The sequence below is a fragment of the Brachybacterium paraconglomeratum genome (assembly GCF_039541415.1).
In the GTDB taxonomy this organism is placed as follows: Bacteria; Actinomycetota; Actinomycetes; order Actinomycetales; family Dermabacteraceae; genus Brachybacterium; species Brachybacterium paraconglomeratum_A.
Window position 1 is genome coordinate 227,779 of the sequence record NZ_BAABGE010000010.1, and the last position, 113,845, is coordinate 341,623.

Here is a 113,845-nt window from a genome sequence, read left to right on the forward strand (position 1 = left end):
GACGATCTCCTTCTCCACCAGGAGCGCGCGCAGTCCGATGACGTCCTTGCCGCCGGACGGCACGGAGATGCGCATCTCATCACCGATGACCACCAGATCGACATATTCACGCTCGGTGCCGCGGACGGTGCGGGTGGAGGTGGAGACGACGCGGACCGGTCCGTGGACGGGGTGGGTGAGCACCTCTCCGGCATTCGGGGCAGTGGTGATGTCAGACGCTTCGGCAACGGACAAGGGGTTCCTCCTCTATGGACCTGCGCACCGGCGGTACCGCGGCCCTGGTGGGGTCGAGGCGGCCACATCCGGCATCGTGCGGCCCGGGAAGAGGCTCGGAACACGAGGGTGACGAAGTGGCTCGAGTGCCGCTCGACCTGCAAGAACAGGGTGACGGCACCTACGACGGAGCAGTTCATTCTCTCACGGATCTGACAGAATATCCAGAGCGTGACGTCTCCGCCTGCATCACATCGGCGGCGGGGCAGGGCGATGCCGCGCTCGAGACGGAAGTCGTGGCTGCGGCGGGCTGCGATGCGGTTCGATAGGGGTATGACCCCCGGCGCAGCAGCACCCTCCACCGAGCACGAGCTCGTCCGGTTCGACGATGTCGGGGTGGTGCTCGACGGCAATGTTCTCCTGCTCGAGGCCACCGGGACTGTGCACGGCGGCGAGATCCTGGCGCTCACCGGTGCCAATGGCTCGGGCAAGACCACCCTGCTGCGGGTGCTCGCCGGTCTGCTCGAGCCCACGGCAGGCACCGTGAGGATCGCCGGGCGCTCGCCGGACGACCGCGACCGCACCTTCCGCACCGCCCTGGGTGCGCTGATCGGCCCGCCGCAGACGGCACGGGACCTCACCGTCGCCGAACACCTCCAGTTCATCGCCGCCACCTGGGGGACCCCCGCAGCCGCCGGAGCCGAGCAGGCCCAGGCGCTACTCGAGGAGCTGGCGATCACGCCGCTGGGACGCCGCTTCCCCCATGAGCTCTCCAGCGGACAGTCGCAGCTGGTGTCCCTGGCGCTGACCTTCGCTCGGCCAGCTCGGGTGCTGCTGCTGGATGAGCCGGAGCAGCGCCTGGATGCGGACCGGCTGGAGCTGGTGATCACCGCGATCCGCGCCCGTGCCGAGGCGGGAGCCGCCGTGGTGCTGGCCACCCACCATCCGCGACTGCTCGAAGCGCTCGCCGATCACCGTCTCCACCTCGAGGATGCCTCGTGATCGGGGACCTCAGCGCCGTCCGTGAGGTCTGGGCACAGCGCAGCCAGGCCCGCACCCGCGCCGATCTGCTGTATCTGCTGTACGTGGTGGCACTGAGCGTGCTGGTGTTCGCCCCGCCCGCGCTGCAGATGTCGGGCACGTTCCTGGCCCGCCCCGATGTGCTCCCGGTGCTGCTGGACCCCCTGGCCCCGCCGATCATCACCGCGGTGTCGTTGGCAGCGGCGGGTGCGATGGTGCTGCTCGGGGCGGTGCGCGGTCCGGCGCTGCTGGCACCGTTCTTCACCGCCACCCTCGCCGCGAGCGGGATCCGCCGACGCACCGTTCTATGGCGTCCGCTGACCCGCGCCCTGCTGTTGCCCGTGCTCGCCGCAGTCACGGTGACCTCGCTGATCGCGGTCACCCTGGTCAGCGATGGCGCCGCCACCGCTGCCGGGGCCGCGTGGTTCGTCCTCGCGGCGCTCGGCGCTGGACTGTGGCTCGGAGTCGCCTGGCTGGCCGGTGAGCTGCTCGGATCGGGGCACCGACGGCTGCTGGCGGGTGGGCTGCTGGCCCTGGCCGCTCTCAGCACGGCGCTGCCCCAGGCCCCGGGACTCGGCGGCGCCTACCCGGTGGAGGCGGCTCAGCCGATGCTCTGGGCGCTGCTCCTGCTGGGCACCGGGATCCTCGTCACCGCGGCAGGCATCATCCAGCTGGACAGGCTGCGGGGGAGCGTGCTGCGTGAGCAGTCGGAGCGGTGGTCATCGGTCACCACGGTCGCCACCACCGGGGACCTCGCGGGCGCTGCCGGGACGTTCCGCACGCCGCCGTCGGCCGGGCGACGCCTGCCCGCGATCGGGTCGCGGCCGCTGGTGCTGCTGTACGCCAGGCGCGATGCGGTGACCTGGCTGCGCAGTCCGGAGCGGCTCGCTGTGGGGGTGGTGGTGGCGCTGCTGGCGGCTGCGGCGCTCGCCGGCTCCACCCAGCTCACCGGCCCGCTCGCCTGGGGCGCGGTGCTGCTGGGTGTCACGGCGCTCTGGGGCGCCGCCGGCACCCTGGTCGACGGGATCCGTCACGGCATCCACACCCTCGGGGCGCCCACGCTGTTCGGACAGTCGGCCGCTGCCCAGGTCATCCTGCACTCCATCGCACCGACACTGCTGCTGAGCGTGCTCGCGGCGCTCGGCGGAGCCGCCACGATGCTGGGTGCGGGCCACGAGTCCGGGACGCTCGAGGCGGTCCTGCTGCCCACGGCACTGGCGCCGGTGCTGATCGCCGGTCGGGCGCGGGACGCTGCGAAGGGGCCGATGCCGCTGGCCCTGACCACCCCGATGCCGACCCCGCAGGGCGATATGGCGGTGATCCCGATGCTGGCCTGGCAGTCCGATGCGATCCTGCTCGCCATTCTCTCCGGAGCGGTGCTTGCCGGTCTCGGGATGCTCGGGCCATCGTGGCTGCTGGCCGGGGCGGCGATCCTCACCGTCGGGATGGGCCTGTTGGCGTGGCTGCGGCTGCGCGCGCTGAGACGCTGAGGGAGCGAGGAGAGGAGGAGCTGGTGACCGATCCGTGGAACATCCGGACTGCTGAGAACGTGCTGATCCGCTGGGCGGGCCGGCAGCTGGCGGCCCTGAACGCGCGCCACCCGTGGAGTCACAACGCGCACTTCCATCCCTGGATCCTGCGCTCCTTGCCGCCCGGGGCCGCTCGGGTGCTGGACGTCGGCTGTGGCCGGGGAGACCTGGTGGAGGTGCTGTCTGTCGCGCTCGGCCCGGGCGGCCTGGTCGAGGGGATCGACCCCGATCAGGAGATGGCGTACGTCGCAGCGTCCCGTGTCGCGTCGTCGCCGCGGGTGCAGATCCAGCAGCGCACCCTTGCCGAGCACGCCGCCCGACCCGAGCTCGCGGGATGTTACGACGCGATCACCATGGTCGCGTCGCTGCATCACATGGACCTCGACCAGGCGCTGACTCAGGCGAGGATCCTGCTGCGTCCGGGAGGTCGGCTGCTCGTGGTCACCCTGACGATGCCGGTGACTGGCCCGGACCAGCTGTGGGACCTGGGGAACGCCCTCACCAACCCGCTGATCGGCCTGGTGAAGCATCCGCGCCCGGCTCGTGGACCGCATTCCGTCGCCGCGGTCCCGATCAGTGACCCGGCCTGGTCGATCGACGAGCTGCGAGAGCGCGCCGACCGGCTGGTCCCGGGACCCCGTCAGCCGCGAGGGTGCTTCGCGATGACCTCGCCGAGGCGGCCGATGGCCTCCTCGATCACTGCGGGGGAGTGGGTGACGAAGCTCAGCCGCATCGTGGAGCGGTCGGCGTTGTCGGCGAAGAAGGACCAGCCCGGCAGGTAGGCGACGCCCGCCGCGACGGCATCGGCGAGCATGAGCTGCGCGTCATACCCCTCGCCGAGCGCGGCCCACAGGAACATCCCGCCCTCGGGGCGGGTCAGGTGCGCGCCGCCGGGGAGCACCGGGGTGATCGCCGCCGTCATCGCGTCGCGGCGCTCGCGATAGACCTTGCTGACCGCGGCGACGTGGGCATCGAGGTCGGCGGTCTCGAGGTATCGCGCCACCATCAGCTGGTCCACCACCGAGGACTGCATGGAGATCGCAGCCTTGGCCACCGCGAGGGTGTCCAGGACCGGGCCCTCCGCACGCATCCAGCCGATCCGCACTCCAGGGCTCATCAGCTTGCTCATCGAGTTCAGCAGGATCGTGCGCTCGCTCATCCCGGGCAGGGAGGCGATGGGGGCCCAGGCGCTGCCGGTGAAGCTCAGCGCGCCATAGGGATCGTCCTCGATCAGCGGCACGTCCGTGGCCCGCAGCACGTCGGCCACCGCCTGCCGGCGCGCCACCGGCATGGTGCGCCCGGTGGGGTTCTGGAAGGAGGGGATCAGATAGACCATCCGCGGGTGGTGGGTGCGGATCGCCTCCTCGAGCGCTTCGGGGATCACGCCGTCCTCGTCGGTGGCGACCCCGATCATGCGCGCCCCGTGGACGGCGAAAGCCTGCACCGCGGCGAGATAGGTGGGGGACTCGACCAGCACCACGTCGCCGGGCTCGATCAGTGCCTGAGCCACGACGAACAGACCTTCCTGGGAGCCGGAGGTGACCCGGATCTGGGAGGCGTCTGTCGGCAGGTCCCGGGAGAGTCGCCGGGCCGCCTGCTCGCGCAGCTCGACCTCTCCTTCGCTGACCCCGTACTGCAGCGCCCGGTGGCCCTGATGGGAGAGCACCCAGTCATAGCAGGCGGTGACGTCCTCGAGCGCGAACAGCGCCGGATCCGGGATCCCGCCGGCGAAGGAGACGATTTCCTTGCGGGCGGCGAGGGCGAAGATGTCCTTCAGCGGGGAGGATTCCATGCCCGCGTAGCGTGCGGCGACGGGGAAGCGGAAGGGCTGCGGCGTGGGGACCTGCGGAAAGGACGGCGTCATCCGCCCATGGTGTCACGCGAGCAGCGCGCCCTCGAGGAGCAGCAGTGCCTGTTTCGTCTCGATCCCGCCCGCATATCCGGTCAGAGCCCCGGTGCTGCCCACCACCCGATGGCAGGGCACCACGATCGAGAGCGGATTGGAGCCGACGGCGGCGCCGACGGCCTGGGCCGCACGCGGTCGTTCCAGGGCGCGGGCGATCTGCCCGTAGGTGGTGGTGGCGCCGCGGGGGATCGATGCCAGGTGATCCCAGACAGCCCGTTGGAACTCGGTGCCTGCAGGGGCCAGGGGCAGCGTGAAATCCTCCCGGTCACCGGCGAGATAGGCGAGCAGCTGGGATGCCGCCTCGTCGAGCACGGGATGGGAGCCCTCTGCCAGGCCGCCGAGGCGGTCCGCTCCGGGGAAGTGCTTCTGGTCCTGGCGCCAGATGCCGACGAGCCCCTCGGCATCGGCGGCCAGCAGATAGATGCCGAGTCGGGTCTCGAGCAACCGATGGGCCCGGCCGGGCCGGAGGGGTGCGGTGGTCATGAGCGGTCCTTCCGAAGGGTGCGGAGCTGTGCGGGGAGATCGTCTCGGTGATGCCACAGATGCATCACCGCATAGCTGCGCCAGGGAGAGGCGGCGCCGAGCGCCCGGTCCAGAGCGGGGAAGTCGTCTGCGAGGCCGAGCGCGCGGGCCACGGCCAGCAGTGCCACGTCCCGCGGGGGTGCCACATCGATCGCGCGGGCCCCGCGCAGCAGGGCGTAGTCCGCGGTCCAGGGGCCGATCCCAGGGATGGCCAGCAGCTGGCTGCGCAGCTCTGGCAGGGGACGGTGAGGATCTGGCGGGTCGGTGAGCGCGATGCTCAGAGTGCGGCGGCGGGCACCGGGGCCCCGGAACCACTCTTCGGCGCGGGCGCCCGCCTCGGACGGTGAGACGGAGAGCCGGTGGACGTGCGTGGTGCGCAGAGGTGCGGGCAGCTCGGCGCCGACGAGATCGGTGGCGCTCTCGAGCAGGATGCGGGCGCGGGCGGTGGTGATCTGCTGGCCCACGATCGCCCACATCAGAGCCTCGGCGAGGCTCGGGGTGCCGGGGATCCGCACCCCGGGGCGCGCCTCGAGCAGAGGGGCGAGAGCAGGCATCGCCGCCCGCAGCCCGGCGTCGATGCCCTGAGGATCCGCATCCAGGTCCAGCATCCGCCGGGCCATGGCGACGGCGGCGGCATAGTCACGCAGATCCGCCAGACGCGCAGTCAGAGGCAGCGGTCCGTCCTCAGAGCCGAGGTCGACCTGCAGCACTGCGGGGCCATGGGGGAGGGCCACCGCCCGGGTCCAGACGAGATCCTCGACATGCTCGACGCCGGAGAGCGCCCGGGCGGCGAACCAGCGCGCGAGGCCGGCGCCGTGGAAGGGGCGGCGGACGGCGAGATCGGCGTTGATCACAGCGGCGCCGTCCGCGCCTGCGAACTCGTCCACGTGGTCCTCCCCGTCGGTGCCAGTCAGGGGCTCGAGCCCGTCCCCGAGATCAGTTCCCCTCGTGCGGGGCGAGGTGCGGATGCTGTGGGAACTGCGCTGAGGGGAGGCGAGCTCCCGGATCGCCGACGGGGCCCGGCCGAAGATCCGGCGCACGGTCTCATGCAGCTGGCGTTCGCTGCCGAAACCGGCCGCCGCCGCAATATCGCCCATCGGCCAGGACGTCGAGCGCAGCAGCTCATGAGCGCGGCGGGCCCGTGCCATGCGAGCATGCGCGACCGCCCCGGAGCCGGTACGGGCCACCAGGGCCCGGTGCAGTGTGCGCTCGGTGACGTGCAGCCGGGCGGCCAGATCGCTCACGGTCGCACTCCCGTCCGGTCCGGCGTCCAGCCCTCCGGCGTGGATCAGCGCGAGTGCGCGCAGTGCGAGCGACCCCGCAGGGTCGTCGCCGTCGCCGCCAGGAGGTGCGAGCGGCCCGCAGCGCTTGCACGCCCGATATCCACGCTCGACCGCGGCGGCGGCGCTGGGCGTGAATTCCACGCGGTCCCGGCGGGGAGTGCGCGAAGGACAGGAAGGGCGGCAGAAGATCCCGGTGGAGCGCACACAGGTGAAGAACACACCGTCGAACCGCGCGTCGCGCGCAGTGATCGCCGCGTAGCACTGAGCGTCGGTGAGGTTCTCCATGCCTCCAGTGAACCCCTCGACGGCCTGGGACGCCAGCGGGATCCGGACAGCGCGGTCGAGATCCGGGCGGGTGGTCAGAGTTCGGGCAGACGGTCCTGGGCAGTGGAGCGAGGAGCTGTACCGCAGCGGGACCGCAAAGAAAAAACCTGAGCCGCGTCACCGTCCGTAGAGGGTGACGCGGCTCAGGCCCATGGAGCGGGCGACGGGAATCGAACCCGCGTAATCAGTTTGGAAGACTGAGGCTCTACCATTGAGCTACGCCCGCGCTGCGGAACCATTGAACCAGATCAGCGGCGCGAGAGCACATTCGCAGTGGCGGAGGCGACATGCGTCTCCTCACAACGCCCCGGTCGGACCGGGGCACTACGCAGCGAGAACGGGTAATATCTCCAAGGTTGCCCCCCGGGGTGTAGCTCAGCTTGGTAGAGCACCCGCTTTGGGAGCGGGAAGCCGCAGGTTCAAATCCTGTCACCCCGACTCCGTGCCGGGACGCCCGCGTGCGGGCCCCGGGGCGCCATCTGAAACGTCCACCTACTGTCCATCTACAGGGAGACCTGACCAGTGAAGACCGAGTCCGAGAAGCTCAGCCCCACCCGGGTGAAGCTCACCGTCGAGGTGCCCTTCGACGAGCTCAAGCCCGCCGTCGAGACCGCCACCAAGAAGATCGCCGATCAGGTGCAGATCCCCGGCTTCCGCAAGGGCAAGGTCCCCTCCAAGCTCGTCGAGCAGCGCTTCGGCCGCCCGGCGATCATGCAGGAAGCCGTCAACGACGCCCTGCCCGACTTCTACCAGCAGGCAGCTGCTGAGGCGGAGATCAAGGCCGTCGGCCGCCCCGAGGTGGAGATCACCGAGGTCCCCGGCCTGGACGGCTCGGAGGACGGCAGCCTGCTCTTCACCGTCGAGCAGGACGTGCGCCCCGAGATCACGCTGCCCGACTTCTCGACCTATGAGATCGAGATCGAGGAGCCGACCGTCGACGAGGACGCCGTCGAGGTGCGCCTGAACGAGCTGCGTGAGCGCTTCGGCACCCTCGTGGGTGTGGATCGTCCCGCAGAGGACGGCGACTTCGTCTCCCTCGACATGGTCGCGACCATCGAGGACGACGAGATCGAGTCCGTCGAGGGCGTGTCCTACCAGATCGGTGAGGGCAACATGCTCGAGGGCCTCGACGAGGCGCTCATCGGCCTCTCCGCCGAGGAGACCACCACCTTCGTGTCCAAGCTGGCCGGCGGCGACCGCGCCGGCGAGGACGCCCAGGTGAAGGTCACCGCGCAGTCCGTCAAGGTGCGCGAGCTGCCCGAGGCCGACGACGAGTTCGCCGAGATGGCGTCCGAGTTCGACACCATCGACGAGCTCAAGGAGGATCTGCGCACGCAGGCCGCTGCTGACGCCGAGGGCAACCGTGTGGGCCTGGCCCGCAACGCACTGCTCGAGAAGCTCCTCGAGGAGCTCGAGATCCCGGTTCCCGAGCAGCTGGTGGAGGACGAGATCCTCTCCCACCTCGAGAACGAGGGCAAGGAAGCCGGCGATCCGCACGGCGAGGAGATCCGCGAGGACACCGAGAAGGCCGTCCGCGCGCAGTTCCTGCTCGACGAGATCAACGGCACCCGCGAGGTGAACGTCGAGCAGAGCGACCTCATGAACTACATGACCCAGCTCTCGGCTCAGTACGGCGTCGAGTCGAACCAGCTGCTGCAGATGCTCGCCCAGTCGGGCCAGCTCGAGCAGATCTTCTCCGAGGTCCAGCGCTCCAAGGCGCTCGAGGTCGTCCTCGCGGATGTCACCGTGAAGAACGCTCAGGGCGATGTCCTGGACCTGGGCCTGAAGGCCGAGGGCGCCGACGCCGAGGCGGCAGAGGCTGACGAGAAGCCCGCAGAGAAGGCACCGGCCAAGAAGGCTCCTGCCAAGAAGGCTCCGGCGAAGAAGGCTGCTGCGGCCGACGATGCCGACGCTGCCGAGGAGAAGCCCGCGAAGAAGGCTCCTGCCAAGAAGGCTCCGGCGAAGAAGGCTGCTGCCGCGGCCGACGCCGACGCCGCGGAGGAGAAGCCCGCGAAGAAGGCCCCCGCCAAGAAGGCTCCGGCGAAGAAGGCTGCTGCGAAGAAGGACGAGGCCGCCGAGGCGACCGACTCCGAGTGACCCACCGCCCCCTCGTGGGGCGTGAGACGACGCCGGGCCGTCACCCCACGGGGGTGGCGGCCCGGCGTCGTCGGTGGAAGACTCGATGGCCTGGGCCGCCCCGGCCGAGGATGGCCCGGGCCGCCCCGGCCGAGGACGCCCTCCCTGGAGGTCCCTGATGAGTTCGCCGACCGCATCTCGTCCGAGCAAGGTCACCTGGAGCTTCACCGCGTCCCTGGACGGGTTCATCACCGGGCCCGGACACGACATGGCATGGCTCGAAGCCTGCCCGAGGATGGACGAGTCGGTGGTCGCACGACTCGCCGCGGACGTCGGCGTCATCCTCTCTGGACGACGTGGCTACGACGCGGCACGGGAACAGGCCGACCAGCGCGATGAGCTCACCGCAGAGGCCTACGGCGGGGCGTGGAAGGGCACCGAGATCATCCTGACCCACCGCCCCGCGGAGCTCGCCGACGATTCCGCCGTCATGGCATGGAACGTGGATGTCGTCGAGGCGGTGCGCCGGGCGAAGCAGCTCGCAGCAGGCAAGGACGTGCAGATCATCAGCGCGGACATCGCCCGCCAGGCACTGGAGCACGGCCTCGTCGACGAACTCCTGGTGTTCTCGGCCTCGGTCATGCTGGGCGACGGCACCCGCGCTTTCGAGGTGCCCGGTGGGCGCCTGGTCGAGTGGGAGCTGGTCGGACCGATCCCCGGCGCGGAGGCGGCATTCGGCAGGATCTACCGGTCGCGCTGAGCGACGAGCTGAGCGATGCGCAGACAGGCGAGCGGCCCGGCTCCCCAGAAGGGAACCGGGCCGCTCGAGAGTCTGCGACTGCGGATCAGCGGTAGGTCACGAAGCCGATCGGGTTGCCCCAGATGGAACGCTCGACGACGCGCTGCTTGGAGCCGGAGGCGTCGATGATCTGGCCGTTGCCGGCGTAGATCGCGACATGGCCGGACCAGGCGACGATGTCACCCGGCTGGGCCTGCGACTGCGAGATCCAGCGGCCGCCGTTGGCGATCTGGCTCGAGGTGCGCGGGAGGGAAATGCCCGCGGCCTGGTAGGCGTAGTTCACGAGGCCCGAGCAGTCCATGCCGCCGAGCGAGGAGCCGCCCCAGCTGTAGGGGGTGCCGAGGGCCGAGCGAGCGGCGCTGACGATCGAGCTGGTGTTCGAGGAGGAGCTCGAGGTCGACGCGGCGGGTGCCGAGGCACCGCCGGTGGAGACGCCGCCGCCGTTGAGCGCGCTGCGGGTCTTCGATCCGACGACGCCATCGACCTGGAGGCCCTGGGATGCCTGGTAGTCCTTCACCGCGGCGTGCGTGCGCTTGCCGAACACGCCGTCGACGGACAGGCTCGCGCCGTGGTCGTTGAGCGCGGACTGCAGATCCTGCACGGCGCCGCTGCGCGAGCCCCAGCGGAGCTTCTGGGTGCTGTCCAGAACTGCGGTGGGCGCGGCGACGGTGGGGGCTGCGGGGGCGGCGTTGACCGCAGGGGAGGCCGGAGCGCTGGCGACCGGAGCAGCCGGAGCGGCCTGTGCGGCGCCGCCGACGAAAGCGCTGCCGAGGACGACGGTGCCGAGGACTGCAGCTCCACCGAGGCCACGGGCCGCGAGCTGGGCCTGGTGGGTCGGGAGCTGGGCGCGGCCGGGGGTGCGATGCGAGTTGTGCTGAGCCATGATGTGCGGTTCGTTCCTTCCGGTCCCGGCGGGGCCGGGGTGTACTGCAGGCTGTGGTGACCACCGTCTTCGAGGCGATGTAGTCACCGTAGGAGAGCGGAGGGCCCCCGGTAAGGGTGCTTGGCAGAGCCGGACCGTGGTTTTGGCATGCTTTTTACACAGGCCTTGCCGGACGTGACCCGATCTCGCCCCGACTTGACGAACTCGCGAGGGCTGGGACACAGCGAGACGCGCATCTCCCGGGTGGGAGGAGCTCTCCAGAGGGGAAGAGCGTTCTCGACCCCGACGGAGCCCGCTGTCCTGGTCCGCAGTGCGCCTGCGGCGAACAGGGCCCGCGAGAGCAGTGCCCAGCGCCTAGAGTCGTGTCATCGACGATTTCCGCTATGAAGGAGACACCGTGACCCGCGTGACCTCGCAGAGCACTCAGACCTCCCCGCCCCGCAACGCGGCTGGCGACACCCCCATGGGGCTGGACGACAACGTCTACCAGCGCCTCCTGCGCGAGCGCATCGTCTGGCTCGGGTCCGAGGTGCGCGACGACAACGCCAACGCGATCTGCGCCAAGCTGCTCCTCCTCGCTGCCGAGGACCCGGACAAGGACATCTACCTCTACATCAACAGCCCCGGCGGTTCGATCACCGCCGGCATGGCCATCTACGACACCATGAAGTACATCCAGCCGGATGTCGTCACGGTGGGAATGGGCATGGCTGCTTCGATGGGGCAGTTCCTGCTGACGTCCGGCACCAAGGGCAAGCGTTTCGCGACGCCGCACACCCGCGTGCTCATGCACCAGCCGCTCGGCGGCCTCGGCGGCACCGCGACCGACATCAAGATCCAGGCAGAGCTCATCCTGTCGATGAAGCGCACCCTCGCCGAGCTGACCGCCGAGCAGACCGACAAGAGTGTCGAGCAGATCACCGCCGACTCCGACCGCGACAAGTGGTTCACCGCGGAAGAGGCGCTCGAGTACGGCTTCATCGACAAGATCGTCACCGGCGCGCGTGACGTCACCGGCGGCGGCGGCACCGCCGACTGACCGGCCCCGGCACCCACCGACACCGTGACTCAAGGAGACCCAGTGACCTTCGATCCCCGCACCATCGGCGCCATGCCGACCGCCCAGGCCGGCCGGATGGCCCCGGCAGGCCCGCTTCCCACCTCCCGTTACGTTCTGCCTCAGTATGAGGAGCGGACCGCCTACGGCATGAAGCGCCAGGACCCCTACACAAAGCTGTTCGAGGACCGCATCATCTTCCTGGGCGTCCAGGTCGACGATGCCTCCGCGGATGACGTGATGGCCCAGCTGCTGGTCCTGGAGTCCCAGGACCCGGATCGCGACATCACGCTGTACATCAACAGCCCCGGCGGTTCGTTCACCGCGCTCACCGCGATCTACGACACCATGCAGTACATCAAGCCCGAGGTCACCACGGTGTGCCTGGGTCAGGCGGCCTCCGCCGCTGCGGTGCTGCTGGCTGCGGGCGCTCCGGGCAAGCGCCTGGCGCTCCCGAACGCGCGCATCATGATCCACCAGCCCTCGATGGGTGGAGAGGGCGGCGGCGGTCAGGCGTCCGACCTCGAGATCCAGGCCAACGAGATCATGCGCATGCGCGAGTGGCTCGAGGAGACCCTGGCCTTCCACTCCGGCCGCACCAAGGAGCAGGTCAGCGTCGATATCGAGCGCGACAAGATCCTCACCGCAGCCGGAGCTCTCGACTACGGCCTGGTCGATCAGGTGCTGGAGTCTCGCAAGGTGCCCCGCGCCCAGCTCTCGAAGTGACCTCCTACCGGTTCCGGCGCCTCGGCTGAGGTTCGCCAGGGTGCTGGAACCGCTGACATCAGCCCCTGCCCGCTTCCGAGCGTCGGCGGGGGCTGATGTCGTTCCTGCGGCGGTGGTCATCGCCTGAGGAGAGGGCTGAGGTTCCTCGCGGCGCGGCGTCCCGGGGTGCGTCGCCTACCGCGTCCAGGAGCGTCTGGGCGGTACCGTGGTGAGGGTCCGAGGGGCTCGAGCCGTGACCCGAAGACTCTGCAAGTGCACTGCTGACGGCCCGATGAAAGGACACGGACATGGCGCGTACGAGCGATGGGTCCGACGTGTTCAAATGTTCCTTCTGCGGAAAGTCGCAGAAGCAGGTCGAACGACTGATCTCCGGTCCGGGGGTGTACATCTGCGAGGAATGCATCGAGCTGTGCAACGAGATCATCGCCGAGGAGATCCAGGCTGCTCAGCCGGTCGCCCAGGATGAGGCTCCGCTCCCTGCTCCTCGAGAGATCTTCGACTTCCTCGAGGAGTATGTCGTCGGCCAGGAGCCCGCGAAGCGTGCGCTCGCGGTCGCTGTCTACAACCACTACAAGCGCATTCGTGCCCAGGACGCCGCAGAATCTGCGTCGCCGGCGAAGAGTGCTGCAGTGAGCCTCGCAGAGGAAGCCGACACGGGCCGGGATGACATCGAGGTCGCCAAGTCCAACGTGATGCTGGTGGGTCCCACCGGCTGCGGCAAGACCTACCTCGCGCAGACTCTCGCCCGGATGCTCGACGTCCCCTTCGCGATGGCGGACGCGACCGCACTCACGGAGGCGGGCTATGTCGGGGAGGACGTCGAGAACATCCTGCTCAAGCTCCTGCAGGCCGCCGATTATGACGTCAAGAAGGCCGAGCGCGGCATCATCTACATCGATGAGGTCGACAAGATCGGTCGCAAGTCGGAGAACCCGTCGATCACCCGCGATGTGTCCGGGGAGGGTGTGCAGCAGGCCCTGCTGAAGATCCTCGAGGGCACCGTCGCCGCGGTACCGCCGCAGGGCGGGCGCAAGCATCCGCACCAGGAGTTCATCCAGATCGACACCACGAACGTGCTGTTCATCGTGGCGGGTGCCTTCTCCGGTATCGAGGACATCATCGGCTCCCGCCTGGGCAAGCGCGGCATCGGCTTCGGCGCTGAGCTGCATACGCCCCTGGAGCAGGAGCAGATCTACGCCAAGCTGCTGCCGGAGGACCTGCTGAAGTTCGGGCTCATCCCCGAGTTCATCGGGCGTCTGCCGGTGATCACGAGCGTCTCGAACCTTGACCGGGACTCCTTGATCACCATCTTGACGGAGCCCCGCAACGCACTGGTCAAGCAGTTCCAGAAGATGTTCGCGCTGGACGGGGTGGAACTCGACTTCGAGCGCAGCGCCCTGGAGGCCATCGCCGACAGGGCGATCCAGCGGGAGACGGGAGCACGTGGACTGCGCGCGATCCTCGAGGAATCCCTGCAACCGGTGATGTTCGAGGTGCCGTCTCGCGACGACGTCGTGAAGGTCGTGATCACCGAAGGCGTGATCACCGAGGGCCGCGCCCCGCTGATGCTCACCGGCAAGGACGCAGACCGGGAGAACCCCCCGGCTCGCCAGGAGCGCACAGCATGACCGGTGCGGAGACGAGCCCCGCAGGCGACGATCACGCCGAGAGGAGGGCACGCGAACTGCTGCTGGAGGAGCGGCGGAGCATCGACAACATCGACGCAGCGCTCGTGCATCTGCTCGCTGAGCGTTTCGCCCACACCCAGCGCGTGGGAGTCCTCAAAGCGGAGCATGGGCTTCCGCCGGCCGATCCCTCCCGGGAGCGGAAGCAGGTGGAGAGATTGCGTGCGCTGGCCGACGAGGCGGGGCTGGACCCCACCTTCGCCGAGGCTTTCATGCGCTTCATCGTCACCGAGGTGATCCGCCACCACGAGCGGATCCGCGACCAGAGCTCCGTCGTAGCCCCGGCACCGAGCTCAGCAGAAGAGTGAGCTCTGCAGCGAGCTGACCAGGACGCGCTCCCCAGGTCCGCGCTCCCTGCGGCGGGGGGCATGGATAGTCCTCCCCATCGACGGATATCAGGGACCCCCGTAGTTTTCATCGAAGACGGATGGTGACGAACCGGGGGAGAGAACGATGGGTGGGTTCTGGGGAGCCGAGGTCGAGGCGCTGCGTCAGCAGGGCTCTGCTTGCGGCACGGCGGCAGGGACGGTGGAGGCGCTGCTGGGGAGGTGCACTGGGCTGATCGACGGAATCGAATGGATCGGCACGGACGCGGACTCGTTCCGCGAGCGATGGAGCGGCCAGGTGAAGCCGCTCATCGAGCAGATGATCGAGATGCTCCGAGCGGATGAGCACGAGCTGAACCGGCACGCCGAGGCCCAGGACGAGGTCTCCGCTGACGGCGGTGGAGGCGGGAGAGTCTCTCTGCCGGGTGTGCCGGTCCCGAGTTTCCCGTTCCCGGTCCCGAGTCTCCCGTTCCCGTTCCCGTTCCCGGTCCCGACGATCCCGAGATTCGGGATCCCCAACTGCCCAGTGATCAAGCCCGAGCTGGACGTCTTCGAGATCGGGACCCTCCCGATCCTGACGCTGCCACGACCGCCGGTGTGCCCGAGCTTCCCGCCGCCGGTGACGGAATACTGGCCGCTTCCGCAGCCACTCCCGATTCCGCAGCCGCTTCCGCTTCCACTTCCGCTGCCGCTTCCTGAGCCGTTGCCGATTCCGGAGAACTGGCCGTTGCCGCAGCCGCTTCCGCAGCCGCTGCCGATTCCCGACCGGTGGCCGATGCCGGACCCGCTTCCACGACCGGACATCTACCGGCTCTGAGCCGAGGAGCTGAGCCGAGGGGAACTGGCGGGTTGCCGCCACTCTGCCCGGGCGGGAAGACGAGAATCCAGCAGAGGAGAAGTCGGGCGACGGCGCCTGCGGCGTGAACGCGGTGGGTAGGATGCAGGCATGGCTCGCACAACGTTCCTCGACTGGCCGGTGATCCGGCAGCTTCGTGGGGCAGATCCGACCGGCCGCGGCGCAGCGGTCACCTCGGCCAAGACCCGCAGCACCGCCCCGCGCACTGCCGATGTCGACGGGGTGACCGACAGCGTCTGCCCGTATTGCGCGGTCGGCTGCGGTCAGCGTGTCTTCCACAAGGATGGCAAGGTCATCCAGATCGAAGGTAATCCGGATTCGCCGGTGTCCCGCGGTCGACTGTGCCCCAAGGGCGCGGCCAGCGAGCAGCTCGCGAACTCCTACCTCCGCCAGACGAAGGTCCGCTACCGTCGGCCGTACGCGACCGAGTGGGAGGACCTCGAGCTCGACACCGCGATGGACATGATCGCCGATCGCTTCATCGCCTCCCGTCGGAAGTACTGGGAGGAGGAGGACGAGCACGGCCGCCCTCTGAAGCGCACGATGGGAATCGCCAGCCTCGGCGGTGCGACCATCGACAACGAAGAGAACTATCTGATCAAGAAGTTCTTCACCGCCGCAGGCGCCATCCAGATGGAGAACCAGGCGCGTATATGACACTCCGCCACGGTTCCCAGTCTGGGAGCCTCGTTCGGACGTGGCGGTGCCACGCAGTCGGTCCAGGACTTCGCCAACGCTGACCTCATCGTCATCGAGGGCTCGAACATGGCCGAGGCGCACCCGGTCGCCTTCCAATGGGTGATCGAGGCGAAGAAGCGCGGCGCGCGGGTGATCCACGTGGATCCTCGCTTCACCCGCACCTCGGCGAACGCCGATCGACATATCCCGATCCGCTCGGGCACCGACATCGTGCTGCTCGGCGGCGTGATCCGGCATGTGCTCGAGAACGAGCTGTACTTCAAGGAGTACGTCCGGGCATACACCAACGCTTCGACGCTCATCTCCGAGGAGTACGGCGACCCCGAAGATCTCGGAGGCCTGTTCTCCGGCTACGACCCGGAGACTTCCACCTACGACAACAGCAAGTGGGCATATGCCGGTGGCGAGGACAGGATCGCCCGTGGGCTGCCCGAGCGCGACGAGACGATGCAGCATCCGCGCAGCGTGCTCCAGATCCTGCGGCGTCACTACGCCCGCTACACCCCGCAGATAGTGCAGGACACCTGCGGCATCGCCCCGGAGGACTTCGAGTATCTGGCGACCTCGATCGCCGAGGCGTCAGGGCGTGAGAAGACCACGATGTTCGCCTATGCGCTGGGCTGGACCCAGCACCAGGGCGGAGCGCAGATGATCCGCACCTCCGGCATCCTGCAGCTGCTGATGGGCAACATGGGCCGCCCGGGCGGCGGCATCATGGCGCTGCGCGGCCACGCCACGATCCAGGGCTCCACGGACATCCCGACGCTCTATCACATCCTTCCCGGCTATCTCCCGATGCCGAAGGTGGGCCAGGACGACTTCGCCGAGTTCACCCGCGGGATCGGCAAGAAGGAGCAGAAGGGCTTCTGGGCGAACGCGGATATCTACACCATCAACCTGCTCAAGGCATGGTGGGGCGAGAACGCGACCGTCGAGAACGACTGGGGATTCCATCATCTGCCCAAGCTGACCGGCGCGCACGGCACCTACCAGACCACGATGCGGATGCTCGAGGACGGGGTCGACGGATACTTCCTATTCGGCCAGAACCCGGCCGTCGGCTCCGCGAACGGGCGGCTCCAGCGCCTGGGCATGTCGCACCTGCAGTGGATGGTGGTTCGGGACTTCTACATGATCGAATCCGCCACCTGGTGGAGGGATGGCCCGGAGATCGAGTCCGGGGAGCTGTCCCCCGAGCAGATCGCCACCGAGATGTTCTTCCTGCCGGCGGCGAACCACACCGAGAAGGCGGGCTCCTTCACCCAGACCCAGCGCATGGTGCAGTGGCGCGACCAGGCCGTCCAGCCGCCCGGTGACGCCAAGAGCGACCTCGAGTTCATGTACGACCTCGGCGTGAGGATCCGCGAGAAGCTCAAGGACTCCACCGATCCTCGCGACCGCGCGATCCTCGATCTCACCTGGGACTATCCCGTCAACGAGCACGGCGAGCCCGACGCCGAGGCAGTGCTGGCAGAGATCAACGGCCGCCACCTCACCGGGGAGAAGGCCGGGCAGCCGCTCAAGACCTTCGGGGAGATGAAGGACGACGGCTCCACGATCGGTGGGTGCTGGATCTACGCCGGCGTCTACGCCGACGGCATCAACCAGGCCCGCCGCCGGAAGTCCGGCAAGGAACAGGACCAGACCGCCGCGGAGTGGGGCTGGGCCTGGCCTGCGAACCGTCGGATTCTCTACAACCGCGCTTCGGCCGACCCCCAGGGCAGGCCCTGGAGCGAGAAGAAGAAGCTTGTGTGGTGGGACGAAGAGGCGGGTCAGTGGATCGGCAACGACGTTCCGGACTTCCCCCTCACCAAACGTCCGGATGATCCGGGCGACCCCAGCAAGGGCGGCGCCGCAGCGCTCTCCGGCACCGATGCTTTCATCATGCAGGCTGACGGACGTGGCTGGCTGTTCGCCCCCACCGGGTTGGTCGACGGCCCGCTGCCGACCCACTATGAGTCCCCGGAGTCGAACATCCGCAACCCGCTGTACACGCAGCAGTCCAACCCCACCCGCGTCACCTTCCGGGACGAGGACAACCTCAGCTCACCCGGAGCGATGGGGCCGGGCGGAGAGGTGTATCCCTATGTGTTCACCACCTACCGGATCACCGAGCATCACACGGCTGGTGGGATGAGCCGTTTCCTGCCCTATCTCTCGGAGCTGCAGCCGGAGATGTACTGCGAGGTCTCCCCGGAGCTGGCCGAGGAGGTCGGGCTGGAGCCCTATGGGTGGGCGACCATCATCTCGGCGCGCAGCGCGATCGAGGCGAAGGTGCTGATCACCGAGCGGATGGTGCCCCTGAAGGTGGGGGAGCGGGTGGTCCACCAGATCGGGCTCCCGTTCCACTGGGGCCAGGGCACCGAGGCGATCATCACCGGTGACGGCGCCAATGACCTCATCGGCATGAACCTCGATGCCAACACCCAGATCCAGAACAGCAAGAACAACTCATGCACCCTCATCCCGGGGCGCCGTCCCCGGGGCGTCGAGCGCAACGAACTGGTCGAGGAATATCGCCGCCGGGCTGGTCTGATCCCGGAGGAGCATCCGGCGGTCGACGGCGCCGAGGGCGCCCCGGGGGCCGGACCTGCCGATGACTCCGTCTCCCACACCGTGCGGGGACCGGAGGAAGCCGGTGCGGTGCCCAGCGGAGAACGTTCGATGAAGGAGATGAAGCACCGATGAGCCTGCTCGCCGGACCAGAGGGACCCGCCGTGAACACCGGCTGGGGTCATGACCACGCGCGCAAGGGCTTCTTCACGGACACCTCGATCTGCATCGGCTGCAAGGCCTGCGAGGTGGCGTGCAAGGAGTGGAACCGCAACCCTATCGACGGCAACCTGGAGATCCTCGGCTCGAGCTACGACAACACCGGTGAGCTCGGGGCCAACACCTGGCGCCACGTCGCCTTCATCGAACAGGGCCAGGAGCGCATCGAGGAGGCCAGAGACTCGGGCCGCAAGCTCGTCAGCCTTGGCATGCCCGGCATCGGCCCGAAGACCTCGGGCCACCGCGGCGCGACTCCGGCCGGGGGTCTCTCGAGCACCGACCGCACCCCGCCTGACACGCCCGAGTTCCGCTGGCTGATGTCCTCGGACGTGTGCAAGCACTGCACCAACGCCGGCTGCCTGGACGTCTGCCCGACCGGTGCGATCTTCCGCTCCGAGTTCGGTTCGGTGGTCGTCCAGCAGGACGTCTGCAACGGCTGCGGCACCTGCGTGAGCGCCTGCCCCTTCGGCGTCATCGAACGGCGGGACGACGGCACCATCTCGCCCTTCGCCCATCGCGAGGACAAGGTCGACCGCATGGGCACCGCCAGCAAGTGCACCCTCTGCTACGACAAGATGGTCGACGGCCAGGAGCCGGCGTGCTCCGCGACCTGCCCCACCCAGTCCATCAAGTTCGGCGATCATCCCGACCTCGCCGTCGAGGCGCAGCAACGCGTCACCGACCTCCACGATCGCGGCATGACCGAAGCCCGGCTGTACGGCGCGAACCCCCAGGACGGCGTGGGGGGCACCGGCTCGGTGTTCCTGCTGCTGGACGAGCCGGAGGTCTACGGGCTCCCGCCGGACCCGCAGGTCCCCACCAAATCCCTGCCCGCCACCTACGCCCGGGTGGGCATCGCGGCCGCGGGCATGGTCGCCGTGGCCGCGCTCTCCTTCCTGGGAGGGCGTCGATGAGCCTCACCGAGTTCGATGCCGACCGCCCGCCCGAGCTGCCGCGGAAGCGTCGCAAGGGTCGAGGACGGCGCCGCCGCGGCCTCACCGAGGTCGGCATGGGAGACGGCTCCCGCGAGGGCGCCGTCGTCGAAGATGTCGAGTTCGAGCGGTCCGACGAGTTCGACTCCTACTACGGCCGTCCCGTGGTCAAGGCTCCGCCCTGGCGGGAGCCGATCGCGATCTACCTCTTCCTCGGCGGGGTCGCCGGTGGTTCCGGTCTGCTCGCTTTCGGAGCGCAGTGCACCGGCAGACCGCTGCTGCGCCGCAACTCCCGCCTCATCGCGCTCGGCGCAGTGGGCGCGGGCACGGCCGCACTGATCGAGGACCTCGGCCGTCCCGAGCGGTTCCTGAACATGATGCGCACCGTCAAGGTGACCTCCCCGATGAGCCTGGGGACCTGGATCCTCGGCGGGTTCGCGACCTTCTCCGGGGTGCTGGGCGCCCTCGAGGTGGACCGGATGACAGGGGAGAAGCTCCCGCTGGGCATGCTGCGGCGCCTGCTCGGCGGAATGGAGGGTCCCTCCTCGCTGGGACAGGCAGCGCTCGCACCCCTGCTGGCCTCCTACACGGGTGCCCTGCTGGGCAACACCGTCGTCCCGACCTGGGAAGCAGGCCGCGGGCACCTCTCCTATCTCTTCACCTCCTCGGCGAGCCTCGCCGCCGGTGGTGCTGCGATGCTCACCAGCCCCGTCTCGGAGGCCGGTCCGGCCCGACTGCTCGCCACTGCCGGGGTGGCAGGAGACGTGGTCTCCATGCACCTCATGAAGCGTTCGATGCATCCGCTGGAGGCCGAGCCGCTGGAGACCGGACGGGCCGGGTCGCTGCTTACGTGGTCCGAGCGTCTCGCGATCGCCGGCGGGATCGGCACTCTCCTCGGCGGGCGGAACCGCTACCTCGCGGCAGCCAGTGGAGCCGCTCTGCTGGCCTCCTCCGCGCTGACCCGTTTCGGGGTGCTGTATGCGGGGTTGGAGTCCGTGAAGGACCCGCGCCGGGTGATCGAGCCGCAGAAGGCACGGCTCGCCGCACGCCGCGCCGCAGGCATCACCGTCGACTCCATCACGACCGTCTGACTCCAGCGCCCTGGGCCTGGTGCCCTGGCCCTCGCCCTCGCCCTCGCGCGTCAGCGGGGCAAAGTAGGGCGATAGATCCAGCTATTCCCCCACTTTGCATCGCTGGCGGGGAGGGCGGCGCCGAGGGGAGGGCGGCGCTGAGGGGAGATGCGGCGCTGAGGCGGAAGCGCGGGAGCGGCTCAGCGCACGTCGATGCCTGAGCCTGCCACGGTCTCGCCGATGATCGGGTAGCCGGGGACCTCACCGATCACCAGCAGCCCGCCGGAGGTCTGCGCGTCCGCGAGCAGCAGCAGATCCTCCTCGGTGATGCCGGCTCCGGCGCGCAGACCTCTGCTGGCCTGCACCCACTCGAGGTTCCGACGCGTGCCGCCGGAGACGTAGCCGTCACGCAGCGCCTCGGCGGCCCCGTTGACCAGTGGAACCGAGGCCCGGTCGATCACCATGCCCACGCCGGAGGCGCGACCCATCTTGAACAGGTGACCCAGCAGACCGAAGCCGGTGACGTCCGTCGCGGCCTTCGCGCCGGCGGCGAGTGCTGCCTTGGAGGCATCGCGGTTCAGCTGCGTCATCGTCTCGATCGCCGCGGCGGAGACCTCGCCGGTGGTCTTCATCCAGTTGTTCAGCAGACCCACACCGAGCGGCTTGGTGAGCGTGATCGGCAACCCGGCCTCGGCGGCGTCATTGCGCAGCAGATGGTCCGGATGCGCGGTGCCGGTGACCGCCATGCCGTACTTGGGCTCCGGATCATCGACCGAGTGCCCGCCGATCACCGGCACCCCGGCCTCCCTGGCGACCTCCAACCCACCCGCGAGGACCTGCCGCAGCAGCTCGTAGGGGAGCACCCCGCGGGGCCAGCCCACGAGGTTGATCGCGACCACCGGATCCCCACCCATCGCGTAGATGTCCGAGAGGGCGTTCGCGGCGGCGATGCGGCCCCAGTCGAAGGCATCATCGACCACGGGAGTGAAGAAATCCGCGGTCGAGAGCACCGCGGTGTCCCCGTCGGCCCCTCCGATCCGTACCGCCGCGGCATCATCCCCGTCCTCCAGACCCACGATCACCTGCTCGTACTGCTGTCCGGAGAGGGCGGAGACGACGTCCTCAAGCTCACCCGGCGGGATCTTCGAGGCGCAGCCACCGCCGTGCGCCATGGTGGTCAGGCGGATCGAGGGCTGGGACACGGGACGGATCGGGTTCTCGCTCATGCCCTGAGCCTATGACGTCGCAGATGCCGGTGCGGGGCGAGTCGTCCCTGGTCCGGCGGTGATAGTTTGGACGGCGGAGGCGTACGTGTCCTGGTGGGCGCCCCGGTCTTCAAAACCGGTGAGACCGAGCATCTCGGTCTGGCGGGTTCGATTCCCGTCCGCCTCCGCCACTCATCCGCCTCACATCCGCCGCCCCCGCGGGCGGCCCGCCCGTCGGCCCCAGGAGGTCCCGTGCCTGTGCCCCCGCAGCCCGGCGAGGAGACCACGGACCCGCGCCGTCGGATCCCGCGGACCGATCACCTGCTGGCTCACCCCTCCGTTGCCGCCGCAGCGGCGACGATGAGCGAGCGCGTGGTGGTCGGGATCGTGCGCGCGGTCCAGGACCGGGCCCGGATCGGCGAGATCCTTCCCGAGCAGGTGCAGGACGAGATCCTCGCCGCGCTCGGGGACCGGCCCGCGGCGTCGCTGCGGCCGGTGCTCAATGCGACCGGGGTCATCGTCCACACCAACCTCGGCCGGGCACCTTTGTCGTCGGCCGCCCGCGAGGCACTCCAGAGTGCCGCCGGGTACACCGACGTCGAGTTCGATCTCGCCACCGGTGCCCGCTCCCGCCGAGGGGCCGGAGCCCGAGCGGCGCTGCTCGGCGCCTGCCCCGAGGCCGAGGACGCACTGGTCGTCAACAACGGGGCGGCGGCACTGATCCTGGCCGTCACGGCGCTGGCCGGGAGCCGCGAGGTGGTGCTCAGTCGCGGTGAGCTGATCGAGATCGGTGCCGGCTTCCGCCTGCCGGATCTGATCACCTCGACCGGTGCGAGCCTGTGCGAGGTCGGCACCACCAACCGCACCCACCTCGCCGACTACATGGGCGCGCTCGGCCCGGCGACCGGCTGCGTGCTGCGGATCCACACCAGCAACTACCGCGTCATCGGCTTCACCTCCGAGGTGGGTCTCCGCGAGCTCGCCGATCCCTGCCGCGAGGCCGGGGTGCCGCTCGTGGCGGATCTCGGCAGCGGACTGCTGGCACCCGAGCCGCGACTGCCCGACGAACCCGATGCCGCCACCGCCCTGCGCGACGGCGCAGAGCTGGTGATCGCCAGCGGGGACAAGCTGCTCGGCGGCCCTCAGGCCGGGATCCTGCTGGGAAGCTCGGAGATCATCGCGCGCCTCGCGCGCCACCCACTGGCCCGAGCCGTGCGGGCGGACAAGCTCACCCTCGCCGCGCTCGAGGCGACCCTGACCGGACCGGTGCCGCCGGTCCTTGCCGCGCTCCGCCAGGATCCGGACGCCCTGCGCGAGCGCACCGAGCGTCTCGCCGCGCAGCTCGGCGGGCAGGTTCTCCCGCATGAGGGCAGGGTCGGCGGCGGGGGAGGAGCCGAGGTGCCGCTGCCTGGCTGGGCGCTCGCCGTGGAGGAGGAGCTCGCCGGCCCGCTGCGCATCGGGGACCCCGCCGTGGTCACCACCGTGCGGGACGGCGACTGCCTGCTGGACCTGCGCTGCGTGCCCGCCACCGAGGACGAGCGACTCCTCCGGGCTGTGACCACGGCCCGCGAGGTCCTGGCACAGACCTCACGATGATGCAGGTCATCGCCACCGCTGGTCATGTCGATCACGGCAAATCCACTCTGATCCGGGCCCTCACCGGAATCGAACCGGACCGCCTGGCTGAAGAGAAGCAGCGCGGGCTGACCATCGATCTGGGCTTCGCCTGGACCACCCTGCCTTCGGGCCGTGAGGTGTCCTTCGTCGATGTGCCCGGCCATGAGCGCTTCCTCGGCAACATGCTTGCAGGCCTCGGCCCCGCCCCGATCGTCTGCTTCGTGATCGCCGCGGATGAGGGCTGGCAGGCGCAGTCCTCCGACCACCGCGACGCGATCGCGGCGCTCGGCATCGACCAGGGCCTGATCGTCATCACCCGCGCGGATCTCGCCCCCGACCGGGTCGCGCAGGTCCTCGCCGAGGCCCGCAGCGAACTGGCAGGGACGGGCCTCGCCAGCGCACCTGCCGTCGGTGTCTCGGCCGTGACCGGGCAGGGCCTCGACGCGCTGCGCACTCTGCTCGATGACACGGTCGGCGCCGCACAGGAGCCCGCGATCGACGGGCGCGTGCGACTGTGGGTGGACCGTTCCTTCTCGATCTCGGGAGCCGGCACCGTGGTCACCGGCACCCTGACCGCTGGCACCCTGCATCGCGAGGACCGCCTCGCGCTGTGCGGAGCGGACCGCGGCGGCGAGGTGGTGGTGCGCGGATTGCAGAGCCGCGGTGGCCCTCTCGAGCAGCTCGGTCCGGTCAGCCGGGCCGCCGTGAACCTGCGCGGGGTGAGCACCGAGGAGATCGGCCGCGGCGACGCGCTGCTCACCCCGGACGCCTGGGCACTCACTCAGCTCCTGGACGTGCGCCGCAGCACCGGCGATCCCCTCGACGATGCCCCGCAGCAGCTGGTCGCCCATATCGGCACCGCCGCTGTCGGGGCACGCGTGCGCCCGCTGGGGCCAGATCACGCACGCCTCACCCTGGACCACCCGCTCCCGCTGCAGCTCGGGGACCACCTGGTGCTGCGCGGCAGCGGCAGCCACTCGGTGCGCAACGGCGTGCAGGTGCTCGACCTCGACCCGCCTGGCCTCGAGCGGCGCGGCGACGGAGCTCGGCGACGCACCGTGCTCGAGCAGATGCCGCTGGGTGGCGACCTCGCCGGCGAAGTGCGGCGCCGTGGCGCGGTGCACGACTCCCGCCTCCTCCGCTTCGGGATGGTGCTGCCGACACCGCTGCCCGAGACGGTGCATCGTCACGGGGTCTGGCTGGTGGACACGGAGGCGCTGCACGGGTGGACGGAGCAGCTGGCCCGGCTCGTCGCTGAGCAGCGTCGCGCCGATCCGCTCTCTGCCGGGCTGCCGGGCAAGGCCGCAATCGATGCGCTCACTCTGCCCGATGAGGCGATGCTCGATGTGGTGGTGGCCGCCGCCGGACTCATCCAGCGCGAAGGCCGGGTGCGCGATGCAGTCTCCGGGCAGGGTCTCGGTGCCGCAGAGGCAGGGGTTCGTGCGCTCGAGGAGCGGCTCGCCCGAACGCCGTTCGGGGCACCGGAGGCCGAGGATCTCTCCGCGCTGGGGCTCGGTGCGAGAGAGCTCGCCGCCGCCGCCGCGCAGGGTCGGCTGCTGCGGCTGCCGGATGAGGTGATCCTGCTGCCGTCGGCGCCCGCACTCGCGATGCGTGCACTTGCCGCGCTGCCGCAGCCCTTCACCGCCAGTGAGGCCCGGCAGGCGCTTGCGACCACCCGCCGGATCGCGATCCCGCTGCTCGAGCATCTCGATGGCCGCGGCTGGACGCGACGTACGGACCCCGGCCATCGCGAGATCGTGCGCTGAACCCCATGCTGAGCGCGCCCGGTCTCAGCGCTGCCCGGCGAGCCACTGCTGATGGGCTCTGATCACGGCGGCCCCGGCTCGTAGATACCACGGGTGCGGTCCGGTGCTGTCCCCTGGGGCCTGCGTCTTCCGCAGCGGCGCGATCGGTACCACGGAGCCATCTCGGAGCCGCAGCAGCACCGCGTCTCCGGGCTCATGCATCCCGGGGACCACCACCTGGTGTACCTGCTCCCAGGGCACGACGCCGCGGGCACCGAGCATCGTGGACCAGGAGACCCCGCGAGCATCCAGACGTGCACAGGCTCGGCGCGCGAGCAGGAAGAGCACCACCCCGGCCGTGATCAACGCCAGCCCGAGCAGCACCACGAGCACCGCGCCCAGCACCTCACCCCCCACGAGCAGCGCCACGGCGAACAGCGCCGTGAAGAACCCGAGGAAGACCAGCACAGCACCGGCCCACATGAGTCCGGAGCTCGACCCTGCGCGCACCGTGGTGAGGTTCATGGCGTCTCCTTCGGGGGCGTGGTGTGTGCCGGGTCAGCGCTGTCTGGTGCTGCCTGGGTGGGCCGGCACGGACTGGCGCCGCGCCGGTCTCAGCCCTGGTTCCGGGGCTGCTTGACCGGCGGCTCGCCGAGCTCGACGTCGCGGGTGAGGATGCCGTCGACGTCACCTGCGACCAGCTCGAGCTGCTCGATGCGACCCAGCGCCGTGAGGTCACCGGCGGCGGCCTCGAGGTGGGCGAGCGCCGCCTGCGGAGCCACGACGGTGACGGACAGGATCGGGGTCTTCTGAGAGACCTTCGCGTCGGACTTGATGCGCCGCAGCGTGATCGCGGCCTGGGCGACCGTGTCCACGAGTGCCGCGTCCTGGCCGGCAGCGGCGTCGCGCAGCGGTGCTGCCTCGGGCCAGGCCTGGGTGTGGACGCTGCCGCCGCGCCACCACGACCAGACCTCCTCGGTCGCGAACACGACCACCGGGGCGAACAGCCGCAGCAGCACCTCGAGCGTGATCGCGAGCGCCGCGCGAGCCGATGCCGCACCGGCCTCGCCGGCGGGGGAGTTGCCGTGGGCGCGCTCCTTGACCAGCTCGATGTAGTCATCGCAGAACGCCCAGAAGAACGGCTCGATGATCTCGAGGGCGCGGGCGTAGTCCATCTCATCGTTCGCGGCCGTGGCCTGCTCGATGACGTCCGCCAGCTGGGCGAGCAGCGCCCGGTCCAGCGGATCGGTGACCACGGCCGGGTCTGCGGCGAGTCGGCCCGCGGGATCTGCGGGGGCGTCCCCGAAGCCGAGGGCGAACTTCGAGGCGTTGAGGATCTTGATCGCGAGGCGTCGGCCGATCTTCATCTGGCCCTCGTCGAAGGCGGTGTCCACGCCCTGGCGGGCACGGCCGGCCCAGTAGCGCACACCATCGGAGCCGTGCTGCTCGAGCAGGCCGATGGGGGTGACCACGTTGCCCTTGGACTTGGACATCTTCTTGCGGTCCGGGTCCAGGATCCAGCCGTTGATCGAGGCGTGCTTCCAGGGGAGCGAATCCTGCTGCAGGTGGGAGCGCACGATGGTGGAGAACAGCCAGGTGCGGATGATGTCGTGACCCTGGGGGCGCAGATCCATCGGGTACACCTTGGCGAAGAGCTCAGGGTCCGAGTTCCAGCCGCCCGCGAGCTGCGGGGTCAGCGAGGAGGTGCCCCAGGTGTCGAGGATGTCGGGATCGGCGATGAAGCCGCCGGACACGCCGCGCTGGGACTCCTCGAAGCCGGCGGGCACGTCGATCGTGGGATCGATCGGCAGGGACTCGACCGGTGGGGTGAGCACGGTGTCGTAGTCGGTCTCGCCGTCGGCGCCCACTGCGTACCAGATCGGGAAGGGCACGCCGAAGAAGCGCTGGCGGGAGATCAGCCAGTCACCGGCCAGGCCCTCGACCCAGTTGCGGTAGCGGGACTCCATGTAGGCGGGGTGCCAGGTGAGCTCCTTGCCGCGGGCGATCAGATCGTCGCGCAGGCCGCCCTCGGACTGATCCCGGCCGCCGTTGGTGAGATACCACTGGCGCGAGGTCACGTACTCGAGCGGCTTGTCGCCGTTCTCGTAGAACTTCACCGGGTGGGAGATCTTCTCGATCTCGCCGGTGAGGTCACCGGACTCGGTCGCCATCTCCACCACGCGCTTCTGCGCGCTGAACACGGTCAGCCCGGCCAGCTCGGAGTAGTTCGCCCGGCCCTCGGGCGTGGTGATCCACGGCGCCTCGGTGAGGAAGCGGCCGTCGCGGCCGATGACGGAGCGGGTGGGCAGCTCGAGCTCGCGCCACCAGGTGACGTCGTTCGAGTCGCCGAAGGTGCAGATCATCGCGATGCCGGCGCCCTTGTCGGGCTGGGCGAGGGGGTGGGCGAGCACGGGCACCTCGACGCCGAACAGGGGAGAGGTGACGGTGGTGCCGAACAGTCCCTGGTAGCGCTCATCGTCCGGGTGGGCCACGAGGGCCACGCAGGCCGGGAGCAGCTCGGGGCGGGTGGTCGCGATGACCACCTGCTCACCGGTGCCGTCGGTCCGCGTGAAGCTGAGACGGTGGTAGGCGCCGTCGCGGTCTCGGTCCTCCTGCTCGGCCTGCGCCACCGCGGTGCGGTAGGTGACGTCCCACATGGTGGGGGCCTCGGACTGGTACGCCTGCCCGGCCTCGAGATTCTCGAGGAAGGCGCGCTGGGAGGTCGCGCGGGAGTGGGCGTTGATGGTCTGGTAGCTGTGGTTCCAGTCCACCGAGAGGCCGAGGGTGCGGAAGACCTCCTCGAAGGACTTCTCGTCGATCGCGGTGAGGCGCTCGCACAGCTCGATGAAGTTGCGACGCGAGACCGGCACCTGGTTCCCCGGCTTGGAGGACTTGTTGTCCCCACCCTCCTGCGGCGGCGTGTAGTCCTCCACATAGGGCAGCGAGGGATCGCAGCGCACGCCGAAGTAGTTCTGCGCCCGACGCTCGGTGGGCAGACCGTTGTCATCCCAGCCCAGCGGATAGAACACGTTCTTGCCGCGCATGCGCTGGTAGCGCACGATCATGTCCGCCTGCGAGTAGCCGAACACGTGACCCACGTGCAGCGACCCGGAGGCCGTCGGCGGCGGGGTATCGACGCTGAAGACCTGGTCACGCGTGGTGTCTGGGTCGAAGGCGTAGAGCTGCTGCTCGCTCCATACGCCGTCCCACTTGTCCTCGAGGCCCTCGAGCGAGGGGCGATCGGGGAGGGAGGAGCCGGTGTCGGGGCGCGATGCAGTATCGGTCATGGACTCATTGTTCCAGGTCTGCGCTCTGGTGCAACGCAGGCGGCGACAGTGTGAGCGCCCTCGCGTGCAGGCCGGCCGACGGGGATAGCCGATGGGCCGGGGGAGGAGGGCGACCATGGTGGCCAGCCGATGGTCCGACGGAGGAAAGGTGCAGCCCGAGGGTCGTACGGTGGGCCCATGTCTTTCGAACGTCTCGCCGTGGTCTCCGACGTGCACGGCAACCTCACCGCCTATCGCGCAGTGCTCGCCGATATCGCCGCCCGCGGCATCACCCGGATCCTGAACCTCGGCGACGTGGTGGGCAAAGGGCCTCGCGGCGCCGCCTGCACGGCGCTCACCCGGGAGCGCTGCGAGGCGACGGTTCGCGGGAACTGGGAGGTATTCGTCGCCGGTGAGAGCGAGTTGCGCAGCGAGGGCCAGGCCGGGTGGCGGGCTGAGCTACCCGCCGAGGCTCGGCAGTGGCTGTTCGCCCTCCCCGGCAGCGTGGATCTTCAGCTCTCCGGACGGCGGGTGCGCATCCTGCATGCCTCGCCGATCGATGAGTTCACGAGGGTGCGCCGGGAGCACAGCGATGAGCAGTTCGCGATGATGTTCGCGCCGACGCCCTTCACCGGTGGCGACGAGCACGCGGACGTCGTCGTCTACGGCGACATCCACGACCCCTTCCTGCGCTCCGGCAGGGAGGGAACGCTGGTGAACGTCGGCAGCGTCGGCAACCAGCTCGACGACCCGACCCCCTCCTACGCGATCCTCGAGGGTGACCCCGGGGGCGGGAGGGACGCGCCGTTCGGGATCCAGTTCGTGCGAGTGCCCTATGACGTGGAGGCTGAGATCGCGGCGACCCGGGGGCTGGGTATGCCCGAGACGGAGGCCTACGAGATCGAGCTGCGCACCGGGGTGTACCGCGGAGACCATGCGAGGCTCGGGCTCAGCACCCCGCCCGCCTGAACCTCACCCCGGGACATGAGCGCTCACGGCACGCGCGCGGTCCACTCCGCGGTCCCGAACTTCGTCTCGACGAGAGCATTGGCCTTGGCGATCTCGGCCTCGGTGTAGTCCGAATCGACCGTGTCGTAGCGGGCGCGGAAGAAGTCCAGGAAGCCGTCGATGATCTGCTCCCGGGCCAGGCCCGTCTGCGAACGCATAGGGTCCACGCGCTTGTTGGCGCTCTTGGTGCCCTTGTCGGAGAGCTTCTCGCGGCCGATCCGCAGCACCTCGCCCATCTTGTCCGCGTCGATGTCGTAGCTCATGGTCACGTGGTGCAGCAGCACCCCGCCGGCGAAGCGGCGCTGGGCGGCGCCGCCGATCTTGCCCTGCTCGGAGGCGATGTCGTTCAGCGGCACGTAGTGGGCCTTCACCCCGATCTCGGCCAGCGCCCCCATCACCCAGTCGTCCAGATACGCATAGGACTGCTCGAAGTTGAGCCCCTCGACCAGCGAGGTGGGGACCACCAGCGAGTAGGTGATGCAGTTGCCCTGCTCCATGAACATGGCGCCCCCGCCGGTGATGCGGCGCACCACCCCGATGCCGTGCTTCGCCGCGCCGTCCGCATCGATCTCATTGCGCAGCGACTGGTAGGAACCGATCACCACCAGTGGGCTGTCCCAGTCCCAGATCCGGAAGTGGGGGTTGCGGCGCCCGGCGATCACCTCATGAGGAAGCACCTCATCCAGCGCCACATGCACTACGGGCGGCAGCACTCGCGGGCCGATCACATCGAAGGTGAGGTCATCCCAGCTGGTCGCGTGACCGAGCGCCCGGCGCACCGCGATCGCGACCGCCTCGACGGAGAAGCCGATCATCGACACCGGATCCGGGCGCGCAGCGAGCTGGGCGGTGAGCGCCGCGCCGAGCTCAGCGGCGGTCGCCTCGGTGGGCATCCCTGTCAGGGCAGCGTTCAGATCCTCGAGGGCATCATCCGGTTCGAGGAAGAAGTCCCCGAAGACGTGGGCGGTCGCGATCCGGTCGCCCGCCACGGTGACATCCACCGAGACCAGCTTGCCGCCGCGCACCTTGTACTGACCGTTCATCACCGTGCTGTCGCTGCGCTCATCCATGCCTGCCATTGTCCCTCAGAGGATCGTGAGGGACCGCAGCGCGCGGTGGACCTCCCACACGAAGTCCGCCGTGGACTGGCTCTTGCGCGGTGCGATCGCGTACGTCTCCGCCGGGTGCCGGGCAGTCTCCTCGCGGGTGACACGGGGGATGAGGTTCTTCCAGTCGCGGTCCCCGCCCACCCAGAGGCGATATTCAGCGCCGGAATCGTCCCCGCGCTGCAGCAGCCGCAGCCCCATCGACGTTGCGGTCAGGGCCGGCTGTCGCTTCGCCGGTGCCGGCTCGAAGCCGCGGTCGCGCAGCAGCATCGGGTTGAACAGCGCCCAGAGCAGCAGGCGCGCTCCCTCCAGCTCTGGGGAGGCGGGCGCGCCGATCAGCTCACCTGAGGCGGGCGGCCGTTCCGCCTCGGTGCGCCAGGTGCGGCGGGAGAACATCGCCAGGCGTTCCGTGGCGGCTGCCCGCTCCTCCTCGGTCTCGAGCCGGCCGATGCCCAGCGGAATCGGCATCTCGCCAGTGCGCTGGAAGTGGACCGGGGTGCCCTGCTCGACCTCCCCGAATTCGAGGCCTGTGCGCTGTCTGCCCACGCCCGCCTGCAGATGGGCGCCGGTCTGGCCCCGACGGGTCGAGAAATGGGGGCTCGTGCCGAGCAGGGTGCGGCTGGCGTGGTGGAGCACGTCCAGGTGGGCGCGGAACTCACGGGCGGTGGAGGTCCTCGTCAGCAGCTTCTTCGCATCGACCGGGAACTGCACGACGGGCCGGCCAGCGTTCTCACCCACCTCGCCCAGGGTCTCCCACAGGTGGGCGTGGCCGGGATCGGCCTTCGGCATCCGCCTGGCCACCCGGGCCCAGCTGGTGGCGATCACGCCGTCCGGCACCTCTCCTTCGAGCTCGGCGCGGTCGGTGTGGCGAGCGATCGCGACCAGCAGGTGCTGGGGCGAGGAGCCGAGTGCCGCCCGCATCTCCCGCAACCGGGCGGTGGAGAAGGGGCCGCCGACGCGCAGGGCGATGCCGAGGCGGGCACCCTCGTCGGCCTCGCCTGCGATCGGCAGCAGCTCGGCGAGCAGATCGGGGGAGGTCTTCCGCATCCGTGGGGCGGCGGCGATCGAGCCGGTGGTGTGCTCGGTGCGGGCGATCGTGCGCAGGAAGGCGTCCCGGCTGCGCGGTGACATCAGCACGAATTCGAGCATGTGCCGCAGGATCACCTCGACCCGCACATGGCGCTCCGCCGGGATCTCCAGATCCGGCGAGAGGGCGGAGCGGTCGACGGCATAGGTGAGCATCTGTCCGACGGTGGCGTATGAGCGAGCCATGGTCCTCCTTCTCCGCGGTGGGCACGTGCGGGCTCGCACGGTCTGGGCTGGGGTGGAGGATCATTCTCCACCTCCCCTAGTGTGCATCGCCGCAGGTGACGGGTCCAGACATGTTCCGCGCGCGGAGTGCCGGAAGAGATCCTGAGGAGCCGCCACACGTTCTGCGGCGCGCGGTCAGGAGGTGACCCTCCGCGCCTGCCGAGGCAGCTGTGGGAGGTGCCACAGGGGAACCCGGAACCTGTGTTCACCTGGGGCGGGGCCCGGTGTTCGGCGCGGGCGCCAGGCGCCGAGGAGGGGCGCTCCTGCAGTGCGCGCCCTGGCGCGTCTACGCTGTCCCGGTCCCCACCCGACCCCTGCGAGAGCCGGCCTCATGAACACCCCCACCGACACCGCCGTCGACCCGTCTGCCTCCTCTGCGGAGCCTGCGTCCACAGCCACCGCTGCCCGCCGTCGCTCCCGCTTCGGGCTGCTGCCGCGCATCCTGCTGGCCATCGTGCTGGCGATCCTGCTGGGCCTGGTGATGCCCGAAGCCATCGCGCGAGTCTTCACGACTTTCAACGGGGTCTTCTCCGGCTTCCTCGGCTTCCTGATCCCGCTGATCATCGTGGGCCTGGTGACGCCGGCGATCGCTGAGCTCGGCCACGGCGCCGGGAAGATGCTCGCCGCAACCGCCGGGATCGCCTACCTCTCCACCATCCTGTGCGGGCTGTTCGCGCTGGCGCTCTCCCTGTTCCTTCTGCCGCGCATGTTGGGCGGGGCCCGCATCGACACCCTCGAGAACCCCGAGGACTCCGCGATCGCGGCCTATTTCGAGATCGAGATTCCGCCGGTGTTCGACGTGATGACTGCGCTGGTGCTGTCCTTCTGCCTCGGCATCGGGCTCACTCTGGTGACGAAGGGCGCGCTGCAGGAGTCTTTCGTGCAGCTGCGCACGATCATCGTGCGCATCATCGAGGCGATCATCATCCCTCTGCTGCCGCTCTACATCTTCGGCATGTTCCTGGGCCTGACCATGAACGGCCAGATCTGGACCGTGATCGGCACCTTCCTCACCGTGATCCTGCTCGTCTTCGGGATGACCGTGGTGGTGCTGCTCGCGCAGTACGCCGTGGCCGGCTGGGCGATGGGCCGCAACCCCCTGAGGATGCTGTGGAACATGCTCCCGGCGTATATGACGGCGCTGGGCACCAGCTCGTCGGCCGCGACCATCCCCGTGACCACCGAATGCGCGAAGCGCAACGGGGTCCCGGACGCGATCGCGGACTTCGTGATCCCGTTGGGTGCGACGATCCACCTCGCCGGGTCGACGCTGAAGATCACCACCTTCGCCGTGGCGATCATGATCGTCACCGGCATGCCGCTGCACATCGGCGCCCTGGTGGGCTTCGTGTTCATGCTGGGCGTGGTGATGATCGCCGCGCCGGGCGTGCCCGGAGGCGCGATCATGGCCGCCGCCGGCGTGCTCGCCTCCTTCCTCGGCTTCAGCGAGGCCGCGGTGGGGCTCATGATCGCCGCGTACATCGCGATCGACTCCTTCGGCACCGCCACCAACGTCACCGGTGACGGGGCGATCGCGGCGCTGATGACCCGGTTCTCCAAGGGACGTGTCAGCGGCGACCTGACCGCCCAGCAGCACGCGGAGGTCCACGGCATCTGAGCTGCTGGAAGAGCTCACCTGCCAGGCAGCGGGCCCGTTCGCACCCCGTGAGGTGCGGACGGGCCCGCTGCATTCGTCGGCTCCATTGCGTCGGCGGATCCCGCCTGCAGCATCTGTCATACTGAACATATGAGCAATCGTTCAGATGTTGCGGTGCAGGGTGCCGAGATCGCTGATCTCGCGGACGTCTTCTCCCTGCTGGGGGATCCCAGCCGCCTGCGCCTGCTGTTCGCCCTGCGCGACGGCGAGGTGAGCGTGGGGGAGCTGTCGACCCTCACCGGGCAGTCCGACTCCGCGGTCTCGCATGCGCTGCAGCTGCTGCGTGCCCACCGCATCGTCCGCGTGCGCCGGGAGGGACGGCGCGCCTTCTACCGCCTGGATGATCCGCATGTGCGGATGCTGCTCGAGGTCGCGCTCACCCATACCGAGCACAGCGAGCTGCGCCATCCCGAACGCCGCGCCGTCGATGCGCCGCAGGAGCGTGCTGGCTCGCCCCACGAGCCTGTCGGGCGGGCAGTCTCATGAGTCACTCCCACGGAGTCAGTGCTGCCGGCCACGCCGGGGCCGCGCACCGCTGGCGGCTGCTGGTCGCGGTGGTGCTGATCGGCGGATTCTTCCTCGTCGAGCTGGTCGCCGGACTGCTCTCCGGCTCCCTCGCGCTGCTCTCGGACGCCGGACACATGGCCGCCGACGTGGTCACCCTCTCTGCCGCACTCGCCGCGACGGTGCTCGCCGCGCGTCCCTCGAAGGACGGCCGACGCACCTTCGGCAACTACCGCCTCGAAACCTTCGCCGCCCTGCTGGCGGTGCTGATCATGCTGGTCGTCGCCGTCCTGGTGACGGTCAGCGGGATCGGCCGGCTCGGCGACGAGGTCCACGTCGACACCACGCCGATGCTGGTCGTCGGCGGGCTCGGCCTGGTGGTGAACCTGGTGGTGCTGCTGATGCTGCGCGGAGGGGCGGAGGAGAGCCTCAACGTCAAGGGCGCCTACCTCGAGGTCCTCGCGGACACCCTCGGCTCGGTCGGAGTGATCGTCGCCGCGGCGCTCATCCGGCTCACCGGAGAGAGCATCATCGACACGATCGTCGCGCTCGCCGTCGGAGCGTTCATCGCGGTGCGCGCCGTGATGCTGGCCCGGGAGGTGTTCACCGTGCTCGGCCAGGCGGCGCCCGCCGACATCGACCCCCAGCAGGTGGAGGACGATCTGCGGAACCTCGACGGGGTCGCCGACGTCCACGATCTGCACCTGTGGACCCTCACCTCCGGAATGGAGGTCGCCACCGTCCACCTGGTGACCGCGCCCGGCGCCGACCCGCACCCGGTCCTCGACGCCGCCCAGGCGCTGCTCAGCACCACACACGGCATCGCCCACGCGACCGTCCAGACCGAGCCGACCGATCACCACGGATGCCTCGAGATCGGCTGGTAGCAGCCCATCGTGAGGGAGTCAGGACGGCTGCTCCCGTCGGCCGCGCCGCGTACGCTGGATCCATGACCTCAACCCATGCAGCGCACCCGAACGCTGTCGCCAGTGACACTGCCCGTCTCACCGCCGTCGTCACCGGTGCCTCCTCCGGCATCGGCCGCGCCACCGCGCAGCGCCTGGTCGCCGATGGCTGGCACGTGCTGGCCGTTGCCCGCCGCGAGGACCGGCTGAACGAGCTCGCCGCGGAGACCGGCTGCGAGGTGCTCGCCGTCGACATCACCTCTGACAGCTCCGTCGAGCGCCTGGTCGAGCGGACCACCGAGCTGTTCGGAGGCTCCGTGAACGCCGTCGTGCATGTGGCCGGGGGCGCCCTCGGCATCGAGACCGCCGCCGAGGCGGACCTCGAGAAGTGGCAGCGCATGTACGACATCAACGTGCTCGGCGCGGTACGGGTCACCCGCGCCCTGCTCCCGGCGCTGCGCGAGAGCGGCCGCGGAGACCTGCTGTTCGTCACCTCCGTGGCGGCTCAGGAGGCCTACCCCGGCGGGTCCGGCTACAACGCCGCCAAGGCCGGGGAGCACATGCTCGCCGGTGCCCTGCGGCTCGAACTGAACGGGGAGAAGATCCGCGTCATCGAGATCGCCCCCGGGATGGTCCACACCGAGGAGTTCTCCCTGGTGCGCCTCGGAGACCAAGGGGCGGCAGACGCCGTCTACGACGGCGTCGAGCAGCCGCTCACGGCGGAGGACTGCGCGGATGTCATCTCCTATGCGCTCAACGCACCCCATCACGTGAACCTCGATCTGGTGACGGTCCGTCCCCTCGCCCAGGCGGCCGCCCATCGCGTGGCCCGCCACCAGGGGGTCTGATGGCCCACGGCGGGATGGGTGGCCCCGGCGGAGGGATGGGCGGCGGCATGGGCGGCGGAGGCGGCAGGATGCGCGACGACCTCAAGCTCGCCCCCGGCCAGCGCCCCGATCTGCGGCGGGTGCTGAACCTGTTCCGTCCCTATCGCGGAACCCTCACGGGAGTGCTGACACTGATCGTGATCGGCGCCGCGGTCGGGGTGGTCTCCCCGTTCCTGATCCGCGAGATCGTGGATGTCGCCCTGCCCCAGCAGCGCGCCGACGTGCTGGCCTGGTCCGTCGGCGGACTGATCGCGGTGACGGTGATCGCGAGCGCGCTCGGGGTCACCCAGTCGATGCTCTCCACCCGGGTGGGCCAGTCCGTGATGCATGATCTGCGCGTCTCGGTGTTCTCCCACCTGCAGCGGATGGGGCTGGGATTCTTCACCCGCACCCGCACCGGTGAGATTCAGTCGCGGATCTTCTCCGACATCGGTTCCATGCAGGCCGTGGTCACCTCTGTGATGACCCAGATCGTCTCCTCCGGGGCAGGGGTCGCGATGGCGCTGGTGGCGATGTTCGCCCTGGACTGGCGGCTGACCCTGTTCTCCCTCATCGCGCTGCCCTTCGCGGTCTGGATGAACCGCCGGGTCGGCAGGCGCCGACGGGCGATCGTGAAGACCCGCCAGGAGAAGGCGGCGGACCTCTCCGCCGGGATCCAGGAATCCCTGTCCGTCTCCGGGATCCTGCTGGGCGTCACCATGGGCCGCACCCAGGCGCTCAGCAGCGCCTTCGCGACCGACTCGCGGGAACTCGCGGACCTCGAGGTCCGCTCTGAGATGGCGGGGCGCTGGCAGATGGCCGTGTTCACCACCCTGATGGCGCTGTTCCCGGCGCTGACCTACCTGCTCGGCGGCCACCTGCTGTTCGCCGACCCCGAGGGGCAGGGCGTCACCATCGGCACCCTGGTGGCCTTCATCGCCCTGCAGTCCGGCCTGTTCCCCCAGATCAACGGGCTGCTGCGGGTCGCGACCCAGGTCAACAGCTCCCTGGCACTGTTCTCGAGGGTGTTCGAGTACCTCGATGCCCCGATCCTCATCAGTGATGCGCCGGACGCCCTCGCGCTGGACCCGGCGACCCTGCGCGGCGAGATCCGCTTCGAGGACGTCACCTTCACCTACCCGGGCGCGGACGGGCCGGCGCTGCACGGCATCGACCTGGTGGTCCCGGCCGGGAAGCACACCGCCCTGGTGGGGGCCACCGGTTCAGGCAAGACCAGCACCGGCTACCTGATGGCGCGGCTCTATGAGCCCAGCTCCGGCAGCATCACCCTGGACGGTCATGACCTGCGGGAGATCACCATGGACTCGCTCGCGGCGAGCATCGGCGTGGTCACCCAGGAGACGTATCTCCTGCACGCCTCGATCGCCGACAACCTGCGCTTCGCCCGCCCGGAGGCGAGCGATGAGGAGCTGCGACAGGCCTGCCGGATCGCGCAGATCCACGACCACATCGAGTCCCTGCCGCAGGGCTACGACACAGTGGTGGGGGAGCGCGGCTACCGGTTCTCCGGCGGGGAGAAGCAGCGACTGGCGCTGGCCCGCACGATCCTGCGGGACCCGCCCGTGCTGCTGCTCGACGAAGCGACCTCTGCGCTGGACGTCGCCACCGAGCGGGCGATGTCCGGCGCGCTCGACGCCGCCGCCCGCGGCCGCACCACCGTCTCGATCGCCCACCGGCTCTCGACCATCCGCCACGCCGACCAGATCATCGTGATGCAGCACGGCCGCGTCTCCGAGCGCGGCACCTACGAGGAGCTGGTCGCTCACGGCGGGCTGTTCGCACAGCTCGCCATCCAGGACGCCCGCCGCGACAGCGCCGCACCGGGCCCCGGCGACGAGGGCGACTCCGAGTCCTGGGAGGCCGGCGAGGGCGCCGAGAACCCTGCGCCGCCGCTGCGGAGCTGAACCGGTTCCCGGCCCACCGAGCTGAGTCGATCTACGACCAAAGGTGGAGGTGGATCTCCACCCTGCGCGGGATGCGGAGGGCCTGCTGACCGGGAGAGGATCTCTCTATGGAGAGGCGCCAGATCCCCACCGGAGGTCGGCACTCTCTCGAGCATCCGAGCAGAGAGGACCCCCTGATGACGACGACGCATCTTGGCCGTGCAGCGCAGAGCCGATTCGCAGCGAAGCCCGCCATGGGCAGACCGCTGCTGTTCACCCTGCTGCTCGCTATCGCCGCCGCCGGCATGCTGCTCCTGCTGGTGGCCGGCCCCAGCATCGCGCTGCCGCTCGCGGTCGGTTCCGCGACCGCGCTGATGATGCTGGTCGGGGCGGCCTGGGTGGTGGCCGGACCCCGGCTCTGAAGGCTCCTGGCAGCTCTGAAGACCCCGGGCAGTTCTGCGGACCCCGTGCATCTCTGAAGAGAGCCCTCAGATGTCGATCACGATCTCGCCTTCGCCGCGTGAGACGCAGGTGATCATCTGGTCCGCGTGCTCGTCGTCCATGAGGTACTCATCCAGGTGCTCGACCTCGCCGGAGACCAGGGGCACCACGCAGGTGCCGCACACGCCGCCCTCGCAGGAGTAGTCCATCGGGATATCAGCATCCAGCAGTACCTGCAGGAGGGATTGATCCTCGCCGACCTCGAGCGTGATACCGGACTTCAGGCACTTGGCGGTGAAGGGCTCTCCGAACAGCGACATCATCGCTCCTTCTGCGTCGACCACCCCATGCTGCGGGGCGGATTCGTGGAGGTCCCAGTCTTCCACGTTCGCACCCTCACGACGAGGTGAGTCGCGCCTCCTCGTCGGCTGCGCTCTGGGTCATATACCGGGACACGTAGGGGACTGGAACCGATGCGTGTTCCGGGACGACCGCGAGAAGCTGATGGCAGTCGACGGCGCTCAGACCGTCCCGGGCGGTGGAGGGTGCGGTGCAGGCACCGGAGCGAAATCGCGAGGCGACGCACGAGGACGTCGGATGGCGGTGGATCGGAGCCGGGATCCTGCTGGGCACTGCCGCGCTGCTGCTGCTGGGGCTGCTGTGCGTGGGTCCACGGCTCGGCATCGCTGCGGTCCTGACCCTCGGGGCGCTCACCGGGGGCATGGTGGTGGCCGGATATCTGCTTGCCCGCTCGCAGGTGTCGTGAGCCCGCGAGGATCGCGAGAGCAGGACCGGGCCCGGGCAGGACGCTCAGATCATCCGTCGGTCGCGGACCCAACGGGTGAGCTCCCGACGGTCCGAGAGCTGCAGCTTGCGCAGCACGCTGGAGACATGGCTCTCGATGGTGCGATCGGAGATGAACAGGCTCGAGGCGGCCTCGCGATAGGTGTAGCCGCGTGCGATCAGCTTCATCACCTCCTGCTCGCGAGGCGAGAGCAGATCGAGCTCGGTGGGGGAGGCGGGGATCGAGCCCCGGAAGGCGTCCAGCACGAAGCCGGCCAGGCGCGGGGAGAACACCGCATCCCCCTCCGCCACCCGGCGCAGCGAGGAGGTGAGCTCCTCACCGGTGATCGACTTCGTGACGTAGCCGCGAGCCCCGGCCCGGATGACCGCCAGGACATCCTCCTCGGCGTCAGAGACCGACAGGGCGAGGGCCCGCACCGGCTGTCCGGTGGCAGTGACCAGTGATTCCAGAGATCCGGCGACCTCGGCCCCGCCACCTCCCGCGCCGCCCGGCAGATGAACATCCAGCAGCACCACCTCGGGCAGCAGCTGGCCGGCGGCAGCGATCGCGCCAGTCACCTCGTGCTCCTGGCCGACGATCTCGATGCCCGGATCCGCGCGGGAGATCTCGGCCGCGACGCCGGCCGCGAAGATCCGGTGATCATCGACGATCAGCACCCTCAGCGCGGCCTGGTCTGAGGGCCCGATCTGGCTCGAACGCACTACCGGGGCCGAACGACCAGTGAGGGACAACGGTGGCTGCTGGTCGTTCATCGAGTCCTCCTCGGCAGCACCAGGGCCACCTCGGTGCCGCCGCCGGGGGCAGGACGTACCGAGGCGGTGCCGCCAGCGCGTCGCATCCGGCCGATGATCGACTCGCGCACGCCCAGTCGGTCCTCCGGGAGAGTGGACGGGTCGAAGCCCGGCCCGCGGTCCCGCACGAACGCTTCGACAGCGTCCTCACTGATGTCCACGAACACGTCGATCCCCTCTCCGGCATGGCGACAGGCATTCACCGTCGCCTCCCGCAGAGCGCCGAGCAGCGCGGCGGTGCGCTCGGTGAGCGGGGCATCGCCCACGATCACCGTGTGCACGTCATGACCGTGGAGGTCTTCGAGCTCTGCGGTGAGCGCCTCGACTGCTGTCCGCATCTCTGCCGGGGCGTCATCGTCGGCGCCTGCGCGGTAGAGCCAGCGGCGCAGCTCGCGTTCCTGCTGGCGGGCGAGGGTGCGCATCTCCTCGGCGTCGGCGCCCGGACGCTGGAGCACGGTGAGAGTCTGCAGCACCGAGTCGTGGAGGTGCGCGGTCGTCTCCTGGTGGTGTTGGAGTACAGCGCGTTCGCCGGCTTCCTCCCGGACTCCGCTCCAGAGCCGTCGGCCCCACGGGACCAGCAGCAGCGCGACCATCCCGGCGAGCGCGAGGGTGGCGGCGAGGAGCTGGAAGGCCAGGCGTGGGCCCACCACCAGCATCACGGTGAGCGCGGTGGCCAGCAGCAGCAGCGCGGAACCGCCCAGCAGTGCGGCGAGGGCGGGCCCGGGAGTGCGCCCGGGGCGGCCGCTCCACCGGTCGCGGTCCAGGTCGGCCAGCGGCACGAGCCCGAGGGTGACCCCGGCGCACATGAGGCCGCCGAGCAGCAGGAGCAGCCCGAACGAGTCCACCTCGATGGGATCCAGGAAACGAGCGCCGGGCAGCAGCTGGAGAAAGTCCACTCCGAGGGTGGCCAGCGCGATCACGCTCGAGATTCCAGCCACCGCGGTGAGTCCGAGCCAGCGCAGCACCGTGCGCTGCACACTCGGCGGCCGCTCAACGCGGGCGACGCTGGGCAGGCCCCGCACCGCGGCGGCGCTCGCCCGCATCGACTGCTCGCGGACAAGTGCTGAATCATCGGGCAGCGCCCACCACAGGGCGATGTAGCCCAGCGCCGAGGGGGCCGCGAGCGTGAAAGCGAGACGGAGCTCCGCCCACGCCGCGTAGAAGGCAGGCAGCAGCGGCAGCGCCGGTACAGCCAGCAGTGCGGGCAGCAGCACCGCGATACGCACCACCCAGACGGGCACATGCAGCTGGCGGGACAGCACCGCGCATACCCCGGCGAGCAGCGACTCATCGCGGTGCCGCGTCCAGGACGCGGTCGAAGGCAGGAGAACGGCGACCATGGGGACATTCTGCCGTGCAGAACATGACCATCGCCTCGGGAAGCCCGGAGATCCGGGACCGGTACGGGCCTCCTCCGGGGCGAGTCCGGGACGGTTCCGGGGTGCCGCAGGCCGGGCGGCGCCCGAATCGGGGTGAAGATGGGTCCATGGCCATGACAGCAGAGCAGGACGACGAGGCGATCGAGCAGACCCTGCGGGCCACGCTCACCCCGCGTGCCGCCCTCACCGCCGCCGATCGTGCCCGGCGCAGCACATTGCTGCGCCGGCCCGGGGCGGGCAAGCTCGCAGGTGTCTGCGCCGCGATCGCAGCCTCCGCAGGCGTGCCTGCCCGGATGGTCCGCTTGCTCGGGCTGCTGGCGGGTCTGCTCGGCGTGGGAGTACCGGCATATCTGATCGCGATGCTGCTGATCCCGCGGCTCCGACCCGATCGTGACGGTGCTGCTGAGGGGGTGACGGTCCAGCGTCCGCTCGAAGCACTCATCTCGTTCGAAGCGCGTCCGGTGGATGTGCTGGCGCTGCTCGCGGTGGTGCCGAGCCTGGCCGGCACGTTCTGGATGATGTTCGTGCTCGCTCGCTTCTCCGCTGCCGCCGCTGTGCTGGTGGCGCTCACTGTGATCGTGCTCGCTCTGCTGCTGCTCAGCGTCCGTCGCGCCGCCGAGGCACGACGCGGACTGCTGCTGGCAGCGCTCGCCCGCCGGGCTGAGCTCGTCGACCTCGACCAGCTCGAGGCTTTCCTGCGCGAGCAGCGCCGCCGCGCTCCTGCGGCATGGACGGTGCTCGCTGGCGAGGGTAAGCTCCCGGGATTCCCGGCAGAGAGCTTGGGAGGAGCGGGAGGAGGAGCACACGCCGACGGGGCGGTGTTCGAGGGAGGCGCCGCCGACGGAGGCATCACCGGCGAGACCGCGGAAGATCTCCCGCGCACTCCGCTCCGTGTGCACTCCCGATCCCGGCGGACTGTCCCTCGACGTCCCGCGGCCACCATCCGCACCGTGATCGCCGTGCTCGCCGGGATGCTCGCCGCCGCCGCGCTCACGGTGCTGACTCTGAACCTCGCCCCGGAGCTGGCACCGACGCTTGCTGCTGCGGGACCGCTGCCACAGGTCGGACGGCTCGCCGCAGGCCTCGGCGCGGCCACCCTGGTGGCGGGACTCGCGCTCGTGATCCTCGGTCTGCGCGGCCGGCGGAGCGTGGTGCTGGCCCTCGCGGCTCTGCTCGCCCTGGGCGGGACCGGGCTCGGCGGGGCCTGGCTGCGGCTGACCTATGACCCGCAGGCCGTGCCGCTGCAGATCATCGCAGCGGATCTCGAGGCCGGACGCCATCTCTCCTGCCCGTCCGATCCAGGCAGCTGGGCGCAGCCGCTGATCATCGACCTGCGGGGGCTCGATGCCGCTGCCGCGGAGAAGCTGCGCGAGCAGCAGCGCAGCCACGGCATCGGCGAGGAGGGGCCCGTGACATCGGTCGGCTGCACCCGACCCGTCGGGGACCTCACCGTCATGCTGCCGTCGGACCCTGAGCTGGTGAGGGTCTGGGTGGGCACCACGGACGGCATGGTGGAGGGCGGAGCCGCTCGAGGCGCCGTACCGGTGGTCGACGTCTGGGGTGACGTGCTGGTGGGCACCGTGACGATCATCGAGCAACCGAGCACGGCAGAGAACGGGGACGAGGCATGAATGATGCAGACAGCACCGACATCGCAGACAGCGTGAAAGCCGCTGCTGGCCCGGGGACCATCGAACGCACCGGGACCATCGAACGCACAGAGAGCACAGACCATGCGGAGCTCGGCGGGAGCGACGCTGCCATCGGGGGCTCCGGCAGCCTGCGCCCGCGCCGCAGCATCGGGACCGTCGGGGTCGGACTGCTGGCGCTGTTCGGGGTGGCGATACTCGCCATCAGCGTGATCCCTCAGCCTCGATGGGACCTCTGGCTGGTGGGCGTCGTTGCCGTGCTCGGGCTCTCGCTGGTCCTGCTGATCCTTGCCCTGCTGCCGCACGGGCCGGGCCGCGGGATCACCGGAGGTCGCTGAGGGCGCAGCTCTCCGAGGTCACACATGGTTCCGGTGGCAGTCATCCTCAGAGTCACCGGCGCGACCGGCAGGAGCAGCTCACCGGGAGACGTCGTCGTCCTCGTCGGCCGCTCCTCGAACATTCGTGGGCGCCACCGACACTGCTGGGGTCGCTGTCGCCGGTGCGGGAGTGGCGGATGCGGGGGCAGAGATCGCCGCCCGCACGCTCGACGCCGCCGGGCCGGAAGGCGTCAGCGCCAGCGCCGAGGGACCGAAGCTCAGCACAAGCAGGGCTGTGGCACCGAGTGCCGAGGCGCTCGCCGCGGCCCGGCTGCGCCGGGGACCGATGTCTCGGGAGCCGGTGTCCTCATTCATGAGACCTCCTCGAAGGGGGAGCGGCAGGGTGGGCCGCTCCCTGTATTCGACTGCGCGCACCTGGGCAGGTGCTGTGCGTCTCGCCCGGATCTGCTGGGATGCGCACGGGATGGGCGCTAACGAGCGCGGGGGCGAGCACGGAAGGCCCGGCTGTTCCGCGCGTCTCTTCCCCGCCCGGCCGCGTGACCGTCCTCGCGCCGCCGCGTACACTGACCGCCATCGGCATCGACCCGGCCATCACCGGAGAGCCGCGGGAAGAACCGCCCATCGTCCGTTCACGGGCGCGGGCCCAGTAGAACCCGCCGGGACCAGCCCGTCACAGCTGAGGAACAAGGGGAGGCCCCTGGATCGCCATCGGCGGTGCAGCGGACATCAACCGAGGTGGTACCGCGCCACCGGCCCTGCGCCGGGAAGCGTCCTCGGAGCGCATGTTGTCCCAGCACTCGCCCTTGTTCTGCCTCGGAGGTCCGTCCCATGGTCTACCCGGTCAGCGGAGACCCGCTCGTCCCCTCACCGAACCTGCCCTCGCTCGAGAACTCCATCCAGGAGTTCTGGCGCACCGACGACACCTTCCGCGCCTCGATCGCCCAGCGCGAGGGTGCCGAGGAGTTCGTCTTCTACGACGGCCCTCCCTTCGCCAACGGCCTGCCGCACTACGGCCACCTGCTCACCGGCTTCGTCAAGGACGTCATCCCGCGCTTCCGCACCATGTGCGGGAACAAGGTCGATCGCCGCTTCGGCTGGGACACCCACGGGCTGCCCGCCGAGCTCGAGGCGATGAAGGAACTCGGGATGACCGAGAAGGCTGAGATCGAGGCGATGGGCGTGAAGGAGTTCAACAACGCCGCCCGGGCCTCGGTGCTGAAGTACACCAAGGAGTGGGAGGACTACGTCACCCGCCAGGCCCGCTGGGTCGACTTCGAGAACGACTACAAGACCCTCGACGTCTCCTTCATGGAGTCGGTGCTGTGGGCGTTCAAGACCCTGTACGACAAGGGCCGGGCGTACGAGGGCTACTACGTGCTGCCCTACTGCTGGAAGGACCAGACGCCGCTGTCCGCGCATGAGCTGCGGATGGACGATGACGTCTACAAGGAGCGCCAGGACCAGACCGTCACGGTGACCTTCCCGTTCACCGGGGAGAAGGCCCAGCAGCTGGGCCTGGACGGTGTGAAGGCCCTGGCCTGGACCACCACGCCCTGGACCCTGCCCACCAACTTCTCCCTCGCCGTCGGCCCCGAGCTCGAGTACTCGGTGGTTCCTGCCGGGCCGCTCGGCGCCGCCGACGGCACTGCTGCGGGCGAGGCCCGCTACTTCCTGGCCACCGCGCTGCTCGGCTCCCACGCCAAGGAGCTCGGCTACGAGAGCGCCGAGGAGGCGCTCGTCGCGTGCGAGGAGCGCGTGTTCGCCGGCTCCGAGCTCGAGCACGTCGCCTATGAGCCGCTGTGGACGGTCTACTCCGAGGACCGTGCGAAGTGGGGCACCGAGAACGCGTGGATCGTCACCGTCGCGGACTACGTCTCCACCGACGACGGCACCGGCGTGGTCCACCAGGCCACCGCCTACGGTGAGATCGACCAGCAGGTCAACGCCGAGTACGGCATCCCTGTGATCGTCTCGGTCGACGAAGGGGCCCAGTTCCTGGACTACTTCGCCGGCACCGAGCTCGACGAGATCGCCGGCGTGCAGGTGTTCGAGGCGAACCGCCCGATCATCCGCAACCTCCAGCAGGCCGGGCGCCTGCTGCGCGAGGCCAGCTACGTGCACTCCTATCCGCACTGCTGGCGCTGCCGGACTCCCCTGATCTACAAGGCTGTCTCCTCCTGGTACGTGAAGGTCGCCGACCAGCGCGAGCGCATGCTCGAGCTGAACGAGCAGATCGACTGGGTGCCCGGCAACGTCAAGCACGGCCAGTTCGGCCGCTGGCTCGAAGGTGCCCGCGACTGGGCGATCTCTCGCAACCGCTACTGGGGCACCCCGCTGCCGATCTGGAAGAGCGACGACCCGAACCACCCGCGGGTCGACGTCTACGGCTCCCTGGCGGAGATCGAGGAGGCCTTCGGGACCCTGCCGCGCAACGAGCACGGCGAGGTGGACCTGCACCGGCCCTACATCGACCAGCTGACCCGCCCGAACCCCGATGACCCCACCGGGCAGTCCACCATGCACCGGGTCGAAGAGATCTTCGACGTCTGGTTCGACTCCGGCTCGATGCCGTTCGCGCAGATGCACTACCCCTTCGAGAACGCCGAGCAGTTCGAGTCCCACAACCCGGCGGACTTCATCGTGGAGTACATCGGGCAGACCCGCGGCTGGTTCTACGTGATGCACGTGCTCTCCACCGCGCTCTTCGACCGGCCCGCCTTCACCTCGGTGATCTGCCACGGCATCGTGCTCGGCGAGGATGGGCAGAAGATGTCCAAGTCGCTGGGCAACTACCCCGACGTGCGCGAGATGTTCGACAAGTACGGGGCCGACGCGATGCGCTGGTTCCTCATGAGCTCCCCGATCCTGCGCGGCGGCAACCTCGTGGTCGACGAGCCGAAGATCCGCGACGCCACCCGGCAGATGGTGCTGCCCCTGTGGAACGTCTGGTACTTCCTGGGGCTGTACGCCAACGCCGCGGGGGAGAAGGACGCCGCCGGGAAGCCCGTCGGCTATCGCGGACAGACCCGTCACGACTCCAGCGACGTCATGGATCGCTACCTGCTGGCCCGCACCGGCGACCTCGTCCGTGAGGTCAAGGAGTCCATGACCGCGCTCGCGATCGCGGACTCCGCCGAGCTGATCCAGGACTACCTGGACATGCTCACCAACTGGTACGTGCGCCGCTCCCGCGACCGCTTCTGGGAGGGTGACGAGCAGGCGATCGACGTGCTCTCCACCTGCCTGACGACCCTCTGCCAGGTGGCGGCACCGCTGCTGCCGATGGTGACCGAGGAGATCTGGAAGCAGCTCACCGGCGGGCGCTCCGTGCACCTGACCGACTGGCCTGACGCGGACCTGTTCCCGCGTGATGCGGACCTCGTCGCACAGATGGACGATGTGCGCGCGATCGCGAGCGTCGGCAACTCCCTGCGCAAGAAGGGACAGCTGCGGGCCCGCCTGCCGCTCGCCGAGCTCACCGTGGTCCACCACGCCCCGCGCACCCTCGAGGCGTTCACCGCGATCATCGCCGACGAGCTCAACGTCAAGGCCGTGCGCCTGCTGGACGTGGCGAGCGAGGAGGCGCAGGGGATGGGCGTCGAGCAGCGGCTCAGCGTCAACGCCCGCGCCGCGGGACCGCGCCTGGGCAAGCAGGTGCAGACGGTCATCAAGGGCTCCAAGTCCGGTGACTGGTCCGCCGACGAGAACGGTGTGGTCACCTCCGGCGGCATCGAGCTGGCCGAGGGCGAGTACACGCTGGACCTGGTCGCCGGCGAGACTGCGGCGATGGAGGGCCGGGCCGTCGGCGTGCTGCGCGGCGGGGACTTCGTCGCGCTCGACACCCGGGTCACCGCGGAGCTCGAGGCCGAAGGCGTCGCCCGGGACGTGGTGCGCGCGATCCAGTCGGCCCGCCGCGAGGCCGGCTTCGAGGTCTCGGACAGGATCCGTCTCACCGTGGACGGTGACGGGTCGGTGACCGCTGCCGTCGCCGCGCACCAGGACCTGGTCGCCGGTGAGGTGCTCGCCGTGGAGGTCTCCGTGCCGGCCGCACCGGTCGAGGGCGCGCATGCCGCGAGTGAGAAGGTCTCCGGCGGGACCGTCACGGTCTCCGTGGCCCGCGCCTGAGCCAGTTCACGGCTCCGGCGCGGGAATCCGCGCCGGAGCTGGGGCTGCGGGTCGACCTCTCTCGCGCTCGGCGGTGCGGTCGGGCCGCTGGCGCATTGCAAGTTGGTATCGGCTGGTCACCGCAGGTTTCCCTGAGGGTTTTCCGAATCTATCCTGAGCGGAGGATCCACTCCTCGGGATACCCTGACATCGGAGATCATGATGGTTCGCCCAGCACGCCTGGTGAATTCCCCTGCTACGGCATCAGCACTCACCGAGAGCGCGCCGGTGGTCTCCCTGCGCACCCCTGGATCCCGCGTCCTGCTGCTCGCCGTCTCCCTCCTCGTGCTCGCTGGTTCCGTGCTCGCCGGTTCGCCGGGAGCGCGTGCTGAGACCCCACCGCCCGGGCTCGGCGGGTTCTCCCCAGGCTTCCTGATCACCGACACCCGGATGTTCGACTCCACCTCGATGGACCGCGCCGAGGTCGATAGATTCCTCGACACGCAGGGGAAGAACTGCGCCGACGGCACCGACGGTGCCGCGTGCCTCAAGAACCTCACCGCGAACACTCCGCAGCGCGCGGCGACCGCCTACTGCGCCGCGATCCCGGCGGTCAGCAACGCCACGGCGGGCAGGATCATCACCGATGTGGCCCGGGCCTGCGAGGTGAATCCTCAGGTGATCCTCGTGATGCTCCAGAAGGAGCAGGGTCTGATCACCACCCGGAATGCGACGCCGACGCAGCTGGAGAAGGCGCTCGGCTTCCGCTGCCCCGACTTCCAGGCCTGCGACCCCGCATTCGGTGGCATCGTCCATCAGATCTACCACGGCATCTCCCGCCTGCAGGAGTACGGCGACCCGGCCCGTGGCTACCGCTACCAGGCCGGGAAGACCTACGACATCCAGTACAGCCCCTATGAGTTCTGCGGCTATGGCGAGGTGAAGATCTTCAACCGCGCTACCGCCGCGCTGTACAACTACACGCCGTTCACCCCGACTCAGGCCACGCTCGATGCCGGCGCCGGTCCAGTCTCCGACGATGTCTGTGCGACCTACGGGAACCGCAACTTCTTCCGGACCTTCTCGATGTGGTTCGGATCGCCGACAGGCACCCCTGGGAATCGTTATCCGCTGGCCGCGCCCTGGGGGAAGAACCCCGCCGCTCCGTTCACCGATGTGCGCTACGGCGAACTGATCTTCTTCACCGAGATCGCCTGGATGAAGGGGACCGGACTCTCCAACGGGTGGGCGGATGGCACCTATCGACCCTTCGCGCCGATGAAACGCGACGCGATGGCTGCGTTCCTGTACCGCGCTGCGGGGGAGCCGGAGTTCACGGCGCCGGCGAAGTCACCGTTCAAGGATGTCAGCACCAGCATGGTCTTCTACAAGGAGATCGCCTGGGCTGAGCACGTCGGCATCACCGACGGCTGGTCGGATGGGACCTACCGTCCCTTCGAGCCCATCAAACGGGACGCGATGGCGGCCTTCATGTACCGGTATGCGGGAGAGCCCGCCTTCACCTCGCCGAAGAGGTCGCCGTTCGTCGATGTCGACTCCAGCGTCATCTTCCGCAAGGAGATCGCGTGGGCCGAGTCCGAGGGCATCACCACCGGCTGGGCCGACGGCACGTACCGGCCGTACCAGCCGATCCTGCGCGACGCCATGGCTGCCTTCATCTACCGGATGACACTGGACTGACCCGGGCGCCGTGAGAGCCCCGCAGACGGGCGAGGAGCGAGCCCGTTGTCCGGGCCGGTCCACAGGGCTGCAGGTTCCGGCTCCGGCCGGAGACCGGGCATGGCATGCTCGGTGGTGAATCGTCGGACGAGGGGATGAGCATGGTGGGCAGACGCGGGCTTCTGGGCGGAGCCGTTGCAGCAGCGGCCGCGATGCTCAGCGGCTGCGGCACCGGGCGCAAGCAGCTGGTCGCGGCGGCCGAGGAGGCCGCAGAATCCGTCGAGGGCGTCTCCGGCGTGGAGCTGGAGACCGATGACGGGGCGAACTTCGAGCAGCTCCTGCGTGGCACGGTCTCTCTGGAGGCGGAGGACCGCTCCGCCGGGCTCACCGTGTTCGATGAGGCGATGCGCGGCATCGTCACCCTCATCCACCAGGAGCTCAGCGAGGCCGATGCCAAGAGTCTCCGGGTCGGCTGGATCACCGGGGTCCTCGCTGGCGGCGAGGAGCTCACCCCCATGGAACTGGGCCCCGACATGCCGGCGGCGAACCCGCGCCGGGATCGGATCACGGCTGAGTCCTTCTACAGCAAGTACGGGTTGGAGTGAGCGCCGAGGCACCGGCCCCGCCCACTGCCAGGAACGGTTCACGCCTCACCCCGGCCCACCGTCACCACCTGGGATTCGGCGATATAGGTGCCATCCCCGAGATACGTCCCCGTGAGGTCCTCCTGCAGCGCGGAGAGCGTCGGGTCGGTGGCCGTGGCGCGGCCCACGCTGCCTGAATATCCGGCGTCCGCCTGGCCCTGCAGCCCCACCGAATCATGGTTGGACTCGAGGATCGTGACGGGGTTCAGCGAGAGCACGGGATAGCCTGGCAAAGACACCTCATGCCGATGGGAGGACCCCAGGGTCCCGCCGTCGACCTGCGCCCCACCCAGATCGAGGGCCGGGATCAGATCCCCGCTGATTCCGCCTGCATCGATCCCGCCCGCATGGCTCACGTTCACCGACTGCGTCGATCCCTGCGCCGAGACCACGGTCTGCACCGGAGAGCCCATGGAGAAGGTGTGCGTCACGTCGTAGGTGCCCGGATGCCCGGAGGCGCTGTTGAAGGTGGGGTCGGCGGAGAGATGATTCGCGACGATGCCGCCCTGGGAATGGCCGACGATCATCACCTCCGCCCCCGCAGGCACCCCGGCCGCCTCCATCGCGGCACGCACGTCATCCATCGCGGCCGGATGCTGGCCGGAGACCAGCCGCAGATTCGATCCCCAGTCGCGGGAGTTCCTCTGCTCGCCATAGGCGCCGGGGACATCAATGACGCTCGCCCCCTCAGTAGGCGGGATCTGGATGATGAACACAGGGTCCCCACCCTCGACGCTGCGCACCTCCTGAATACCGATCTGCCCAGTCTTGAGCGGACCGCCCGGGTTGTCGATGCGCAGGGCATCGTTCTGCGTGACCAGGTCCTGCAGAGTCCGAGGGCTCTGCGCCGGACCCGTAGCAACGCTCACCGACTCGACGATGCCTCCGGGACGGTCATCCAAGAACGGGGTGTCCTGGCCGGTGATCGCCTCGAAGGCCCCGACGCCGGCGGATCCCAGGGTCACCAGCCCCGCGGCGCCGACCTCGGCGATGGTCGGCACCCGCTCGCCGGTGGCCCAGTCCTCGAAGATCTCTCCGAAGTGGCCGGCGTCCCGCTGGAACTGTGCGAACCCCTCCATGCGCACCCCGAGCCGGTCAAGACCGCCGTCGAGCAGACCCATGCCGGTGGCGACGCTCCACCCGATCCCGTCGGAGGCCGTTCCTGCCAGTGCCGTGGCTGTCCTCTCGACCGGGAGCTCGAGCCAGTCCGGGAGCCAGAGGCTGTTCTCGTGGAGGTAGCCGCCGCTTGACTTCGAGGCGTCCGCGGGAGGGATCGTGGAGGTGCCCGAGACCGCGGAGGTGCCCAAGACCGAGGAGATGCCCGAGACCGCGGTGATACTCGCGTTGGCGGCTCCCTGCGGGCCAGCCGGGGTTCCCTCCACGGCCGAGACGACGTCCTGCTGATCCGCCTCCTGCCGCGCGTCATCGCCCAGGGCCAGGAGATCGCCACAGACCTCTTCCAGTCGGCTGGCGGCCTGCACCGCCCATCGCCCCCGGAAAGCCTCCGCATCGGCCCCGGTCCACGGCGCCTCCTGCACCGCGGTCCCGAGGCGAGCGGCAAGGAGCTCGACGTCGTCGGAGGCCGTGCGCAACTGCTCGGCGTGCGTGCGCAGCTGCGCCGTGTCCATCCCCCAGAAGGAATTCATCGTGCGCCGCCTGCCGCGGCGCAGGCGGCCGCGAACCGAATGCCCTGTGCGAGAACGGGGAGGAGGGTACCGAGCACATCGCCACCACCCACCCGATGGACGGCCGGCGCAGGGCGAGCAGGCAGGTCCAGGCGGTACAGGCCGTTCGTCCCGGTCACCCAGAGCCGGGACCAGGTCACGGGCCGCTCGGTCACCCGACCTCTCGGGTCGTGGAGCGTCAGGGCGAGGGAGATGCGCGGGCCGGTCGCAGTGAGCGCATCCCGCAGGGTGTCGTCGAGGTCCGGGATCGCGGCGAAGGCGCCTTCGGGAGAGACGCCCTGGGTGAGAGCCGTGTATGCGATGCGGCTCTGCGCCGGGGAGAGGCGAAGAGCGTTCGCACCGTGCTTGATGCTCAGCTCTGCAGGAGCCAGGTCCACGCCGGAATCCTCGAGCAGCCGGATGATCCTCGCGGGCACCTCCGGGGTGCTGAGCTCGGACCATCGCGAGGGCAGGTCCGCAGCAGCTTCTTCGACGGTCGCGGCAACGGCATCCAGGCCGATCCGCAGGCGGTGCGTCTGCTCACCGTCCGTCACGGCCACGCTCAGCAGCGCGGGGGTGGTGAGCTGTGCCAGCACGAGCTCGAGGTCAGCGTCGTCGGTGAGTTCCGATGACGCCGGCAGTCGCGTCGGTGCAGTGCCTCCGGCCAATGCCCGATACACGGGATTCCAGGATGCTTCCGGCACCCTTCTCCTGTGCGCCCACTGCGACGCATGCTCCACAGTCGCGATCAGCTCGGTCATCACGCCCCTCCTCATCTCCGGCGCGGCCCCGTCGACCGCTGGTTCTGGTGCTGAGGCTATGAGCGGGGCCGCGCTCTGGTGATGGGCAGCACTCTTCCTGTGGACCAGCGCTCGGTGGGGAGGAACGGTCCCAGTGCGGCCTCGTACACTGAACGACGCCCACTCACCCGTCGCCCCCGCAGGAGCCGCTGTGCAGAAAACTCCCCGCCAGGGGTCATCCCGTCAGGCCATGTCGCCCGAGCTGCGAGAGGTCTATGCGGCGCTGCTCGAGCGCGCCCCGGAGAACCAGATCGAGCCGGACCTCAGCCGCATCACCCGGGTGATGGAGCTGATGGGGGACCCGCAGAACTCGTATCGCTCCATCCGCATCGCCGGCACGAACGGCAAGACCACCACCGCGCGGATCCTGGAACGGATTCTGCGTGAGGCCGGTCTGCGCACCGGGCGCACCACCAGCCCCCACCTGCGCTCGCCCGTCGAGCGCATAGCGATCGATGGAACCTCGATCGACGAGGATGGTTTCCTCCAGGCCTACCGCGACGTCGAACCCTTCGCCGCGATCGTCGATGCCGAATCAGAGGCTGCGGGCGGGCCGCCCCTGACCTACTTCGAGTACCTCACCGCCATGTCGTTCCAGGCCTTCGCCTCGGCACCGGTCGACGTCGCCGTCGTGGAGACGGGCCTCGGCGGTACCTGGGATGCGACCGGCGTGGTCAGTCCCGACGTCGCCGTGATCACCCCGATCTCCCTGGACCATCAGGAATACCTCGGGGAGACCATCGCCGAGATCGCCGGGGAGAAGGCGGGCATCCTCACCGCGGAGGCCACCGCGATCATCGCCTCCCAGCCCTATGAGGACGCCGCCGACGTGCTGCGTGAGCGGATCGGCGAGCTGGGCGCGGAGGCAGCCATCGAGGACCAGCAGATCGGCCTGCTCTCCCACACCCCGGGGGTCGGCGGTCAGATGCTGTCCCTCCAGGGCATCGGGGGCCGATACGAGGAGCTCTTCCTCTCGCTGCTCGGAGAGCATCAGGCCCGCAACGCCCTGCTCGCCGTGGCTGCCGCGGAGGCGCTGCTCGGAGACGGCAGCACCGCCCTGGACGGCGAGCTGCTGAGCGCGGCGCTCTCGAGCGTCACCTCACCGGGCCGCGCCGAGGTGGTGCGGCAGGCGCCGACGGTCCTGCTGGACGCCGCCCACAACCCGGCCGGGGCACTGACCCTGGTCGAGACGGTCCGGGAGAACTTCCGTTTCACCCGCACCATCGGCCTCATCGGGATTCTGCAGGAGAAGGACGCCGCCGGGATCCTCGACGTGCTCGAACCGCTGTTGGACGCAGTGGTGATCACCCAGTCGAGCTCCCCGCGCGCGATCCCCGCCGACCAGCTCGCGGACCTCGCCCGCGACATCTTCGATGATGAGGACCGCGTCCTCGAGCATGCGAGCCTGCCGGATGCGATCCAGGCCGCCGTGGATCTCGCGGAGATGGACGGGGACCAGTTCGGAGGTGTGGTGGCGGCCGGTTCGGTGACGCTCGTCGCCGAGGTGCGCGATCTGCTCGGTGTGCCGGAGGAGGAGTGATGAGGGATCTCGATCTCACACCTTCCCTCCGGCCTCACGGCGCACAGCGGATGATCGCCTCGACGATCCTGGTCATCGAGGCTTTCGTGGTGTTCTTCGCCGCACTCGTCGCCCACCAGCTGGCACCCGAGGACCGGCTGCTCACCTGGACCTGGAGCCTGCTCGCCGCGCTCGTCCTGGTGCTGTGCTCCGGGCTGCTCAAGCGTGGAGCCTGGCCGTACTGGCTGGGGCTGATCCTGCAGCTGCCTGTCATCCTGCTCGGCATCCAGGTGACCGCGATGTGGGTGGTGGGCATCCTGTTCGCAGCGCTGTACGCCTATGGCACCTTCAAGGGTCACCAGCTGGACGGTGAGAAGGACACGGTCGACGCCGAAGTGTGGGCCGCCCGCGCCGAGGAGCCGGACAGCACCGCCTCCTGACCGGACAGCGCCAGCGACAAGCGGCTGCTGAGCACTCGACCAGTGCCGCTCGTGGGTACCCTGGTGCCATGACCGCACAGCGCACACTCGTCCTGCTCAAGCCCGATGCCGTCCAGCGCGGCCTGCGCGGGGAGATCATCCGCCGCCTCGAGGCCAAGGGCTACGACATCCTCGCCCTCACCCAGCGCTCCGCCACGGCGGAGGAGCTCTCCGCACACTACGCCGAGCATGAGGGCAAGCCCTTCTATCCCGGACTCGTCGACTACATGGGCTCCGCCCCGCTGGTCGCGATCGTCCTGGAAGGGGAGGGCGCGATCCCCGGCTTCCGCTCGCTCGCCGGAGCGACCAATCCCACCGAGGCAGCCCCCGGCACCATCCGCGGCGACCTCGCCCGCGAATGGGACCTCCCCGTCATCCAGAACCTCGTCCACGGCTCGGACTCCCCGGAGTCAGCGGCCCGCGAGATCGCGATCTGGTTCCCCGAGCTGGGCTGACCCCGCACCGAGCTGGTTCTGCACCGAGCTGGCTCCGCACCGAGCTGAACCTCTCCAGCTTCCCGCACCGCAGGCTCTGCACGCCGCGGCGAGAGTGAGGCGCGCCGCATCCCACGGTCCCGCCCCGCGCTCGCTGCGGCGTGCACAATGACAAGCATGGAACTGCCCTTCGTCGTCATCCTCTTTCTGGTGCTTGCCGTGCTGCTCGCCGCGGGGATCCTGGTCGTGGTCGCGCTGCCCCATCTGAAGAGCCGCGCCGAGGAACAGCAGGAGAGCGACCCCAGGCACAGTTCCCGCACTCGGCGGTGAGCGCCTGACCCTCCGCTGAACCATCGGTCGCGCCGGGGTTCACCAGGGTCCACCACGCGGGGACGTCGCCCCTGAACGGTGACGGTCCCGGGTACCTGTCGCGTGCCGCCTAGACTGGCGGCTGTCCTCGCCGCTTCGTCGGCTTCCCCGACCTCGGAGGTGACCCGTGGATCCCGATGCTCTACTTGCCCTGATCGCCGGCGGCGGTGGTGGCGTGCTCGTGCTCGGCGCCGGTGCCTGGGCGTACATCCGCAGCCGCGGGCGGAAGCAGTCCTCAGACGACACCGCCTCGCAGGACCCTGCAGGCCAGGACGGCGACACCCGGCCCTCCGGCACCGCCACCGAGGTCAAGGAGCGGCCCGCCGCGCCCACCTGGGCCGACACCCTCTCGTCAGCTCCGCCGAAGCCCGCTGGCGAGGACTCTCGCGACACGTCCGCCGCGCCGGCCGAGGGAGCAGCGTCCGGCGCCGGGGGCGTCGCGAGCGCTCCGGAGTCCGCTGCGCCAGAGGATATGCCCTTCGACCAGGAGAACGCCCCGGCGCCTTCGGCTCTCGACGAGCAGTCCGGTACCCCCGCCACCCCCAGCACGCCCGGTACCACCAGCACCGCCGACGCGACATCCTCCGATGTCGCCGCCCCAGCTGACCCGGCTGACCCTGCAGCCCCGACAGCTGCGGAGCCCACGGCAGCCCCTGCGACGAGCGACATCGCGACCACGGTGGACAACACGTCCGCTGCCCCGGTAGCACCGGCCCTCGACACCCCGGAGGCCCCAGCCGACCGCATGGTGCGACTGCGCGAGCGGCTCTCCCGCTCCGGCGCGCTGGGCCGCGGCATCCTCACCCTGCTCACCCGCGGCAGCAACGTGGACGAGGACACCTGGGACGAGATCGAGGAGACGCTGCTGCTGGCAGACCTCGGCCCGGACGCCACCGACGAGATGATCGCGAACCTCCGACGCCGCATCCAGGTGCTCGGCACCGACGATGCCGGCGCGGTGCGTGAGGTGCTCCGCGAGGAGCTCGTGGCACTGGTGAACCCAGACCTGGACCGCCGTCTGGCCGCCACCCGGCGCACAGCACCGGACGGCACCGAGGTGCCCTCGGTGATGCTCATGGTCGGTGTCAACGGCACCGGTAAGACCACCACCGTCGGCAAGCTCTCCCGCGTCCTGGTCGCCGCCGGCCGCACCGTCGTGCTCGGCGCGGCGGACACCTTCCGTGCCGCGGCCGCAGACCAGCTCCAGACCTGGGGCTCGCGTGTGGGTGTGGAGACGGTGCGCTCGGACCGGGACGGTGCGGACCCCGCCGCCGTCGCCTTCGACGCGGTGAAGGAAGGGATCGCCCAGGAGGTCGACGTGGTCATCATCGACACCGCCGGCCGCCTCCAGAACAAGAAGGGGCTGATGGACGAGCTGGGCAAGGTGCGCAGGGTGGCCGAGAAGGGCTTGCACGGCGATCACATCGCCGAAGTGCTCCTGGTCATCGACGCCACCACCGGCCAGAACGGCATGCAGCAGGCTCGGGTGTTCTCCGATGCAGTGCAGATCACCGGCCTCGTGCTCACCAAGCTCGACGGCACCGCCAAGGGCGGGATCGTCGTCAACGTGCAGCGCGAGCTCGGCGTCCCGGTGAAGATGGTGGGCCTCGGAGAGGGCATGGACGACCTCACGCCCTTCGACGCCTACGGCTTCGTCGACGCTCTGCTCGAAGGCTGAGCGCTCACCGCTGAACCCCGAACCACCCCTCGCCCCCGCCGGATCCGGCGGGGGCGAGGTCGTTCCTGGCGCCGTCCACCCCGCGGGACGTCATGTCACAGAACGGTCACGGGGGTCTCTCGGCAGGGGCATCCACGGACTCCGGCCCCACGATGAGCGCACGGCCGCTCTGGCCGTTCGGTCCCGCGGCGCGCAGACGTGCACGGGTCGACCCTCCTCCTCCTGGAGCTGACATGGAGTTCACCCTCGATACGGGAGCGACCGCCTGGATCCTGACCAGCGCCGCGCTCGTGCTGCTCATGACCCCCGGTCTCGCCTTCTTCTACGGCGGCATGGTCCGTGCCCGCACCGTGCTGAACATGATGCTGATGTCCTTCGGCGCGATCGCCGTCGTCGCGATCGCCTGGACCGTCGCCGGATACTCGATCGCCTTCGGCTCCGACGTCGGTGGGATCGTCGGCAACCCCCTGGAGCACCTGGGCCTGGCCGGCACCGACGAGCAGTCGATCCTTGCTGGCAGCGGGGTGCCCTTCCTGGTCGCCGCCGGCTTCCAGATGACCTTCGCGATCATCTCGACCGCGCTGATCTCCGGCGCGATCGCCGACCGTGTCAAACTCGGTACCTGGCTCGTCTTCGCCGCGATCTGGGTGCTCGTGGTCTACGCGCCGCTCGCCCACATGGTCTGGGGCGGCGGCCTGCTCAGCGGCGACGGCCCCTTCGCCGCGATCGCCGAGCCGATCGACTTCGCCGGCGGCACCGTCGTCCACATCAACGCGGGAGTCGCGGGCCTCGTGCTCGCCCTGGTCGTCGGTGTCCGCAAGGGCTTCGGCAGAGAGCCGATGAAGCCGCACAACCTCCCGCTGGTCATGCTCGGCGCGGCGCTGCTGTGGTTCGGCTGGTTCGGCTTCAACGGAGGCTCCGCCGGCACGGCCGACGGCACCGCCGGACTTGCCTGGGTCAACACCACCGTCGCCACTGCCGGGGCGATGCTCGGCTGGGCACTCGTGGAGCGGATCCGCGACCGGCACGTCACCTCCCTCGGTATGGCGTCCGGTGTCGTCGCCGGCTTGGTGGCGATCACCCCTGCCGCCGCGGCACTGACTCCGCTGAGCGCCATCGTGCTGGGCCTCGTGGCCGGTCTCGCCTGTGCGCTGGCTGTCGGCCTGAAGCACCGCTTCGGGATCGATGACTCGCTCGACGTGGTCGGCGTGCACCTGGTCGGCGGCCTCGTCGGCACCGTCGGCATCGGCTTCCTCGCCGCCGACGGGGGACTGCTGCTCGGCGGCGGCGTGAACCTGCTGCTGGTCCAGGTCCTGGTGGCGGCCACCGCGATGCTGTTCTCCGGTGTGCTGACCACGGTGATCGCCCTGATCCTCCAGCGGACGATGGGCTGGCGGATCTCCGAGGAGGATGAGATCACCGGGATCGACATCACCCAGCACGCCGAGGCCGGATACGATCTCGTCGGCGCCCTGGCCTCCCGCCGGGAGCGACCGATCGCTCCGAGACGGACTCCCTCCCCCTCCACCATGGACGAGACCGAACCGCGCAATGCGGCCCCGGCCCCGGCCCACGTCACGGGCGCTGCCGACAGCGTCGACGCGGAGCCCGCCCCGATCACCGCAGGAGAGACCCGATGAAGCTCATCACCGCGATCATCCAGCCGCACGCCCTGCAGGCGGTCATCGACTCCCTGCGCGAGTACGGGGTCACCGGCATCACCGTCACCGAGGTCGCCGGGTACGGCCGCCAGGGCGGACACACCGAGGTCTACCGCGGCGCGGAGTACACCATCGACACGATCCCCAAGATCAAGCTCGAGGTGCTCGCCGAGGAGATCGATGAGCCGGCGATCATCGAGCTGGTGGTCGGCGCCGCCCGCACCGGCAGGATCGGTGACGGCAAGGTATGGACCACCGGTGTCGACACCGTCGTGCGCGTCCGGACCGGAGAAAAGGGCGCGGATGCACTCTGAGGCGTTCTCCTCCCGCCGGATCACCCAGGTGCTCCATGAGGGATTCGCCGACGCAACCGCCGGCCCCTCTCGCCGCCGTACCCAGTCCGATCTTGTCGACCACTGGCTGCGGACGCTGTGGGAAGGCGCCGGCGGCCCCGCGTCCGGCGGCGGCGCCGGGGCAGCGCTGGCCGCGATCGGGTCCCTGGGCCGGCAGTCACTGGGGCCGGGCAGCGACCTGGACCTCGTGCTGCTGCTGGACCCGGCACGGGTGGATGCACAGGAGGCGCAGCGCTTGGCGAGCGCGCTGTGGTACCCGATCTGGGATTCCGGAACCTCTCTCGACCACGCGGTACGCAGTCCCGAGGAGTGCGCGGTCGTCGCCCACCAGGACCTGCGCGCCGCGATCTCCCTGCTCGACCTGCGAGTCGTCGCCGGGGACGCGGCGCTGGTCGAGGACACTGCTCGGATGCTGCGCGCCCAGTGGCGGCGCGAGGCCCGGCGCCGCGTGGGGGAGCTGGTCGACCTCGCGACCGATCGCGGTCGCCACCACGGCTCTTTGGCCCACTCCACCGAGCCCAACCTCAAGTCCGATCGCGGGGGGCTGCGCGACATCACGGTGATCCGTGCGCTTGCCGAGAGCTGGCTCGCCGACCACGACCACGAGGCCGTCGACGCCGCCGCCCACACCCTGCGCGACGCCCGCGACGCTCTGCAGGCCGTCACCGGCTCCTCGGGGACCCGCCTGGGACGAGCGGACCAGGACGCGGTCGCCGCGCTGACCGGACATGCCTCCGCCGACGACCACCATGCCGTGCTCGCCGAGGCGGCCCGCGGCGTGACCTGGGAGCTGCACCGCGCCGTGCGTGCCGCCGAGGCCGCCATCGCCCCCGGCGGCGCCGCCACTCGCGGACTCGGGGCCGAGCGCCGTCCCGCGCTGACCCGTCTGCCTCACGGAGTCCTGGTGCAGTCCGGCGAGATCTCCGTCGACCCAGCCTCCCAGGACCCGCTGCGGGATATGGCCGCAGTGCGACACGCAGCGACCACCGGGATGCCCCTCGCCGCCGCGACCCTGGCCCGGATGTCCGAAGCGCCCCTCATCCCGCTGACGCCGTTGCAGCGCGACACCCTCGTGGACGCCCTCGCGGGAGAGCACTTCGCCGAGGTCTACGAGTCTCTCGACATCAAGGGCGTCTTCTCACGCTGGGTGCCGAACTGGGCCGAGATCCGCAACCGGCCCCAGCGCTCGGCCGTGCACCGCTTCACCGTGGACCGGCATCAGGTCGAGACGGTGCTCGAGGCTCAGCGCTTCCTGTCTCGTGTCGGCCGTCCCGATCTGCTGCTGGTCGCGGCGCTCCTCCATGATCTCGGCAAGCGTCCTGACGCCCACGACCATGCCGCCGAGGGCGCCCCGTTGGCCGAGGCGGCCGCACAGCATCTCGGCTTCGACCGGAGCGACGCTCACCGGATCGGGGCCCTCGTGCGGGAGCACCTGACCCTGATCGACCTCGCGACCGGCCGCGACCTGGCGGACCCCTCCACTGTGCGCGAGCTTCTCGCCGCCGTCGACGAGGACCTCGACGTGCTGGAGATCCTGCGCGCGCTGACCGAGGCGGATGCGATCGCCGCCGGCCCGTCGGCCTGGTCGACCTGGCGTGCAGACCTCGTGGACCACCTCACCGGACTCGCGCGCAGCGCCCTCAGCGGCACCGCTCCAGCACCCCGCTCCCTGCTGGTTCCCCAGCGCTCCGTGCAGGAGGCCGTGCTCTCCGCGGTCCGGCGCAGCGAGAGCGCCCAGGTGCTCTACCCCGCGCATCTGGATGATGAGCCGATCTCGCAGGTCTGCGTGGGCGCCCCCGACGGCGAGGGAGTGTTCGCCGCCATGGCACGGACCCTGGTCCGGCTGCACTTGGACGTGCACAGCGCCGTCATGGTGACGATGGACGGCGTGGCCGTGAACACCTGGTGGATCGCGGCGGCACCTGCCGACCTCCCTCACCCCTCGGTGCTGCGCTCCGCGCTGGACCGCGAGCTCGCCCATCGAGACCGTCCCGACGCACGGGTGCTCGAGCTGCCGCCCGCCCCGCCGCCCCGGACGACCGAGGACGCGCCGGTGGTGACCCTGCTGCCCGGGGCCTCTCGCGAGGCGACCGTGGTACAGGTCAACGCGCGCAACCGTCCCAGCCTGCTGGCCGACCTCGCCGAGACCATCACCTTGTACCGCCTCCATGTGCGCAGTGCCCACGTGATGACCCTGGGCCGGCGTGCCGTGGACGTGCTCTACCTGACCGATCAGCACGGACGGGCGCTGGACCCGCCGTCCGTCGGTCGGATCGTCGCCGCCCTCATGGATGCTGCCGCGACCTGAGACAGTGGACGATCGCTCCCGTGCCACCACCCGAGCACCGGGGTGGTGGTTCTCTCCTGTGGGCCTGACCGCTCCTCCTGGGGTGGCGGCGCCGGGAGCACTACACTGGGGCGGTCCATTCGACCAAGGGGAAGCGCTTCGTGTTCAACAACCTCTCCGATCGCATCACAGCGTCGCTGAAGGGTCTGCGCGGCCATGGCCGCCTCACCGAAGCGGACGTCGACAAGACGATCCGCGAGATCCGTCGTGCCCTGCTCGACGCCGACGTCGCCGTCTCGGTGGTGCGGGAGTTCACCGGGCGCGTCCGTGAGCGAGCCCTCGGGGAAGAGGTCTCCAAGGCCCTGAACCCTGCCCAGCAGGTCGTCAAGATCGTCAACGACGAGCTGGTCGAGGTGCTCGGCGGAGCCACCGGCGAGCTGCACTGGGCGAAGAACCCGCCCACGGTGATCATGCTCGCGGGCCTGCAGGGCGCGGGCAAGACCACCCTCGCGGGCAAGCTCGCGAAGTGGATGAAGTCCGAGGGCCACACCCCGCTGCTGGTCGCCGCCGACCTCCAGCGCCCCAACGCCGTCACCCAGCTGCAGGTCGTCGGCGAGCGAGCCGGCGTGCCCGTCTTCGCCCCCGAACCGGGCAACGGCGTCGGCGATCCGGTGCTGGTGGCGATGAACGGCGTCTCTACCGCCCAGTTCCAGCAGCATGACGTGGTCATCGTCGATACCGCAGGTCGCCTCGGCATCGACGAGGAGATGATGGAGCAGGCGCGGAACATCCGCGACGCCGTCAACCCCCACGAGACCCTGTTCGTGGTCGACGCGATGATCGGCCAGGATGCGGCCCGCGTCGCCGAGGCCTTCCGCGACGGCGTCGGCTTCACCGGCGTCGTGCTCTCCAAGCTCGATGGTGATGCCCGCGGCGGTGCCGCACTGTCGATCACCGGCGTCACCCAGCGGCCGATCCTCTTCGCCTCCACCGGTGAGAGCCTCGACGAGTTCGAGCGCTTCCACCCGGACCGCATGGCCAACCGCATCCTCGACATGGGTGACGTGCTCACCCTGATCGAGCAGGCGGAGAAGGCCTTCGACCACGAGGAAGCAGAGAAGGCCGCCGCGAAGCTGGCCTCCGGCGAGGACTTCACCCTCGACGACTTCCTCTCCCAGATGCAGCAGCTCAAGAACATGGGCAGCATCAAGAAGATGCTCGGCATGCTGCCGAACATGGGCCAGTACCGCGAGGCGCTCGACAACTTCGACGAGTCCGAGATCGGCAAGGTCGAGGCGATCATCCGCTCGATGACGCCGCAGGAGCGCAACGATCCGAAGATCATCAACGGCTCACGCCGCAACCGCATCGCCCAGGGCTCCGGCACGAGCGTGCAGCAGATCAACCAGCTGCTCGAACGGTTCAAGCAGGCCCAGCAGATGATGAAGACGATGGGCAAGGGCATGGCCGGCGGCGGCATGCCTGGGATGCCCGGCGGTCCCGGCATGGGCATGGGCAAGAAGTCCCGCGGCAAGCAGGCCCCGCAGAAGCAGCTCAAGAAGGGCAAGTCCAAGAACCCTGCAAAGGCCGCACGCGAGCAGGCGGAAGCCGCGAAGCGGGCTGCGGCTGGCGGCGACGCCGGTGGTCAGGGCGGATCGGCGTTCGGCGGCGGTGCCGGGGGAGCCCGGCAGGGCGGCCAGCAGGGCGGCCAGCCGGATCTCTCCGACTTCGACCCCAATCAGCTTCCTCCGGAGATGCAGAAGCTGTTCGGCGGCAAGTGAGGCCGGGGGCGGGCCGGTCGGCGCTTCCGCTCGCTAGGCTTGAGACATGAGCGCTGTATCGTCGCCCGCCGGTTCCCCTGCCCCGGTCCTCCACCTCACGGGTCCGATCCTGCTGGGCCCTGAGCAGGAGCTCGCCGAGGCCTGGGTCCTCGACGGCCGGATCCACCACAGTCGGCCCGACCTGTCCACCGATGCCGAAACCCGCCAGCTCGACGGGTTCGTGGTGCCGGGCCTCGCTGACCTGCACTGCCATCTCGGAATCGGTGACGATGGCAAGGGCACCTCTATCGGCACCGCGCGGCAGCAGGCGCTCACTGACCGGGATACCGGGGTGCTGCTGATCCGCGATGCCGGCTCGATCATCGACACCTCACCGCTGCAGGAGCAGTCCGACGTGCCGCGGCTGATCCGCTGCGGCCGGCATCTCGCCCGCACCCGTCGCTACCTGCGCGGGTACGCCGACGAGGTCGAACCTGAGGATCTCCCGGCGGCGGTGACCCGTGAGGCGCAGCGCGGCGACGGCTGGGTGAAGCTGGTGGGGGATTGGATCGACCGCTCGGCCGGCGATCTCAGCCCCTGCTGGAACTCAGAAGACTTCGTCGCCGCAGCCGCCGCCGCCCATGCCGCCGGTGCCCGCATCACCACCCACACCTTCGATGAGGCGACGGTGCCGCTCGCCCTCGATGCCGGCTTCGACTGCCTCGAGCACGCCACCGGGCTGACCGACGAGACCATCACCCGCGCCGCGCAGGCCGGGGTGCCGGTGGTCACCACCCTGGTCAACGTCGACGAGTTCGAGAGCTATGCGAGTCAGGGGGAGCCGAAGTTCCCCGCCTACGCCGCTCATATGCGCCGGCTCCGGGCAGGCCGATTCGACCGCACCCGGAATGCGCACGACGCCGGGGTGCAGCTGCTGGTCGGCACCGATGCCGGGGGAGTGCTCGGCCACGGGATCATCCACGACGAGCTCGATGAGCTGGCCCGGGCCGGGCTCGAGGCCACCGCGATCCTCAGTGCCGCGGCCTGGGCACCGCGACGCTTCCTCGGCGTGCCCGGCCTTGAGGACGGGTCCCCGGCAGATCTGCTGGTGACGCCCCGAGATCCGCGGACGGATCACCGCGCGCTGCGCGAGCGCAGCCATGTGGTCCTGGGCGGCAGGATCGTCGCCTGACACCGGAGGATTCGCCCGCGGTTCGGCCGACGAGCCGGGTGAGGGAGCACCGAGGGACGTCCCGCTGCGGGACGTGTGCGCCGCCGCACACGGATCGGGGTGGAACGTCGACCCGGATCCCTGGCATAATCAACCCCTGTATGTGCATGGACCGGCCCTCTACCAGCCTGTGCACGACACCCCGAGCACCGTCAGCGCCCGCATGACCCCACAGGCAGCGGCGGAGCTCACCCGAACATCTTTGAAGGAGTCCACCCACGTGGCTGTCAAGATCCGTCTGAAGCGCATGGGCAAGATCCGTGCACCGTACTACCGCATCGTCGTCGCCGACTCGCGCAAGAAGCGCGACGGCGCCGTGATCGAGGAGATCGGCAAGTACCACCCGACCGAGCACCCCTCGGTGATCGAGGTCGAGTCCGAGCGTGCACAGTACTGGCTCGGCGTCGGCGCACAGCCGACCGAGCAGGTCGCCGCACTGCTGAAGATCACCGGCGACTGGCAGAAGGCCAAGGGCGAGAGCGACGCCGCCGGCACCCTGAAGACCGCTGAGGTCAAGAAGACGGCTGAGGAGCTCATCGCCGACGCCGACAAGGCTGCCGCAGAGTCCCGCCAGGGCGCGAAGAAGGCCAAGGACGCGAAGGAGGCCGAGTCCGCAGAGGTCGAGGCCGGCTCCGAGGAGGCCCCGGCTGAGGGCGAGTCCACCGAGGACGCCGACGCCGCAGCGACCGACGAGGCCTGAGATGAGCGCCCGCGCCGACGCACTCGACCACCTGGTCCGGGGCATCGTCGATGACCCCGAGGCTGTGGCCGTGACCGAGAAGTCCACGCGACGCGGTCCGCTCCTCGAGGTCCGGGTCGGCGCTGCCGATCTCGGCCGCGTCATCGGCCGGTCCGGCCGCACCGCCCGTGCCCTGCGCACGGTCACCGCGGCCCTGTCGGATGACGACGTGCGAGTCGACATCGTCGACGTCGACCGGCGCTGAGTTGCCTCGAGCCACTTCACGGAGCGGTGCTGCCGATCGGACCGAGAGGTCCGGGCAGCGCCGCTCCTGGCTTTCCAGCTCACGCCGGCGCCGGCCAGAGGCTGTCACCGCAGCTGCCGGCACCGCACTGCTGGGCCTGACCCTGCTGCTGGCCGGATGCGCCACCGGTGAGTCGACGACTGCAGGTCCCACACCGGGCGTCGGCGCTGCCAGCTCCGGCGCAGTTCAGGAGACGGCTTCCGAGGATCCTGCCCTCAACGCAGCCTGCGCGGCCTTCTGGGGAGATCCCGACTACAGCGATCCCCTGTCCAGGGCCGTCCTCGATCGCGCCGCGACGGCCCCGCAGGCAGGCCCCACGGATCCCCTCTTCTATGCGATGACCGGGGACGACATCGACACGACGTTCCAGGATGCTCCCGCCTCGGCGAAGGAGCCCGCGGCAGTGCTGTCGGACTGGTTCCGCACGCAGCCTGAGCTGGGCGCCGAGGCGGATGGTGACGCCTTCCGCACTGCCTGGGAGGGGCTGGCCGGCAGCTGCAGCGAGGTCTCCTCCGCAGCGAGCTGGGCCGTAGCCCCGGGCGCTGACGGGACCAAACCCGCGGCCCTGGTCTGTGCCGAGGTGTTCGACACGCCCGGCACGCTCACCCACTTCGGCAATGCGAATGTGCTGACCTCGAATATGTTCAAGCTGGTGGGGCTCTCCGCCCGGGAGGTCCCTGCGGAGCGGATGGACGAGGTGGCGAAGACCGCTGACCTGCTGACCGCTGAGATCACTGCGGTGGACGACGACGCGGTGACCGCAGCCCTCGAGCAGGTGCGCGCTCCCTTCCAGGACGCGCTGGAGGGCGATACCTGGTCGGAGGGTCTGGAACAGCCGCTGGCGACGCTCACCGCCGCCTGCACGGATGCCGGGTACTCCTCACCGGACCTCGGGGAGATCGAGAACGGCGCCGTCATCGGCGCGAACGCCGCCCACGAGGGCGGCATGGACTACGGAGAACGCTCATGAGCACACTCGACGTCACCGTCGCGACCATCGGCCGGGCCCACGGACTGCGCGGCGAGGTCGCGCTGATCCTGCGCACCGACCAGCCCGAAGAGCGCCTGCAGGAGGGAACCGCCTTCGACGTGCGCGTCGAGGGCCGCCCCCGCCCCCTCACCGTGGGGCGCATCCGACGCCAGCAGGACCGCTGGTACGTCACCTTCGACGAGGTCGCCGATCGCACTGACGCAGAATCGCTGCGCGGCGTGGAACTGGTGATCGCGGTGGATGCCGAGCAGGAGGCCGATGAGGACCCTGAAGCCTGGTACCCGAGCCAGCTCAAGGGACTGGCTGTGCGCCACGTGGATGGCCGCGAGCTCGGCACCGTGGTCGGAGTGGAGCACTACCCGGCCCAGGACCTGCTGGTGGTACGCACCCTGGACCGACGACGGGTCCAGCTGCCGCTGGTCGAGCAGCTCGTGCCCGAGGTCGACCTGGAGGCCGGTGTCGTGATCGCCGATCCGCCCGGAGGCCTCTTCGACGCCCTTCCCGAGGACGAACAGGGCCCCGAACCGGAGACCTCCGCCCCCTCCGCTCGCACCAAGGGCTGAACCGGGATGCGCATCGACGTCATCACCATCTTCCCCGAATACCTCTCGCCCCTCGAGCTGTCCCTGATCGGCAGAGCCCGCCGGGAGGGCCTGGTCGATCTTCAGGTCCACGATCTGCGCAGCTGGACCCACGACCGTCACCGGACGGTGGATGACACCCCGCTGGGCGGCGGCGCCGGCATGGTGATGAAGCCCGAGCCATGGGCAGAGGCCTTCGCCGGAGTGCGCGCGCAGGGCCAGGAATCCCTGGGCGCCGACGTCGAACCACTGATCGTCTTCCCCAATCCGGCCGGCAGCCCCTTCACCCAGGCCACCGCGCAGGAATGGTCCCAGTGCGAGTGGATCATCTTCGCCTGCGGACGCTACGAGGGCATCGACGAGCGGGTCTACCAGCATCTAGCTGATATCGGCTGCGAGGTTGCCCTCGCCTCCCTCGGCGACTACGTGCTCAACGGTGGCGAGGTCGCCGTGCTCGCGATCACCGAGGCCGTGGTGCGCCTGATCCCCGGGGTGGTCGGCAATGCCGAGTCGCTGGTGGAGGAGTCCCACTCCGACGGTCTGCTCGAGTACCCCCTCTACACCCGGCCCGCCAGCTGGACCGATCCCCAGGGAATCCTCCGGGAGGCGCCGCCGATCCTGCTGTCGGGGGACCATGCGAAGATCGCCGCGTGGCGGCGGGAGCAGTCCCTCCAGCGCACCGGCGAGCGGCGCCCCGACCTGCTGGAGTGACCCCACCCCCCGCGCTCGCACCGGTCGCGTGACGCAGACGACAGTCCGAGGCGCTGTGATCAGCGACGATGAGACATCGGGGGCTTGCCGTGAGCGGCACTGCGCTGGCACAATGACCTCTTGTGCGTACCGCGCGCTCCTCTGCCTCAGGGGACGGGCGCAGGAAGCGGTCGAGATGTTCCGTGGCGATGGGAGTCGCCGCCAGAGTCTCAGCACACCGGCACGGGGAGTTCGCTCCTCGCCGGATCGACAGTTCATGACGGACTTCCCACACCTCGGGGAGTCCCACGAACGAAGCTGTCCGACCTGAGGCGGAGGCTGGAGAAACACTATGCAGAAGCTTGATGAGATCGACAAGGCCTCGCTGCGCGAGGACATCCCCACCTTCCGCGCCGGCGACAACGTCAAGGTGCACGTGAAGGTCATCGAGGGCAACCGCTCTCGTATCCAGATCTTCCAGGGCTACGTCATCGGCCGCCAGGGCCACGGCGTGGGCGAGACCTTCCGCGTCCGCAAGATCTCCTTCGGCGTCGGCGTGGAGCGCGTGTTCCCCGTGCACGCACCGACCGTCGACAAGATCGAGGTCATCACCCGCGGTGACGTGCGTCGCGCGAAGCTGTACTACCTGCGCAACCTCACGGGCAAGAAGGCCCGCATCAAGGAGAAGCGCGACCACTCCTGATCACGGACTCCTGATCTCAGGCATGTCCCGCGACAGCGTGGACGGACGGCGGCGGCACCACCCGGTGGTGGCCGCCGCCGTCTGCGTCGTGCTCCTGCTGGTCGCAGCCCTGCTGGTGCGGCATTTCGTCACCCAGCCTTTCCGCGTCCCCTCGGCGTCGATGGCACCGACGCTCATCCCCGGTGACGTGCTCCTGACGGACCGTTCGCACCGGGGCGCCGCGGAGCGCGGAGACATCGTGGTCTTCGACGGGCTCGGGTACTTCGCCCCCGCTGCGTCCGATGGTGACCGCTACTGGGTCAAGCGCGTCATCGCGATCGACGGCGACCGCGTCCAGTGCTGCGACCCGAGCGGCGCGATCACCGTGGACGGGGTCCCGCTCGATGAGCCCTATCTGCCCGCCGGCACCGCTCCCAGCGAGATCGAGTTCGACCTGCAGGTCCCGGCAGATCACATGTTCCTGCTCGGTGACAACCGGGCCGACTCCACCGATTCGCGCCATCTGCTCGGTGCTCCCGGAGGCGGGATGGTGCCCCTGGACCGGGTGGTGGGAGAAGCCGACCGCATCGTGTGGCCTCTCACTCGCGGCGGTGCCCTCTGACGGTCAGCATCTGCCGATAGGATCACCGCGATGAACGCGTCCGAAGATTCCCGCCCTGCTGTGTCCGGTTCTGCGGACCCCGCATCCGGTGAAGAGCGCTCCGGCGGGGCGCGTGGCAGCGTGGGCAGTCGTCGCCGTCAGCGGATGCCGCTGTGGCTCGACACCCTGGTCACCATGGCGGTCGCACTGGTGATCGCAGTGCTGGTCAAGACCTTCCTGATCCAGCCCTTCTACATCCCCTCCGCCTCGATGAACCCGACGCTGCTGACGAACGACAAGATCCTCGTCTCCAAGCTCAGCCCCGGAGTGTTCGACCTGCAGCGCGGCGACGTGATCGTCTTCGAGGACCCCGATGACTGGATCCCGGGCGACGCCACCGAGAACCCCACCCCGCGGGTGCGGGTGATGATGCTGCTGAGCATGGTCGGCCTGGCTCCGGACCCTTCGCAGGATCACCTGGTCAAGCGGCTGATCGGGACGTCCGGCGATCACATCGTCTGCGAGGAGCAGGGAGGGGCGCTCGAGGTCAACGGCACCCCGCTCGAGGAGCCATATATCAACCCTCAGACCCCTGCCTGCCAGGCCGCGTTCGACGTCACCGTCCCGGAGGGGAAGGTCTGGGTGATGGGCGACAACCGTTACGCCTCCGCAGACTCCGCCTGGCATGAGACTCAGGGTGACGGGGGCTTCGTCGACGAGTCCGACATCACCGGCCGGGCCGAGGTCATCTTCTGGCCGACCAGCAGCTGGGACCGCCTGAACGACGGTCGGGAGACCTTCGCAGACGTCCCCGAGACGCCGTGAGCACCCCCGCACCCACCCTGGACTTCGAACTCGCGCTGGCCGCCCGGTGCGGGCCCGGGCGCCGCATCGTCGTCGGCATCGACGAGGTGGGCCGCGGTGCGCTCGCAGGACCGGTGGCGGTCGGCGCGTGCGCGATCGAGATCATCGATGGCCGCACCCCGGCACTGCCTGAGGGCGTGCGGGACTCCAAGAAGCTCACCGCCCGGCGCCGCGAGGCACTGGTGGAGCCCCTTCGCGCCGCTGCTGCCGGCAGCGCGGTGGGCTGGGCGAGTCCCGGTGAGATCGATGAGGTCGGCATCATGCCCGCGCTGACCCGGGCCGCGCTGCGCGCGCTCGAGGCGCTCGAGCTGGAGATCGACGCGATTCTGCTGGACGGCGACGTCGACGTGCTCTCCGCTGCCCTCGCGAGCGCCAGCGGCACGGCACCGCTGGTGGAGCTCAGAGTCGCCGCGGACCGTGACTGTGCGAGCGTCTCGGCGGCCAGCGTCCTGGCGAAAGTTGCCCGGGATGCGCTCATGGTCGAACTCGATGAGCAGACGCCGGACTACTGCTGGGCCTCCAACAAGGGCTATGGCTCCGCTGTGCACCGTGAGGCCATCGATCGGCTCGGCGCGCATGAGCAGCACCGACGCAGCTGGCGTCTGACCTCGACCGTGCCTGCGCTGGCGCCGCCGGCACCGCCGTCACTTCCGGCACCACTGGCATCACCGGCGCCTCCGGCCGCCGCGCCACGGCTGGAGACACCCTCCGCCCCGGCGGAGCCGAGACGGTCCGACCCGGCAGTCGTGGAGGCAGCGGCCTCGACCACTGCGGCTGGCGTACTGTGGGACGACGATTGGCACCTGTACGAGGGGAAGGAGCGCCGGTGAGCGCCCAGGAACTCGAGAACTACGAGTCGGACCTCGAACTTCAGCTGTTCCGCGAGTATCGCGATGTGGTCAGCCTGTTCACCTACGTGGTCGAGACCGAGCGTCGGTTCTATCTCGCCAACCAGGTGGACCTTCAGGTCCGCTCCGGCGGCGGTGAGGTGTTCTACGAGCTGCGCCTGGCGGATGTCTGGGTATGGGACATCTACCGCTCCAACCGGTTCGTGCGCTCTGTGCGGGTGGTGACGTTCAAGGACGTCAACATCGAGGAGCTCAACAAGCAGGACATCTCGCTTCCCTGAGCTGACCCGTGACGGCCCGACCCGTAGGAACCTGACCCCACCCGTGCGGGCCCGGCCCATGGGCCCTGGTCGCCTCACACCCGAGCGGAGTGACCCGGGTAGATCTGCACTGCTCAGGCACGCGACCGTTCCTCCACAGCGCTCGGTCATCCCCAAGATCCTTGCTCCGGTACCGCGCCTGCTGACCTCCCGCCAGGCTGACCGGTATGAACAGCCTCGCCATCACCCCAGGTCCCCCCGCAGAGCGCCGCTCGGACCGCAGGTCGCTTCCCGCGGCTTCGACAGCAGTCGACGGGCCCGGCGCGCCTCAGCTGCCGGGAGCTGCGGCGCAGCCTCCGATGGTCGGCCCTGTCGCGGTGCCGAAGCCTCGCCGGGTGCGCGATATGTCCACCCGGGAGCTAGGACAGGCGGGGGAGGACCTCGCCGCAGAGCACCTGCAGGCCTGCGGTTGGCAGATCGTGGAGCGCAACCTGCGTCTGCGTCAGGGAGAGCTCGACATCGTCGCCCTCGCCCACACCACGCTGGTCTTCGTCGAGGTCAAGACCAGGCGTTCCTTCGTCACCGGGGTTCCACAGGCCGCTGTCACTCCGGACAAGCTCCGACGGCTGCGACGCCTCGCCGGTGAGTATCTGATGGAGCGTTCGACCCCGCATCGTGATGTGCGGATCGATGTGGTCGCGATACACGCCCATCTCGATGGCACCTTTTCCCTCGAGCATCTTGAAGCGGTGTCCTGATGGGGCACGGGCGCACCCTCTCCATCAGCCTCACCGGCCTGGACGGGACCCTGGTCGAGGTCGAGGCAGACGTCTCCAGCGGCCTGCCTGCCTTCTCCCTGGTGGGGCTCCCTGACTCCTCGACCCTCCAGGCCCGCGAACGCGTCCGTGCCGCCGCAGCCCGCAGCGGGGTGCGACTCGCGGCGCGCCGCATCACCATCAATCTGACCCCGGCATGGCGGCCCAAGCGCGGCTCGGGCTTCGACCTCGCGATCGCGATGGCCGTGGTCGATGCCCAGGGCGACCTGCTTCGCCATGTGCCTGCGGACACCGTGCTGCTGGGGGAGCTGGGACTCGACGGGCGTTTGCGCCCGATCCCGGGAGTGCTGCCCGCCCTGCTCGCGGCCCGTTCCCTCGGTATCACCCGCGCAATCGTCCCCGAGGAGAATCTGCCCGAAGCACGTCTGGTCGAAGGAGTCGATGTCGACGGCGCTGCTGACCTCACCAGCGTCCTGCACCGCTACGGCGCCGATGTTCCACCGTCCCCACCGCGAGAACCCGCCGCACCTCTCCCTCTCGAGCCGGTGCTGCGGGCAGACAGTAGGCCCATCACAGACTTCGCCGACGTGATCGGCCAGGACCAGGCGAGGCGAGCCGCTGAGGTCGCTGCCGCCGGCGCGCATCATCTGCTCATGACGGGCCCGCCCGGAGCGGGGAAGACCATGATCGCCTCCCGTCTTCCAGGGATCCTCCCGCGGCTCAGCACGGCGGACTCCCTGGCCGTCTCCGCGATCCATTCGCTGGCCGGCCGCTTCGATGCCCAGGCCGGGCTGCTGCGCACCCCGCCGTTCGAGAATCCGCATCACACCGCTTCCCCCGCGGCCGTGGTCGGGGGCGGGGCGGGACTTGCGCTGCCCGGAGCGATCTCCCGCGCCCACGCGGGGGTGCTGTTCCTCGATGAGGCCCCAGAGTTCCCCGGGCGAGTGCTGGAGGCACTGCGCGAGCCGCTCGAGACCGGAGACATCACTCTGCACCGTTCCCGCGGAGTCACTCGCTATCCGGCAAGGTTCCAGCTGGTCCTGGCCGCCAACCCCTGTCCTTGCGGGATGGCGTACGGCAAAGGAGACCGCTGCCGCTGCACTCCGCTGCAGCGACGTCGCTACCTGGCACGGCTCTCGGGTCCGGTGCTGGACCGGATCGACATGCGGGTCGAGGTGCGTCCAGTCGACGTGCACCGCATCGATGCGGAGCCCGCTGAGTCCAGCGCTGTGATCGCTGCCCGGGTGGCCGCAGCCCGTCAGCGCCAGCTCACCCGCTTCGAAGGCCGGGAGTGGACCACCAACGCCCACCTGCCCGGCCCCCTGCTGAGGAAGGAATTCTCCCCAGCAGCTTCCGAGCGACGCCTGCTCGACCATGCCGTCGCGCAGGGGCGGCTCACCTTGCGGGGGCACGATCGCGTGCTCCGACTGGCCTGGACCCTCGCCGACCTGGACGGCGCGCAGCGCCCCACCGCCGAGCACATCGGCATTGCCCTCACCCTGCGCGAAGGAGAAACGCGATGACCACCCCCGAATCACCCCAGAGCACTCCGGACCGAAGAGAAACCGTTGCTGCCGCTGAGCAGGACCGCGCTGCACGGATCACCTGGTCGCTGATCGCGGAGCCCTCGGATGCTGTCGCCTCGCTCGCCTGCACTGTGCTCGGCCCCACCACAGCTCTCGAGCTGACCCGGCACGGCAGCCCTGAGGATCTGCACCGCGCGCTCGGCGGGCAGCTGCCCGCCCAAGCCTCGGAACCCGCGCCAGGATCGAGCCGATCGCGTGCCGAACGAGCTCACTCGAGGTGGAATGCCCGGCTGAACACCGTCGTGCTCGAGCAGATCCTCGAGGATGCCCAGCGGCGGAGCATCCGGATCCTCACCCCGCAGGACGACGAATGGCCCGCGATCCTGGACGACCTCCAGGAGACCCGTCCGCACTGCCTCTGGCTGCAGGGACCGGGGTCGCTCGACCAGCTCGCCGCTGCACGCTGCATCGGGCTGGTGGGATCACGGGCGTCCACCCCCTATGGCGAGGACACCGCCGGCTCCTTCGCTGCGGCCTTCGCCGCCGGCGGCGGCACCGTCGTCTCCGGAGGCGCCTACGGGATCGATGCCGCCGCCCACCGCGGTGCCCTCGCAGCCGACGGAGGAGCGACCCTGGCGATCCTCGCCGGAGGTCTGGACCGGCTCTATCCCCGAGGCAACACCGATCTGCTCGAAAGAATCCGGGACCGTCACCTGCTGCTCAGCGAAGCGCCCCCGGGAACGGCACCGACCCGCTGGCGGTTCCTGGCCCGCAACCGTCTGATCGCCGCCCTCTCTCAGGCGACGGTGGTGGTGGAAGCCTCCTGGCGATCCGGAGCGCTGTCGACGGCGCGACTGGCTGATCAGCTCTCGCGGCCCGTCGGCGCCGTGCCCGGCCCCATCACCTCTGCTGCCAGCGCCGGCTGCCACCGGCTGATCAGAGAACGTGGGGCAGTACTGGTGACAGAGCCGGCAGATCTGTGGGATCTGCTGCCCGGAGGCCCCGCCGCGGGAGAAGGAAGCTGGGCGGTGCAGGACGAACTGGACCTGCTCAGCCCTGCGGACAGGAGAGTGCTGGATGGCGTGCCGCCGAGATCGAGCATCAGCCCGGCCCGGCTCGCGGACGAGATCGGCTTCACCGTCCGGGAGGTGGAGGCAGCCCTGGCGCGCCTGGACCTGCTGGGCCTGGTGGTCCGGACAGCGGAGCGGGTGCGACGTGCCCGGCCCGCCGCCTGAGGCTCACGTCAACCCGCCAGCTCACGGTGCACGCCCGGTCTCGCTGCACGCGCTGTCGTGCAACACGCCCAGCCACCTCGCTCGGCCTGCCTCCCACCGGATGCAGCACACTGGGAGGCATGAGCACCGAGCCCAGGCACGCAGAGGACGCCGTCGTCGAGGACTTCGTCGCGCACCTCCGCCTCGAGCGGGGCCGTTCGGAGCACACCGTGCGTGCCTATCGCCAGGAGATCACAGGGCTGGTCGAGCATCTGCGGGACGCCGAACGCATTCCCGTGGCTGAACTCGATGTCGCCGCGCTCCGCTCCTGGCTCGCGGCCCGTGCAGAGACCGGAGCCAGTGCGAGCACACTGGCTCGCTCTGCAGCGGCAGCCCGCACCTTCACCTCGTGGCTCGCTGCGACCGGCAGGATCCCGCACGACGTCGGAGGGAGGCTGCGCGCGCCGCGCCGCGGCCGCCATCTGCCCACCGTGCTCACCGGTGACCAGGCGGGAGAGCTGCTCGATGGATTGGCCGCAGCGGAGCCATCTACCGGGCAGAGAGGCGGCCTCGACGCCACTGCAGACGCTGCGGCGCCCCCAGATCCGGTGCAGCACGCGGTCCGGCTCCGCGATGCCGCTGTGCTCGAGCTGCTCTACTCCTCCGGTCTGCGGGTCTCCGAGCTGGTCGCCGTGAACCGTTCCGGCATCGACCACGCTCAGCGCACCGTGAGGGTGCGCGGCAAGGGGGATAAGGAGCGCATCGTCCCCGTCGGAATTCCTGCACTCACAGCCATCGAGCAGTGGCAGCAGGAAGGCCGCCCGGTGCTGCTCGACATCGCGGGCACGGCAGATGGCGCCGGCGATGCGCTCTTCCTCGGCGTGCGCGGCGGGCGGCTCGGCGATCGCGCGGTGCGCACCCTGGTGGACCGCCACGCCGCAGAGGCAGGGATCTCCCGACACATCTCGCCGCACACTCTGCGGCACAGCGCCGCCACCCATCTCGTCGAAGGCGGAGCAGATCTGCGCAGCGTGCAGGACTTCCTGGGTCACTCCTCCCTCGCGACCACACAGATCTACACCCATGTCAGCGCCGAGCGGCTGCGCCGGACGATCGATCAGGCGCATCCCCGCGCCTGAGTCGCCGCCAGCTTCACCGTCGAAGCTCGTCGCTCATGCGAGAGCAGCGATCCGTGGGCCGGGTCGGTGGCCGTGCACCACCACTGCTGAGAACGACTTCGCTCCGACATGCCCTGAGGCTCGCTCCACCTCGGCCGGAACGACCTGCGTCGGTGTCTCGCTGTCGGGGACCGCATCGAGGGTCGACGCCGGGTGCGCGCCGACGGCGCCCCCGGCGCTCCCCGCCCCGCCTGCCCAGGGCAGCAGGACGCTCGGACCACGGCCACCCAGCAGCAGCATCGGATCCACATAGTCCTCGCCGCGCCGAGCTCCCAGGTGGAGGCAGACGGCAGCTGGGCAATGAGAGTGCTCTGCTGCGTCCACCAGCGTGCCGATCTCTGTCCCCGCCTCGACCTGCTCGCCCGCCGCGACGGTCCCGGCCACCGGTTCATAGGTGGACAGGAGCCCGTCCGCATGTGCGATAGAAACGACCCCGCGACCCGCCACAATCCCGCTGAACCGGACAGTGCCCGGTGCCACCGCATGCACCGCAGCACCCGCGGCAGGAGCCCCGATATCTATTCCCCGATGGCCGGGCCCGTAGGGATGTTCGGGGGCGTCGAAGGGGGCGATCACCTCATGCGGAGGGGGGAGAGGCCACTGCCACGGCGACGTCTCCGCACGGGCAGGCATCTCGCCCAGGAAGAGCAGCAGCAACCCCACCAACCCCCAGCGCAGCACAGTCGATATGGGTGGGGTGGAGCGAGAGGAGGTCATGAGCGATAGCCTGCCCAGAGGCGACTGTCGGCCGCAGACCGGGAACGAAGGCTGTGGACGAAGCCCCGCTGTGGAGGAGCCGTCCGCCTGCCATGGTCCACCTCGAGCCCGTGACTGGCGCGCGAGCTGATCCACCCCGAGCCCGCGACCAGCCCGCGAGGTGACGCACAACGCGCTCGGGGAGACAGCGGCGTCGGATAGACTCTTCTCAGCATCCGGTCCGTCCGGATGACTTCGCGTGCCCATCAGGGCTCGCCGGCCAACGGTCCTCGGCCGTTCCCGCACCTCGTGCGTGGAATGTTCCAAGGCGGCCGGCACCCGGGCACCAGGCCCCACACCGTCCGGTGGTGGGGGAACAACCGAGAATGCAGGTCCTGCGCGATGACCGCGGACGCCCATGGGCGCGCCACGTGAGCCCAGGCCCGGAGAATCAGAGGCATCATCATGGCAGTAGTCACCATGCGCCAGCTCCTCGAGAGCGGCGTCCACTTCGGTCACCAGACCCGTCGTTGGAACCCGAAGGTCCGTCGCTTCATCTTCACCGAGCGCAACGGCATCTACATCGTCGACCTCATGCAGACCCTGACGTACATCGACAAGGCGTACGACTTCGTCAAGCAGACGGTCGTCCACGGCGGCAGCATCCTGTTCGTCGGCACCAAGAAGCAGGCCCAGGATCCCGTCCAGGAGCAGGCCACCCGCGTCGGCATGCCCTTCGTGAACCAGCGTTGGCTCGGCGGCATGCTCACCAACCTGCAGACGGTCTCCCAGCGTGTGAACCGACTCAAGGAGCTCGAGCAGATCGACTTCGAGGATGTGGCCGCTTCCGGTCGCACCAAGAAGGAGCTGCTGATGATGCGCCGCGAGCGGGACAAGCTCGAGAAGACCCTCGGCGGCATCCGCGACATGGCCAAGGCGCCTTCGGCCCTCTGGGTCGTGGACACCAACAAGGAGCACCTCGCGGTCGACGAGGCTCAGAAGCTCAACATCCCGGTCGTCGCGATTCTGGACACCAACTGCGATCCCGACGTGATCACGTACCCGATCCCGGGCAACGATGACGCGATCCGCTCCGTCACCCTGCTGACCCGCGTGATCGCGGATGCTGTTGCAGCAGGTCTGCAGGAGCGTCACGCCAAGGCCACCGGCGGCGAGAAGAACGTCTCCGCCGTTGCCGCTGAGCCCCTGGCCGAGTGGGAGCAGGAGCTGCTCAAGCAGTCCGAGGTCCAGCAGCAGGACGCTCCCGCCGAGGAGTCCGTCGCCGCTGCCGAGGAGACCCCGGCCGCAGAGGAGACTCCCGCAGCTGAGGCTCCGGCCGAGGACGCTCCCGCTGCGGAGTCCACCGAGGAGAAGTCCTCCGAGGCTCCCGCCGCCGAGTGACCCACGGGCCCGGGGACGACCACGTCGCTCCCGGGCCCCTCCACGGGGAGGCGCACGCCGCCCCCCGCCCCTCCCGCAGCAGCTCTGACAAGGAAGAGGAACATGGCCAACTACACGGCAGCAGACATCAAGGAAATCCGCGAGTCCACCGGCGCGGGCATGCTCGACGTCAAGAAGGCGCTCGACGAGGCGAACGGCGACAAGGTCAAGGCCGTTGAGCTGATCCGCGTCAAGGGTCTCAAGGGCATCGCCAAGCGCGAAGGCCGCACCGCGTCCGAGGGCCTCATCGCCGTCGACATCCGCGACACCGAGGGTGGCCAGACCGGCACCCTCGTCGAGCTCAACTCCGAGACCGACTTCGTGGCCAAGAACGACAAGTTCGTCGCACTGGGTGACGAGGCCGTGGCCGCGGCCGTCGAGTCCGGCGCCTCCGAGCCCGAGGACCTGGCATCGACCCCCTTCGGCGAGGCCCTGACCAACGCCGGCGCCACCATGGGTGAGAAGATCCTGGTGCGTCGCATCGGTCGCGTCTCCGGCGAGGCCGTCTCCTCGTACATGCACCGCACCAACAAGGACCTGCCCCCGCAGGTCGGCGTGCTGGTGGCCACCGACAAGGCTGGTGCTGAGGTCGCACGCGACATCGCGATGCACATCGCCGCGTTCACCCCCGCCTACCTCTCCCGTGATGAGGTCCCCGCGGACCAGGTCGCCGATGAGCGTCGCATCGCCGAGGAGACCGCGAAGAACGAGGGCAAGCCCGAGAAGGCGATCCAGAAGATCATCGAGGGTCGTCTGAACGGCTTCTTCAAGGAGAACTGCCTCCTGGATCAGGCGTTCGCCAAGGATCCGAAGAAGTCCGTCGGCAAGGTCGTGGAGGAGGCCGGCGGCACCATCACCGGCTTCGTCCGCTTCCGCGTCGGCAGCTGACCACTCCGGGGCCGTCCCTTCCAGGGCTCGATCCCGTCGGCGTCGCGTGAGCGTCGCCACCGCCCCGCGGCCCCGCACCATCGGTGCGGGGCCGCGCCGGTATCATCACCGAGGACCCAGCGCGGAAGGACCGACATGACCCAGACGTTCACGTCACCGATACCCGTTCTCCCGAAGCGAGAGGATGGCCGTCGCGTCCTCCTGAAGCTCTCCGGAGAAGCATTCGGCGGAGGCGCCGTCGGCGTCGACCCCGACGTCGTCGCCCGAGTGGCAGGCGAGATCGCCGAGGGAGTCGCCCAGGGCATCGAGTGCGCCATCGTCGTCGGCGGCGGCAACTTCTTCCGCGGTGCGGAGCTCTCCCAGCGCGGCATGGATCGGCGTCGTGCCGATTACATGGGGATGCTCGGCACCGTGATGAACTGCCTCGCCCTGCAGGACTTCCTCGAGCAGCGCGGAGTCTCCACCCGCGTGCAGACTGCGATCGAGATGGGACAGGTCGCTGAGCCGTACATCCCGCTGCGCGCCGTCCGCCATCTCCAGAAGGGCCGCGTCGTCATCTTCGGCGCCGGCGCCGGGATGCCGTACTTCTCCACCGATACCGTCGCCGTGCAGCGTGCGCTGGAGATCGGCTGCGAGGAAGTGCTGATGGCGAAGAACGGGGTGGACGGGGTCTACGACTCCGACCCCCGGACGAACCCCGATGCGCAGAAGCTCGACCACGTCACCTACAACGACGCCCTCCAGCGGGGCCTGAAGGTCGTGGACTCCACCGCGTTCAGCCTGTGCATGGACAACGGTCAGCAGATGATGGTCTTCGGACTCGACTCGCCGGGGAACATCACCCGCGCGATGCGCGGAGACCGGATCGGCACCGTCGTCACCAAGTGACATCGTCCCGGCGTGCCACGGTGCTTCGCGGCGCCGACACACCGGGAGCTCCGCACCCCGCAGGGATCGCCCAGGCCTTGACGGTGCGGGACAATGGACTACGTACACCCACTCAGAACTGAGGAGCACCCCGTGAACGACGACACCCCGAGCATCCTGAAGGACGCCGAGGCCAAGATGAAGAAGTCCGTGGAGGTCACCAAGGACGACTTCACGGCGATCCGCACCGGCCGTGCGAATGCTGCGATGTTCCAGGGGATCACCGCCGACTACTACGGCGCGCCGACCCCGCTGAACCAGCTGGCCTCGCTCCAGTTCCCGGAGGCCCGCACCGTCGTCGTCACGCCGTTCGACAAGACCGCCACGACCGCCATCGAGACGGCGCTGCGCGAGTCGGACCTCGGAGTGAACCCCACCAACAACGGCGACAACCTGCGTGTGGTCCTACCGGCCCTCACCGAGGAGCGTCGCCGGGACTACGTCAAGCTCGCCAAGAACAAGGCGGAGGACGGCAAGGTCTCGGTACGCGGAACGCGCGGCAACGCCAAGAAGGCCATCGAGAAGCTGGTCAAGGACAAGGAGATCGGCGAGGACGAGGGCAACCGCGCCGAGAAGGAGCTCGAGTCGATCACCAAGAAGTACATCGAGCAGATCGATGAGGCGCTCAGCCTCAAGGAGACCGAGCTCGAGACTGTCTGAGCCGCGCACCGCCAACTCGACACCTCGGAACTGGTGAACGCAGCCCGTGAGCATTGACCCGGCATCAGGTACGGCGATGACCGCCTCGTCCCCGGACGAGGCGGTCATCGCCGTGCCCACCGAGGAGCATGCGAAGCGGCGCGGCCCGGGACGCAACCTCCCCGCTGCGATCGCGGTAGGGGTCGCGCTCGGGGCAGTGCTGATCGTGGCGGTGTTCGTCGTGCCGCAGGCCTTCCCCGTGGTCGCCGCCGTGGCGATGGTCCTCGCGGTGCTCGAGCTGACCCGTGCCCTGGCCGAGGGCGGACTGCGACTTCCGCAGATCCCGCTGCTGGTGGGCGTGATCGGGATGGTCGTCTCCACGGTCGTGTTCGGTGCCGAGGGGCTCCTGGTGGCCACTGCTGCCGCGGTCTGCGTGCTGATCCTGTGGCGGGTCAGCGAGTCGATGGGTCTGAGCGCGCTGCGCGATGTGGCCGGGGGAGTGTTCGCCCTGGCCTGGGTCCCCTTCCTGGGCTGCTTCCTGCTGCTGCTCTTCGCCCGCGAACAGGGCGAGATGCTCGTGCTGCTGGCCATCCTGGGGCCGGTCGGCAATGACATCGGCGGATATATTGCGGGAGTGCTGTTCGGGAAGCATCCGATGGCACCGAAGATCAGCCCGAAGAAGAGCTGGGAGGGGTTCGTCGGCTCCCTCCTGCTGGGTACTGCCGCGGTCACCGCCGTGGGTACCTTCGCCCTGGATCTCCCGGTGTGGGATGGAATCCTCATCGGCGCCGTGCTGGTGGTCATCTCCACCTGCGGAGATCTCTCTCAGTCGCTCCTGAAGCGCGACCTAGGAATCAAAGACATGGGGCACCTGCTGCCCGGCCATGGGGGAGTGCTGGACAGGGTCGACTCGATCCTGCTCGCTGCCCCCACCACCTACGTCATGCTGGAGGTACTGCTGCCATGAACACCCCTGAGAAGAACAACGAGACGACGCGCGGGAACGATGCCGGAGGCGCCCGCTCCCCGGAGCCGGTCGCACTGTCCCGGAACCCCGATCTCTCCCGTGAGGCGATCCCCGGTCAGAAGATCGCTCTGGCCCCTGGCCAGCTGCAGATGAAGCCGGCGCGCCGCGGGAAGCCGCCGGTGCACCTCGCCGATCTCACGCTCGAGGAGCGAGTCGAAGCCGTCAAGGAGATGGGCCTGCCGGGCTTCCGCGCCAAGCAGCTCTCCGTGCATTACTTCGAGCACTTCACCACTGATCCGGACGACCTCACGGATCTGCCCAAGGAAGGTCGCCAGGAGCTGGTCGACCGCTTCTTCCCGCCGCTGCTGACGCAGGTCTCCCGGCAGTCCGCCGATCACGGCGCGACCCAGAAGTTCCTGTGGCAGCTGTTCGACGGTCCGATGGTCGAATCGGTGCTGATGCGCTACAGCGATCGCAACACGCTGTGCATCTCCTCGGAGGCCGGCTGCGGTATGAACTGCCCCTTCTGCGCCACCGGTCAGATGGGCCTGACCCGCAACCTCTCGACCGCTGAGATCCTCGAGCAGGTGCGCATGGCCAACCTGATGCTGTCCCGCGGCGAGCTGCCCGGTGGCACCGGCCGCGTGAACAACATCGTGTTCATGGGAATGGGTGAACCACTGGCGAACTACCGACCCGTGGCCACCGTCTGCCGTCGCCTGAACTCGCCTGCCCCCGAAGGATTCGGCATGGGTGCCCGCCACATCACCGTCTCCACGGTGGGCCTGGCCCCCGCGGTCCGCAAGCTGACCGCGGAGAAGCTCCCGGTCACGCTCGCCGTCTCGCTGCACGCGCCGGACGACGCTCTGCGCAACGAGCTGGTGCCGATCAACACCCGCTTCGATATCGACGAGATCCTCGACGCGGCCTGGGAGTACTTCGAGACCACCGGGCGCCGGGTCAGCATCGAATACGCACTGATCCGCGACATCAACGACCAGGCGCACCGGGCCCAGCTGCTCGCTGATCGGCTGATCGCCAAGGGCGGTGCCCACTGGGTGCACGTCAACCCGATCCCGCTCAACCCGGTCAAGGGCTCGAAGTGGACCGCCTCGGACCCGCTGGTCGAGAAGCGCTTCGTGGAGATCCTGCGGGATAACGGCATCTCCGCCACCATCCGGGACACCCGGGGCTCCGACATCGACGGCGCGTGCGGCCAGCTCGCCGCCGAGGTGATCGAGTCCGACACCCGACGTGAGGACCGTGAGGCGCGGGTCGCGCGCGTCGAGGCCATCGCGGCCGGCGCCTTCGAATCCTGAGGAGACCTCCATGGAGATCCGCTTCACGCCCGTCCGCTTCAACGAGGGCTACGACATGCAGGAGGTCGATGGCTTCCTGGACCTCTGTGAGCGAGCTCTGCTCTCAGGGGACGGGTCCGTCACGGCAGACACCGTGCGGCAGCACCGCTTCGCCACCACCAAGTTCCGCGAGGGCTACGAGCTGGATGAAGTCGACCGCTTCCTCGACGGGGTGCTGTTCCCGTTGTTCGACTCGCCCGAGACCTTCCCGTACGACCCCGACCGGGACTACACCGGCGTCGACCTCTTCGCGCAGGCACGGAGGCTCGAGAAGCAGCAGCGGCGCGAGGAGCGCCGGGAGGCGAAGGTCGAGGGGGTCTCCGGATCGGCGGCCCATCCCGCGGAGCGGCGACCGGGCTTCCTGCGCCGCCTGTTCGGCGCAGGCCGGTGAACCGACCCGCCGCCCCGGCACCCCGCACGCCTCCCCGACCCATCCCTCCCGCGCCGTTACAGTGGGACCCCGTCAGCACCGAGGAAGGACCTACCTGGTGAGCACATCGTTCGAGCGTGTCTCGCGCTTCAGCGTCGGATACGACATGCGCGAGGTCGACGAGTTCCTCTCCCGCGCGCGCACCGCCTATGAGGGGCGTGACCCCTCGTTCAGCGGGGGCGACATCACCTCCGCCAGCTTCGGCACCGAGCGCGGCGGATACGACATGCGTGTCGTGGACGAGGCCCTGGACCGCCTCTCGGATGCCTTCGCGCTGCAGGCTCGGGATGACGCGATCACCCAGCACGGCGAGGGCTCCTGGGTCGCGCAGCTCACCGAGCGCGCGGAGATGCTCAAAGAGCGCCTCGAACGCCCGGCCGGGGATCGCTTCGCTCCTGCCGCACAGGGGGAGGCCGCCTATGACAAGGCCGACGTCGACGCCCTGTGCGACCAGCTCGTCGCCTATTTCACCGATGGCCATCCGATGAGCGTCGATGACGTGCGACGCTCCGCTTTCGGGCGCCGTCGTGGCCCCGACGGATATCGCGAGGCCGTGGTCGACGTCTACCTCGATCATGTCGCGGACGTGATGGCTTCCGTTCCGTGACCGGTACTCCTGCGCGGAGACTGGTCCTGCTGGGTTCTACGGGGTCGATCGGCACCCAGGCGCTCGAGGTCGTGGACCGGTTCGGGGACATCGCCCGGGTGCACGGCCTCGCCGTCGGAGGCACCCGCCCGGAGCTGGTGGCCGAGCAGGTCCTCGCCCACCGCCCCGAGCACGTGGTGGTCTCTGACGTGGCCCGCGCCGACGAGGTGGCGGCGGCTGTTCAGCGCGCCTGCCGCGCCGGCGGCATCTCCGCGCCGCGGATCAGCGCCGGGCAGGAAGAGGCCGTCGACCTCGCCGGTTCCCTGGGGGACGGGGACGTGGTGCTCAACGCGATCACCGGTTCCGTCGGACTGCTGCCCACGCTCGCCGTGCTCGCCTCGGGGGCCCGGCTCGCGCTGGCGAACAAGGAATCGCTCGTCGTAGGCGGTCACCTCGTGACCGAGGCCGCGGCACCGGGACAGATCCTTCCCGTGGACTCCGAGCACACCGCGATCGCACAGGCCCTGGCGGGGGTTCGCCATGACCAGATCGATCACCTCGTCGTCACCGCCTCCGGAGGACCGTTCCGCGGCAAGACCCGCGAGCAGCTCGCGGAAGTCAGCCCCGAGCAGGCGCTGAACCACCCCACCTGGTCGATGGGCCGCGTGATCACCACCAACTCCGCCACCCTGGTCAACAAGGCGCTCGAGGTGATCGAGGCCTGCTTCCAGTTCGACCTGCCGGAGGATCGGGTGCAGGTCGTCGTCCACCCGCAATCGATCGTGCACTCGATGGTCACCCTCGTCGATGGCTCCACGATCGCCCAGGCCAGCCCGCCGGATATGCGTCACGCCATCGGCTGGGCGCTCGCGCATCCGGAGAAGCTCCCCAGGCTCGCCGCGGCGCTGGACTTCTCCGCCGCGCAGACCTGGACCTTCGAACCGGTCGACGAGGACACCTTCGACGCGATCTCGCTCGCCCGTGCCGCGCACCAGGAGGGTGGAGGCGCGATGGCCGTCTACAACGCCGTCAATGAAGAAGCCGTGGACGCCTTCTTCGCGGGGCGCCTGGACTTCCTCGGCATCACCGCGCTGATCCGGGCCGTGCTCGAGCTTCCGCAGCGTCCGCGTGCTGCGCGCGCCGACGGGGTCACCGGGCTGCTGGCTCTCGAGTCCTGGGCACGAGAGACCGCCCAGGCACTGATCTCGTCACAGGAGCGCTGAGCGTGCTGCTGTTCCTGCTCGGCATCCTGGTGATCGCCGCCGGGCTCGCCCTCTCCATCGCCCTGCACGAAGTCGGGCACCTGGTGCCTGCCAAGCTGTTCGGGGTGCGGGTCACCCAGTACATGATCGGCTTCGGCCCCACCGTCTTCTCCCGCACCCGCGGGGAGACCGAGTACGGGCTCAAAGCGATTCCGCTGGGCGGCTACATCCGCATGATCGGGATGTACCCGCCGCACAAGGGCGAGCCCGAGGGCACGATCCGTGAGGATTCCACCGGACTGCTCCAGCAGATCACGGAGCTCTCCGACGAGGCGAAGCAGTACGAGTCCTCCCAGTACGGCCCGGAGGACGCCCACCGCACCTTCGTCGCGCTCGCGGTGCCGAAGAAGCTGGTGGTGATGCTCGGCGGTCCGCTGATGAACCTGCTCATCTCGGTCCTGCTGATGGTGGTGCTGGTCAGCGGCATCGGTCTGCCGGCGGTGACCCCGACGGTCCAGTCCGTCTCCGAATGCGTGGTCCCCGCCGATGCTCCGGCCGACGTCTCCTGCGAGGGACAGGAGCCGGCTCCCGCACTGGCGGCCGGGATCCGTCCCGGCGACACCCTGCGAGTGATCGACGGGCACGAGATCGACCGCTGGTCCGATGTCACCACGGCCGTGCGGGGCGCGCAGGATCGCACCGTCGAGGTCGTCGTCGAGCGCGACGGTGAGACGGTGCAGCTCGAGGCGACGATGATCGTGGACGCCCGACCGGTGCTCGACGCGGACGGCGCTGCGGTCCTGGACGCCGACGGCGATCTGGTCACCGAACAGGTCGGCTTCCTCGGCGTCTCCGGGACCCCGGACCTGGTGCCGCAGTCCCCGGCAGCGGTGCCCGAGATGGCCTGGTCCGCCTTCACCCAGACCGGAAAGCTCGTCATCACCCTGCCGGTGCGGCTGTGGGAGGTGGCGCAAGCGGCTTTCGGCAGCGCTGAACGCGACCCCAACGGCCCGCTCGGCGTGGTGGGCGTCTCCCGCCTGGCCGGGGAGGTCGCCTCCGCCGATGAGCCCGGCTTCGAGCTGCGCGAGAAGACCGGCACCATGATCTCGATGCTCGCCTCGCTGAACATGGCGCTGTTCGTGTTCAACCTGATCCCGCTGCTGCCGCTCGACGGCGGTCATGTCGCCGGGGCGCTGCTCGAGGGGGCCCGGCGGCTGCTTGCCCGGCTGCGGGGTCGTCCCGATCCGGGGCCGGTCGATATGTCGCGCATGCTCCCGCTGACCAATGCGGTCGCGATCATCTTCATCCTGATGACCGTGCTGCTGCTGTATGCGGACATCGTCAAGCCGATCACGCTGTTCCCTTGAGCATTCCGCCGTGAGCGTCTCCCCGTGGGCATCTCCCCGTGAGGGTGTCCCCGGATCGCTCGCGCAGGCGCCCGCGGCGGGACTGCCGGAGGGCTCTCTGCGGAGCCCCGCGCAGGGTGCCATGGACCACCACGGGAGTGCAGGAGCGGTGGAGGTGTCCCACGTCGCCTCGCACAGTCGCGCCCACGAGTCCATAATGGAGGAGTGACTTCTGTGAGCCTCGGTATCCCGTCCGTCAAGCAGCCGCCGCCGGTGCTCGCGCCCCGGCGGAAGACCCGCAAGGTGAAGCTCGGCAACCTCTACGTGGGAGGCGACGCGCCCATCACGGTGCAGTCGATGACCACCACCCCCACCCATGACATCAACGCGACCCTCCAGCAGATCGCGGAGCTCACCGCCGCGGGCTGCGACATCGTGCGGGTGGCCTGCCCCCGCCAGGAGGACGCCGACGCGCTCGTCGCGATCGCTGCGAAGTCCCCGATCCCGGTGATCGCCGACATCCACTTCCAGCCCAAGTACGTCTTCGCCGCGATCGAAGCCGGCTGCGCCGGGGTGCGCGTGAACCCGGGCAACATCCGCCGCTTCGATGACCAGATCAAGGACATCGCGAAGGCGGCGAACGATCACGGCACCGCACTGCGCATCGGCGTGAACGCCGGCAGCATCGACCCGCGGATGATGAAGGGCGACCGGGTCACGCCCGAGGCGCTGGTCGCCTCCGCGAAGTGGGAGGCCTCGCTGTTCGAGGAACACGACTTCCACGACTTCGGCATCTCCGTGAAGCACAACGACCCCGTGATCATGGTCGACGCCTACCGTCAGCTCTCCGAGGAGGGTGACTGGCCGCTGCATCTCGGTGTCACCGAGGCTGGCCCCGCCTTCCAGGGCACGATCAAGTCCTCCGTCGCCTTCGGCATCCTGCTGGGCGAGGGCATCGGCGACACCATCCGCGTCTCGCTCTCCGCGCCTCCGGTCGAAGAGGTCAAGGTCGGGATCCAGATCCTGCAGTCGCTGAACCTCAAGGCGCGCAAGCTGGACATCGTCTCCTGCCCCTCCTGCGGCCGCGCCCAGGTCGACGTCTACAAGCTCGCAGACGAGGTCACCGAGGGGCTCAAGCACCTCGAGGTCCCGCTGCGCGTCGCGGTGATGGGCTGTGTCGTCAACGGTCCGGGCGAAGCTCGCGAAGCCGATCTGGGTGTCGCCTCCGGCAACGGCAAGGGCCAGATCTTCGTCAAGGGCAAGGTCATCAAGACCGTTCCCGAGGCGGACATCGTGCCGACGCTGCTGGCCGAGGCCAACCGGATCGCCGCCGAGATGGAAGAGGAAGAGTCCTCCACCGGCGCCCCGTCCATCTCCGTGGGCTGAGCTCATGTTCTGGCGCGGCGGGCGGGTCCGCGCGATCCGTTCCAGCAGCTTCGACGCCGCGCTCGCGCTCGCGCTGACGGAGCCGGTCATCAACGCTCTCGCGGGCGCTCGTCTGCAGGAGTCCGCACGCTCCACCGCGCTGGCCCAGGAGTTCTCCCTGGCCGGTGAGGAGCAGCAGCCTGAGGGGCTGCTGTGGCATGGCGTGAACCTCTCCCCGCTGTCCGCGACCGACCGCGCCCTGGACGATTTCGGCCGGCATATGGCCGCGCGGGGCCGACGGGCGAGCTCTGTGGTCGGAGAGCGCGCCGCGGTCCATCGGCTCTGGGAGCCGCTGGCCCCCACCTGGGGAGCCGACGTCCGCGAATACCGCTGGAGCCAGCCGCTGCTGCAGGCCGGTGATCCGGCGGACCTCCCGCAGCTCGCTCCGGTCGGCCTGCGCCCCGCCGTCCCCGGTGAGGAGCAGATCGTGTTCCCCGCGGCGGTGGCCATGTTCCGCGAGGAGGTGGGCGTGGATCCGATCGCCGGTGACGGCGGCCGCTCCTACCGGGCCCGGGTCGCTGAGCTGATCCGGAAGCGACGCACCTATGTCGTCATCGAGGACGGTGAGGTGCTGTTCAAAGCCGACGTCGGCTCGCTGTTCGGCCCGATCGCGCAGATCCACGGGGTGTGGGTGCGGCCCGACCAGCGGGGCAGAGGCCTCGGGCGGGCCGGGATGGCGGAGCTGGTGCACCAGGTGCGCCGTGACCACGCCCCGCAGGTGTCGCTCTACGTCAACGACTTCAACGAGCCCGCCCGGCGCGCCTACGCCGCCTCCGGCTTCCGCCAGATCGGCGAGCTCACCACGATCCTCTTCTGACCTCCCGCGTCGCGAGCCTCGGCCATTCTTCGCTAGGGACCGGTGCGAGGGCGCTGTATAGGTCCTCAGCGCAGAATCGAGGGGCGAGGCGAATCGGGCAGGTGCCGCGGGTCGGGGGCTGGGCCCATTCAGAGCCGAGCCAGCTCATCCAGCGTCAGCAGCACGTTCGCCGCGGTCCAGGCCAGCGGGGCCACCTCTGCGGGACGCCCGTCGAAGAGCACCTTCTCGGGCAACGAGCCGGCGGCGGTGCGATGCTCGGCGAGCCAGCGGAGGATCTGCGTCGCCGCGTCCGCCTCTCCGGCGCGAGCGAGCGCGAGGGCCAGCAGGCTCGTCGAGGGCGTCCAGCTCACGCCGTCCTGATGCCAGGCGGACCCGGGAGCGATGCCGCCGCCGGGGCGGGAGAGCTCGCTGCGCAGCCCCAGCAGCTGGGCCCGGGGCGCAACGTCGTGGACTCCCGTCGCGTCGAGGAAGGCGAGGGCCGAATCCGCGCCGCCACCCCCGCGATAGCGTGGGAACCCGTTGCGGCCGAAGGTCTCCTCCAGCAGGAGGGTGAAGGTCTCCGCGGCCCGACGTGCAGCAGAGTCGCCGGTGAGCTGAGCACCTGCCCGCAGGCCGGTCAAGGTCGCAGTCATGATGCCGAGCGTCACCGAGCGCTCGCGCCGCTCCCAGTAGTCGGGGGAGACGGGAGGCAGCCCGGCACCATCCCGGGTGACCGAGCGCAGCGCGCTGAGCGAGCGGGTGACCAGTGGGGACAGACGCCCCAGCAGCGCCTCGCGCCGGGTCGCCCCGTCAGCGTCGGCGCCGTCGGCAGCCCCGGCCACAGCGGCCACCTCAGCGGTCGCCCACAGCAGCAGCCCGGTGCCATCGAACTGCCGCCGTCGGCCATCCGGTGCCTTCCCGGTGCCCGGCTCGTACCGGGCCTCGAACCAGCCATCTGGCGCCTGCAGGGACTGCAGGTGGATCAGCACCTCCTCCGCTCGGTCGAGGTGGCCGATCCGTGCCAGCGCCACCGCACAGAAGGCAGCGTCCCGCGGCCAGATGAAGCGCCAGGAGGAACTCCACCCCGCCGCCGGTGCCGGCAGATCGTCGCTGAGGATCCAGAGATCCTGCAGAGCGGTCTCGGCGAGCTCGAGCAGGAGCGGCTCCGCGCCGAGGTGCTCCGTGAGAGCGACGCGCCAGTCAGCCGCGCCGGTCGAGAACGCGTCCGCTCGCCGTCGTATCGGTGAGGTATCCGGCAGTTCCGCGGCGAGTCGAGAGCCCGGGGCCAGGTCGAGCGGCGCGGCGCGCCCGCCCACCAGCACCCGCTGCGCGGCGCGATCGTAGGCGACGGTCTCGGACCACAGCGGGATCTCCCTGTGCGGATCGACGTCGTCGCCGCCCAGCTGCCGAGCGGCGAGCGACCCCGCACCGACCGCACCGAGCGCGGTCACTGCACCGACCCCGCGCAGCAGCTGCCGACGCGAGGAACGGGGGTGGCGGCCAGGAGCCTCCACGCCCGATTTCCTGGGCTCTGTGCCCGGGGTGCCGGGAGCGCCCGGGACCCGCTGTCCTCGCCGGTGCATCTCGCCAGGGTACCGAGTGCCGCCGCACTCACGGCTGCGGGACCCCTGAGACCAGCACGAGGCGTCGGCCGGGTCGTCGCGCCCAGTACGATGGGCGCGCGCGAGCCCTTGGTGGCCACGCCCCGAACCGCCCTGTGTGAAAGGCCTGCCCCATGATCCGTCTGTCCTCGTCCTTCGTCCGCACCCTGCGGGAGGACCCGGCCGACGCCGAGGTCGCGAGCCACAAGCTCCTGGTGCGCGCGGGCTACATCCGTCGCGGCGCGGCCGGGGTGTACACCTGGCTCCCGCTCGGCCTGAAGGTGCTGCGCAAGGTCGAGCAGATCGTGCGCGAGGAGCAGGAGGCGATCGGCGGCCAGGAAGTGCTGTTCTCGGCGCTGCAGGCCCGTGAGCCGTATGAGCGCAGCGGGCGCTGGGACGAATACGGCCCCACCCTGTTCCGGCTCCAGGACCGCAAGCAGGATGACTACCTGCTCGCGCCCACACACGAGGAGATGTTCACCCTCACGGTGAAGGACCTGTACAACTCGTACAAGGACCTGCCCACGATGCTGTACCAGATCCAGACGAAGTTCCGTGACGAAGCCCGGCCTCGGGCCGGGCTGCTGCGCACCCGCGAATTCATCATGAAGGACGCCTACTCCTTCGACATCGACGATGCGGGCCTGGACGTTTCCTATGAGAAGCAGCGCGGTGCCTATCAGCGCACCTTCGAGCGGCTGGGACTGCCGACGGTGATCTGCAAGGCCGACGCCGGTGCGATGGGCGGCTCCCGCTCCGAGGAGTTCCTCCATCCCACGCCCGTCGGCGAGGACACCTTCGTGGTCTCCGACGGCGGCTACGCCGCGAACGTCGAAGCGGTCACCACCGTGGCCCCGCCCGCCCTGGACGACGCAGCGATCGCTGCGCTGCCGGCGATGCACATCGAGGACACCCCGGGAGCCAGCACGATCGCCGCGCTCACCGATTACTCCAACCAGGCTTTCCCGGGGAAGGGGCCGATCGCGGAGTCGGGGGAATGGACCCGCTACGAGATGCTCAAGCACCTCGTCTACCTGCTGACCTTCCCCGACGGCAGCACCGAGCCGCTCGTGATCGCTCTGCCCGGCGACCGGGAGGTGGACCCGAAGCGGCTCGAGACGGCAGTCGCACCTGCGCTCGCCGCACCGTTCGGCGACGCAGACTTCGCGCAGCATCCGGTGCTGAAGAAGGGCTACATCGGCCCCGAAGGGCTCGGGCTCGAGTCCGACTCCGCCATCCGCTACCTGGTCGACCCGCGCGTGGTGCCCGGCAGCTCGTGGGTCGCCGGCGCCGGAGAGAAGGACAAGCACGTCTACGACCTGGTCTTCGGTCGTGACTTCAGCGCCGACGGCACCATCGAGGTCGCCGAGGTGCGCGACGGTGACCCCGCCCCCGACGGCTCCGGCCCGCTGCGCCTGACCCGCGGCATGGAGATGGGACACATCTTCCAGCTCGGCCGCAAGTACGCCGAGGCACTGGACCTCACCGTGCTCAACGAGAACGGCAAGACGGTCGTGGTGACGATGGGCTCCTACGGCATCGGAGTCACCCGCGCCGTGGCTGCGGTGGCGGAGCTGTTCCACGATGACAAGGGCCTGGTCTGGCCCCGACAGCTCGCCCCCGCGGATGTGCACATCGTCGCCACCGGCAAGGGTCAGGAGATCTTCGAGGAGGCGGAGCGCATCGCCGGCGAGCTCGAGGCCCGCGGCCTCGAGGTCCTCTACGACGACCGACCCAAGGTGTCCCCGGGCGTGAAGTTCAAGGACGCCGAGCTGCTGGGCGTCCCCACCTCCGTGGTGGTCGGCAGGAGCCTCGCCAGCGGCGTGGTCGAGGTGCGTGACCGCGCCAGCGGCGAGATCCGTGAGGTCTCCCCGCAGGAGGTCGTCGACACCGTGCTCGCCGAGGTCCGCGGAGCCTGAGGGACGACGGTCGGCGGCTGCGCTGCGCCGATGAGCGGACTCAGCCGCCGACCGGCAGCTCCTCGACCTTCAGGGTCGGCAGCGGATCCATCCGATTCACCAGCGCGGCCAGCCGTTCCGCCTCGGCGAGGGCGGCGGCGATGGGCAGCGGTCGTCGCTCGAAGGGCGCTGCGCCCACCAGAGCGACATGGTTCATCAGCAGGCCCTGCGAGAGCAGCGTCGGCAGCTCACCGGCGAGCTCGGGATCGAGCGTCCCGCCCGGGATCGCGTAGACCGCCTGCCGCGACACCACCGGTGCGCCGTCCTCCTCGGCGATGCGCCCCAGCTGCTCTGCGCGGGTGCGATGGAGGTCGGCCTGGTCGAGGTGCTGCTGCCGGGCATCGTCCTGGACTCGGGCGGCCAGCACCTCGTGGAGGTACCCCGCGAACCACTCTTCCTGCTGGGTCTGCTCGATCACGGTGTGGTAATCGGCCTGTGCGCCGATGGACGGCGGGTCCGTCGTCGGCACCTCGCGGCTCGGGACGAGCTCCTCGGCGCTCGGAGCGGGGGTGACCTCTCCGGTGCCTGCGGCGGCCTGCAGGCGCAGCATGATCCATGCGGTGTGCGACGCGATCGCGGCGAGGGGGCGGGCCAGCGAACCGGAGACCTGCCGGGCAGCGGCGGCGGCCAGGTCCCGCAGCTCCACCAGTGCCACCAGCAGCCCGGCGATATCGGTGGGCGCTCCGGCGGGCGGGGGAGGAGCAGTCTGCCCCGGCGCGGGATCGTCCTCGGCCTCCAGCTCCCGCTCGTGCTGGGCCCCGGTGAGCAGCGCGGTGCGCTGGATCGGAAGGGCGGCGCTGAGCGCGGTGAGCGCCGCGGACGGCGCCGGCTCCCCAGTGGCGGGATCCAGCGCCTGCATCACCTGATCGGTGCCGGCGATCACCTGGTCCATGAGGGTCAGCAGTTCGATGCGGTAGAGGTCATCGATGCCCGGCGGGGGCGGGGTGTACTTTTCCGGGCCGCCGAGAATGACCCGCCCGCAGCTCGCCAGGGGAAGCACCACCAACGCACCCACCGCGATCTGCAGCACACCGCGACGGGTGGGCGCAGGGAGGGTGGGAAGGGAACGAGCGATGAGCGACACAGGAGGATTCTCGCATCGCCGCGGCTGAGGTGGGCGCGGGCGGTGCGCGGACACTATCCTGGTGCTACGGCCCCGGGCATCGCCCCGGGCGCCACAGACACCCATAGCAGGAGGAGACGAGCGGCCATGAGCGCACTCGACGACCAGACCATCCTGCGGGAGACCGCCACCCGGGTGCTGGACACCCACGGACTCGTGCTCGAGGACGTCGAGATCCGCGGAGGCGGTGGGATGCCGCAGGTGCGGCTGATCGTGGACCTCCCCGAGGACCAGCTCGGCAGCGTCGATCTCGAGACCGTCGCCGAGGCCTCCCGCGAGCTGTCCGAGCTGGTGGATGCCGACGATGCCCTGCTGGGCAGCGCCCCCGTCCTGCTCGAGGTCACCACCCCGGGTGTGGACCGGGTGCTCACCGCACCGCGTCACTTCCGCCGTTCACGCGGACGCATCGTGTCTCTGACCACCGAGGACGGGACGACCTACCGGGCCCGGATGCTCGCGCTCGACGGGGACCGGCTGCTCCTGCGCCAGGAGCCCGGCCGCGACGACCGCGGGCGGCCCCTGAAGCTGCCCAAGGGCACTGCCGAGCAGCTGCAGATCCCGCTCGCCGACGTCACCACCGCGAAGGTGGAGATCGAGTTCGACCCGCCCGCAGACCTCGCACAGCTGATCGCTGACGTCGAGACCGCTGCCACTGACCACACTGCTGTCACGAAGGAGAGCTGAGATGGACATCGACATGGGTGCCCTGAGGGCCCTGGAGCGAGAACGCGAGATCCGCCTGCCCGTGCTGCTGGACGCGATCGGTTCAGCGCTCCACGCGGCGTATCTCCACACCGACCACCCCGTACGGGACTCGGAGGTGCAGATCGATGAGAGCACCGGTGAAGTCGCCGTCATCGCCCGGGAACGGGATGCCGAGGGGAATATCGTCGAGCAGTGGGACGACACCCCCGAGAACTTCGGTCGCGTCGCCGCTTCCACGGCGCGTCAGGTGATCTTCCAGCGTATTCGCGATCTCGAGGACGAGGCGGTGCTCGGCGAGTATGCCGACCGTGCCGATGACATCGTCTCCGGAATCATCCAGCAGGGACGTGACCCGCGGATGGTGCTGGTGGACCTCGGCGAGGTCGAGGCGGTGCTGCCGCCTCACGAGCGCGTACCGGGGGAGGACTACTCCCACGGCCGCCGACTGCGCGCCTATGTCACCGAGGCCCGCCGTGGCCCGAAGGGCCCCCAGATCACCCTCTCGCGCTCGCACCCCAACCTGGTGCGGCGTCTGTTCGCCCTCGAGGTCCCGGAGGTCGCCGACGGCACCGTCGAGATCGCGGGGCTTGCCCGCGAGGCCGGTCACCGCACCAAGATGTCGGTCTACGCCACGGCACCGGACATCAACGCCAAGGGCTCCTGCATCGGCCCGATGGGCGCTCGTGTGCGCGCGGTGATGAACGAGCTGGGCGGCGAGAAGATCGACATCGTCGATTTCCACGAAGATCCCGCTCGCTACATCGCCAATGCGCTCTCGCCGGCACGGGTCACCAGCGTGACCGTGATCGACGAGGTGGGTCGGGCCGCTCGCGCAGTGGTCCCCGAGACGCAGCTCTCCCTCGCGATCGGCAAGGACGGGCAGAACGCCCGCCTGGCGGCGAAGCTCACCGGCTGGAAGATCGACATCCACTCGGAGAACGCGCCGGAACCGCAATCCACGGACTGACGCGGAGTGAACCGGAGTGAGGTGTGGCCCACGCCTCCCCGCTGAGGGTGAGACCGATCAGGTCCGCTACACTGGGGAGGCTGTTCGCCGAGAGGTGCTGCAGATCGTTCCGCGATCGAGCACCCGCCCGAGCGGACGTGCTCGGAACAGAGGAGGTGGAGTGATCACTCGCTCTGCCACCCATGTTCCCGAGCGCACGTGTGTCGGCTGCCGCCAGGTGGCCCCGCGCAAGCAGCTGGTGCGTCTGGTCCGGGAGTCCGTTTCCGACGGTGTCACCCCGCGAGTCCGCGTCGATCCTGCCGGATCGGCTCCTGGTCGCGGGTCGTGGCTCCACCCTGATGCAGCATGTCTCGACCTCGCCCTGCGGCGAGGCGGCTTCGCCCGATCCTTTCGTGGCGCAGTCGACACCGGGCACCTAGCCCGGGACCTCGAGACCTTCGATCCCAACCGCACGTGGAACAGGTAGAAGAACCATGGACATCCGATGAGTACTCGCAAATGAGCACCCTCAGGAATTAATGGTCCGAGCCCTCTTGTCGGCCGGACCAAGACAGGAGAAATGTGGCTAAGGTCCGCGTCCACGAGCTCGCTAAGGAGCTCGGACACCCGAGTAAGGTCGTTCTGCAGAAGCTGCAGGACATGGGCGAATTCGTTCGTTCCGCCTCCTCCACCATCGAAGCACCGGTAGCACGCCGTCTACGTGAGGAGCTCCCCGTCCAGAACGGGGACGGCGCCTCCGCGACGAAGAGCGACTCCGGAGCATCCGCTAAGCCCTCCGGTGCGCCCAAGCCCGGTGCTGCACCCAAGCCCGGCGCCAAGCCCGCTCCGCAGAAGCCTGCCGAGCCCGAGCCTGCCCCGGCACCTTCTGCACCCGCCGCACCGGCGGAGGCAGCTGCACCCACGCCTGTTGCGGAGACGCCCGCGTCGACGCCGGCTGCGGACACTTCCTCAGCGAAGCCCGCAGCAGAGGCCCCCGCAGTGGAGACCCCTGCCGCAGACGCGACGGAGTCGAAGCCCGCGTCGGACGCCCCCAAGCCCGGTGCCGCGAAGCCGGCCGCCGCGCCCAAGCCCGGTGGTGAGCGGCCCGCTCCCCGTCCCGGCAACGGACGTCCCGGCAACAACCCCTTCGCCAGCTCGCAGGGGATGCCCCGTCCCGGTGCTCGCAAGCCCGCCCCCGGCGGCGCTCGCCCGCCCCGTGAGGGTGGCGGCCGTCCCGGCGCTCCCCGCCCCGGCAACAACCCCTTCGCCAGCTCGCAGGGCATGCCCCGTCCGGGTCAGCGTCCGCCGCGCCCCGGCGCGGATCAGGCAGGCCAGACCGGTCAGGCCGGCGCTCGCCCGCCGCGCGAGGGTGGCGCGCCCCGTCCCGGCGGTGCGCCCCGTCCGGCCAGCCGTCCCGGGATGCCCACCCCGGGCATCATGCGACAGCACTCCTCCGGCGGTCTCGCCGATGCCAACCAGGGCGGTGCCCCCGGGCGCGGCCGTGGTGGTCGTCCGGGCCCCGGCGGTGCTCCCGCCGGTGGCGGTCCCGCACGTCCCGGCGGCGGTCCCCGCGGCCGCGGTGGTCGTGGCAGCACCCAGGGTGCCTTCGGACGCGGCGGCAAGCCCGCCCGCTCACGCAAGTCGAAGCGTGCGAAGCGCGCAGAATTCGAGCAGATGTCGGCGCCCGCACCGGGCGGCGTCTCGATCCCGCGCGGTGACGGCAGCACGCCGATCCGCCTGCGCCGCGGTGCATCGCTGTCCGACTTCGCGGACCTGATCGACGTCAACCCGGCGTCGCTGATCACGGTGCTCTTCGCGATGGGTGAGATGGCCACCGCCACTCAGTCCCTGGACGAGGAGACCTTCCACCTGCTCGGCACCGAGCTGGGCTACAAGATCGAGATCGTCTCCCCGGAGGACGAGGAGCGCGAGCTGCTCGGACAGTTCGACATCGATCTCGATGCCGAGCTCGCCGACGAGGACTCCGAGGACCGCGTCCCGCGTCCGCCGGTGGTCACCGTCATGGGTCACGTCGACCACGGCAAGACCCGCCTGCTCGACACCATCCGCAAGGCGACCGTGGGCGCTGGCGAGGCCGGCGGCATCACCCAGCACATCGGTGCCTACCAGGTGGAGGTCGAGCATGACGGTGCCGAGCGCGCCATCACCTTCATCGACACTCCCGGTCACGAGGCGTTCACCGCCATGCGTGCCCGTGGCGCGGACGTCACCGACATCGCGATCCTCGTGGTCGCCGCTGACGATGGCGTGATGCCCCAGACCATCGAGGCGCTCAACCACGCCCAGGCGGCGAACGTCCCGATCGTGGTCGCGGTCAACAAGGTCGACAAGCCCGACGCGAACCCGGAGAAGATCCGTCAGCAGCTGACGGAGTTCAACCTGGTCGCCGAGGAGTACGGCGGCGAGACGATGTTCGTGGACGTCTCTGCTCGCGAGAACCTCAACATCGATGCGCTGCTGGAGGCGGTCCTGCTCACCGCAGATGCCGCGCTCGAGCTCACCGCGATCGCCGACAAGGACGCGCGTGGCGTGTCCATCGAGGCGAACCTCGACAAGGGTCGCGGTCCGGTCGCCACAGTGCTGGTCCAGCAGGGCACCCTGCGGGTCGGCGATGCGATCGTCTGCGGCTCCGGCCACGGCCGAGTCCGCGCGATGATCGACGAGAACGGCGAGACCGTCACCGAGGCGGGTCCGTCCCGTCCGGTCCAGGTGCTCGGCCTGACCTCGGTGCCCGGTGCCGGTGACTCCTTCCTGGTCGCCCAGGACGAGCGCACCGCCCGCCAGATCGCTGAGAAGCGCGAGGCCGCCAAGCGTGCGGCATCGCTCTCGAAGGTGCGCAAGCGCATCAGCCTCGAGGACATCAACCAGCACATGGCTGATGGCAAGGTCGAGACCCTCAACCTCATCCTCAAGGGTGACGCGGCCGGTGCCGTCGAGGCGCTCGAGGAGTCGCTGCTGGGCATCGAGATCGGTGATGGCGTTGATCTGCGCATCATCGACCGCGGAGTCGGCGCGATCACGATGAACAACATCAACCTCGCCGTCGCCTCGAACGCCGTCATCATCGGCTACAACGTGCGGGCCGAGGGCCTGAACGCTGACTACGCCGATCGTGAAGGCGTGGAGATCAAGTACTACAGCGTGATCTACAACGCCATCGACGAGGTCGAGGCAGCGCTGAAGGGCATGCTCAAGCCGGAGTACGAAGAGGTCGAGCTGGGCTCGGCGGAGATCCGCGAGATCTTCCGCTCCTCCAAGTTCGGCAACATCGCCGGTTCGATCGTGCGCAGCGGCCTCATCAAGCGCGGTGCGAAGGCTCGCATCACCCGCAAGGGTGTGGTCATCTCCGAGAACATCGAAGTGGCCGGCCTGCGCCGGTTCAAGGACGATGTCACCGAGGTCCGCGATGGGTACGAATGCGGTATCAATCTGGGCTCGTACAACGACCTCCAGCTCGAGGACCTCATCACCACCTATGAGATGCAGGAGAAACCCCGCATCTGATGCTGGCACGGTCGGGCGCCTCTGAGGGTGCCCGACCGTGACCCGCTGGGGAGGAGGCCACGATGACCGAGGTGCCCTCCCTGCTGTGCGCCCCGTCGGCCCCTTGCGTCTCTGCGCAGGCTGCGGGGCGTCTTGGCGTCTCCGGGGCGATGCAACGCCGGAGACCACCACCCCGCAGTGACTCGCCCGTCGGCCGCGGCGCTCCTCTCCCGGCCTCCCACCACAGCCCCTACCTCGAGGGCCTCGCAGCCCTCACCCCAGACCAGGAGAACGACATCCCATGACAGATCATCCCCGCGCGCTCAAACTCGCTGATCGCATCAAGGTCATCGTGGCCACCATGCTGGACAACCGGGTCAAGGACCCGCGGCTGGGCTTCGTGACGATCACCGATGTGCGCGTCACCGGCGATCTCCAGCACGCCACCCTCTTCTACACCGTCTTCGGCACCGACGAGGAGCGGGAGGGCACCGCCGCGGCCCTGGTCAGCGCCACCGGCATGCTGCGCCGCGAGGTCGGTCGCCAGACCGGGGTGCGGCTCACCCCGACCCTCGAGTTCATCGCTGACGCGATCCCCGAGAATGCACGCGTGATCGAGGATCTGCTCAGCGAGGCGCGCGGCCGTGACGCCGAGCTCGAGAAGACGAAGGTCGGCGCGAGCTACGCCGGGGAAGAGGATCCCTACCGCAAGCCCCGCGAGGACGAGGAGGCGGACGACCTCGACGGCGCTGAACAGGACGAGACCGACGGCGCCGGCGCTCTGGGCACCGACACTCGCGGCACCGACGACGAGACCGGCCGCGAGCAGGCGTGACCTCCGGCCCGCACGGGATCCTGCTGGTCGATAAGGCGTCGGAGCGCACCAGCCACGACGTCGTCGCGCGCGTCCGCTGGCTGCTGGGAACCAAGAAGGTCGGCCACGCCGGCACGCTCGATCCGATGGCCACCGGGCTGCTGGTGCTCGGCGTGGGTCAGGGCACCCGATTGCTCACCTACCTGGTGGGCCTCGGCAAGACCTATGAGGCGACGCTCCGGCTGGGCCGCGCCACCACCACGGATGACAGGGAGGGCGAGATTCTCGGCGAGCAGGTCGACGCCTCGGCGCTGCCGCAGCCGCTCATCGAGCAGCAGCTGAAGGCGCTGCGCGGGGCCATCTCGCAGGTGCCCTCGACCGTCAGCGCCATCAAGGTCGATGGCCAGCGCGCCTATGCCCGCGTACGAGCGGGGGAGGATGTGCAGCTCGCCGCCCGGCCGGTGCAGGTCTCCCGCTTCGAGGTGACCTCCCGCCGAGCGGTGGGGGAGCACCTCGACCTCGACGCGGTGATCGACTGCTCCTCAGGCACCTACGTGCGGGCGCTGGCCCGCGACCTCGGCTCAGCGCTCGAGGTCGGCGGGCATCTGACTGCTCTTCGTCGCACCGCCGTGGGCCCGTTCACGGTGGCGGGCGCGGCACTGGTCCCGGCGCGGGGTGAGGGCGATGATGTCGAGCTCCCACTGCACGGACTCGGTGAGATCGCCTCCCTGGTGCTCAGCACCCTGCAGGTCGATGCGGAGCAGACCGCCGCGCTCGGCACGGGGAAGCGGATCACCTCGGTGGCGGTGCCTGCGGCTCCGCGCGGAGAGCAGCTCGTGGCTCCGGCAGCTGCGGGGAAGCAGCGTCCGGTGGCGGCGCTGGACAGCTCCGGACAGCTGGTCGCGATCCTTGAGCGGGAGCAGGAGCGCTGGCGCCCGATCCTGGTGGTGCCCGAAGACGCTCGCTGCTGAAGTTCCGAGCTTCTGTCGCTGCCGACGGTGAGCAGCAAGAGCGGCGAGCACAAACAACGCTGAGCAGCAAGAAGGGCCCTTCCCGATTCTCGGGAAGGGCCCTTCTTCACAGTGCGCGCGCCGGCAGACCGGTCAGTAGTGGACCACGGTCTTGGTGCCGATGCTCGCCCAGTCGTACAGCCACTTGGCGTCCGACACCGGCATGTTGATGCAGCCATGGGAGCCGGAGTACCCGAAGGAGGAGCGCCACGGAGCGCCGTGGAAGCCGAACCCGCGGTGGAAGTACTGCACCCAGGGGACGTCGGGCGTGAGGTAGTACTTCTCATGACCCTTGGGGTAGTAGGCCGCGTTGGTCATGTCCTGGCGGTCGTAGCGCAGGTAGATCTCGAAGGTCCCGGTGACGGTCTCGTTGCCTTCCTTGCCGTCCACCATCGAGCGCGGGCCCCACACCGGAGTGTCACCCACGTACGCGGTGACCGTCTTGTTGCTGAGGTCGACGTCGATCCACTTCTCGCCGGTGGGGTTGGAGGGAGTGGCAGCCTCGTCATCGGTGCCGTCCTTCTTCTCCTCCGACTTCTCCTTCTCCTTGTCCTTCTCGTCCTCCGACTTCGGAGCATCGACCTGCTCGACCTCGGATTCGATCTTCCGGGTCTCGAAGGCTGCCTCGAGCGGCGTGGTCCCCTTCAGTGCGGTGACCAGCTCGCCGACCACAGCATCGGTGTTGGTGATCTCGAGACCGTCCTGCTTCTCCGAGACGACCTTGACGACCTTGCCTGCCTCGTCGACCTGCTCGATGCCGTTCTCCGCCTTCACAGCGTCCTTGTCGGCGCGGGCAACGACCCACTCACGCACAGCCTCTTCATCGACCGAGATCGTCAGTGCCTGACCGGACTCATCGGGGACCACCGAGATCCAGCCGTTGCGACGCTCGGCGGAGACCTCGTGGACCTTGTCATCGGCGCCGGTGATCGCCATCGGCTGCTCGAGCAGAGTGGCGATGGTGCCCACGACTCCCTCAGCCTCCTCGGTGGTGATCGCGGGGGCGATCTCCTCGATCGGCTGATCGACGCTGAAATCCTTCAGGGAAGCCGCATTCTGGGTCACTGCGTCCACGAGCGTCTGCGGATCCAGGCCCTGTCCGTTACGGCCGGGGACCGCATTCCAGGTCTGCTCGTCCTCGTCGAAGCTCACCTGTGCATCGATCGGGGTGGTCATGTCCTCGGGGACCAGGCCGTTGGCGAACTCTGCAACCTTCGCCTCGTCGACGGTGACGACGGGCTCCACAGCATGCTCGCCCGACCAGGTCGAGGAGATCACGCCGGTGAAGGAGTCATCACGGGAGACGGCGGAGGCCGCCGTCGCGGCGGCGTCCACGGTCACCCCGAGATCGGCCAGTGCCACCTCGAGCTGCTGCTCTCCGGCGGTGACCGCGACGGAGACGGACTCACCGCGCTCGGCGACCAGGGCGGCGATCTCTTCAGGAGTCTTGCCAGCGACATCCTGGCCGAGCACCGTGGTGCCGGGCAGGGCGCGGCCGTCGAACTGCTTGGCGTAGGCCAGTGCACCGCCGGCGAGCACCACGGCGAGGGTGGCGATGATGGCCACCAGGATGAGGATGACCCGTCGACGGCCTTGGCGACCGGCAGGTCGGGACGGGCCGCCCAGCGCGGCCGTCTCGGTCACGTTCATCATGGATCCAGATCCGATCTCGGCGGCCGTCGTGACTTGTTGTCTCCGCGCGCGAGCCCGGAAAGGCACAGGGGTAGGTCCCCGGCGCCGCCTTGACTCTCAGAGTAACGGAGCCCGTACCGCTTCGCGCGGGAGGATAACGCTGAGCTTCGTCACAGATTGGCATCGTCGAACACCGGCGGCGAGCAGTTTCATGACGTAGATGCTTCGACCGTCGGGAAAATGGGCTCTCCTGTCCCCGAGGGAGCACGCCGGCCTGCGGGCGCGACAACCTGCGAGCGCTACAGTGTGCACCGGCGTTCTTCGCCGCCGCGTCGGCTGCCGACGCTCCTGATCCACCGTGCATGAATGCACCCAGCCCTGGAAGGACCTGACCGCGCCGTGACCCGCGTTCCCATCTGGCATTCCGTCGAGGAGGTGCCGGCCGATCTCGGCGCGACAGCAGTGTCGATCGGCAACTACGACGGCGTCCATCGCGGTCACCGATTCGTGCTGGATCAGCTCCGCCGGCATGCCGAGGCGCGTTCGCTCGCTCCCGTCGCCCTCACCTTCTGGCCCCATCCGCGGCACGTCATGGGGGATCCGACCCAGACCCCGTTGCTCACCGGCCATGAAGATCGTGACCGGCTGCTGCTGCTGGCAGGCATGCACGGCGTGCTCGACCTCGAGTTCACCCTGCCGTTCGCACAGCACTCTCCTGAGGACTTCGTGCGGCGATTCCTGGTCGAGGGACTGGGGGCGAAGTGCATCGTGCTGGGGGAGGACGCGCTCTTCGGTCGCGCCAATGCCGGTGACATCGACACGATGCGCGCACTCGGCGAGCAGTATGGCTTCGAGGTCGTGACTGTCGAGGACCTCGGACCGCAGGGGGCGGGCAGCGGACGCATCTCCTCGTCGGCGGCCAGGCGGGATCTGCTCGAGGGGGAGGTGCGGGCCGCGAACCTCGCCCTGGGCAGGCTGCACACCGTCACCGACGTGGTCCACCACGGATTCCAGCGCGGCCGGGAGCTGGGCTTCCCGACCGCCAATCTGGGCCCGACGCCCGCCGGCCTGATCCCTGCGGACGGCGTCTACGCCGGATATCTCACCGTCACAGAGCAGGATCCCTCGCACCTGGGGGTCGAGCCGCTCGCCGGAGCTCCCGCCACCATCTCCATCGGCACCAACCCCACCTTCGAGGCGGACGGCGCCCCGCGGCGCACCGTCGAGGCGTACGTCCATGGCGCCCATGACCTGGATCTGTACGGGGACACCGTGCGTCTCGAGTTCGTCGACTTCCAGCGCCCTACGCTCAAGTTCGATTCCGCGGAGGCATTGGTCCAGCAGATGGCGAAAGATGTCGAGGTGACCCGCCACACTCTCTCGACGGACCGCTCCCCTCTCGCCAGCGACGGCTGATATCCTGCTCGCGCCGTGAATTCGGCCGCGGAGAGCGATCCGCACCCACTGCGCACCACCCGCCCTGCGGGCCGCTGCGCCTGGGTGCCGCTCGTCCAGAGAGCCTGGGACATTCGGTCCTCGGCGCCGCGCAGCGACCAGAGGAGAACCAGATGGCCTTCGATACCGCCACCAAGCAGGCGATCATCACGGAGTACGCGACCAGCGAGGGCGACACCGGTTCGCCCGAGGTCCAGGCCGCACTCCTGACTCACCGCATCAAGTACTTGACCGAGCACCTGAAGACCCACAAGCACGACCACCACACGCGTCGTGGTCTGATGCTGATGGTCGGTCAGCGCAAGCGCCTGCTGAAGTACCTGCAGGCCAGCGACATCACGCGGTACCGTGCGCTGATCCAGCGCCTCGGCATCCGCCGCTGATCCTGTCCGCCGCTCGCCCTATGGGCGGGCGGCGGTTTCATCTGCCCGCAGCTGCGGGCACCCTGAGAACCCCGCCCCGATCAGGTTCGGTCCTCGGCAGTGGCCTGCGGACCGCTGAGCATGGCTCCACGAGCCTCCTCCAGCGCACCGCGGATGACTGACGAAGGCCGCACCGGCAGGGCAACCCCCTACCAGAGGAGATCCACATGGCCATGGAAGGCCCTGAAATCACCGCAACCACCGCTGTCATCGACAACGGCTCCTACGGGCGCCGCGAGATCCGTTTCGAGACCGGCCGTCTCGCCCAGCAGGCAGCCGGTGCCGTCGCCGTCTACCTCGACGACGACACCATGGTCTTCTCGGCGACCTCCGTGTCGAACAAGCCGAAGGACCACTTCGACTTCTTCCCGCTCACCATCGACGTCGAGGAGCGGATGTACGCCGCGGGTCGCATCCCCGGCTCGTTCTTCCGTCGTGAAGGCCGTCCCGGCACCGACGCGATCCTCGCCTGCCGCCTCACCGACCGCCCGCTGCGTCCGGCCTTCGTCAAGGGCCTGCGCAACGAGGTCCAGGTCGTCCTCACCGTGATGGCGAACGGCCCCGACGACGCCTACGACGTCGTCGGCATCAACGGTGCTTCCGCCTCGACCCAGATCTCCGGTCTGCCCTTCAACGGTCCGATCGGCGCCGCGCGCATCGCGCTCATGCCGAACGCCCAGGGCGGTGGCCAGTGGGTCGCCTTCCCGACCTTCTCGCAGCTGGACGAGGCCGTGTTCTCCATGGTCGTCGCCGGCCGCATGGTCGAGGATGACGTCGCGATCATGATGGTCGAGGCCGAGGCCACCGACAACGCCTGGACGCTCATCAAGGAGCAGGGCGCGATCGCCCCCACCGAGGCCGTCGTGGCCGAGGGCATCGAGGCCTCCAAGGTCTTCATCCGCAGCCTCTGCATCGCCCAGCAGGAGCTGGCCGCCACCGCCGCCAAGCCGGTGCGCGAGTTCCCGCTCTTCCTGGACTTCCAGGATGACGCCTACGACATCGTCGAGGCCGCTGCCGGTCAGCGTCTGGCGGAGGTCATGTCGATCGCCGCGAAGACCGAGCGCGAGGAGCGCACCGAGCAGCTGCTCGATGAGGTCGTCGCTGAGCTCTCCGGCGAGGGCCAGCAGCTCGCAGGTCGCGAGAAGGAGGTCAGCGGTGCATTCCGTGCGCTGACCAAGCAGGTCGTGCGCAAGAAGGTCCTCACCGACGGTGTGCGCATCGACGGCCGCGGTCTGCGCGACATCCGTGCGCTCTCCGCTGAGGTCGAGGTCCTCCCGCGCGTGCACGGCTCGGCCCTGTTCCAGCGCGGCGAGACCCAGATCATGGGTGTCTCCACGCTGAACATGCTCAAGATGGAGCAGCAGATCGACTCCCTCGGGCCGGTCACGCGCAAGCGTTACGTGCACCACTACAACTTCCCGCCGTACTCCACCGGTGAGACCGGTCGCGTGGGCTCCCCGAAGCGTCGCGAGATCGGCCACGGCATGCTCGCCGAGCGCGCCCTGGTGCCGGTCCTGCCCAGCCGCGAGGAGTTCCCCTACGCGATCCGTCAGGTGTCCGAGGCTCTCGGGTCCAACGGCTCCACCTCGATGGGCTCGGTCTGCGCCTCGACCCTGTCGCTGCTGAACGCCGGGGTGCCGCTGCGCGCCGCCGTCGCCGGCATCGCCATGGGCCTGATCTCGGACTCGGTGGACGGCGAGACGCGCTACGCCGCGCTCACCGACATCCTGGGTGCCGAGGACGCCTTCGGCGACATGGACTTCAAGGTCGCAGGGACCAGCGAGTTCATCACCGCTATCCAGCTCGACACCAAGCTCGACGGTCTCCCGACCTCCGTGCTCACCGGTGCGCTCTCGCAGGCCCACGAGGCTCGCCTGGCGATCCTCGGTGTCCTGAACGAGGCGATCGATGCTCCCGATGAGATGAGCCCGTACGCCCCGCGCGTGCTCGCGGTCACCATCCCCGTGGACAAGATCGGCGCGGTCATCGGCCCGAAGGGCGCGATGATCAACCAGATCCAGGACGACACCGGCGCGGACATCACGATCGAGGACGACGGCACCGTCTACATCGGCGCCACCGACGGTCCCTCGGCCGAGGCTGCGCGCTCCGCAGTCAACGCGATCGCCAATCCGATGGTTCCCGAGATCGGCGAGCGCTACCTCGGCACTGTCGTGCGCGTGGTCGACTTCGGCGCTTTCGTCTCGCTCACCCCGGGCAAGGACGGTCTGCTCCACGTCACCCAGCTGCGCAAGCTCAACGGTGGCAAGCGGGTCGACAACGTCGAGGACGTCGCCAAGGTCGGTCAGAAGATCGAAGTGGAGATCCGCGAGATCGATTCCCGCGGCAAGATCTCCCTCGGCGTGATCGAGGACGAGGCAGAGTCCGCTGCGGAGTCCGCTGACTCCGTCGCCGCGGAGGAGAACACCGCGGAGTGATCCGCCCGTCGGCCTCGGTCGGCATCTCAGAACGGGGAGGCTTCCACCAGGAGGCCTCCCCGTTCTCCGTCCGGAGCCGCAGGACGGTGACGCACCTCGCGACTGCGTCGTCGCCGGACCACCCGGTGCCCGAGCCGTGGAACAATCGATCGATGCCTGCTGACCTTGCCTATGACGATCCCTCCTCCGATGTGCTGCTCGATCCCGCCACCGGCGTGAGGCGCAGCATCCTGCCCGGAGGCGTGCGCCTCCTGACCCAGAGGGACCGCAGCGTACGCAGCGCCACCATCGGGCTGTGGCTGCCGGTGGGCTCCCGCGATGAGACCCCCGCGCATGCCGGATCGACCCATGTGCTCGAGCACCTGCTGTTCAAGGGCACCCGTCGGCGCAGCGCGATGGACATCGCGGCCGCTTTCGACGAGGTGGGCGGCGACTCCAACGCGGTCACCGCGAAGGAGCACACCCTGTACTACGGTCGGGTCCGTTCCTCCGACCTGCCGATGGCCGTGGACGTCCTCACCGACATGATCACCGCGTCCGTGCTCGCCGAGGACGCCCTGGCCACTGAGCGCGAGGTGATACTCGAGGAGCTCGCGATGGCGGAGGACGATCCGGGAGACATCGGCTACGAGACCTTCCTCGCCGACGTGCTCGGCCCCGACACCCCGATCGGCCGTCCCGTCGGCGGCACCGCCGGGAGCGTCGAAGCGCTCACCATCGAGGACGTCCGCGACCACTTCGCCGAGCACTACCGGCCCGACAACCTGGTCGTGACCGCCGTCGGAGACCTCGACCATGAGGAGCTGGCCGGCATGCTGCAGGCAGGTCTCCGCCGCGGTGGCTGGGAGCTTGCAGCGGACGCCGTCCCGGAGCGTCGACCGCGCGCAGCGCATCCCGGTCCGGCCAGCGCAGGGCTGCTCACCGCACCGGCAGATGTCGCGTCGCTCACTCCCCACCGGCTCAGCCGCCCCACCGAGCAGAATCACATCTATCTCGGAGGCCACGGGCTCACCGCCCTCAGCGAGGACCGCCACGCCCTGTCGGTGCTGATGTCGATCCTCGGTGGAGGGATGTCCTCACGGCTGTTCCAGAACATCCGCGAGGAGCGCGGGCTGGCCTACTCGGTCTACTCCTTCAGCGCCGGCTATCGCGATGCCGGTCTGTTCGGCATGTATGCCGCCTGCCGCCCGGGGCGGACCACCCAGGTGGTCGAGCTGCTCGCCGAGGAGCTGTCCCGGATGGGAGAGCAGGGCATCGACGAGCTCGAACTCGCCCGCGCCAAGGGCCAGATCACCGGTTCCTTCGCCCTCGGGCTCGAGGACACCAGCTCCCGTATGGGCCGGCTCGGCACCATCGAGCTGGTCCACGGCCGCTACACCAGCGTGGACGAGACCCTGGCCCGTATCGGCGCAGTCGGCATCGGCGACGTCAGCGCGCTCGCGTCTCGCCTTGCCAGCTCCTTCAGCACCCGGGTCGAGGTCGGCCCCGACAGCTGAGAGCCCGCCCGTCGCCTGCTCTTCCCCGCCGCTCTGCCGTCACCTCCGATCGTTCACCGCGCCGTCCCTCATCCAGGAGAGAACTTCATGACTGCCTCGCCGTCCCCTGCCTCGTCCTCGCCGCGCCTCACCCGAGTCGCTGTGCTGGGAGCCTCCGGCCGGATGGGTGCCGCTGCCTGCCAGGCCGTCGAGGAGGCCTCCGATCTCGAGCTGGTGGCCCGCATCGGTCGCGGCGATGACCTCGCGACGCTCAGCGACGCCGGTGCCGAGGTCGCGATCGACCTCACCATCCCCTCGGTCACCGCAGACAACGTGCGCTGGCTGGTGGAGCACGGGATCCACGCGGTGGTCGGTACCACCGGCTGGACCGACAAGACGCTCACGGCGCTGCGGGATCAGCTCGCCGAGCACCCCGAGGTCGGCGTGCTGATCGCCCCGAACTTCGCGATCGGCGCCGTGCTCGCCATGCGCTTCGCAGAGATCGCCGCGCGCTACTACGACAGCGCCGAGATCATCGAGATGCATCACGAGAACAAGCTCGACGCGCCTTCTGGCACCGCCCGCCACACTGCTGCCGCGATCGCCCGTGGCCGGGCCGCAGCCGGGCTGGGCCCGGTCCCGGATGCGACCGAGCAGGACCCGGACGGCGCACGCGGCGCAGTGATCGAGGGCATCCACGTGCACGCCGTGCGCCAGCGCGGACTGGTCGCTCACGAGGTCGTCCAGTTCGGCGGGGTGGGGGAGCAGTTCGTGCTGCGTCACGACTCCTTCGACCGCGTCAGCTTCATGCCCGGGGTGCTGCTGGGCGCTCGCGAGGTCGCCGCACATCCAGGCCTCACCGTGGGCCTGGACGGCTACATGGATCTCGGCTGAGCGGGTCCCGCCGATGAGAGAGAAGATCTTCGTCGCCGTCCTGGTGCTGATCACCGCGGCCTATGCCTGGGGCCTGGGCTGGATCGCCTGGGGCTTCGTCCGCGCCGGGAGCGCTGTGGGCTACGGCCTGGCCCTCGGCATCATCATCCTGCTGCTGCTCACCATCTGGGTGACCTGGCGCGAGATGCTGTTCGGCATGGGCTCCGGGCGCCTGGCACGCCTCTACGAGCCTCCGGCGGAGGCCGACGGCGAGGACCCGCGGGCCGAGTTCGAGGCAGCTCGCACCGCGCTCCAGGAGGGCGCCGAGCATGACTGGCGCGCCTGGTTCCGGCTCGCGCTGGCCTATGACGCGCTGCGCGATCGCAAGGGCGCCCGGATGGCGACCCGGCGTGCCATCGACGAGCATCGGCGCTGAGCGGCAGCTCTGAGCGACGCCTGCCCCACCCTGCGAGCACGAGGTGCTTCCGGGCGGGAGATCGGTGACGCCCAGGCGTCACTGACAGTCCGGGCGTCACTGACACTTCGGGCGTCACTGACAGCTGCCAGGCGTTCGTGACAGCTCAGGCGTCACCGTCAACTAGGCCCAGCCGAGCGCCCGCAGACCCGCCGCGACCACTGCTGCACCGACTACGACCACCAGGAACGGTGCACGCAGGCACAGCAGCACGATGGCCGCACCGAGGCCCGCCAGTCGCGCATCCAGCAGGATCTCGCTGCCGCTGGTCGCGGTCTGAGTGGCGACCAGCGCCCCCAGCAGCGCGATGGGCAGCAGGGTGGTGATCCGGGAGACCCGAGGGCGCTCGAGCACGTCCGGCGGAGCCTGGTATCCCACCCACTTCTGGGCGAAGGACAGCACCGAGGCGGCGATCACCGCGATCCACAGCAGGCTCATCGTGCTCCTCCCTCGAGCGGACCGTCGCCGGCCGCGGGTTCTCCAGCGGGGTCAGCAGCAACCGTCGCATCGCCCTCGATCTCGTGACGCACCAGTGGCTGACGTGAGGGCAGCAGCCCCGCGATCACCGCGACCAGCGCGGCGGCCAGCACTGGCAGCCCGGAAGGGAGCGCGGGTGTGGTCACCAGTGCCACGACGGCCGCAGCCACGGCGACCGCGACCGCCTCGCCGTTGCGCAGGCGCGGCCACAGCAGCGCGATGAACGCCCCGGCGGCGGCGGCATCCAGACCCCACGCCCCCGGATCCGCGACATGCTGGCCGGCCAGGGCTCCCACCAGGGAGAACAGGTTCCAGAAGACGTACACCCACACCCCAGCGGCCCAGAATCCCGCTCGCTTCTCCGTGGTCGTGGTGCCGCCTGCGGCCAGTGCTGCGGACTCGTCGATCGTCAGGTGCGCCCGGGCCAGGCCCCGGAACCCGCCGCGGGGCAGGGCCGGAGCGAGGATCAGCCCGTACAGGGTGTTGCGGATCCCGAGCAGCGCCGCGGCCAGCGCCGCCCCGATCGCCGAACCTCCGCCGCCGACCACGCCGATGAAGGCGAACTGGCTGCCGCCGGTGAACATCACCGCGGAGAGCACCATCGCCTGCCAGACGTCCAGTCCAGAGGCGGTGGCCAGGGCTCCGAAGGAGATGCCGTACAGGCCCGTCGCCACGCCGATCGACAGCCCGGTCCGGCGGATCGTGCGCAGGCGTGCGGCGGCAGCGGGACCGAGGTCCGTCGAGGTCGGCGAAGCAGTCGTCATGATGCTCGACACTCTACGGTCACCTGCGCTGATGCTGCCGTCCTGTCCCGGGGTTGATATGAGATTCTGAAGGCATGACGTCTTCCTCTGCCCCCTCCCATGCCGTCCCTTCGGAAGGGCAGGCCCTGCCGATGCGCACGTCCGCACTGCTGCTGGACATGGACGGGACCCTGATCGACTCGGGACCGTCGGTCGAGCGCTCCTGGAACCAGCTGCTGCGCGAGCTCGGAACGGATCTCGAGTTCGGTGCAGAGCAGCACGGCAAGCCAGCCCGCCAGGTCCTCGGCGAGCTGCTGCCGGAGCTCGACGAGGCGGCTCTGGATGCCGCCCATCGCCGGATCGAGGAGCTGGAGATCGCCGATGTCGCGGAGATTGTCGTGCTGCCGGGCACGGAGCGACTGCTGCGTGAGCTGGATGCGGCTGCCGCGCAGATCGGCAGCGCCACCTGGACCATCGTCACGTCCTGCACCAGGCCGCTGTTCGAGGCCCGCTGGGCTCGCACCGGCCTGCCCGTCCCCGCGGGACTCGTCACCGCGGATCAGGTCAGCAAGGGCAAGCCGGATCCAGAGCCTTACCTGCTGGGTGCTGAGCGGCTCGGCATCGACCCCGCCCACACCGTCGTGATCGAGGACTCGATCGGTGGCCTGCGCTCCGGTGCCGCTGCCGGCGCCCGCACCGTCGCGGTGACCAGCACCACGCCGGCCGGCGATCTCGCGCCGCTCGCAGATGCGCTGGTCACGTCGTTGGATGACCTCGAGATCCGGGCCGACGGGGCCGAGCTGATCCTCGCCCGCCGCGGCAGCTGAAAGTCACGTCGCGCCTGCCTCGGCACGCCCGGACCCGTTGATAGGCTCGGGCGGCCGAACCTGGTCCGTGCGCGCGCCGGGAGACCGGGGCGCGTCCGCGACGCCCCATCTACTCTGTGCCGAGCGCCCTGACTGCGGGCGGCAGCCGTCCCCCTCGAAAGGACTCGCCCCATGTGCGGAATCGCCGGTACCTACGGATTCGGTGCTGACACCGAGGACATCGCCCGCCGGATGAGCGGGGCGCTTGCCCATCGCGGCCCCGACGGCGAGGGACTCTTCGTCGACGACCAGATCGGGCTCGCCCATCGCCGGCTCGCCATCATCGACCGTGAGCACGGTGCTCAGCCGATGACCACGGCCGATGGCCGCTACACGATCATCTACAACGGCGAGACGTACAACTACCTCGAGCTGCGCTCCGAGCTCGAGGGGCTCGGCCACGTCTTTCGGACAGATTCCGACACTGAGGTGCTGCTCGAGGCGCACGCGGAGTGGGGCACCGCCGCCTACGATCGCTTCAACGGCATGTTCGCCTTCGCGATCCACGACGCGCACACCGGCACCGTCACCATCGCCCGTGACCACTTCGGCATCAAGCCCCTCTACTACTGGGTCGATCCCGCCGTCGGCACTGAGGGCACCGCAGCTGCCGGCGCCCCGAAGGTCGTCTTCGGTTCCGAGATCCGCTCGCTCCTGGCCGCCCGTGTCTTCGAGGCCGCACCGGATGACCGGGCGGTCTACCGCTACCTGAAGTTCCGCGTCCAGGACGACGATTCCCAGACCTTCTTCGCAGGCGTGAACCGGCTGATGGCCGGTGAGGTGCTCGAGATCAGCGCCGACGGCACTGCGATCTCCCCCTTCACCCGGCTCAAGGACGAGCTTCGCGAGATCGCCGCCCGCCCCAGCCGCCCCTACGACCAGCAGGTCGTGGACGAGTACCGCGAGCGCTTCCAGGAGTCGGTGCGCCTGCGCCTGCAGTCCGAGGTGCCCGTGGGCACCTCTCTCTCCGGCGGTCTGGACTCTTCCGCGGTCGCCGCCGTGATCGCCCGTCAGCTGCGCGAACAGCCCGAGGACGAGCGCTACAGCGCCGTCGGCAGCCGGCAGAACACCTTCTCCGCCGTCTTCCCGAACTCCTCGAACGATGAGGAGGCCTACGTCGACAAGCTGCTCAGCGACAACGCGGGCCAGATCACCGCACACAAGATCCATCCCAAGCCGGAAGCCTTCCTCGAGGACCTGCACGACTTCGTGCGCACTCAGGAGGAGCCGATCATCTCCACCGGCCCGTACGCGCAGTACGCGGTGATGCGTGAGGCCAGCAAGCACGTCACCGTGCTGCTGGACGGCCAGGGCGCCGACGAGATGATGGCTGGGTACAACCCGTACTTCTACGTCTACCTGCGCCAGCTGCGCCGCCAGAAGCGGTACAAGGAGCTCGCGAGCGAGATGATCGGCTCCCGTGACATCCTCCGCAAGCTCGCCCGCACCAAGTTCTCCGGCCGCACCTCGGTGCCGATCGAGGCGCTGCTGAACTCCGGCTTCGTCGCGGAGCACAGCTCCGAGAGGGTCACCTCGATCCAGGACGACCTCAAGGAGCGGCTGCTCGAGGACACCTTCCAGGCCTCGCTGCCCTCGCTGCTGCGCTACGAGGACAAGAACACGATGCGCTTCAGCATCGAGGGCCGCGTGCCCTTCGTGGACAAGGAGCTGCTGAAGTTCCTGTTCTCCCTCGACGAGTCCGCGATCATCCACGACGGCTGGAACAAGCGGATCCTGCGCGAGTCCATGGACGGGATCCTCCCCGACATGATCTCCAAGCGCCGCAACAAGATCGGCTTCACCACCCCCGAGGGGGAGTGGTTCCGCACAATCGCGCCGGAGCTGCGAGACGTCTTCGCCTCGGCGTCCTTCGCCTCGCGGCCCTACTTCGATGCCCCCAGCGTGCTGGCGCTGTTCGATGACTACATCGCCCACCCCGAGAACCACGGGACGCTGATGTTCTGGCGTCTGCTGAACGTCGAGCTGTGGATGCGCACGTTCTTCGACGACGCCGAGGGCGCGACCCTCGCTCTCGGCGGTTCCGCGGAGACCGGTGCCCAGGCCGCTCCGGCCGCGCCCGCTCCGGCTGCAGGAGCCGACACGGCTGAGCAGGTCGAGGAGCCCGAGGCACCGAAGAGCGACTATGTCGCCAATCCGGACAAGCAGCTCGACCTCGTCTCCACGTCGGACCGTCACAGCTGGCGCCGGCTACCCCTGCAGACCGAGCTGGTGGCTCGCGGCGATGACATCGAGAAGCTCGCGCGGGAGCGGGTCGAGGCCTTCGCCGCCGGGCTCCCCGCCGACGTCGTGCCCTCCGCGGCGCCCTGGTACTTCGTGATCAGCGAGAAGATCATTGCGATCGCACAGGGACGCTCCTGGTTCACCTGGGAGGTCAAGCCCCGCCGCGCGGCGAAGGTGCTCAGCCGCTTCGTGACCCGCACCCCGGCCGGCATCGGTCTCGGCGACCCCACCACGATGGAACTCGCGATCCGCGAGGTCGGACTGCCCCGGGTGCTCGCGGCCTCGGCTGCCGGCGCCGCCGGCAAGGTGATCAAGCGGAAGGGCCTGTTCTACGAGGTCGTCGGCGCGAACGTGCGGGCGATCGATGGACCGACCCCCTACTCGGCGTTCCCTTCGAACGTCTCCGCCAAGCTGCCGCCGAAGGACCCGGATGCGGTCTCCGCACGGATCTCCGCGGCGATCCGCCGCGCGGATATCCCCGCCGAGCTGCGCGACAGCTTCGTGGGCACCGTGGTGATGGATGCCAACGACATCGGCCGCAACGTCCTGGGCTCCGACGTCGCGACCCCGAATGAGCGCCTCGAGGCGACCTTCGCGGACAACCCGCTCGGCCAGGGCCGCCAGCGCACTCCGCTGGCGATCCTCGTCGATCTCGGCATCGCGTCGCAGCAATGAGCAGGCGCGGGCCTGGTTTAGGCTCCGGGCAGCACAACATTCTCGGGAGGAGACCATGACCAGCACCGCAGCACGCTCTGCGCGACCGTTCGGCGCGGTGGGGACCGCAATGGTCACCCCGCTCACCGAGGACGGCCATGGCGTGGACCTGGAGTCCGCGCAGAAGCTGGCCGACCATGTGGTCCGGCACGGCAACGACATGATCGTGGTCTCCGGCACCACCGGGGAGGCCCCGACCCTCACCGATGTCGAGAAGCTCGAGCTGGCTCGCGCGGTGAGGGATGCCGTGGGCCCCGAGGTCACCGTCATCGCAGGAGTGGGCACCTACGACACCGCCCACTCGATCGATCTCGCTCGCGAGCACGCCAAGCTCGGGATCGACGGGCTGCTGGTGGTCACCCCGTACTACTCCAAGCCCAGCCAGGCCGGGATCATCGCGCACACCACAGCGATCGCAGATTCCACCGACCTGCCCGTGATGCTCTATGACATCCCTGGCCGCACCGGTACCCCGCTGAGCTTCGAGACCCTGCTGCGACTCGGTGAGAACCCGCGGATCCTCGCGGTGAAGGACGCCAAGGCAGACCTTCAGCAGGCCAGCCGCGTCATAGCACAGACGGACCTCGTCTACTACTCCGGCGAGGACGGGCTGAACCTGCCCTGGCTGTCCATCGGCGCCG

101 protein-coding genes, 3 tRNA genes and 1 pseudogene (2 of these 105 running past the window's edge) are annotated in these 113,845 nt (G+C 69.6%); 82 read left to right on the forward strand and 23 right to left on the reverse strand.

The window, feature by feature from the left end:
- Nucleotides 1–234, reverse strand: the start of a protein-coding gene (locus ABD893_RS15655; RefSeq protein WP_345082445.1) for a CarD family transcriptional regulator. 306 nt of this gene lie to the left of the window's left edge; the window shows 234 of its 540 coding nt (coding positions 1–234); it begins with the start codon at nt 232–234; its stop codon lies off the left edge, out of view.
- A gap of 312 nt (nt 235–546) precedes the next feature.
- Here ABD893_RS15655 and ABD893_RS15660 point away from each other — a divergent pair, with 312 nt between their 5' ends.
- The 3 genes and pseudogenes from ABD893_RS15660 to ABD893_RS15670 all read left to right on the forward strand — a co-directional run.
- The gene (locus ABD893_RS15660; RefSeq protein ID WP_345082448.1) at nt 547–1,215 is read left to right on the forward strand and encodes an ABC transporter ATP-binding protein; all 669 of its coding nucleotides are present in this window, start codon (nt 547–549) and stop codon (nt 1,213–1,215) included.
- Nucleotides 1,212–2,723 (forward strand): hypothetical protein, encoded by a 1,512-nt coding sequence (locus tag ABD893_RS15665; protein WP_345082451.1) that lies wholly within the window; start codon nt 1,212–1,214, stop codon nt 2,721–2,723. Before ABD893_RS15660 ends, ABD893_RS15665 begins: the two co-directional genes overlap by 4 nt.
- A 59-nt stretch (nt 2,724–2,782) precedes the next feature.
- A pseudogene (locus ABD893_RS15670) lies at nt 2,783–3,205 on the forward strand (class I SAM-dependent methyltransferase); the annotation flags it as partial.
- Nucleotides 3,206–3,402: 197 nt separating this feature from the next.
- Here the strand turns inward: ABD893_RS15670 and ABD893_RS15675 are convergent.
- The 4 genes from ABD893_RS15675 to ABD893_RS15690 form a co-directional block, all read right to left on the reverse strand.
- Nucleotides 3,403–4,626, reverse strand: coding sequence for an aminotransferase-like domain-containing protein (locus tag ABD893_RS15675; protein WP_345082454.1), 1,224 nt, complete (start codon nt 4,624–4,626; stop codon nt 3,403–3,405).
- Between the two features lie 12 nt (nt 4,627–4,638).
- Nucleotides 4,639–5,151 (reverse strand): methylated-DNA--[protein]-cysteine S-methyltransferase, encoded by a 513-nt coding sequence (locus ABD893_RS15680; RefSeq protein ID WP_345082456.1) that lies wholly within the window; start codon nt 5,149–5,151, stop codon nt 4,639–4,641.
- Entirely contained in the window at nt 5,148–6,758 is a 1,611-nt protein-coding gene (locus ABD893_RS15685; protein ID WP_345082459.1) for an Ada metal-binding domain-containing protein, read from the reverse strand. Before ABD893_RS15685 ends, ABD893_RS15680 begins: the two co-directional genes overlap by 4 nt.
- A 191-nt stretch (nt 6,759–6,949) precedes the next feature.
- Nucleotides 6,950–7,023, reverse strand: a tRNA-Gly gene (locus ABD893_RS15690).
- 138 nt (nt 7,024–7,161) lie between these two features.
- On the opposite strand from ABD893_RS15690, the gene ABD893_RS15695 reads away from it, so the two are divergent.
- From ABD893_RS15695 to ABD893_RS15705, 3 genes are all read left to right on the forward strand, one after another.
- Nucleotides 7,162–7,235: transfer RNA gene (locus ABD893_RS15695), tRNA-Pro, on the forward strand.
- An 84-nt stretch (nt 7,236–7,319) separates the two neighbouring features.
- The gene (tig, locus tag ABD893_RS15700; protein ID WP_345082462.1) at nt 7,320–8,894 is read left to right on the forward strand and encodes a trigger factor; all 1,575 of its coding nucleotides are present in this window, start codon (nt 7,320–7,322) and stop codon (nt 8,892–8,894) included.
- A 157-nt stretch (nt 8,895–9,051) separates the two neighbouring features.
- Nucleotides 9,052–9,633: a dihydrofolate reductase family protein gene (locus ABD893_RS15705; RefSeq protein WP_345082465.1), complete on the forward strand. Its 582-nt coding sequence runs from the start codon at nt 9,052–9,054 to the stop codon at nt 9,631–9,633.
- An 85-nt stretch (nt 9,634–9,718) separates the two neighbouring features.
- Here the strand turns inward: ABD893_RS15705 and ABD893_RS15710 are convergent, their stop codons facing one another.
- Complete coding sequence (locus ABD893_RS15710) at nt 9,719–10,555, reverse strand: C40 family peptidase (protein ID WP_345082467.1); 837 nt, start codon at nt 10,553–10,555, stop codon at nt 9,719–9,721.
- Nucleotides 10,556–11,018: 463 nt separating this feature from the next.
- On the opposite strand from ABD893_RS15710, the gene ABD893_RS15715 reads away from it, so the two are divergent.
- The 8 genes from ABD893_RS15715 (at nt 11,019) to nrfD (ending at nt 20,699) form a co-directional block, all read left to right on the forward strand.
- The gene (locus tag ABD893_RS15715) at nt 11,019–11,594 is read left to right on the forward strand and encodes an ATP-dependent Clp protease proteolytic subunit (RefSeq protein ID WP_345082972.1); all 576 of its coding nucleotides are present in this window, start codon (nt 11,019–11,021) and stop codon (nt 11,592–11,594) included.
- Nucleotides 11,595–11,666: 72 nt separating this feature from the next.
- On the forward strand, nt 11,667–12,338 hold the full coding sequence (locus ABD893_RS15720) for an ATP-dependent Clp protease proteolytic subunit (protein WP_345082974.1): 672 nt from the start codon (nt 11,667–11,669) through the stop codon (nt 12,336–12,338).
- Nucleotides 12,339–12,625: 287 nt separating this feature from the next.
- Nucleotides 12,626–13,966: an ATP-dependent Clp protease ATP-binding subunit ClpX gene (gene clpX, locus ABD893_RS15725; protein ID WP_345082470.1), complete on the forward strand. Its 1,341-nt coding sequence runs from the start codon at nt 12,626–12,628 to the stop codon at nt 13,964–13,966.
- Nucleotides 13,963–14,331, forward strand: coding sequence for a chorismate mutase (locus ABD893_RS15730; RefSeq protein WP_345082473.1), 369 nt, complete (start codon nt 13,963–13,965; stop codon nt 14,329–14,331). Before clpX ends, ABD893_RS15730 begins: the two co-directional genes overlap by 4 nt.
- A 544-nt stretch (nt 14,332–14,875) precedes the next feature.
- Complete coding sequence (locus ABD893_RS15735) at nt 14,876–15,166, forward strand: hypothetical protein (protein ID WP_345082476.1); 291 nt, start codon at nt 14,876–14,878, stop codon at nt 15,164–15,166.
- Nucleotides 15,167–15,295: 129 nt separating this feature from the next.
- A complete protein-coding gene (gene fdnG, locus ABD893_RS15740) occupies nt 15,296–18,592 on the forward strand; it encodes a formate dehydrogenase-N subunit alpha (protein WP_345082479.1) in 3,297 nt (1,098 codons plus the stop codon).
- Nucleotides 18,589–19,590, forward strand: coding sequence for a 4Fe-4S dicluster domain-containing protein (locus ABD893_RS15745; protein WP_345082482.1), 1,002 nt, complete (start codon nt 18,589–18,591; stop codon nt 19,588–19,590). Before fdnG ends, ABD893_RS15745 begins: the two co-directional genes overlap by 4 nt.
- Nucleotides 19,587–20,699, forward strand: a complete 1,113-nt coding sequence (gene nrfD / locus ABD893_RS15750) for an NrfD/PsrC family molybdoenzyme membrane anchor subunit (protein ID WP_345082485.1) — start codon at nt 19,587–19,589, stop codon at nt 20,697–20,699. Before ABD893_RS15745 ends, nrfD begins: the two co-directional genes overlap by 4 nt.
- Nucleotides 20,700–20,878: 179 nt before the next feature.
- On the opposite strand, the gene selD is transcribed toward nrfD, so the two are convergent.
- The gene (gene selD, locus ABD893_RS15755; protein WP_345082488.1) at nt 20,879–21,904 is read right to left on the reverse strand and encodes a selenide, water dikinase SelD; all 1,026 of its coding nucleotides are present in this window, start codon (nt 21,902–21,904) and stop codon (nt 20,879–20,881) included.
- Nucleotides 21,905–21,979: 75 nt separating this feature from the next.
- Between selD and ABD893_RS15760 the strand changes: the two genes are divergently transcribed.
- The 3 genes from ABD893_RS15760 to selB all read left to right on the forward strand — a co-directional run bounded on the left by ABD893_RS15760 (nt 21,980) and on the right by selB (nt 25,266).
- A tRNA-Sec gene (locus ABD893_RS15760) sits at nt 21,980–22,074 on the forward strand.
- Nucleotides 22,075–22,135: 61 nt separating this feature from the next.
- The gene (gene selA, locus ABD893_RS15765) at nt 22,136–23,479 is read left to right on the forward strand and encodes an L-seryl-tRNA(Sec) selenium transferase (RefSeq protein ID WP_345082491.1); all 1,344 of its coding nucleotides are present in this window, start codon (nt 22,136–22,138) and stop codon (nt 23,477–23,479) included.
- Nucleotides 23,479–25,266, forward strand: coding sequence for a selenocysteine-specific translation elongation factor (gene selB, locus ABD893_RS15770; protein ID WP_345082977.1), 1,788 nt, complete (start codon nt 23,479–23,481; stop codon nt 25,264–25,266). Before selA ends, selB begins: the two co-directional genes overlap by 1 nt.
- 24 nt (nt 25,267–25,290) lie before the next feature.
- Here the strand turns inward: selB and ABD893_RS15775 are convergent, their stop codons facing one another.
- Nucleotides 25,291–25,770 carry a hypothetical protein gene (locus ABD893_RS15775; RefSeq protein WP_345082494.1) on the reverse strand — a complete coding sequence of 160 codons (480 nt, stop codon included), beginning with the start codon at nt 25,768–25,770 and terminating at the stop codon, nt 25,291–25,293.
- A gap of 89 nt (nt 25,771–25,859) precedes the next feature.
- The gene (gene valS, locus ABD893_RS15780; RefSeq protein ID WP_345082497.1) at nt 25,860–28,532 is read right to left on the reverse strand and encodes a valine--tRNA ligase; all 2,673 of its coding nucleotides are present in this window, start codon (nt 28,530–28,532) and stop codon (nt 25,860–25,862) included.
- Nucleotides 28,533–28,709: 177 nt separating this feature from the next.
- On the opposite strand from valS, the gene ABD893_RS15785 reads away from it, so the two are divergent.
- The gene (locus ABD893_RS15785) at nt 28,710–29,480 is read left to right on the forward strand and encodes a metallophosphoesterase family protein (RefSeq protein WP_345082500.1); all 771 of its coding nucleotides are present in this window, start codon (nt 28,710–28,712) and stop codon (nt 29,478–29,480) included.
- A gap of 23 nt (nt 29,481–29,503) precedes the next feature.
- Here ABD893_RS15785 and lplAB read toward each other — a convergent pair whose 3' ends face one another.
- Entirely contained in the window at nt 29,504–30,562 is a 1,059-nt protein-coding gene (gene lplAB / locus ABD893_RS15790) for a lipoate-protein ligase LplAB (protein ID WP_345082980.1), read from the reverse strand.
- A gap of 42 nt (nt 30,563–30,604) precedes the next feature.
- Nucleotides 30,605–31,897: a hypothetical protein gene (locus ABD893_RS15795; RefSeq protein ID WP_345082503.1), complete on the reverse strand. Its 1,293-nt coding sequence runs from the start codon at nt 31,895–31,897 to the stop codon at nt 30,605–30,607.
- 370 nt (nt 31,898–32,267) lie between these two features.
- Between ABD893_RS15795 and ABD893_RS15800 the strand changes: the two genes are divergently transcribed.
- The 6 genes from ABD893_RS15800 to ABD893_RS15825 all read left to right on the forward strand — a co-directional run bounded on the left by ABD893_RS15800 (nt 32,268) and on the right by ABD893_RS15825 (nt 38,194).
- Entirely contained in the window at nt 32,268–33,554 is a 1,287-nt protein-coding gene (locus ABD893_RS15800; protein WP_345082506.1) for a dicarboxylate/amino acid:cation symporter, read from the forward strand.
- Nucleotides 33,555–33,683: 129 nt separating this feature from the next.
- A complete protein-coding gene (locus tag ABD893_RS15805; RefSeq protein WP_345082509.1) occupies nt 33,684–34,079 on the forward strand; it encodes an ArsR/SmtB family transcription factor in 396 nt (131 codons plus the stop codon).
- On the forward strand, nt 34,076–34,984 hold the full coding sequence (locus ABD893_RS15810; RefSeq protein ID WP_345082512.1) for a cation diffusion facilitator family transporter: 909 nt from the start codon (nt 34,076–34,078) through the stop codon (nt 34,982–34,984). Before ABD893_RS15805 ends, ABD893_RS15810 begins: the two co-directional genes overlap by 4 nt.
- 62 nt (nt 34,985–35,046) lie before the next feature.
- Entirely contained in the window at nt 35,047–35,850 is an 804-nt protein-coding gene (locus ABD893_RS15815; protein WP_345082515.1) for an SDR family oxidoreductase, read from the forward strand.
- Nucleotides 35,850–37,793, forward strand: coding sequence for an ABC transporter ATP-binding protein (locus ABD893_RS15820; protein ID WP_345082518.1), 1,944 nt, complete (start codon nt 35,850–35,852; stop codon nt 37,791–37,793). The genes ABD893_RS15815 and ABD893_RS15820 overlap by 1 nt, the downstream gene beginning before the upstream one ends.
- Before the next feature lie 176 nt (nt 37,794–37,969).
- Nucleotides 37,970–38,194, forward strand: a complete 225-nt coding sequence (locus ABD893_RS15825) for a hypothetical protein (RefSeq protein WP_345082521.1) — start codon at nt 37,970–37,972, stop codon at nt 38,192–38,194.
- Between the two features lie 66 nt (nt 38,195–38,260).
- Here the strand turns inward: ABD893_RS15825 and ABD893_RS15830 are convergent, their stop codons facing one another.
- A complete protein-coding gene (locus tag ABD893_RS15830; protein ID WP_345082524.1) occupies nt 38,261–38,599 on the reverse strand; it encodes a 2Fe-2S iron-sulfur cluster-binding protein in 339 nt (112 codons plus the stop codon).
- 164 nt (nt 38,600–38,763) lie between these two features.
- Between ABD893_RS15830 and ABD893_RS15835 the strand changes: the two genes are divergently transcribed.
- Entirely contained in the window at nt 38,764–38,979 is a 216-nt protein-coding gene (locus ABD893_RS15835) for a hypothetical protein (RefSeq protein ID WP_345082527.1), read from the forward strand.
- 44 nt (nt 38,980–39,023) lie between these two features.
- On the opposite strand, the gene ABD893_RS15840 is transcribed toward ABD893_RS15835, so the two are convergent.
- The gene (locus ABD893_RS15840) at nt 39,024–39,770 is read right to left on the reverse strand and encodes a LuxR C-terminal-related transcriptional regulator (RefSeq protein ID WP_345082530.1); all 747 of its coding nucleotides are present in this window, start codon (nt 39,768–39,770) and stop codon (nt 39,024–39,026) included.
- Nucleotides 39,767–41,149 (reverse strand): ATP-binding protein, encoded by a 1,383-nt coding sequence (locus tag ABD893_RS15845; RefSeq protein WP_345082533.1) that lies wholly within the window; start codon nt 41,147–41,149, stop codon nt 39,767–39,769. Before ABD893_RS15845 ends, ABD893_RS15840 begins: the two co-directional genes overlap by 4 nt.
- A gap of 146 nt (nt 41,150–41,295) precedes the next feature.
- Here ABD893_RS15845 and ABD893_RS15850 point away from each other — a divergent pair, with 146 nt between their 5' ends.
- A complete protein-coding gene (locus ABD893_RS15850; RefSeq protein ID WP_345082536.1) occupies nt 41,296–42,819 on the forward strand; it encodes a PspC domain-containing protein in 1,524 nt (507 codons plus the stop codon).
- Nucleotides 42,816–43,175 carry a hypothetical protein gene (locus tag ABD893_RS15855; RefSeq protein WP_345082539.1) on the forward strand — a complete coding sequence of 120 codons (360 nt, stop codon included), beginning with the start codon at nt 42,816–42,818 and terminating at the stop codon, nt 43,173–43,175. Before ABD893_RS15850 ends, ABD893_RS15855 begins: the two co-directional genes overlap by 4 nt.
- Nucleotides 43,176–43,253: 78 nt before the next feature.
- Here the strand turns inward: ABD893_RS15855 and ABD893_RS15860 are convergent, their stop codons facing one another.
- Nucleotides 43,254–43,529 (reverse strand): hypothetical protein, encoded by a 276-nt coding sequence (locus ABD893_RS15860; protein ID WP_345082542.1) that lies wholly within the window; start codon nt 43,527–43,529, stop codon nt 43,254–43,256.
- Nucleotides 43,530–44,003: 474 nt separating this feature from the next.
- Between ABD893_RS15860 and ileS the strand changes: the two genes are divergently transcribed.
- From ileS to ABD893_RS15875, 3 genes are all read left to right on the forward strand, one after another.
- Entirely contained in the window at nt 44,004–47,300 is a 3,297-nt protein-coding gene (gene ileS, locus ABD893_RS15865; RefSeq protein ID WP_345082545.1) for an isoleucine--tRNA ligase, read from the forward strand.
- 222 nt (nt 47,301–47,522) lie between these two features.
- Nucleotides 47,523–48,980: an S-layer homology domain-containing protein gene (locus ABD893_RS15870; protein ID WP_345082548.1), complete on the forward strand. Its 1,458-nt coding sequence runs from the start codon at nt 47,523–47,525 to the stop codon at nt 48,978–48,980.
- Nucleotides 48,981–49,120: 140 nt separating this feature from the next.
- Nucleotides 49,121–49,564 carry a hypothetical protein gene (locus tag ABD893_RS15875; RefSeq protein WP_345082551.1) on the forward strand — a complete coding sequence of 148 codons (444 nt, stop codon included), beginning with the start codon at nt 49,121–49,123 and terminating at the stop codon, nt 49,562–49,564.
- 38 nt (nt 49,565–49,602) lie between these two features.
- On the opposite strand, the gene ABD893_RS15880 is transcribed toward ABD893_RS15875, so the two are convergent.
- Together ABD893_RS15880 and ABD893_RS15885 are read right to left on the reverse strand one after the other, a co-directional pair.
- Nucleotides 49,603–51,249: a WXG100 family type VII secretion target gene (locus ABD893_RS15880; protein ID WP_345082554.1), complete on the reverse strand. Its 1,647-nt coding sequence runs from the start codon at nt 51,247–51,249 to the stop codon at nt 49,603–49,605.
- Nucleotides 51,246–52,028 (reverse strand): hypothetical protein, encoded by a 783-nt coding sequence (locus ABD893_RS15885; RefSeq protein WP_345082557.1) that lies wholly within the window; start codon nt 52,026–52,028, stop codon nt 51,246–51,248. Before ABD893_RS15885 ends, ABD893_RS15880 begins: the two co-directional genes overlap by 4 nt.
- Before the next feature lie 229 nt (nt 52,029–52,257).
- On the opposite strand from ABD893_RS15885, the gene ABD893_RS15890 reads away from it, so the two are divergent.
- The 24 genes from ABD893_RS15890 (at nt 52,258) to ABD893_RS16005 (ending at nt 74,993) form a co-directional block, all read left to right on the forward strand.
- Nucleotides 52,258–53,607 (forward strand): bifunctional folylpolyglutamate synthase/dihydrofolate synthase, encoded by a 1,350-nt coding sequence (locus ABD893_RS15890; protein WP_345082560.1) that lies wholly within the window; start codon nt 52,258–52,260, stop codon nt 53,605–53,607.
- Entirely contained in the window at nt 53,607–54,026 is a 420-nt protein-coding gene (locus ABD893_RS15895; RefSeq protein ID WP_345082563.1) for a DUF4233 domain-containing protein, read from the forward strand. The genes ABD893_RS15890 and ABD893_RS15895 overlap by 1 nt, the downstream gene beginning before the upstream one ends.
- Nucleotides 54,027–54,094: 68 nt before the next feature.
- Nucleotides 54,095–54,520 carry a nucleoside-diphosphate kinase gene (ndk, locus tag ABD893_RS15900; protein ID WP_345082566.1) on the forward strand — a complete coding sequence of 142 codons (426 nt, stop codon included), beginning with the start codon at nt 54,095–54,097 and terminating at the stop codon, nt 54,518–54,520.
- 156 nt (nt 54,521–54,676) lie between these two features.
- Nucleotides 54,677–54,829, forward strand: coding sequence for a hypothetical protein (locus ABD893_RS15905; RefSeq protein WP_345082569.1), 153 nt, complete (start codon nt 54,677–54,679; stop codon nt 54,827–54,829).
- A gap of 166 nt (nt 54,830–54,995) precedes the next feature.
- Nucleotides 54,996–56,546: a signal recognition particle-docking protein FtsY gene (ftsY, locus tag ABD893_RS15910; protein WP_345082572.1), complete on the forward strand. Its 1,551-nt coding sequence runs from the start codon at nt 54,996–54,998 to the stop codon at nt 56,544–56,546.
- A 233-nt stretch (nt 56,547–56,779) separates the two neighbouring features.
- Nucleotides 56,780–58,186 carry an ammonium transporter gene (locus ABD893_RS15915; RefSeq protein ID WP_345082575.1) on the forward strand — a complete coding sequence of 469 codons (1,407 nt, stop codon included), beginning with the start codon at nt 56,780–56,782 and terminating at the stop codon, nt 58,184–58,186.
- Nucleotides 58,183–58,521 carry a P-II family nitrogen regulator gene (locus tag ABD893_RS15920; protein ID WP_345082578.1) on the forward strand — a complete coding sequence of 113 codons (339 nt, stop codon included), beginning with the start codon at nt 58,183–58,185 and terminating at the stop codon, nt 58,519–58,521. Before ABD893_RS15915 ends, ABD893_RS15920 begins: the two co-directional genes overlap by 4 nt.
- Complete coding sequence (locus ABD893_RS15925) at nt 58,511–60,868, forward strand: [protein-PII] uridylyltransferase family protein (RefSeq protein ID WP_345082580.1); 2,358 nt, start codon at nt 58,511–58,513, stop codon at nt 60,866–60,868. Before ABD893_RS15920 ends, ABD893_RS15925 begins: the two co-directional genes overlap by 11 nt.
- Nucleotides 60,869–61,008: 140 nt before the next feature.
- The gene (gene ffh / locus ABD893_RS15930; protein ID WP_345082582.1) at nt 61,009–62,628 is read left to right on the forward strand and encodes a signal recognition particle protein; all 1,620 of its coding nucleotides are present in this window, start codon (nt 61,009–61,011) and stop codon (nt 62,626–62,628) included.
- A 46-nt stretch (nt 62,629–62,674) separates the two neighbouring features.
- Nucleotides 62,675–63,799 (forward strand): amidohydrolase family protein, encoded by a 1,125-nt coding sequence (locus ABD893_RS15935; RefSeq protein ID WP_345082584.1) that lies wholly within the window; start codon nt 62,675–62,677, stop codon nt 63,797–63,799.
- A 259-nt stretch (nt 63,800–64,058) separates the two neighbouring features.
- Complete coding sequence (gene rpsP, locus ABD893_RS15940) at nt 64,059–64,538, forward strand: 30S ribosomal protein S16 (RefSeq protein ID WP_345082586.1); 480 nt, start codon at nt 64,059–64,061, stop codon at nt 64,536–64,538.
- 1 nt (nt 64,539) lies between these two features.
- Nucleotides 64,540–64,782 (forward strand): KH domain-containing protein, encoded by a 243-nt coding sequence (locus ABD893_RS15945; protein WP_345082588.1) that lies wholly within the window; start codon nt 64,540–64,542, stop codon nt 64,780–64,782.
- 1 nt (nt 64,783) lies between these two features.
- Entirely contained in the window at nt 64,784–65,791 is a 1,008-nt protein-coding gene (locus ABD893_RS15950; RefSeq protein WP_345082591.1) for a hypothetical protein, read from the forward strand.
- Complete coding sequence (gene rimM, locus ABD893_RS15955) at nt 65,788–66,375, forward strand: ribosome maturation factor RimM (RefSeq protein ID WP_345082594.1); 588 nt, start codon at nt 65,788–65,790, stop codon at nt 66,373–66,375. Before ABD893_RS15950 ends, rimM begins: the two co-directional genes overlap by 4 nt.
- A 6-nt stretch (nt 66,376–66,381) precedes the next feature.
- Nucleotides 66,382–67,104 (forward strand): tRNA (guanosine(37)-N1)-methyltransferase TrmD, encoded by a 723-nt coding sequence (trmD, locus tag ABD893_RS15960; RefSeq protein ID WP_345082597.1) that lies wholly within the window; start codon nt 66,382–66,384, stop codon nt 67,102–67,104.
- Nucleotides 67,105–67,435: 331 nt separating this feature from the next.
- Nucleotides 67,436–67,786, forward strand: a complete 351-nt coding sequence (gene rplS, locus ABD893_RS15965; RefSeq protein WP_345082601.1) for a 50S ribosomal protein L19 — start codon at nt 67,436–67,438, stop codon at nt 67,784–67,786.
- Nucleotides 67,787–67,808: 22 nt separating this feature from the next.
- Entirely contained in the window at nt 67,809–68,387 is a 579-nt protein-coding gene (gene lepB, locus ABD893_RS15970; RefSeq protein ID WP_345082603.1) for a signal peptidase I, read from the forward strand.
- Nucleotides 68,388–68,417: 30 nt separating this feature from the next.
- Complete coding sequence (gene lepB / locus ABD893_RS15975) at nt 68,418–69,191, forward strand: signal peptidase I (protein WP_345082606.1); 774 nt, start codon at nt 68,418–68,420, stop codon at nt 69,189–69,191.
- Nucleotides 69,188–70,060 (forward strand): ribonuclease HII, encoded by an 873-nt coding sequence (locus ABD893_RS15980; protein ID WP_345082609.1) that lies wholly within the window; start codon nt 69,188–69,190, stop codon nt 70,058–70,060. The genes lepB (ABD893_RS15975) and ABD893_RS15980 overlap by 4 nt, the downstream gene beginning before the upstream one ends.
- On the forward strand, nt 70,057–70,359 hold the full coding sequence (locus tag ABD893_RS15985) for a DUF2469 domain-containing protein (RefSeq protein ID WP_012804628.1): 303 nt from the start codon (nt 70,057–70,059) through the stop codon (nt 70,357–70,359). The genes ABD893_RS15980 and ABD893_RS15985 overlap by 4 nt, the downstream gene beginning before the upstream one ends.
- 206 nt (nt 70,360–70,565) lie before the next feature.
- Complete coding sequence (locus ABD893_RS15990; protein WP_345082616.1) at nt 70,566–71,096, forward strand: YraN family protein; 531 nt, start codon at nt 70,566–70,568, stop codon at nt 71,094–71,096.
- Entirely contained in the window at nt 71,096–72,637 is a 1,542-nt protein-coding gene (locus tag ABD893_RS15995) for a YifB family Mg chelatase-like AAA ATPase (RefSeq protein ID WP_345082619.1), read from the forward strand. The genes ABD893_RS15990 and ABD893_RS15995 overlap by 1 nt, the downstream gene beginning before the upstream one ends.
- A complete protein-coding gene (gene dprA / locus ABD893_RS16000) occupies nt 72,634–73,875 on the forward strand; it encodes a DNA-processing protein DprA (protein WP_345082622.1) in 1,242 nt (413 codons plus the stop codon). Before ABD893_RS15995 ends, dprA begins: the two co-directional genes overlap by 4 nt.
- Before the next feature lie 119 nt (nt 73,876–73,994).
- Nucleotides 73,995–74,993 carry a tyrosine recombinase XerC gene (locus ABD893_RS16005; RefSeq protein ID WP_345082625.1) on the forward strand — a complete coding sequence of 333 codons (999 nt, stop codon included), beginning with the start codon at nt 73,995–73,997 and terminating at the stop codon, nt 74,991–74,993.
- Between the two features lie 33 nt (nt 74,994–75,026).
- Here ABD893_RS16005 and ABD893_RS16010 read toward each other — a convergent pair whose 3' ends face one another.
- Nucleotides 75,027–75,749 (reverse strand): peptidoglycan DD-metalloendopeptidase family protein, encoded by a 723-nt coding sequence (locus tag ABD893_RS16010; RefSeq protein ID WP_345082628.1) that lies wholly within the window; start codon nt 75,747–75,749, stop codon nt 75,027–75,029.
- 444 nt (nt 75,750–76,193) lie between these two features.
- Between ABD893_RS16010 and rpsB the strand changes: the two genes are divergently transcribed.
- From rpsB to ABD893_RS16070, 12 genes are all read left to right on the forward strand, one after another.
- Nucleotides 76,194–77,129, forward strand: a complete 936-nt coding sequence (gene rpsB / locus ABD893_RS16015) for a 30S ribosomal protein S2 (protein WP_345082631.1) — start codon at nt 76,194–76,196, stop codon at nt 77,127–77,129.
- 102 nt (nt 77,130–77,231) lie between these two features.
- Nucleotides 77,232–78,056 carry a translation elongation factor Ts gene (tsf, locus tag ABD893_RS16020; protein WP_345082633.1) on the forward strand — a complete coding sequence of 275 codons (825 nt, stop codon included), beginning with the start codon at nt 77,232–77,234 and terminating at the stop codon, nt 78,054–78,056.
- Nucleotides 78,057–78,191: 135 nt separating this feature from the next.
- On the forward strand, nt 78,192–78,944 hold the full coding sequence (gene pyrH, locus ABD893_RS16025; RefSeq protein WP_345082637.1) for a UMP kinase: 753 nt from the start codon (nt 78,192–78,194) through the stop codon (nt 78,942–78,944).
- Between the two features lie 132 nt (nt 78,945–79,076).
- Nucleotides 79,077–79,643, forward strand: coding sequence for a ribosome recycling factor (gene frr / locus ABD893_RS16030; RefSeq protein WP_425548389.1), 567 nt, complete (start codon nt 79,077–79,079; stop codon nt 79,641–79,643).
- Nucleotides 79,644–79,719: 76 nt separating this feature from the next.
- A complete protein-coding gene (locus ABD893_RS16035; protein ID WP_345082640.1) occupies nt 79,720–80,589 on the forward strand; it encodes a phosphatidate cytidylyltransferase in 870 nt (289 codons plus the stop codon).
- Entirely contained in the window at nt 80,586–81,908 is a 1,323-nt protein-coding gene (rlmN, locus tag ABD893_RS16040; protein WP_425548390.1) for a dual-specificity RNA methyltransferase RlmN, read from the forward strand. Before ABD893_RS16035 ends, rlmN begins: the two co-directional genes overlap by 4 nt.
- Nucleotides 81,909–81,918: 10 nt before the next feature.
- Nucleotides 81,919–82,338, forward strand: coding sequence for a DivIVA domain-containing protein (locus ABD893_RS16045; RefSeq protein ID WP_345082643.1), 420 nt, complete (start codon nt 81,919–81,921; stop codon nt 82,336–82,338).
- A gap of 97 nt (nt 82,339–82,435) precedes the next feature.
- Entirely contained in the window at nt 82,436–82,984 is a 549-nt protein-coding gene (locus ABD893_RS16050; RefSeq protein WP_345082646.1) for a DivIVA domain-containing protein, read from the forward strand.
- The gene (gene dxr / locus ABD893_RS16055; protein WP_345082649.1) at nt 82,981–84,186 is read left to right on the forward strand and encodes a 1-deoxy-D-xylulose-5-phosphate reductoisomerase; all 1,206 of its coding nucleotides are present in this window, start codon (nt 82,981–82,983) and stop codon (nt 84,184–84,186) included. Before ABD893_RS16050 ends, dxr begins: the two co-directional genes overlap by 4 nt.
- 2 nt (nt 84,187–84,188) lie before the next feature.
- On the forward strand, nt 84,189–85,532 hold the full coding sequence (locus tag ABD893_RS16060) for a M50 family metallopeptidase (protein WP_345082652.1): 1,344 nt from the start codon (nt 84,189–84,191) through the stop codon (nt 85,530–85,532).
- A gap of 204 nt (nt 85,533–85,736) precedes the next feature.
- Complete coding sequence (ispG, locus tag ABD893_RS16065; protein ID WP_345082655.1) at nt 85,737–86,897, forward strand: flavodoxin-dependent (E)-4-hydroxy-3-methylbut-2-enyl-diphosphate synthase; 1,161 nt, start codon at nt 85,737–85,739, stop codon at nt 86,895–86,897.
- Nucleotides 86,898–86,901: 4 nt separating this feature from the next.
- Nucleotides 86,902–87,753: a GNAT family N-acetyltransferase gene (locus tag ABD893_RS16070; protein ID WP_345082659.1), complete on the forward strand. Its 852-nt coding sequence runs from the start codon at nt 86,902–86,904 to the stop codon at nt 87,751–87,753.
- A 128-nt stretch (nt 87,754–87,881) separates the two neighbouring features.
- On the opposite strand, the gene ABD893_RS16075 is transcribed toward ABD893_RS16070, so the two are convergent.
- On the reverse strand, nt 87,882–89,246 hold the full coding sequence (locus ABD893_RS16075; RefSeq protein WP_345082662.1) for a hypothetical protein: 1,365 nt from the start codon (nt 89,244–89,246) through the stop codon (nt 87,882–87,884).
- Between the two features lie 221 nt (nt 89,247–89,467).
- Between ABD893_RS16075 and ABD893_RS16080 the strand changes: the two genes are divergently transcribed.
- The gene (locus tag ABD893_RS16080; RefSeq protein WP_345082664.1) at nt 89,468–91,252 is read left to right on the forward strand and encodes a proline--tRNA ligase; all 1,785 of its coding nucleotides are present in this window, start codon (nt 89,468–89,470) and stop codon (nt 91,250–91,252) included.
- 40 nt (nt 91,253–91,292) lie between these two features.
- Here the strand turns inward: ABD893_RS16080 and ABD893_RS16085 are convergent, their stop codons facing one another.
- Nucleotides 91,293–92,375 carry a DUF4439 domain-containing protein gene (locus ABD893_RS16085; RefSeq protein ID WP_345082668.1) on the reverse strand — a complete coding sequence of 361 codons (1,083 nt, stop codon included), beginning with the start codon at nt 92,373–92,375 and terminating at the stop codon, nt 91,293–91,295.
- 126 nt (nt 92,376–92,501) lie between these two features.
- On the opposite strand from ABD893_RS16085, the gene ABD893_RS16090 reads away from it, so the two are divergent.
- The 6 genes from ABD893_RS16090 (at nt 92,502) to truB (ending at nt 99,354) form a co-directional block, all read left to right on the forward strand.
- The gene (locus ABD893_RS16090) at nt 92,502–93,098 is read left to right on the forward strand and encodes a ribosome maturation factor RimP (protein WP_345082671.1); all 597 of its coding nucleotides are present in this window, start codon (nt 92,502–92,504) and stop codon (nt 93,096–93,098) included.
- 1 nt (nt 93,099) lies between these two features.
- The gene (gene nusA / locus ABD893_RS16095) at nt 93,100–94,086 is read left to right on the forward strand and encodes a transcription termination factor NusA (protein ID WP_345082674.1); all 987 of its coding nucleotides are present in this window, start codon (nt 93,100–93,102) and stop codon (nt 94,084–94,086) included.
- 160 nt (nt 94,087–94,246) lie between these two features.
- Entirely contained in the window at nt 94,247–94,552 is a 306-nt protein-coding gene (locus ABD893_RS16100) for a YlxR family protein (protein ID WP_345082677.1), read from the forward strand.
- 95 nt (nt 94,553–94,647) lie between these two features.
- Nucleotides 94,648–97,590, forward strand: coding sequence for a translation initiation factor IF-2 (gene infB, locus ABD893_RS16105; RefSeq protein ID WP_345082680.1), 2,943 nt, complete (start codon nt 94,648–94,650; stop codon nt 97,588–97,590).
- 280 nt (nt 97,591–97,870) lie between these two features.
- The gene (gene rbfA, locus ABD893_RS16110; RefSeq protein WP_345082683.1) at nt 97,871–98,404 is read left to right on the forward strand and encodes a 30S ribosome-binding factor RbfA; all 534 of its coding nucleotides are present in this window, start codon (nt 97,871–97,873) and stop codon (nt 98,402–98,404) included.
- Nucleotides 98,401–99,354 (forward strand): tRNA pseudouridine(55) synthase TruB, encoded by a 954-nt coding sequence (gene truB / locus ABD893_RS16115; RefSeq protein ID WP_345082686.1) that lies wholly within the window; start codon nt 98,401–98,403, stop codon nt 99,352–99,354. Before rbfA ends, truB begins: the two co-directional genes overlap by 4 nt.
- Before the next feature lie 132 nt (nt 99,355–99,486).
- Here the strand turns inward: truB and ABD893_RS16120 are convergent, their stop codons facing one another.
- On the reverse strand, nt 99,487–101,046 hold the full coding sequence (locus ABD893_RS16120) for a L,D-transpeptidase family protein (RefSeq protein ID WP_345082689.1): 1,560 nt from the start codon (nt 101,044–101,046) through the stop codon (nt 99,487–99,489).
- A gap of 378 nt (nt 101,047–101,424) precedes the next feature.
- Between ABD893_RS16120 and ABD893_RS16125 the strand changes: the two genes are divergently transcribed.
- The 6 genes from ABD893_RS16125 (at nt 101,425) to ABD893_RS16150 (ending at nt 108,124) form a co-directional block, all read left to right on the forward strand.
- Nucleotides 101,425–102,441: a bifunctional riboflavin kinase/FAD synthetase gene (locus ABD893_RS16125; protein WP_345082692.1), complete on the forward strand. Its 1,017-nt coding sequence runs from the start codon at nt 101,425–101,427 to the stop codon at nt 102,439–102,441.
- A 152-nt stretch (nt 102,442–102,593) separates the two neighbouring features.
- A complete protein-coding gene (gene rpsO / locus ABD893_RS16130; RefSeq protein WP_345082694.1) occupies nt 102,594–102,863 on the forward strand; it encodes a 30S ribosomal protein S15 in 270 nt (89 codons plus the stop codon).
- Between the two features lie 212 nt (nt 102,864–103,075).
- Nucleotides 103,076–105,340, forward strand: a complete 2,265-nt coding sequence (locus ABD893_RS16135; protein ID WP_345082697.1) for a polyribonucleotide nucleotidyltransferase — start codon at nt 103,076–103,078, stop codon at nt 105,338–105,340.
- Nucleotides 105,341–105,492: 152 nt separating this feature from the next.
- Nucleotides 105,493–106,836, forward strand: coding sequence for a M16 family metallopeptidase (locus ABD893_RS16140; protein ID WP_345082700.1), 1,344 nt, complete (start codon nt 105,493–105,495; stop codon nt 106,834–106,836).
- Nucleotides 106,837–106,923: 87 nt separating this feature from the next.
- Nucleotides 106,924–107,709 (forward strand): 4-hydroxy-tetrahydrodipicolinate reductase, encoded by a 786-nt coding sequence (gene dapB, locus ABD893_RS16145; protein ID WP_345082702.1) that lies wholly within the window; start codon nt 106,924–106,926, stop codon nt 107,707–107,709.
- 13 nt (nt 107,710–107,722) lie between these two features.
- Entirely contained in the window at nt 107,723–108,124 is a 402-nt protein-coding gene (locus ABD893_RS16150) for a hypothetical protein (protein WP_345082704.1), read from the forward strand.
- Between the two features lie 162 nt (nt 108,125–108,286).
- Here ABD893_RS16150 and ABD893_RS16155 read toward each other — a convergent pair whose 3' ends face one another.
- The gene (locus ABD893_RS16155) at nt 108,287–108,601 is read right to left on the reverse strand and encodes an AzlD domain-containing protein (protein WP_345082707.1); all 315 of its coding nucleotides are present in this window, start codon (nt 108,599–108,601) and stop codon (nt 108,287–108,289) included.
- Nucleotides 108,598–109,404 carry an AzlC family ABC transporter permease gene (locus ABD893_RS16160; protein ID WP_345082709.1) on the reverse strand — a complete coding sequence of 269 codons (807 nt, stop codon included), beginning with the start codon at nt 109,402–109,404 and terminating at the stop codon, nt 108,598–108,600. The genes ABD893_RS16155 and ABD893_RS16160 overlap by 4 nt, the downstream gene beginning before the upstream one ends.
- 74 nt (nt 109,405–109,478) lie before the next feature.
- On the opposite strand from ABD893_RS16160, the gene ABD893_RS16165 reads away from it, so the two are divergent.
- The 3 genes from ABD893_RS16165 to dapA all read left to right on the forward strand — a co-directional run.
- Nucleotides 109,479–110,210, forward strand: coding sequence for an HAD family hydrolase (locus ABD893_RS16165; RefSeq protein WP_345082711.1), 732 nt, complete (start codon nt 109,479–109,481; stop codon nt 110,208–110,210).
- Nucleotides 110,211–110,381: 171 nt separating this feature from the next.
- Nucleotides 110,382–113,165 (forward strand): asparagine synthase (glutamine-hydrolyzing), encoded by a 2,784-nt coding sequence (gene asnB / locus ABD893_RS16170; RefSeq protein ID WP_345082714.1) that lies wholly within the window; start codon nt 110,382–110,384, stop codon nt 113,163–113,165.
- Between the two features lie 55 nt (nt 113,166–113,220).
- Nucleotides 113,221–113,845: the 5' portion of a 4-hydroxy-tetrahydrodipicolinate synthase gene (gene dapA, locus ABD893_RS16175; RefSeq protein ID WP_345082716.1), read on the forward strand. Its footprint extends 284 nt past the window's final position; the window shows 625 of its 909 coding nt (coding positions 1–625); the start codon lies at nt 113,221–113,223; the stop codon falls past the right edge of the window.

What these genes read in the sequence shown, in the direction of transcription:
- ABD893_RS15920 (WP_345082578.1), top strand. Translation starts at nt 58,183, where the DNA reads ATGAAGCTCATCACCGCGATCATCCAGCCGCACGCCCTGCAGGCGGTC.
- lepB (WP_345082603.1), top strand. Translation starts at nt 67,809, where the DNA reads ATGTCCCGCGACAGCGTGGACGGACGGCGGCGGCACCACCCGGTGGTG.
- ABD893_RS16160 (WP_345082709.1), bottom strand. Translation starts at nt 109,404, where the DNA reads ATGACGACTGCTTCGCCGACCTCGACGGACCTCGGTCCCGCTGCCGCC.
- ndk (WP_345082566.1), top strand. Translation starts at nt 54,095, where the DNA reads ATGACCGCACAGCGCACACTCGTCCTGCTCAAGCCCGATGCCGTCCAG.
- ABD893_RS15990 (WP_345082616.1), top strand. Translation starts at nt 70,566, where the DNA reads ATGAACAGCCTCGCCATCACCCCAGGTCCCCCCGCAGAGCGCCGCTCG.
- ABD893_RS15720 (WP_345082974.1), top strand. Translation starts at nt 11,667, where the DNA reads ATGCCGACCGCCCAGGCCGGCCGGATGGCCCCGGCAGGCCCGCTTCCC.
- rbfA (WP_345082683.1), top strand. Translation starts at nt 97,871, where the DNA reads ATGACAGATCATCCCCGCGCGCTCAAACTCGCTGATCGCATCAAGGTC.
- ABD893_RS15810 (WP_345082512.1), top strand. Translation starts at nt 34,076, where the DNA reads ATGAGTCACTCCCACGGAGTCAGTGCTGCCGGCCACGCCGGGGCCGCG.
- ABD893_RS16080 (WP_345082664.1), top strand. Translation starts at nt 89,468, where the DNA reads ATGATCCGTCTGTCCTCGTCCTTCGTCCGCACCCTGCGGGAGGACCCG.
- rpsO (WP_345082694.1), top strand. Translation starts at nt 102,594, where the DNA reads ATGGCCTTCGATACCGCCACCAAGCAGGCGATCATCACGGAGTACGCG.
- ABD893_RS16070 (WP_345082659.1), top strand. Translation starts at nt 86,902, where the DNA reads ATGTTCTGGCGCGGCGGGCGGGTCCGCGCGATCCGTTCCAGCAGCTTC.
- ABD893_RS15945 (WP_345082588.1), top strand. Translation starts at nt 64,540, where the DNA reads ATGAGCGCCCGCGCCGACGCACTCGACCACCTGGTCCGGGGCATCGTC.
- ABD893_RS15860 (WP_345082542.1), bottom strand. Translation starts at nt 43,529, where the DNA reads ATGAATGAGGACACCGGCTCCCGAGACATCGGTCCCCGGCGCAGCCGG.
- selB (WP_345082977.1), top strand. Translation starts at nt 23,479, where the DNA reads ATGCAGGTCATCGCCACCGCTGGTCATGTCGATCACGGCAAATCCACT.
- ABD893_RS15935 (WP_345082584.1), top strand. Translation starts at nt 62,675, where the DNA reads ATGAGCGCTGTATCGTCGCCCGCCGGTTCCCCTGCCCCGGTCCTCCAC.
- ABD893_RS16010 (WP_345082628.1), bottom strand. Translation starts at nt 75,749, where the DNA reads ATGACCTCCTCTCGCTCCACCCCACCCATATCGACTGTGCTGCGCTGG.
- ABD893_RS16135 (WP_345082697.1), top strand. Translation starts at nt 103,076, where the DNA reads ATGGAAGGCCCTGAAATCACCGCAACCACCGCTGTCATCGACAACGGC.
- ABD893_RS15705 (WP_345082465.1), top strand. Translation starts at nt 9,052, where the DNA reads ATGAGTTCGCCGACCGCATCTCGTCCGAGCAAGGTCACCTGGAGCTTC.
- ABD893_RS15815 (WP_345082515.1), top strand. Translation starts at nt 35,047, where the DNA reads ATGACCTCAACCCATGCAGCGCACCCGAACGCTGTCGCCAGTGACACT.
- ABD893_RS15745 (WP_345082482.1), top strand. Translation starts at nt 18,589, where the DNA reads ATGAGCCTGCTCGCCGGACCAGAGGGACCCGCCGTGAACACCGGCTGG.
- ABD893_RS15855 (WP_345082539.1), top strand. Translation starts at nt 42,816, where the DNA reads ATGAATGATGCAGACAGCACCGACATCGCAGACAGCGTGAAAGCCGCT.
- ABD893_RS15795 (WP_345082503.1), bottom strand. Translation starts at nt 31,897, where the DNA reads ATGGCTCGCTCATACGCCACCGTCGGACAGATGCTCACCTATGCCGTC.
- pyrH (WP_345082637.1), top strand. Translation starts at nt 78,192, where the DNA reads ATGACCCAGACGTTCACGTCACCGATACCCGTTCTCCCGAAGCGAGAG.
- ABD893_RS16165 (WP_345082711.1), top strand. Translation starts at nt 109,479, where the DNA reads ATGACGTCTTCCTCTGCCCCCTCCCATGCCGTCCCTTCGGAAGGGCAG.
- ABD893_RS15875 (WP_345082551.1), top strand. Translation starts at nt 49,121, where the DNA reads ATGGTGGGCAGACGCGGGCTTCTGGGCGGAGCCGTTGCAGCAGCGGCC.
- ABD893_RS15915 (WP_345082575.1), top strand. Translation starts at nt 56,780, where the DNA reads ATGGAGTTCACCCTCGATACGGGAGCGACCGCCTGGATCCTGACCAGC.
- ABD893_RS15820 (WP_345082518.1), top strand. Translation starts at nt 35,850, where the DNA reads ATGGCCCACGGCGGGATGGGTGGCCCCGGCGGAGGGATGGGCGGCGGC.
- ABD893_RS15785 (WP_345082500.1), top strand. Translation starts at nt 28,710, where the DNA reads ATGTCTTTCGAACGTCTCGCCGTGGTCTCCGACGTGCACGGCAACCTC.
- rplS (WP_345082601.1), top strand. Translation starts at nt 67,436, where the DNA reads ATGCAGAAGCTTGATGAGATCGACAAGGCCTCGCTGCGCGAGGACATC.
- ABD893_RS15825 (WP_345082521.1), top strand. Translation starts at nt 37,970, where the DNA reads ATGACGACGACGCATCTTGGCCGTGCAGCGCAGAGCCGATTCGCAGCG.
- lplAB (WP_345082980.1), bottom strand. Translation starts at nt 30,562, where the DNA reads ATGAACGGTCAGTACAAGGTGCGCGGCGGCAAGCTGGTCTCGGTGGAT.
- ABD893_RS15730 (WP_345082473.1), top strand. Translation starts at nt 13,963, where the DNA reads ATGACCGGTGCGGAGACGAGCCCCGCAGGCGACGATCACGCCGAGAGG.
- ileS (WP_345082545.1), top strand. Translation starts at nt 44,004, where the DNA reads ATGGTCTACCCGGTCAGCGGAGACCCGCTCGTCCCCTCACCGAACCTG.
- trmD (WP_345082597.1), top strand. Translation starts at nt 66,382, where the DNA reads ATGCGCATCGACGTCATCACCATCTTCCCCGAATACCTCTCGCCCCTC.
- ABD893_RS15995 (WP_345082619.1), top strand. Translation starts at nt 71,096, where the DNA reads ATGGGGCACGGGCGCACCCTCTCCATCAGCCTCACCGGCCTGGACGGG.
- ABD893_RS15685 (WP_345082459.1), bottom strand. Translation starts at nt 6,758, where the DNA reads ATGGAGAACCTCACCGACGCTCAGTGCTACGCGGCGATCACTGCGCGC.
- ABD893_RS15660 (WP_345082448.1), top strand. Translation starts at nt 547, where the DNA reads ATGACCCCCGGCGCAGCAGCACCCTCCACCGAGCACGAGCTCGTCCGG.
- lepB (WP_345082606.1), top strand. Translation starts at nt 68,418, where the DNA reads ATGAACGCGTCCGAAGATTCCCGCCCTGCTGTGTCCGGTTCTGCGGAC.
- ABD893_RS15845 (WP_345082533.1), bottom strand. Translation starts at nt 41,149, where the DNA reads ATGGTCGCCGTTCTCCTGCCTTCGACCGCGTCCTGGACGCGGCACCGC.
- ABD893_RS16035 (WP_345082640.1), top strand. Translation starts at nt 79,720, where the DNA reads ATGACCGCCTCGTCCCCGGACGAGGCGGTCATCGCCGTGCCCACCGAG.
- ABD893_RS15890 (WP_345082560.1), top strand. Translation starts at nt 52,258, where the DNA reads ATGTCGCCCGAGCTGCGAGAGGTCTATGCGGCGCTGCTCGAGCGCGCC.
- ABD893_RS15840 (WP_345082530.1), bottom strand. Translation starts at nt 39,770, where the DNA reads ATGAACGACCAGCAGCCACCGTTGTCCCTCACTGGTCGTTCGGCCCCG.
- ABD893_RS15680 (WP_345082456.1), bottom strand. Translation starts at nt 5,151, where the DNA reads ATGACCACCGCACCCCTCCGGCCCGGCCGGGCCCATCGGTTGCTCGAG.
- ABD893_RS16005 (WP_345082625.1), top strand. Translation starts at nt 73,995, where the DNA reads ATGAGCACCGAGCCCAGGCACGCAGAGGACGCCGTCGTCGAGGACTTC.
- selD (WP_345082488.1), bottom strand. Translation starts at nt 21,904, where the DNA reads ATGAGCGAGAACCCGATCCGTCCCGTGTCCCAGCCCTCGATCCGCCTG.
- ABD893_RS16150 (WP_345082704.1), top strand. Translation starts at nt 107,723, where the DNA reads ATGAGAGAGAAGATCTTCGTCGCCGTCCTGGTGCTGATCACCGCGGCC.
- ABD893_RS15710 (WP_345082467.1), bottom strand. Translation starts at nt 10,555, where the DNA reads ATGGCTCAGCACAACTCGCATCGCACCCCCGGCCGCGCCCAGCTCCCG.
- ABD893_RS16090 (WP_345082671.1), top strand. Translation starts at nt 92,502, where the DNA reads ATGAGCGCACTCGACGACCAGACCATCCTGCGGGAGACCGCCACCCGG.
- rimM (WP_345082594.1), top strand. Translation starts at nt 65,788, where the DNA reads ATGAGCACACTCGACGTCACCGTCGCGACCATCGGCCGGGCCCACGGA.
- ABD893_RS15880 (WP_345082554.1), bottom strand. Translation starts at nt 51,249, where the DNA reads ATGAATTCCTTCTGGGGGATGGACACGGCGCAGCTGCGCACGCACGCC.
- ABD893_RS15895 (WP_345082563.1), top strand. Translation starts at nt 53,607, where the DNA reads ATGAGGGATCTCGATCTCACACCTTCCCTCCGGCCTCACGGCGCACAG.
- dapB (WP_345082702.1), top strand. Translation starts at nt 106,924, where the DNA reads ATGACTGCCTCGCCGTCCCCTGCCTCGTCCTCGCCGCGCCTCACCCGA.
- ABD893_RS15805 (WP_345082509.1), top strand. Translation starts at nt 33,684, where the DNA reads ATGAGCAATCGTTCAGATGTTGCGGTGCAGGGTGCCGAGATCGCTGAT.
- ABD893_RS16140 (WP_345082700.1), top strand. Translation starts at nt 105,493, where the DNA reads ATGCCTGCTGACCTTGCCTATGACGATCCCTCCTCCGATGTGCTGCTC.
- ABD893_RS16045 (WP_345082643.1), top strand. Translation starts at nt 81,919, where the DNA reads ATGGAGATCCGCTTCACGCCCGTCCGCTTCAACGAGGGCTACGACATG.
- tsf (WP_345082633.1), top strand. Translation starts at nt 77,232, where the DNA reads ATGGCCAACTACACGGCAGCAGACATCAAGGAAATCCGCGAGTCCACC.
- dprA (WP_345082622.1), top strand. Translation starts at nt 72,634, where the DNA reads ATGACCACCCCCGAATCACCCCAGAGCACTCCGGACCGAAGAGAAACC.
- ABD893_RS15800 (WP_345082506.1), top strand. Translation starts at nt 32,268, where the DNA reads ATGAACACCCCCACCGACACCGCCGTCGACCCGTCTGCCTCCTCTGCG.
- ABD893_RS15715 (WP_345082972.1), top strand. Translation starts at nt 11,019, where the DNA reads ATGGGGCTGGACGACAACGTCTACCAGCGCCTCCTGCGCGAGCGCATC.
- rpsB (WP_345082631.1), top strand. Translation starts at nt 76,194, where the DNA reads ATGGCAGTAGTCACCATGCGCCAGCTCCTCGAGAGCGGCGTCCACTTC.
- nusA (WP_345082674.1), top strand. Translation starts at nt 93,100, where the DNA reads ATGGACATCGACATGGGTGCCCTGAGGGCCCTGGAGCGAGAACGCGAG.
- ABD893_RS16155 (WP_345082707.1), bottom strand. Translation starts at nt 108,601, where the DNA reads ATGAGCCTGCTGTGGATCGCGGTGATCGCCGCCTCGGTGCTGTCCTTC.
- valS (WP_345082497.1), bottom strand. Translation starts at nt 28,532, where the DNA reads ATGACCGATACTGCATCGCGCCCCGACACCGGCTCCTCCCTCCCCGAT.
- ABD893_RS16120 (WP_345082689.1), bottom strand. Translation starts at nt 101,046, where the DNA reads ATGATGAACGTGACCGAGACGGCCGCGCTGGGCGGCCCGTCCCGACCT.
- ABD893_RS15885 (WP_345082557.1), bottom strand. Translation starts at nt 52,028, where the DNA reads ATGACCGAGCTGATCGCGACTGTGGAGCATGCGTCGCAGTGGGCGCAC.
- asnB (WP_345082714.1), top strand. Translation starts at nt 110,382, where the DNA reads ATGTGCGGAATCGCCGGTACCTACGGATTCGGTGCTGACACCGAGGAC.
- ABD893_RS15905 (WP_345082569.1), top strand. Translation starts at nt 54,677, where the DNA reads ATGGAACTGCCCTTCGTCGTCATCCTCTTTCTGGTGCTTGCCGTGCTG.
- clpX (WP_345082470.1), top strand. Translation starts at nt 12,626, where the DNA reads ATGGCGCGTACGAGCGATGGGTCCGACGTGTTCAAATGTTCCTTCTGC.
- ABD893_RS15850 (WP_345082536.1), top strand. Translation starts at nt 41,296, where the DNA reads ATGGCCATGACAGCAGAGCAGGACGACGAGGCGATCGAGCAGACCCTG.
- ABD893_RS15925 (WP_345082580.1), top strand. Translation starts at nt 58,511, where the DNA reads ATGCACTCTGAGGCGTTCTCCTCCCGCCGGATCACCCAGGTGCTCCAT.
- nrfD (WP_345082485.1), top strand. Translation starts at nt 19,587, where the DNA reads ATGAGCCTCACCGAGTTCGATGCCGACCGCCCGCCCGAGCTGCCGCGG.
- ABD893_RS15675 (WP_345082454.1), bottom strand. Translation starts at nt 4,626, where the DNA reads ATGACGCCGTCCTTTCCGCAGGTCCCCACGCCGCAGCCCTTCCGCTTC.
- rlmN (WP_425548390.1), top strand. Translation starts at nt 80,586, where the DNA reads ATGAACACCCCTGAGAAGAACAACGAGACGACGCGCGGGAACGATGCC.
- ABD893_RS15775 (WP_345082494.1), bottom strand. Translation starts at nt 25,770, where the DNA reads ATGAACCTCACCACGGTGCGCGCAGGGTCGAGCTCCGGACTCATGTGG.